The 115,343-nt window shown below is 65.4% G+C and carries 86 protein-coding genes (2 of these 86 cut by a window edge); 39 read left to right on the top strand and 47 right to left on the bottom strand.

Going from position 1 to position 115,343, the window contains the following annotated elements:
• From llg_RS00945 to llg_RS00965, 5 genes are all read right to left on the bottom strand, one after another.
• A protein-coding gene (locus llg_RS00945; RefSeq protein WP_338287630.1) for an outer membrane beta-barrel protein crosses the window boundary here: on the bottom strand, nt 1-615 show its 5' portion. Its footprint begins 114 nt before the window's first position; 615 of the gene's 729 nt are visible here — the first part of the coding sequence; its start codon is at nt 613-615; the stop codon falls past the left edge of the window.
• A gap of 105 nt (nt 616-720) precedes the next feature.
• Entirely contained in the window at nt 721-1,281 is a 561-nt protein-coding gene (locus llg_RS00950; protein WP_338287631.1) for a Maf family protein, read from the bottom strand.
• A 43-nt stretch (nt 1,282-1,324) separates the two neighbouring features.
• Nucleotides 1,325-2,206 (bottom strand): S1C family serine protease, encoded by an 882-nt coding sequence (locus tag llg_RS00955; RefSeq protein WP_338287633.1) that lies wholly within the window; start codon nt 2,204-2,206, stop codon nt 1,325-1,327.
• An 11-nt stretch (nt 2,207-2,217) separates the two neighbouring features.
• Complete coding sequence (locus tag llg_RS00960) at nt 2,218-2,610, bottom strand: hypothetical protein (RefSeq protein WP_338287634.1); 393 nt, start codon at nt 2,608-2,610, stop codon at nt 2,218-2,220.
• A 54-nt stretch (nt 2,611-2,664) separates the two neighbouring features.
• On the bottom strand, nt 2,665-3,264 hold the full coding sequence (locus tag llg_RS00965; protein ID WP_338287635.1) for a sigma-70 family RNA polymerase sigma factor: 600 nt from the start codon (nt 3,262-3,264) through the stop codon (nt 2,665-2,667).
• Between the two features lie 311 nt (nt 3,265-3,575).
• On the opposite strand from llg_RS00965, the gene llg_RS00970 reads away from it, so the two are divergent.
• Entirely contained in the window at nt 3,576-9,017 is a 5,442-nt protein-coding gene (locus tag llg_RS00970) for an autotransporter-associated beta strand repeat-containing protein (protein ID WP_338287637.1), read from the top strand.
• A gap of 67 nt (nt 9,018-9,084) precedes the next feature.
• Here the strand turns inward: llg_RS00970 and llg_RS00975 are convergent, their stop codons facing one another.
• The 5 genes from llg_RS00975 to llg_RS00995 are packed head-to-tail and all read right to left on the bottom strand — an operon-like array spanning nt 9,085 to nt 12,082.
• Nucleotides 9,085-9,966 (bottom strand): endonuclease/exonuclease/phosphatase family protein, encoded by an 882-nt coding sequence (locus llg_RS00975; RefSeq protein ID WP_338287639.1) that lies wholly within the window; start codon nt 9,964-9,966, stop codon nt 9,085-9,087.
• Nucleotides 9,967-10,026: 60 nt separating this feature from the next.
• Nucleotides 10,027-10,383, bottom strand: coding sequence for a dihydroneopterin aldolase (locus tag llg_RS00980; RefSeq protein WP_338287640.1), 357 nt, complete (start codon nt 10,381-10,383; stop codon nt 10,027-10,029).
• A gap of 17 nt (nt 10,384-10,400) precedes the next feature.
• The gene (locus llg_RS00985) at nt 10,401-11,447 is read right to left on the bottom strand and encodes an HAD hydrolase-like protein (protein WP_338287641.1); all 1,047 of its coding nucleotides are present in this window, start codon (nt 11,445-11,447) and stop codon (nt 10,401-10,403) included.
• A gap of 13 nt (nt 11,448-11,460) precedes the next feature.
• Nucleotides 11,461-11,832, bottom strand: a complete 372-nt coding sequence (locus llg_RS00990) for a DUF721 domain-containing protein (protein WP_338287642.1) — start codon at nt 11,830-11,832, stop codon at nt 11,461-11,463.
• A 13-nt stretch (nt 11,833-11,845) separates the two neighbouring features.
• Nucleotides 11,846-12,082 carry a ferredoxin gene (locus llg_RS00995; RefSeq protein WP_338287643.1) on the bottom strand — a complete coding sequence of 79 codons (237 nt, stop codon included), beginning with the start codon at nt 12,080-12,082 and terminating at the stop codon, nt 11,846-11,848.
• Between the two features lie 138 nt (nt 12,083-12,220).
• Here llg_RS00995 and llg_RS01000 point away from each other — a divergent pair, with 138 nt between their 5' ends.
• A complete protein-coding gene (locus llg_RS01000) occupies nt 12,221-13,273 on the top strand; it encodes a hypothetical protein (RefSeq protein WP_338287644.1) in 1,053 nt (350 codons plus the stop codon).
• Nucleotides 13,274-13,275: 2 nt separating this feature from the next.
• Nucleotides 13,276-14,106, top strand: coding sequence for a hydrogen peroxide-dependent heme synthase (gene hemQ, locus llg_RS01005; RefSeq protein ID WP_338287645.1), 831 nt, complete (start codon nt 13,276-13,278; stop codon nt 14,104-14,106).
• A gap of 91 nt (nt 14,107-14,197) precedes the next feature.
• On the opposite strand, the gene llg_RS01010 is transcribed toward hemQ, so the two are convergent.
• The gene (locus llg_RS01010; protein ID WP_338287646.1) at nt 14,198-15,421 is read right to left on the bottom strand and encodes an MFS transporter; all 1,224 of its coding nucleotides are present in this window, start codon (nt 15,419-15,421) and stop codon (nt 14,198-14,200) included.
• Between the two features lie 112 nt (nt 15,422-15,533).
• Entirely contained in the window at nt 15,534-17,738 is a 2,205-nt protein-coding gene (locus tag llg_RS01015; RefSeq protein WP_338287647.1) for a trypsin-like peptidase domain-containing protein, read from the bottom strand.
• A 114-nt stretch (nt 17,739-17,852) separates the two neighbouring features.
• On the opposite strand from llg_RS01015, the gene llg_RS01020 reads away from it, so the two are divergent.
• From llg_RS01020 to polX, 3 genes are all read left to right on the top strand, one after another.
• Nucleotides 17,853-20,198, top strand: a complete 2,346-nt coding sequence (locus llg_RS01020) for a transglycosylase domain-containing protein (protein ID WP_338287648.1) — start codon at nt 17,853-17,855, stop codon at nt 20,196-20,198.
• Nucleotides 20,199-20,287: 89 nt separating this feature from the next.
• Nucleotides 20,288-21,997, top strand: a complete 1,710-nt coding sequence (locus llg_RS01025) for a transglycosylase domain-containing protein (RefSeq protein WP_338287649.1) — start codon at nt 20,288-20,290, stop codon at nt 21,995-21,997.
• A gap of 186 nt (nt 21,998-22,183) precedes the next feature.
• Nucleotides 22,184-23,917: a DNA polymerase/3'-5' exonuclease PolX gene (gene polX / locus llg_RS01030; protein WP_338287650.1), complete on the top strand. Its 1,734-nt coding sequence runs from the start codon at nt 22,184-22,186 to the stop codon at nt 23,915-23,917.
• A gap of 297 nt (nt 23,918-24,214) precedes the next feature.
• On the opposite strand, the gene llg_RS01035 is transcribed toward polX, so the two are convergent.
• The 5 genes from llg_RS01035 to hisI all read right to left on the bottom strand — a co-directional run bounded on the left by llg_RS01035 (nt 24,215) and on the right by hisI (nt 28,349).
• Entirely contained in the window at nt 24,215-25,366 is a 1,152-nt protein-coding gene (locus tag llg_RS01035) for a prenyltransferase/squalene oxidase repeat-containing protein (RefSeq protein WP_338287651.1), read from the bottom strand.
• A complete protein-coding gene (locus llg_RS01040; protein ID WP_338287652.1) occupies nt 25,363-26,124 on the bottom strand; it encodes a YdjY domain-containing protein in 762 nt (253 codons plus the stop codon). Before llg_RS01040 ends, llg_RS01035 begins: the two co-directional genes overlap by 4 nt.
• Before the next feature lie 96 nt (nt 26,125-26,220).
• Nucleotides 26,221-27,315 carry a hypothetical protein gene (locus llg_RS01045; RefSeq protein ID WP_338287653.1) on the bottom strand — a complete coding sequence of 365 codons (1,095 nt, stop codon included), beginning with the start codon at nt 27,313-27,315 and terminating at the stop codon, nt 26,221-26,223.
• A 116-nt stretch (nt 27,316-27,431) separates the two neighbouring features.
• Nucleotides 27,432-27,782: a 50S ribosomal protein L19 gene (gene rplS, locus llg_RS01050; RefSeq protein WP_338287654.1), complete on the bottom strand. Its 351-nt coding sequence runs from the start codon at nt 27,780-27,782 to the stop codon at nt 27,432-27,434.
• Nucleotides 27,783-27,899: 117 nt separating this feature from the next.
• Complete coding sequence (gene hisI, locus llg_RS01055; protein WP_338287655.1) at nt 27,900-28,349, bottom strand: phosphoribosyl-AMP cyclohydrolase; 450 nt, start codon at nt 28,347-28,349, stop codon at nt 27,900-27,902.
• A gap of 84 nt (nt 28,350-28,433) precedes the next feature.
• On the opposite strand from hisI, the gene llg_RS01060 reads away from it, so the two are divergent.
• Complete coding sequence (locus tag llg_RS01060) at nt 28,434-29,447, top strand: hypothetical protein (protein WP_338287656.1); 1,014 nt, start codon at nt 28,434-28,436, stop codon at nt 29,445-29,447.
• Nucleotides 29,448-29,581: 134 nt separating this feature from the next.
• Here the strand turns inward: llg_RS01060 and llg_RS01065 are convergent, their stop codons facing one another.
• A complete protein-coding gene (locus llg_RS01065) occupies nt 29,582-30,550 on the bottom strand; it encodes a hypothetical protein (protein WP_338287658.1) in 969 nt (322 codons plus the stop codon).
• Nucleotides 30,551-30,786: 236 nt separating this feature from the next.
• On the opposite strand from llg_RS01065, the gene llg_RS01070 reads away from it, so the two are divergent.
• A complete protein-coding gene (locus llg_RS01070) occupies nt 30,787-31,869 on the top strand; it encodes a hypothetical protein (RefSeq protein WP_338287659.1) in 1,083 nt (360 codons plus the stop codon).
• A 3-nt stretch (nt 31,870-31,872) separates the two neighbouring features.
• Here llg_RS01070 and llg_RS01075 read toward each other — a convergent pair whose 3' ends face one another.
• Complete coding sequence (locus tag llg_RS01075) at nt 31,873-32,430, bottom strand: TPM domain-containing protein (RefSeq protein WP_338287660.1); 558 nt, start codon at nt 32,428-32,430, stop codon at nt 31,873-31,875.
• 54 nt (nt 32,431-32,484) lie between these two features.
• A complete protein-coding gene (locus tag llg_RS01080) occupies nt 32,485-32,832 on the bottom strand; it encodes a hypothetical protein (RefSeq protein ID WP_338287661.1) in 348 nt (115 codons plus the stop codon).
• A 277-nt stretch (nt 32,833-33,109) separates the two neighbouring features.
• Between llg_RS01080 and fabG the strand changes: the two genes are divergently transcribed.
• Together fabG and sixA are read left to right on the top strand one after the other, a co-directional pair.
• Nucleotides 33,110-33,856, top strand: coding sequence for a 3-oxoacyl-[acyl-carrier-protein] reductase (fabG, locus tag llg_RS01085; RefSeq protein WP_338287662.1), 747 nt, complete (start codon nt 33,110-33,112; stop codon nt 33,854-33,856).
• A 13-nt stretch (nt 33,857-33,869) separates the two neighbouring features.
• On the top strand, nt 33,870-34,343 hold the full coding sequence (gene sixA / locus llg_RS01090; protein ID WP_338287663.1) for a phosphohistidine phosphatase SixA: 474 nt from the start codon (nt 33,870-33,872) through the stop codon (nt 34,341-34,343).
• A 127-nt stretch (nt 34,344-34,470) separates the two neighbouring features.
• Here sixA and llg_RS01095 read toward each other — a convergent pair whose 3' ends face one another.
• Nucleotides 34,471-35,025 (bottom strand): hypothetical protein, encoded by a 555-nt coding sequence (locus llg_RS01095; protein WP_338287664.1) that lies wholly within the window; start codon nt 35,023-35,025, stop codon nt 34,471-34,473.
• Entirely contained in the window at nt 35,022-36,014 is a 993-nt protein-coding gene (locus llg_RS01100; protein ID WP_338287665.1) for a hypothetical protein, read from the bottom strand. The genes llg_RS01095 and llg_RS01100 overlap by 4 nt, the downstream gene beginning before the upstream one ends.
• Before the next feature lie 171 nt (nt 36,015-36,185).
• Between llg_RS01100 and llg_RS01105 the strand changes: the two genes are divergently transcribed.
• The gene (locus llg_RS01105; protein WP_338287666.1) at nt 36,186-36,893 is read left to right on the top strand and encodes an outer membrane lipoprotein-sorting protein; all 708 of its coding nucleotides are present in this window, start codon (nt 36,186-36,188) and stop codon (nt 36,891-36,893) included.
• Nucleotides 36,894-36,943: 50 nt separating this feature from the next.
• On the top strand, nt 36,944-37,708 hold the full coding sequence (gene hisA, locus llg_RS01110; RefSeq protein WP_338287667.1) for a phosphoribosylformimino-5-aminoimidazole carboxamide ribotide isomerase: 765 nt from the start codon (nt 36,944-36,946) through the stop codon (nt 37,706-37,708).
• Nucleotides 37,709-38,245: 537 nt separating this feature from the next.
• Here hisA and llg_RS01115 read toward each other — a convergent pair.
• Nucleotides 38,246-40,312, bottom strand: coding sequence for an alpha-L-fucosidase (locus llg_RS01115; protein ID WP_338287668.1), 2,067 nt, complete (start codon nt 40,310-40,312; stop codon nt 38,246-38,248).
• Between the two features lie 201 nt (nt 40,313-40,513).
• On the opposite strand from llg_RS01115, the gene llg_RS01120 reads away from it, so the two are divergent.
• The 3 genes from llg_RS01120 to llg_RS01130 all read left to right on the top strand — a co-directional run bounded on the left by llg_RS01120 (nt 40,514) and on the right by llg_RS01130 (nt 43,804).
• Nucleotides 40,514-41,530, top strand: a complete 1,017-nt coding sequence (locus llg_RS01120) for a thiamine pyrophosphate-dependent dehydrogenase E1 component subunit alpha (RefSeq protein WP_338287669.1) — start codon at nt 40,514-40,516, stop codon at nt 41,528-41,530.
• 10 nt (nt 41,531-41,540) lie between these two features.
• Nucleotides 41,541-42,506 carry a transketolase C-terminal domain-containing protein gene (locus llg_RS01125; RefSeq protein ID WP_338287670.1) on the top strand — a complete coding sequence of 322 codons (966 nt, stop codon included), beginning with the start codon at nt 41,541-41,543 and terminating at the stop codon, nt 42,504-42,506.
• Between the two features lie 62 nt (nt 42,507-42,568).
• Nucleotides 42,569-43,804 carry a dihydrolipoamide acetyltransferase family protein gene (locus llg_RS01130; protein ID WP_338287671.1) on the top strand — a complete coding sequence of 412 codons (1,236 nt, stop codon included), beginning with the start codon at nt 42,569-42,571 and terminating at the stop codon, nt 43,802-43,804.
• 6 nt (nt 43,805-43,810) lie between these two features.
• Here llg_RS01130 and llg_RS01135 read toward each other — a convergent pair whose 3' ends face one another.
• Together llg_RS01135 and llg_RS01140 are read right to left on the bottom strand one after the other, a co-directional pair.
• Complete coding sequence (locus llg_RS01135) at nt 43,811-44,125, bottom strand: hypothetical protein (protein WP_338287672.1); 315 nt, start codon at nt 44,123-44,125, stop codon at nt 43,811-43,813.
• A gap of 3 nt (nt 44,126-44,128) precedes the next feature.
• Nucleotides 44,129-44,614, bottom strand: a complete 486-nt coding sequence (locus tag llg_RS01140; protein ID WP_338287673.1) for a hypothetical protein — start codon at nt 44,612-44,614, stop codon at nt 44,129-44,131.
• A 94-nt stretch (nt 44,615-44,708) separates the two neighbouring features.
• Here llg_RS01140 and llg_RS01145 point away from each other — a divergent pair, with 94 nt between their 5' ends.
• From llg_RS01145 to llg_RS01200, 12 genes are all read left to right on the top strand, one after another.
• The gene (locus llg_RS01145; protein ID WP_338287674.1) at nt 44,709-45,329 is read left to right on the top strand and encodes a redox-sensing transcriptional repressor Rex; all 621 of its coding nucleotides are present in this window, start codon (nt 44,709-44,711) and stop codon (nt 45,327-45,329) included.
• Entirely contained in the window at nt 45,280-46,830 is a 1,551-nt protein-coding gene (locus llg_RS01150; RefSeq protein ID WP_338287675.1) for a hypothetical protein, read from the top strand. The genes llg_RS01145 and llg_RS01150 overlap by 50 nt, the downstream gene beginning before the upstream one ends.
• Before the next feature lie 61 nt (nt 46,831-46,891).
• Nucleotides 46,892-47,083, top strand: a complete 192-nt coding sequence (locus llg_RS01155) for a hypothetical protein (protein ID WP_338287676.1) — start codon at nt 46,892-46,894, stop codon at nt 47,081-47,083.
• 31 nt (nt 47,084-47,114) lie between these two features.
• Nucleotides 47,115-47,474 (top strand): PIN domain-containing protein, encoded by a 360-nt coding sequence (locus llg_RS01160; RefSeq protein WP_338287677.1) that lies wholly within the window; start codon nt 47,115-47,117, stop codon nt 47,472-47,474.
• Between the two features lie 54 nt (nt 47,475-47,528).
• Entirely contained in the window at nt 47,529-48,614 is a 1,086-nt protein-coding gene (aroB, locus tag llg_RS01165) for a 3-dehydroquinate synthase (RefSeq protein ID WP_338287678.1), read from the top strand.
• Nucleotides 48,611-49,216 carry an MBL fold metallo-hydrolase gene (locus tag llg_RS01170; protein ID WP_338287679.1) on the top strand — a complete coding sequence of 202 codons (606 nt, stop codon included), beginning with the start codon at nt 48,611-48,613 and terminating at the stop codon, nt 49,214-49,216. The genes aroB and llg_RS01170 overlap by 4 nt, the downstream gene beginning before the upstream one ends.
• Before the next feature lie 132 nt (nt 49,217-49,348).
• On the top strand, nt 49,349-51,991 hold the full coding sequence (locus tag llg_RS01175; RefSeq protein WP_338287680.1) for a hypothetical protein: 2,643 nt from the start codon (nt 49,349-49,351) through the stop codon (nt 51,989-51,991).
• A complete protein-coding gene (locus tag llg_RS01180; protein ID WP_338287681.1) occupies nt 51,988-52,677 on the top strand; it encodes a hypothetical protein in 690 nt (229 codons plus the stop codon). The genes llg_RS01175 and llg_RS01180 overlap by 4 nt, the downstream gene beginning before the upstream one ends.
• Nucleotides 52,674-53,654, top strand: coding sequence for a prenyltransferase/squalene oxidase repeat-containing protein (locus llg_RS01185; RefSeq protein ID WP_338287682.1), 981 nt, complete (start codon nt 52,674-52,676; stop codon nt 53,652-53,654). Before llg_RS01180 ends, llg_RS01185 begins: the two co-directional genes overlap by 4 nt.
• Nucleotides 53,651-55,180, top strand: coding sequence for a hypothetical protein (locus llg_RS01190; RefSeq protein WP_338287683.1), 1,530 nt, complete (start codon nt 53,651-53,653; stop codon nt 55,178-55,180). Before llg_RS01185 ends, llg_RS01190 begins: the two co-directional genes overlap by 4 nt.
• Complete coding sequence (locus tag llg_RS01195) at nt 55,167-56,513, top strand: hypothetical protein (RefSeq protein WP_338287684.1); 1,347 nt, start codon at nt 55,167-55,169, stop codon at nt 56,511-56,513. The genes llg_RS01190 and llg_RS01195 overlap by 14 nt, the downstream gene beginning before the upstream one ends.
• Complete coding sequence (locus llg_RS01200; protein ID WP_338287685.1) at nt 56,510-57,904, top strand: hypothetical protein; 1,395 nt, start codon at nt 56,510-56,512, stop codon at nt 57,902-57,904. The genes llg_RS01195 and llg_RS01200 overlap by 4 nt, the downstream gene beginning before the upstream one ends.
• Nucleotides 57,905-57,911: 7 nt before the next feature.
• On the opposite strand, the gene aat is transcribed toward llg_RS01200, so the two are convergent.
• The 4 genes from aat to llg_RS01220 form a co-directional block, all read right to left on the bottom strand.
• Nucleotides 57,912-58,424, bottom strand: a complete 513-nt coding sequence (gene aat / locus llg_RS01205; RefSeq protein WP_345789212.1) for a leucyl/phenylalanyl-tRNA--protein transferase — start codon at nt 58,422-58,424, stop codon at nt 57,912-57,914.
• Between the two features lie 59 nt (nt 58,425-58,483).
• Entirely contained in the window at nt 58,484-60,049 is a 1,566-nt protein-coding gene (locus llg_RS01210; protein WP_338287687.1) for a tetratricopeptide repeat protein, read from the bottom strand.
• Nucleotides 60,050-60,157: 108 nt separating this feature from the next.
• Complete coding sequence (locus llg_RS01215) at nt 60,158-60,568, bottom strand: hypothetical protein (RefSeq protein WP_338287688.1); 411 nt, start codon at nt 60,566-60,568, stop codon at nt 60,158-60,160.
• Nucleotides 60,569-60,638: 70 nt separating this feature from the next.
• Complete coding sequence (locus tag llg_RS01220) at nt 60,639-62,966, bottom strand: Tex family protein (RefSeq protein ID WP_338287689.1); 2,328 nt, start codon at nt 62,964-62,966, stop codon at nt 60,639-60,641.
• A gap of 134 nt (nt 62,967-63,100) precedes the next feature.
• On the opposite strand from llg_RS01220, the gene llg_RS01225 reads away from it, so the two are divergent.
• Nucleotides 63,101-65,269, top strand: coding sequence for a hypothetical protein (locus tag llg_RS01225; RefSeq protein WP_338287690.1), 2,169 nt, complete (start codon nt 63,101-63,103; stop codon nt 65,267-65,269).
• A 358-nt stretch (nt 65,270-65,627) separates the two neighbouring features.
• On the opposite strand, the gene llg_RS01230 is transcribed toward llg_RS01225, so the two are convergent.
• The 5 genes from llg_RS01230 to gap form a co-directional block, all read right to left on the bottom strand.
• Nucleotides 65,628-65,798: a hypothetical protein gene (locus llg_RS01230; protein WP_338287691.1), complete on the bottom strand. Its 171-nt coding sequence runs from the start codon at nt 65,796-65,798 to the stop codon at nt 65,628-65,630.
• Nucleotides 65,799-65,800: 2 nt separating this feature from the next.
• On the bottom strand, nt 65,801-66,574 hold the full coding sequence (gene tpiA, locus llg_RS01235; RefSeq protein ID WP_338287692.1) for a triose-phosphate isomerase: 774 nt from the start codon (nt 66,572-66,574) through the stop codon (nt 65,801-65,803).
• A gap of 63 nt (nt 66,575-66,637) precedes the next feature.
• Nucleotides 66,638-67,831 carry a phosphoglycerate kinase gene (locus llg_RS01240; protein WP_338287693.1) on the bottom strand — a complete coding sequence of 398 codons (1,194 nt, stop codon included), beginning with the start codon at nt 67,829-67,831 and terminating at the stop codon, nt 66,638-66,640.
• A gap of 34 nt (nt 67,832-67,865) precedes the next feature.
• Nucleotides 67,866-69,968 (bottom strand): SpoIIE family protein phosphatase, encoded by a 2,103-nt coding sequence (locus tag llg_RS01245; protein WP_338287694.1) that lies wholly within the window; start codon nt 69,966-69,968, stop codon nt 67,866-67,868.
• A gap of 130 nt (nt 69,969-70,098) precedes the next feature.
• Nucleotides 70,099-71,145 carry a type I glyceraldehyde-3-phosphate dehydrogenase gene (gene gap, locus llg_RS01250; protein WP_338287695.1) on the bottom strand — a complete coding sequence of 349 codons (1,047 nt, stop codon included), beginning with the start codon at nt 71,143-71,145 and terminating at the stop codon, nt 70,099-70,101.
• A gap of 241 nt (nt 71,146-71,386) precedes the next feature.
• On the opposite strand from gap, the gene llg_RS01255 reads away from it, so the two are divergent.
• From llg_RS01255 to llg_RS01275, 5 genes are all read left to right on the top strand, one after another.
• A complete protein-coding gene (locus llg_RS01255) occupies nt 71,387-72,145 on the top strand; it encodes a penicillin-binding transpeptidase domain-containing protein (protein ID WP_338287696.1) in 759 nt (252 codons plus the stop codon).
• A gap of 113 nt (nt 72,146-72,258) precedes the next feature.
• A complete protein-coding gene (locus tag llg_RS01260) occupies nt 72,259-73,458 on the top strand; it encodes a glycosyltransferase family 4 protein (RefSeq protein WP_338287697.1) in 1,200 nt (399 codons plus the stop codon).
• Between the two features lie 45 nt (nt 73,459-73,503).
• A complete protein-coding gene (locus tag llg_RS01265) occupies nt 73,504-74,688 on the top strand; it encodes a glycosyltransferase (protein ID WP_338287698.1) in 1,185 nt (394 codons plus the stop codon).
• Nucleotides 74,685-76,076, top strand: a complete 1,392-nt coding sequence (locus tag llg_RS01270; protein ID WP_338287699.1) for a hypothetical protein — start codon at nt 74,685-74,687, stop codon at nt 76,074-76,076. The genes llg_RS01265 and llg_RS01270 overlap by 4 nt, the downstream gene beginning before the upstream one ends.
• Nucleotides 76,031-77,344, top strand: a complete 1,314-nt coding sequence (locus llg_RS01275) for a hypothetical protein (protein WP_338287700.1) — start codon at nt 76,031-76,033, stop codon at nt 77,342-77,344. The genes llg_RS01270 and llg_RS01275 overlap by 46 nt, the downstream gene beginning before the upstream one ends.
• Here llg_RS01275 and llg_RS01280 read toward each other — a convergent pair.
• Entirely contained in the window at nt 77,334-77,714 is a 381-nt protein-coding gene (locus tag llg_RS01280) for a hypothetical protein (RefSeq protein WP_338287701.1), read from the bottom strand. The genes llg_RS01275 and llg_RS01280 overlap by 11 nt on opposite strands.
• Before the next feature lie 113 nt (nt 77,715-77,827).
• Here llg_RS01280 and llg_RS01285 point away from each other — a divergent pair, with 113 nt between their 5' ends.
• A complete protein-coding gene (locus llg_RS01285) occupies nt 77,828-78,559 on the top strand; it encodes a glycerophosphodiester phosphodiesterase family protein (protein WP_338287702.1) in 732 nt (243 codons plus the stop codon).
• Nucleotides 78,560-78,703: 144 nt separating this feature from the next.
• Here llg_RS01285 and llg_RS01290 read toward each other — a convergent pair whose 3' ends face one another.
• From llg_RS01290 to llg_RS01315, 6 genes are all read right to left on the bottom strand, one after another.
• Entirely contained in the window at nt 78,704-80,722 is a 2,019-nt protein-coding gene (locus tag llg_RS01290; RefSeq protein WP_338287703.1) for a right-handed parallel beta-helix repeat-containing protein, read from the bottom strand.
• Nucleotides 80,719-82,107, bottom strand: a complete 1,389-nt coding sequence (locus llg_RS01295; protein ID WP_338287704.1) for a hypothetical protein — start codon at nt 82,105-82,107, stop codon at nt 80,719-80,721. Before llg_RS01295 ends, llg_RS01290 begins: the two co-directional genes overlap by 4 nt.
• 45 nt (nt 82,108-82,152) lie before the next feature.
• Entirely contained in the window at nt 82,153-83,676 is a 1,524-nt protein-coding gene (locus llg_RS01300) for an exopolysaccharide biosynthesis polyprenyl glycosylphosphotransferase (RefSeq protein ID WP_338287705.1), read from the bottom strand.
• 90 nt (nt 83,677-83,766) lie between these two features.
• The gene (locus llg_RS01305) at nt 83,767-85,998 is read right to left on the bottom strand and encodes a polysaccharide biosynthesis tyrosine autokinase (protein WP_338287706.1); all 2,232 of its coding nucleotides are present in this window, start codon (nt 85,996-85,998) and stop codon (nt 83,767-83,769) included.
• 10 nt (nt 85,999-86,008) lie between these two features.
• Complete coding sequence (locus tag llg_RS01310) at nt 86,009-86,575, bottom strand: polysaccharide biosynthesis/export family protein (protein WP_338287707.1); 567 nt, start codon at nt 86,573-86,575, stop codon at nt 86,009-86,011.
• A gap of 11 nt (nt 86,576-86,586) precedes the next feature.
• Nucleotides 86,587-87,765 carry an outer membrane beta-barrel protein gene (locus tag llg_RS01315; RefSeq protein WP_338287708.1) on the bottom strand — a complete coding sequence of 393 codons (1,179 nt, stop codon included), beginning with the start codon at nt 87,763-87,765 and terminating at the stop codon, nt 86,587-86,589.
• Between the two features lie 329 nt (nt 87,766-88,094).
• Here llg_RS01315 and llg_RS01320 point away from each other — a divergent pair, with 329 nt between their 5' ends.
• The 5 genes from llg_RS01320 to llg_RS01340 are packed head-to-tail and all read left to right on the top strand — an operon-like array spanning nt 88,095 to nt 104,904.
• The gene (locus tag llg_RS01320) at nt 88,095-89,924 is read left to right on the top strand and encodes a non-ribosomal peptide synthetase (protein WP_338287709.1); all 1,830 of its coding nucleotides are present in this window, start codon (nt 88,095-88,097) and stop codon (nt 89,922-89,924) included.
• Nucleotides 89,921-98,863: an amino acid adenylation domain-containing protein gene (locus llg_RS01325; protein WP_338287710.1), complete on the top strand. Its 8,943-nt coding sequence runs from the start codon at nt 89,921-89,923 to the stop codon at nt 98,861-98,863. Before llg_RS01320 ends, llg_RS01325 begins: the two co-directional genes overlap by 4 nt.
• A 7-nt stretch (nt 98,864-98,870) precedes the next feature.
• Nucleotides 98,871-102,899 (top strand): amino acid adenylation domain-containing protein, encoded by a 4,029-nt coding sequence (locus llg_RS01330; RefSeq protein WP_338287711.1) that lies wholly within the window; start codon nt 98,871-98,873, stop codon nt 102,897-102,899.
• A gap of 2 nt (nt 102,900-102,901) precedes the next feature.
• On the top strand, nt 102,902-103,597 hold the full coding sequence (locus llg_RS01335; protein WP_338287712.1) for a 4'-phosphopantetheinyl transferase superfamily protein: 696 nt from the start codon (nt 102,902-102,904) through the stop codon (nt 103,595-103,597).
• 5 nt (nt 103,598-103,602) lie between these two features.
• A complete protein-coding gene (locus llg_RS01340) occupies nt 103,603-104,904 on the top strand; it encodes a hypothetical protein (RefSeq protein ID WP_338287713.1) in 1,302 nt (433 codons plus the stop codon).
• A gap of 67 nt (nt 104,905-104,971) precedes the next feature.
• Here the strand turns inward: llg_RS01340 and llg_RS01345 are convergent, their stop codons facing one another.
• From llg_RS01345 to llg_RS01370, 6 genes are all read right to left on the bottom strand, one after another.
• A complete protein-coding gene (locus llg_RS01345) occupies nt 104,972-105,403 on the bottom strand; it encodes a GNAT family acetyltransferase (protein ID WP_338287714.1) in 432 nt (143 codons plus the stop codon).
• A gap of 110 nt (nt 105,404-105,513) precedes the next feature.
• Nucleotides 105,514-108,144, bottom strand: coding sequence for a DNA gyrase subunit A (gene gyrA, locus llg_RS01350; RefSeq protein ID WP_338287715.1), 2,631 nt, complete (start codon nt 108,142-108,144; stop codon nt 105,514-105,516).
• 65 nt (nt 108,145-108,209) lie between these two features.
• A complete protein-coding gene (gene gyrB, locus llg_RS01355; protein ID WP_338287716.1) occupies nt 108,210-110,744 on the bottom strand; it encodes a DNA topoisomerase (ATP-hydrolyzing) subunit B in 2,535 nt (844 codons plus the stop codon).
• Nucleotides 110,745-111,307: 563 nt separating this feature from the next.
• Nucleotides 111,308-112,396 carry a hypothetical protein gene (locus llg_RS01360; RefSeq protein WP_338287717.1) on the bottom strand — a complete coding sequence of 363 codons (1,089 nt, stop codon included), beginning with the start codon at nt 112,394-112,396 and terminating at the stop codon, nt 111,308-111,310.
• Nucleotides 112,389-112,733: a hypothetical protein gene (locus llg_RS01365; protein ID WP_338287718.1), complete on the bottom strand. Its 345-nt coding sequence runs from the start codon at nt 112,731-112,733 to the stop codon at nt 112,389-112,391. The genes llg_RS01360 and llg_RS01365 overlap by 8 nt, the downstream gene beginning before the upstream one ends.
• A 394-nt stretch (nt 112,734-113,127) precedes the next feature.
• On the bottom strand, nt 113,128-115,343 hold the 3' portion of the coding sequence (locus tag llg_RS01370; RefSeq protein ID WP_338287719.1) for a hypothetical protein. It continues 1,045 nt past the right edge of the window; 2,216 of the gene's 3,261 nt are visible here — the last part of the coding sequence; its start codon lies beyond the right edge, outside the window; the stop codon is at nt 113,128-113,130.

Raw genomic sequence — 115,343 nt, forward strand, 5'->3', positions numbered from 1 at the left:
GGAACCGAAAAAGATGTGGTTATACTCGAGCTTGAGCGACCAGTGGCAATCCAGGGCATACTCGACACCCACTCCCACCAGGGGCGCGATGCGGCTTTCACTGGCATTGAACTGCTCCTGCCCACCGACCTCCTGCGTGTGGTAGTCGAAATCGGCAAACGCCACGCCGCCCTTGGCGTAAATCAGGAGACGGTTGTCCAGACAGGTGAACCCGATCCGGCCGGCGACCGTCGCGATCCAATCCGAATTCATTTCCCCGGTGCTGATTTCGCCCCCGCCATTGATCGCGGCATGGGCATCGAAGTCCCCCCAGGAAAAGGTTCCTTCCAGACCCAGGACCCAGCGGGGGCAGACTTGATAGTTGTACCCTGCCTGGATGCCGCCGAAGAACCCATCGCGATCAAATTGGTAGGGAGGATCGCTCTCCAGCAACTCGGTGAAATCGGTGCCACCCCACCCATAGCCCCCGTGCAGGCCCAAGTAGAAGCCGGTCCACGAACACTGTTCCGGTGGCGAAGGAGCCGCCACCGAGTCCTTGGCATCATGAGTCCCACCGAAAACCACTCCGCTGCCGAACAAGGCCAGCGCCAGCATGCTAGAAAGCCCCTTTTTCATGGTTTCGCCTTCTATCAGTCACGAGAAAAACTGTCAATGCTCCCGCTCTGTTAGCCAACGAAACTGAAGGGGTTGCGCGGGCTCCCCTTGTCGCAGGCCGGCCCTTCAAAGGGGCTGCTCCAACAGGCGCGCCACGACCTCGTCCACCGGAAGGCCCACGACATTGCTGTAGCTGCCGCGGATCTCCTTCACGATGCGGTCGCCATGCTCCTGGATGGCGTAGCCACCGGCCTTGTCGAGGGTGTGGACCAGCGCGAGGTAGGCCTCGATCGCGGCCTCATCGAGCTCCCGGAACTGGACCTCGGTGAGCGCGTGGAAGGTTTCACGGATGCCACCGGGCCGAATCAGGCAGACGCCGGTGCAGACCGTGTGGGCCCGGCCGGACAGGCGGCGCAGCATCGCGCGGGCTTCCTCCGGCGAGCGCGGTTTCCCGAGCGGCACGCCATCGATGTACACCAGCGTGTCCGCTCCGATCACGGTGGCGTCCGGATGGGACACCGCCACCGCGGAGGCTTTCAAGGCGGCGTTCTCCTCGCACAGCCGGTCGAGCGGCATCGATTCGTCGTGGATCTCTTCCGCGGGCGACACCACCACTTCGAACGGCAGCCCGGCCGCGGCCAGCAGTTCACTTCGGCGCGGGGAGGCGGAGGCGAGGATCAATTTCACGTGCGGCAGCGAAAGGCAGCCGCCACGGCGAGGCAAGCTCCGCTTACTTCCCCACGGGAGTCACCACCGGGGTGATGGTCAGGGACATCTCCGTCGCGCCGCGGAGCAACCGCAATACCACCGGCTCCTCGGGGACGAGGTAGAAAAAGGCATTGGCGGCGTCGGCGTAATTGCTCACCGGACGAGTCCCCACCTGGAGCAGGACGTCGTTCGGCTTGATGCCCGCCTTCAAGGCCGGGGAATCCGGACTCACCCGCATCACCTGCGGGGACGGGGATTCCGCCCGCAAGGAGAGACCCAGCCAGCCTTTGACCAGCTTGCCATCCCGCAGCACGTCCGCCTTCACCCGCTGCACCGCCTCCACCGGAATGGCGTAGGCGCTGTCCGCGGTGTCCGCTCCTTGAAACACCAGCGCCACCACGCGGCCGTCCTCGGTGCAGATCGGGCTGCCGGTGGCAGGCACCGCGCCCTCGAAACTGATTCGCAGGAGCGCGAAGGGCAGCACCTTGGTGCCGATCTGCTTCACCCAGCCGCTGGCACGGGCGCGAACCGGCCCAGGAGCATGCATGGGCGTGCCCGGCGTGTAAGGCGCGGCTTTTCCCCACGCCAGCCGGTCATTGACCCCGGCGGTTTTCAGAAAACAAAGGCGGGACACCGGATCCATGCCGATCACCTCGGTGGACACCGCTTGCCCGGCGCGATTGGAAACCGGCCGACCGGCCTCGGCTCCCGGCAGCACCACGGCCACCAGCATGCCCCCCTCCTCCAGCGGCACGGCCACGGATTTGGTCGGCTGACCACCCTTCACGGAAGAAAACCCAATCTCCCAATTCGCCACCTGCGCGCGGACGGAACCGAGCACGGCAAACGCGCACAAAATCCCCAAGGCGCGCTTGGCAAGACGTGGACGGGCGATCCGGACCATGCGGCCTCCGCTCAGAACACCTGTTCCCCGACACTCCCCTGGGTCGACGGCCCGAGGTCCAACTCGTCGAGCTGCTCGACGGGGGGAGCGGGAGCCGGAACGACCTGATGTTTCACCGGCACCACGGGAGCCGAATCAACATCGGAAGGACGCGGAATCAAGAGGAACGCGGCCATCACCGCGGCGTAGCCCAAGCCAGCTCCATAGAGCCACTTGGCCTGGCCAAGATCACTGAACCACGCGGTGGTGCGGTGCCAGATGCCGGAAGGCGTCCACCGGTTCACGGCGGCCACGCGCTGGCGCTGGTGGAACTCGCACAGGAAATCCTGCCAGTATCCCTCTTCCGGGCGCTCATCGCGCTTGAGGGCCAGCAGGCTTCCGATTTGTTCGACCGAGGGTTTCACGACGGGTGATGTTTAAGATTTATAAAATTTCCACCCGCCTGACAAGAGGATTTTTTAAAACCTCTGTTCCCACCATTCCTGGAGGAACGATTGGAGCTGCAGGTGCGCGTAGTGGAGTCGCGACCGAACGGTGCCTTCCGAGACCTTCAACACCTTCGCAATCTCCCCGTGGGGCATCCCTTGGATGTCGAACAGGGTCACCACCGTTCTGTGGGGATCAGACAGCTTCCGCATCGCTTCGTTCAATTTTTGCTGAAGCTGGTTGATGTGGCTCTGCTGCTCGGGATTGGCCGCATGGGCGGTGTCCACCAGCGCCGGATCGTTCTGCACGGAGGAATCCATGTCCTGCAAACTGATGCCAGTGCGGCGTTTCCGCTTCTTCAGGAAGTTCAGCGTGAGGTTCACCGCGATCTGGTAGATCCAAGTGTAGAAGCTGGATTGGCCGCGGAATTTGCCCAGCGATTGATACGCGCGCGCGAAGATCTCCTGCAGGAGATCATGGGTGTCCTCCTTGTGGGAGGTCATGTTGTAGACCAGGCCGTAGAGCTTGTCGCCGTACTTGAGAATCAGCGCGTCAAAGGCGCGGGTATCACCCTCACGGGCACGGGCGACCAACTCCCGATCCGGATCGGGTTGCTGGGGTTGGGAAAACATTCAGGGGGATGGGGGGAGAAACAGCGGCCTCAGCCTACACCGCGGAATCCGCATGTAAAGATCGTCCCTTGGGAGGCCGGGAACGAAGGCCATGGTTGCACTCATCAACCATTCCCCGCTTTGCAACCGCTTGGATTTCCGGTCTCCCCCCTCACATCCGGGAGCCTCCCGCCCCGAAAAACGCCCTCCCCCTTCTCATTTTCCGCTGGAACTCCGGCACGACCATGTATCTACATTAGTAATGCCCTCCTCCCCGGTTCATGATCAGATTTCATCATTCGGATGGGTGGGCAGTTCTATTGCATCCACCCATGAAACTCAAAAATGCCTTGTTCGGGCGGTCGCTTTTCGCGGCTGCCACCCTGACCCTCTCGGTCACCGTCTCACAAGCCGCGACCTTGTATTGGGACGGAACCTCCACCACCGCTGACGCGGACGGAGGCGCCGGCGCTTGGAACACCGGAACGAATTGGGACTCCGCCGCGACCGGAGGAGCCGATACCGCCTGGAGCGACGGTTCCGACGCCTCGTTCGCCGGAGTCGGCGGCGCGGTGACGGTCACCGGCACGGTGTCCACGCCCTCGATCAGCATCGGCACCACCAATGCCTCCGCCTACACCATCTCCGGTGGCAACATCACACTGACCGGCACCCCGACGATCACCAACACGACCGCCGCGACGATCAGTTCGGTCCTCGGCGGCAGCGTGGGCATGACCAAGGCCGGGGCCGGCGTCCTCACCCTCTCGGGCACCCACGGCTACACCGGCGGCACCATCGTGAACGCCGGCACCTTGGCCCTCACCACCGGCGGCGCGACCGGCACGATCAAGGGAGCCGTGACGGTCAATAGCGGCGGCACCCTCAATGCCAGCGCCGCGGACTGCCTGGGATACACCGCAGGCTCGCAGGTCGAACCGCTGAACGTGGCCGGTGGCATCGTGAACAACACCACCAACGGCAATCAGGGCTACCGGACCAACTTCAATCTCACCGGCGCCACGGTGAACTCCAGCGGCGGCGGTGCCTTCAATTTCACCACCGCCTTCGGCATCACCAACAACGCCAGCGCCACCACCACGGCCTTCAACGCGCCCATCTCGCTGCGCGACAACAACAACATGGGCATCGCGGTGGCCACCGGCACCACCGCCAGCGGCGTGGACCTCCAGATCGCGGGCGTCATTTCCGGCGGCGGCGGGGCCATCACCAAGACCGGCACCGGCCTGCTTTATCTAACCGGAGCCAATACTTTCACCGGCAACACCAGCGTCAGCGCTGGCACCCTGCGCCTGGGCAACACCCTCGCGCTCCAAAGCAGCACGCTGGCGACAGGGACGGTCATCTTCGACCAATCGGTGGCCAGCCACGCCTTCACCCTGGGCGGCCTCAGCACCACCACCAACCTGACGCTGGCGGACAACGCCACCACCCCGAACGCGGTGGCCCTCAGCGTGGGCAACAACAACGCCGCCACCTCCTCCTCCGCCATTCTGTCCGGAGCCGGGTCCCTGATCAAGGTCGGCACGGGCAACACCACCCTCACCGGGCTCAGCACCTTCTCCGGCGGCACGACCGTGAACGCCGGGACCCTGACCCTCGGTTCCGGCGGCGGGGTCGGCACTCTCCGCAGCGCCATCACCGTCAACAGCGGAGCCACCCTGGCCCTCACCGCCGTGAACGCGACCGGTTACACCGCCGGTTCCCGCGTGGAAACCCTCAACATCAATGGCGGCACGCTCAACAACACCGCCAACGGCGACAACGGCTGGGCCATCACCTACAACCTGACCGGCGGCACCATGCAGTCGAACGGCGGCACCGCCAGCACCACGGCCGGTCCTCTGTTCACCCTCGGCAAGGAAACCACCGGCTCGATCTGCGCGATCAACAGCCTGGCATCCGCCACCACCTCGACCGTCGCCGGGCGCCTGCATATCCGTGAGAACAACGCCAGCAACCTGGCTCCGTTCGATGTCGCGGACGGCCTGGCCACCACCGACCTCCTCGTCAGCGCCGCGATCACCCAGGACGGAACCACCGGCTACGGCATCAGCAAGGCCGGTGCCGGCCTGATGAACCTCACCGGCCCCTGCGTCTACACCGGCAACACGGTGGTCAACGGCGGGGTGCTCCAGCTCGGCCGGACCGGAACGCTGGGCAATTCCACCGTGGTGGTGAACAACACCGGCACCTTCCGCGTGATCCCGGCCGGAGCCACCCTCAAGGCCATCACCGCGAACAACGGCTCCACCTTGAGCATGCCGGTCGGCACCGGGATCACCACCAACCTGACGGGCGCGCTGACCCTCACCAACGGAGCGGCCATCAGCGTCTCCCCGGCGCTCGGCAATGTCGGTCTGGGCACCTACGACCTGATCACCGCCGCCAGCATCACCGGCACCGGCACGCCCACCCTGGCTTCTTCCGGGGCGTTCGGCTCCTCGCGCGTCACCGGCTCCGTGGCGGTCAATGGCAACAAGCTCCAGCTCACCCTCACCGGACTGGGCGCGAACCTGGTCTGGAACAATGCCTCCGCCGCAGGAAACGTGGCGGGCACCTGGGACCTCAACAACCTGCTGAACTTCAACAACGGTGGCAGCAACGACGTCTTCAAGTCCTTCGATTCCGTCACCTTCGACGACACCATCGCGGGCACGAAGGCGATCACCCTGAGCGGAGCGCTGGCCCCCGCGCTGATGACGATTAACTCCGCGTCCACCTACACGTTCAACTCCGCCACCCTCAACAGCGGCGCGCTGGTGGGCAGCGGTTCGCTGGTGAAATCCGGCAGCGGCACGGCCACCTTCGGCACCAACATGGGCTACACCATGAACGGTGACATCACTGTTTCCGGCGGCACGCTCGATCTCTCCAGCAAGAGCTTCAACGCTGGCAAGATCACCCTCAACGGCGGAGCGCTCAACAACGCCACGATCAACGCGACCGGGCTCGACCTGCAATCCGGCAGCACTTCGGCAACCATCACCAGCGCCGCGGCCTGGACAAAAACCACCGCGGGAGCAGTGACGCTTACCGCGAACAACGCGCTGAGCGGAGCGGGAACAGTGAGCGCCGGAACGCTCAACCTCGGCACCACCGTTTCCCCCTATGGAACGACAGGGAACCTCGGAAGCGGACCCGTTTCCATCGCCGCGGGAGCCACCATCGCCGCCTACCGGGCAAACATTCAGATCACGGTTCCGAACTCGTTCAGCGGGGCCGGCAATCTCGTCTTCGTCGGCGGGAACACCGGCGCGGCTGGGATCGCCTCGGATTACAACCTCAGCGGTGACAACAGCGGGTTCTCCGGCCCGATCACGGTCACTGGCGCGCGCGTCTACTCCTCGGCCAACAACCTCGGCACCGGCACCGCCACCAACGGGCTGAACGGCGCCTTCCTGCTCGCGGGCGGCGGCACCTATCCGAACGCCTTCTTCCTCTCCGGCAACGGCTGGGGTGAAACGCTCGGCGTGGCCGGAGCGCTGCGTTACGACAAGGGCTCCACCACCACCGGCACCATCACGCTGACGGGCAACACCCGCATCGGCGCCCACGGCAACACCGGCAACATCGCGGGCCCGATCGTGGAAAGCGGCGGGGCGCGCAACCTGGAGCTGGGCGGCACCTCGTCCCTGTCAACCTTCAACATCAGCAGCGCGAGCACCTACACCGGCACGACCACACTCACACTTGCCAGCGTGAACCTCACCGGCAGCCTCGGCGCGACCGCGGTGAGCGTGGGCGTCGGCTCCAGCATCGGCGGCACCGGCACCATCGGCACGTCCAGCAATGCCTCGCTGACCTTTGTCACCGGCGCGACCAACCTCAACGCCAACATCGCGAACAACGGGCTGACCGTGAATGGCAGCGTCTCGCTGCTGGGCACCACCACCGTGAACCTGGCCACCGGTGGCATCGCCAATCCCAGCGGCGTGATCACGCTGCTGAACTACAACTCGATCAGCGGCTCCACCACCAACCTCGTGCTGGCGAACGCCGCCAACTACCGGCAGGCGGTCTTCAACGTGGGAGCCACCAAGATCACCCTCGATATCGGAGCCAAGTCGATCACCTGGAACGGCACCTCCGGCGGCCAATGGACCATCGGCGGCAGCAACCGCTGGAACACCACCGGATCGGGTGAGACCGACGTGTATTTCCAGGGGGACAACGTGACCTTCAACGACACCGGCGTGGCCACCGCGATCACCCTCACCGGCGTGATGGCTCCGAACAGCGTCGTGGTGGACAACAGCGTGAACAACTACACGCTCACCGAGTCCGGCACCGGCTACATCTCCGGCAACACCAGCCTGGTCAAATCCGGCAGCGCGAACCTGACCCTGACCGGTGCCGCGAACACCTACACCGGCGGCACCGTGGTGAACGGCGGCACGCTATTCCTCGGCACCGGCGGCGGCGCGGGCACCATCCGCGGCGCGCTGACGATCAACAGCGGAGCCACCGTGACCACCACGGCGGGAGACGCCCTCGGTTACACCGTGGGCACCCAGGTGAACCCGCTCACGATCAACAATGGCGGCACGTTCAACAACAACACCAACGCCAACGAGGGCTTCACCACCAACGTCATCATGACGGGTGCCAGCCTCACCTCCACCGGCACCGGCCCGTTCAACTTCACGAACGGCTACGGCATCACGACCATCGCCAGCGCCACGACGTCGGTCATCAGCTCCCGCATCGACATCCGTGACACCAACAACCTGAACCTCGCGGTGGCCGCGGGCACCACGCCCAGCGGCATCGATGCGAGCTCGTCCGGCGTGATATCCGGCTATGCCCTGACCAAGTCCGGCGCCGGCACCCTGCAATTGAGCGCCGCGAACACCTACACCGCGGGCACCACGGTGGCCGGCGGCAAGCTACTGGTCGACAACACCACCGGCTCGGGCACAGGCACCGGCGCGGTCGCGGTGAACAACGGAGCCACCCTGAGCCTCACCGGCACCATCACCGGTGCCGTCACGGTGAACAACGGGGGCGCACTCACCGGCACCGGCACCGCATCGGGAGCCGTTGCCGCCGCGGGCACCCTCGCCCCGGGCAACGGGACCACCGGCACCTTAACGACGGGAGCCACCACCCTCACCGGCACGCTCGCCACCGAGGTGAACGGCGGCAGCGGCGACAAGCTGATGGTCAATGGCAACCTGACCCTCACCGGCGCGACCCTGTCGATCTCGGTGCTGGGCGGTGGTTTCAGCGGCACCTACGTGATCGCCGAATACACCGGCACCCTGACCGGCACCTTCGCCACGGTGCCCGCAGGCTACACCGTGACCTACAACGCGGGAGTTGGAAACAAACAGATCCTCCTCACCCAATCCCCCTTCGGCGCGTGGGCCTTGGCCAACGGCCTGACGGCCGGCAACAACGGACCGTCCGACGACCCGGACCACGACGGTATCCCGAACCTGCTTGAATACGTCCTCACCAGCCAGCCGCTCTACCCATCGCTGCTCGAGCTCCCCGGCCAGAGCCTCGATGGCGACAACCTGACCTTCTACTTCACCCGCAACAAGCAGTCGAAGCAGGACACGCCGCTGAAAGTCCAGTGGGGCACCAACCTGACGAGCTGGACCGACATCGTCGTGCCGGACCATGAGAACCTTGAGGTGCAGGTGAACGAGTCCAATCCCAGCTACGATCTCATCACGGTCACGATCCCGAGGAGCAATGCCGTGAACGGCAAGCTCTTCGTCCGCCTCAAGGCCACACAGCCCTGAACAGGCGGACTCATCCGGCCCTATTCCCGCCCTCTTCCACGGCTGCCGTGGGAGAGGGTTTTTTCATTCAATGGGGTTCAGCCTGTCCCGGCTGAGGCTCGATTTCCAAGGTGGCCCGCACCGGGAAATGATCGGAGGGCCAGACACCATCCTTCGCATCGTGAAGGATGTCCGCGGCCACCAGCTTCAGGTCCGGGCTGGCATAGATGTAGTCGATCCGGCCGCCATCGGTCTTGCCGGTGAAGCCGTGCATCGTGCCGGAAACGGAGGCGGATTCATCCGGGTGAACGGTCTTCCACACGTCCAGCGGCCGCGAGGCGCTGGTCCGGATCAGCTCTTGCACCGGGTTTTCCTGGCCGGAATTCAAATCCCCGGTGAGCAGAAACGGCCCCGCGGGCTGCCGGGCCGCGATCCGATCCAGGATCAAGGCGATGCCCTTCTCCCGCGCGGGCTGGGACTCATGGTCCATGTGGGTGTTGTAGAAATGGATCACCCGGCTGGTTTTCCGGTCCCACAGGCGGGCCCAGGTGCAGATCCGCACCACCGTGTTGCCCCACGATTTCGAGTTCACCGTTTCCGGGGTATCGGACAGCCAGAAAGTCCCCGTCTGCTGGATTGAGAAGCGGTCCGCCCTCACCAACAGCGCGGAGTATTCCCCCTTCTGCAGCCCATCCTCCCTCCCCACGCCGATCTCGACGTAGCCATCCAGCCGTTGGCCGAGGTCATCCAACATCGGACGCAATGCTTCCTGGACGCCGAGAACATCCGGATGGTCGCGCCGGATGATCTCCGCCACCTGGTCACGCCGGGCGGTCCAGGCCCGGGAAAAATGATCCCCCCGGTTGATGTAACGCAGATTGAAGGTCATCACCCTCAGCGGTTCCGCCACGGCAGGAGCAGCGAGAGCGAGCCAAACGGCGAGCCAGCGGAGGGAGCGGGATGCAGTCATGAGGAACGGGGGCAACGTAGACCGCTCAGCCGGTCCACGGCATGCAATTTACCTCCCCGGTCAATCCGCCCTTTCACGCACGGTCCGGACGGCCACGCACTCGGTGTTCGGCAGGATGAACTTTTCCACCAGCACGTCCGCGCGGCGCAGCGGGTGATTTTCGAGGAGATGATCCGCCACGTCCGCTGCCAGCGTTTCGATGAGCTTGCGGGGTTTCGCCGCGGCCAAGGCTTCCAGCTCCAGGGAAACCGCGTAGTAGTCCACGGTCCGCTCGATGTCATCGGCGAGATCGGCAAAGGCGGTCCGGGGCGTCATCAGAATGGTGAGCAGCACCACCTGGGGTGCGGCGCGCTCCTCGTCCGGCACGCCGATGTGGGTGGTGACGCGGAGTTTTCGGATCTCGATGGTATCGCTCATGTCGGAAAGCCTGGGCCTCAGGAGCCGGGGATCATCTCCCGTTCCATCGCCTCCACCAGCAGCACGCGGGTCGGGTGGTTCAGGTCGAGCGTGAGGGCGTCCGCGGGAGACAGCCACTTGAAGTCCTCCGCCTCGTCGTTGAGCCGGACCGCCGTCGACTTGGCGTGGGCGACGTAATTCAGGAGCAAAAAGTGCTCGGGACGCTCGAACTCGGTGGAATCGATGCAATCCTGAACCAGCGCGAACTCGATGCCATCCAGCTCGATGGCCGTCTCCTCCCGGATCTCGCGGCGCAGGGCATCCAGCGAGGTTTCACCACGGCGGATCTTGCCCCCGGGGATCCCCCAGCGGTGGCCCCACTTGTGGGTCCGGACCATCAGCACGTGGCCATGGCCGTCATGAAGCAGGGCTCCCACCGTGGCGATCGGCCGCGGTTTCACGGCGCCACGTCCGAGCAGGGAGCGCAGCACACCGAGGTCCGGCACGGTGAGGTCCGGGCGGACCGCGGCAAGGGGCTCGGCATGGGTGTAGCCGGTGAGCACGGCGATCGAGGAAATGCCACCGTGGCGGGCGGTCTCGATGTCGTGGGTCATGTCTCCCACGAAGGCTGTTTCACCGGGATCGAGTTTGTGGGTGGCGAGGATCTCATGGATCATTTCGCGTTTGTCCACCACCCCGGCGTAGGTCGCCTCGAAAAAGGGCTCCAGGCCGAATTCCTCGAGCTGCTGGTGGAAGGCCTCACGGTGCATGCTGCTCAGGACAAAGCAGCGGATGCCGTGGGCGGCGCACCATTCCAGCTTCTCACGGGCGTGGGGCAGCACGAACACCGGAGCCTTCGAGCCATGGAAGGCGGGGCGGAACCGGCTCTCCAGCTCATCCAGAGGCACATCCGGCAGGAATTCCTGATAGAACTCGCTGTAGGGCAGACGGAAGTGGCGGCGGAAGGCGTCGCGGTCCAGCGGATCGCGGCCATAGCTCTCGAACACGAGGTTGGTGGCCTCCAGCACGGGGCCGAGATCGTCCACGAGGGTGCCGGACCAATCGAAAATCAGGTTTCGGAACATGACGGATGGGAGTTCAGCCGATCTGGAAGCGTACGGAAAGGATTCGATCGGGCCCGAGCTCCTCGCGGAGCCGCTTCAGCAGCATCGGCTTCATCTGCTCCAGATGAAAACGCATCGCCGGCTGGGTGACCCGCAGCACCAGATGTCCGCCCTTCACGGACAGCGGTTCGGTGTGCCGTGCGATGAAATCGCCCGCCAGCTCCTTCCACGCGGACCGGACCTGGTCCTCCTGGAGACCTTCGGCCACCCCTGCCTGGTGCAGGATGGCCTTCAGGAACCGGTCGGGCTTGGAAACCCGCCGCTCCAGGTCAAAGGGCTCGTCCGCCCCCCGCCATTCGCGCAAGATGGCCTCGCGGATCCTTTTCAGGGCGGGGTCATCGCTCATGGCTCGGAATAATTCAGTCCTCGCCGTCGTTGCCGATCGCCTCGACCGGGCAGCCTTCCATGGCCTCGACGCACTGCTCGCGCTCCTCGTCGGTCTCCGGCTGCTTGTAAACGAAGGAGTAACCTTCGTCATCGGCGCGGGTGAAGTTCTTCGGCGCCGTCTCACGGCACAGGTCACAGTCGATGCACTGGCTATCGACGTAGAATTTTCCTGCGACGTTTTCGGCATTCTTGTCTTCGCGATCGGCCATGTAATACGGGAGAGGTTGCTGGGCCTTGGATGACCCCGGCGGAGACAGGTTGCAATTCGATTTTTCCGGGGGGCGCGGCGGGCATTCGCACTGGCCAAGCCCGGGGCCGGGCCCTAAACACCTCAAAGCCGTGCGCCCATGAGCCAATCCTCTTCCGAACCGCCAGACGGACCGCAGCCGCCCCGGCAACGTCCGCCAGCCGCCCGCGCCCCGAAGGACTCGTCCGAGCTGGACCTCTGGGACTTCGACGACGCCCTCGATTCCCCGGCCAAACCAGAGCCGGCCGAGCTGCCACCGGCCACCAAGGCCCGCCCACGGTCCCTCACGCCGGAACCACGCACCGCGCCACCGGCTTCCGAGGCGGTTTCGAGCAAGCGCACGCCTCCGGCTCCCACCAAAGGCCCGACTCTTTTCGACCAGAAACGGAAACCAGCCGACGACCTGGGAGAGTTGGATGACGACCTTCCGCCCTCCGAACCCCGCGTGGCACCTTCGCCCCGGCCAGCAGCGGAAAAAACCGTGGAACCGGTGGCGGAGACCAACGAGGAACCGGCCGCCCCCCCTTTCGCCGAACCGGAACCCGAGCTTGGCTCCGCCCAAGCACAGGAGGAGGAAATCGCTCCAACTCCCACGCCACAGGCACCTCTGGATATCCACTCGCTTCCGCAGCGCCTCGGCCTCTCCAGAATCGAAAAAATCGGGCTCGTGGCGCTTGCCGCGGTCCTCGTGATCGGCGGCCTCGTGCTGCTCGGCGTGGCCCGCAACCGCCTGCCGATCCACGATAGCTCGGCGGACTACCCCGATTACCCGGTCAAAGGCAGCCTGGTGACGGTGAAGAAACTCGAATCCTTCTGGCGGGAGCCGGTTGCCGGAAAAGACACCGTCCGCCGTGACACCAAGCTCATTCCGGTGGTGAAGGTCGACCTGGAGGCCCCCCCCTGCGCCATCCGCGCGTTTTTCCGCAACGAGAACGGGGAAACCATCGGCGACGCCGTGACCCGGTCCACCAGCGGGGGCTCCATCGAACTTCCTGCCACCGCCGGTCTCGAAGACGCCGCGATCCACGCCTCCTACCGCACCGGGCAGACCAAGCCATGGAAGCTGGAGCTTTTCGAAGCTCCCTCCGCAGATTCGCCCCGCCAGGATTTCAAGAAGCTCCTGGAGACCCCGATTTCAAACGACCGCCACTGATCATGCCCAGCAATACCCCTGTGACCCCGCTCGTGCCGAAAGAAGGCTGGCACGTGATGCACCTGTTCTACCATGTGGACCACTCCGCGTGGTCCCTGCTCGGCGAGGACGAGAAGCGCCTCGCGAAAACCAAGCTCACCGAGCTGGTCCAGGAGATCCGCGCCACGCCGGACACCCATCTGCTGATCTTCGCGGTGGCCACCCCGAAGGCGGACATCGGCTTCATGCTGCTCACGCCGGACCTGCACGTGGCCACAGCCTACGAGAAGCAGCTCACGCTTTCGCTCGGCCCGGATATCCTCACCCCGGTCTACTCCTACCTCTCCCAGACGGAGCGCTCGGAATACACCACCACCAGCGAGCAGTATGCCGCCGAAACCCTGATCGGGGAAAAGGGGCTGACGGAAGGCTCGCCCGAATTCGTGGCCGCGCTGAAGGAGTTCGACGACCGCATGGCCCACTACCTGAAGCACCGCCTCTACCCGGTGCTCCCGGACTGGCCGGCGATCTGCTTCTATCCCATGTCGAAGCGCCGCAGCGGCAACGACAACTGGTACTCGCTCGATTTCAAGCAGCGCGCCGAACTGATGTCCGGCCACGCCCGCGTCGGCCGCACCTACTCCGGCCGTATCCTCCAGCTCATCACCGGTTCGACCGGCCTGGATGAATACGAATGGGGCGTCACCCTGCTGGCGAAGGACACCATCGACATCAAGGCGATCGTTTACGAAATGCGCTTCGACGAGGTTTCCGCCCGCTATGCGGAATTCGGTGACTTCTACATCGGCATGCAGCTCCCGCTCGACGAGCTGTTCCGCCGCGTGTGCCTCTGAAAGTTTGTCAGTGTTCAGTTTGAAGTTTTCAGGAAGAGAAAGAGTCCTCGGAATCTTCCTGAAAACTGAACACTGAAAACCAACAAACTCTTCAAGCCACCGCCCGGATTTTCCGGAACACCAGCAGGCTGAGGATGCTCACGCTGATGGCCGCGAGGCCGAGGCGGTCGAAGTGGAGCAGCGATTTTCCCGGACCTTCCGCCACCACCATCCCGCCGATGGCGGTGGTGAGGCCGGAGGCGAGATCGCGGGCGCAGCCGATCAGGCTCATATAGGCCCCCCGGCGGACGGACGGCACCGCTTGCGAAATCACCGCCTGGCCGGGAATGAAGCGACCGCTGGCGAAGGTGAAGAAAAACGCCGCCAGCACCAGCACGTGCCAGATCGGAATCGGCCCCGAATTGGTGAGCAACCGGATGACGATCGAGGCCCCGGCCACCAGCACGCAGTAGATCTTGAAGCGACCGTGGACGTCCGCCAGCCGACCGACCCACGGGCCGGTGAAGATGGTGACCAGCCCGCCGGTTAGATAGACGAGGAACAGGTACTGCTCCGGCATCCCGGCATTCCCCACCAGGTAGGTCGAGAGGTAGGGGATGATCGTGAAGTGCCCGAAGACCATCGCCGTCATCAAGAGGATGCCGATCCACGCGTTGCCGTCCGCGAGCAAGGTGAGGAAATCCTTTCCTGAAGGCACCTTCCCCTCCTGGAGATGACCACGCACCGGCGGCAGCACCCGGTAGAGACAAATCCAGACGAGCACCCCCAGCGCGGCCACGGCAAGGAACGGTGCCTCCCAGCGCCACCACTGGGCCAGCTTCAGGCCGAGCGGCACCCCGGCCGCGGCGGCGAACGAGAAAGCCGTCATAATGATACCCATGCCCCGAGCCCGGCGTTCCGGCGGCACCACGTCCGCGACGATCGCCATGATCGCGGCACCGCTCACGCCGCCAAAGGCCCCGCAGATCGCACGGGCCACCAGCAGCATGCCCGAGGTAGTCGAAAGACCGCAGGCCAGCGTGCCGACGACAAATCCGGCGTAGCAGAACAGCAGCAGCTTCCGGCGGTCGAACCGATCGATGAAAGGCGCGGTCAACAGACCCACCACCCCGGCGGTGATCGCGAAGGACGAAATGAAGCTGCCGAACTGCTGCGGAGTGACACTGAGCTCCCGTTGGAGCTGCGGCCCCAGCGGCATCATCACCATGAAATCCATGATGTGGGTGAACTGCACCGCGGCGAGCAGCAACAGGAGCCATTTCTCGGACAGGACACGCGGTTCCGATCCATCCAATCCGTCGTTTCCTGCATCCATGCGACAAAAAGAAAAAGCCCCGCCACCGGAGCGGCGGCGGGGCTTGAAAGTCGCAGGGATCGGCAATCAGGCAAGGGGAACCCGGAAAGACTCGTAGTTCCCCTCAGTCCGGTCACCGCTCCTCGCCCACGGCGTCCATTTCCTCGTGGAGACGCTCGATCAGCCGGTCCATGTCCCGCACGTTGCGGCGGGCGCGGCCAATGCGCTCCGGATCGGGAGCGGGAATGATCCGCGGCTTCTGACCGCCCCAGCGTGCCATCTGGTTCGGCAGTTCGGCGGGCGGATTGCCCACGCGGGCCACGGCGGAATCGACCGGCGAGCGCTTGAGCATCGCCACGATTTCCCCGGCCGGGATGAAGAAGCTGCGGGTGCGGTCGGCCTGGGCGATGGTCAAGCCGACGACATTGCCATCGAGGTCCACCACCGGGCCACCGCACTGCTGCGGCTTCAACTGGAGGTCGGACTGCACCACGTTCGGGAACATGTCGCGCACGCGGCTGATCGCACCGCCCATCTGCTCCATTTGGCGCAGGCGGGGATTGGTGAACTGCGGAAGACGCGGGCGGTTGCCCAGCAGCACCTCGAGATCAAGCGTGGCGCCGCCGCGAGACACCTTCATGGTGACCTTCTCACCCGGGTTCTTATCGAGCAGCGAGTTGCGCAATTCCATCAGACCGGAGATCGCGCGATTCTCCACCTTCAGGATGATATCCCCTTCTTTCAGTCCGGCGCTGGCGGCTCCGGTCTGGGGCTCCACGCCCCCCACCTTCACGCCCGGACCGGCGTAGGCGACATCGCCGTTGACGCCCAGATAGGCTTGGTCGGATTCGCGCAGGGAGCGGGAAAGCACGCTCACCACCCCGATGCCACCGGCCTTGCCGTCACGACGGGTGGCCACCACGAAGGTGCCCAGGGAAGGCGCGGCCTTGTCGGACCATTTCACAGGCGTCAGCACGTCGCCATCGATGGACAGGACCGCGATATCCTCGTTTTCATGGACCCCGGTGATCGTGGCACCGTGCTGGGTGCCCTTGTAGTCCATCACCTGCAGGGCACCGCGCTTCTTGGCGATCTCGCTCCACTTGGTCAGCACTTCCTTGCCGCTGCCGATGACAGTGCCGTAGGCCACCTGGGCGCTACCGGCATACACCAGCACGGTCGAGGCGCTCTTGGCCTCGGCCACCGACTCGCCCACCGAGTAGAGGTCGGCGTATTGGCTGGTGATGGCCTCGTTTTCCTCGGGCAGGAGCAAGGGAACGTCCCGCTTGCCGTCGAAGAGAGAGGGGTCGTTGCCGAGGCCGCTGATCGATCGCTTGTCGTAGAGGGCATCCCGTTTCACGAGGGTGACCTCCAGATCGAGCTTCGTCTGGTCGCGCAGGAGGCCGAGCTTGATCTTGTCGCCGGGCTGCTTCTTCGCGAGCACGAGCTGGAGCTCACGGCCGCTGCTGACCTTGCCGCCATCAATGGACACCAGCAGGTCGCCGATGCGCACACCGGCACCGGCGGCGGGAGAACGCGGAGTCACCCGCTCGACCGGCACGCCCGCACCGGTCTTGCCGGTTTCACGACCCATGCCGATGCCCAGCACCGGGGCCTCGGGGTTGGCAAAGGGGTTCATCGAGAGCTCGCCCCAGTTGTCCCCGGCCACGAGGCGGTCCCAGTCATCCTTGAAACCGTCGATCCCCGCGTGGTTGTTGTTCCGCTTGGATTCGCCGATGGACGAGTTGATGCCCACGATCCGGCCCTGGAGGTCGAAAATCGGGCCACCGGAGTCCCCGCCGATCAGGGTGCAATCGCTGGTGAAGAAATTACCCGGGCCCTTGGAAATCACCCGGCCGAAACGGACCGGAGGGGTGCGGTTCGGGTCGAACCCGGCGGAATGCCCCATCGCGACCAGCCAGTCCCCGGCCCCTAGAGTCTTGGAATTCCCGCGCTCGACGAACGGCCACGGCCCCGCTTGGTCGATTTTCACCATGGCGATGTCCTTGGAGTAGTTCGCGCCCAACACCCGGCCGTTGATCTGCTTGCCATTCGGAAACACCACCAGCAGTTCATCCACGCCTTGCACCACGTGGGCGGCGGTCAGGATCAAGCCATCGGCGGAGGTCACGATGCCGGAGCCGGAGGAGCCGGTCTGCTCGGACACCAGCGCCACGGTGGCAGGCATCACCTTCGCGGCCACGGCGGCCACCTCGGTTTCGATGTGTTTGAGATCGGCCACCGATTTGACCGGCTCCCGGGCCCACAGCGGGACGGCCGGAGACCAGGCCACCACCACGGCGGCGACGGCTGCAAAAAACGCATGCGTTTTCATCATTCCAGGGGGCATAGCGCCGCCGGGACGGCCGTTCGTCTGCGGTTTCCTCTTCATGGGTTCTTCATCAATACGGGGTGGCGGCGGACAATAGAGCACGCTACGGTCCGCCCAGCGATGCCGAAAAGCGCCCAGCCAGACACCATTCCGCCCAAAAACCGCCCGCGCCGGGACGAGGATCGATCGGAGGGTGGGACCACCTTCGTCTCGCTGCTGTTTTTCTGGCCATTCCACCTGTTCCGGGCGGTAACCAGTCCGCTCGGCTCGCCGCTGCGGCCGCTGCTGCGCTTTTTCGGCTACCCCTGCGTGGCGGGCCTCTACGTGCTGCTGGTGCTCGGGATCGTCTACGGGGCACGCGCCAGCCGCTACGATCTGGCGAAGATCCACGCCCTGCCGGAGCGCTCGATCGTCTATGACCGGAACGGCGAGGAGATCGGCCGCATCCACGGTGAGAAACGGGACGTGATCCCCCTTTCCCAAGTCTCGGAAACCTTCCGTAAGGCGATCCTCGCCCGCGAGGACGAGCGCTTCTACCAGCACGGAGCGGTCGACCCGATCGGCATCGTCCGCGCGTTCACCAAGAACCTCGCCGGCAAAAAGGAGGGTGCCTCGACGCTCACCCAGCAGCTCGCGTCCGACGTCTTCAAGCTGAAGCAGGGCGAATCGAAGAACACCGTCAGCCAGATCGATCGCAAGTTCCTCGAGATCGCCATCGGCATCCGCATCGAGTCGACGATGTCGAAGGACGACATCCTCCAGGCCTACCTGAACTCGATCAACTGGGGCCGCCAGATCCGAGGCATCGAGGAGGCCTCCCGCGTGTATTTCGAAAAGCACGCCTCGCAGCTCAACCTGCCGGAATCCGCGATGCTCGCGGGCATCGTGCGCGGCCCGGACGCCTACAATCCCTTCAAGAGCCTTGAAAGCGCCAAGCGCGAGCGCGACACCACGCTGGACCGCATGGTGGCCGCCAAGGTCATCACCCAGCCGGAAGCGGACGCCGCAAAGACCGAACCGATCGAGATCCGGCCGGAGTGGCGGCGGAAGTTCCAGGAATCCTACGCGATGGATGCCATCCGCCACGACCTGGAGCTGATCTTGGAAAAGGAGAACATCGAGCTGGGCGGGCTCACGATTTCCACGACCATCGACAACCGCATCCAGCAGCGCGGCGAGGAGGCGCTCGACAAGCGTCTGAAGGACCTCGAGCGGGCGTCCGGCTACGGCCACGTCACCCGCACCGCCTGGCAGAAAAAGCCGGAGGACAAGCGCGACGAACCAACCTACATCCAAGGCGCGGCGGTGGTGATCGAGAACCACGGCGGTGCGGTGCTGGCGGTGGTCGGTGGCCGCGATGCGAACGAATCCCGTTTCAACCGCGCCCAACAAGCGGAGCGCCAGATCGGCTCGATCTTCAAGCCCTTCGTCTACCTCGCGGCCTTCGACCGCGGCCTGCGTCCGAGCACCAGCATCAGCGACGACCCGATCTCCCCGGGCGAGATCGCGGGTGCCCCCTCGAACTGGCACCCGAAGAACTCGGACGGCACCTACACCGGCAATCACGAGGCGGAATACGGCCTGATCCGCTCCCGCAACACGATGTCACTGCGCGTGGGCAACTACGCCGGGATGGAGCGGGTGAAGAACGTGGCAAGGACCGCGGGCTTCGGCGAGAAGATCCCGGAAAAGCCGACGTCCTACCTCGGTGCGTGGGAATCGACGCCGTGGCGGGTTGCCTCGGCCTACACCATCTTCCCGAACAATGGCGAACGCTTCCGTCCCTACCTGATCCGTGAGATCCGGGACCAGGCGGGCAACGTGCTCTACACCACGCCCCAGCTCGCCTACCCGGCGGCCAAGCCCGGCTCGGCGTGGGCGGTTTCCAAGATCCTGCGCGAGGTGGCCACCCATGGCACTGCGGCGGCGGTGAGAAAACTGGGCTTCGACAAGCCGTGCGCGGGCAAGACCGGCACGACGAACGACTTCAAGGACGCGTGGTTCGCGGGCTACACCTCCAGCCTGACCTGCGCGGTGTGGGTCGGTTTCGACACCCCGGTGAAGACCATGCAGGGCGGCTACGGCGCGACGCTGGCACTGCCGGTGTGGGTGGAGATGATGAAGACGGCGGACCGACTCGGCTACAAGGCGGGCGAATTCAGCCCCGGCTCGAAATCGATCAACGCCCGCCTGTGCCGCCAGTCCGGCAAGCGTGCCACCGCGGGCTGCGAGGCCGCGGGCACGGCCTACGACGACCACGACGTGCCCGCCGACACCTTCGATCCGAACGACCTCTGCCCGATCCATCCGGCCAAGGCGATCCCGGTGGATGAGGACGTGGTGCCCGAAAGCGCCACACCGCGCGCGCGCCCGGTGGCTCCTCCCTCCTCGCCAGGCCATCCACCCCGCGCGGTGCCGGTCGAGGAACCCAACGCACCGCTTCGCGCCGAGCCGGTGGAAGAGTGAGCGTCAAACCACCCTCCCTTCTCCGGCATTTTCATTTCGAAATTCCTCTTCTCTGGTTTCTGGATTCTTGATTCTGGAGTCTTCCTGCTATGTCCACTTGGCGACCACTCGACGCTCCACCCCGCCTGCTGCGGTGGCTGCCGGTGTGGCTGCATGGCCCGGTGAAGTGGGCGTTCAAGCTCGGCGTGTTCGGGCTGGTGATCGTGGCAGGGATCGCGTTCTTCTATTTCTGCCTGGCGATGAAGTTCGACCTCAACGAGGTCAACCGGCTGCCCGCCGCGAACATCATCTACGACCGCAACGACAAGGAGATGGACGCCGCGGCCGGCAACAACCGCCGACTGATCACCCGCGCGGACCTGCCGGACTTCATGGTGAAGGCGCTGCAGGCCCGCGAGGACGCGCGGTTCTTCGAGCACTCCGGCGTCGACGTGCGCGGGCTGCTGCGCGCGACGATCCGGAATCTCAAGGACCGCGATTTCACGCAGGGCGCCTCGACGCTGACCATGCAGCTCGCCCGCAACACCTTCGAGATCCGAGCGAAGTCGCTGCACCGCAAGTTCCTTGAAATCGCGCTGACGCTCCGCATCGAGGGCCGCTATTCCAAGGACGAGATTCTCACCGGCTACCTGAACCGCATCTACTTTGGCGCGGGCTGCCATGGCGTGGAGGAAGCGGCGCGCACCTACTTCGGCCGCTCCGTGCGCGACCTCAACGAGGGCGAGTGCGCGATGATCGTGGGCATCATCCGCGGACCGCACATCTTCTCCCCTTTCCGGAACCTCCCCGCCGCAGAGGCCCAGCGCAACGAGGTGCTCGACCGCATGATCGCGATGAAGTTCATCACCGACGCCGACAAGGCCCGGATCATGGCCACCCCGGTGCGGCTGGTGAAGGACGACGACCGCGAGGTCCAGCGCTCCTACGCGATGCAGACGCTGCGCCGCGAGCTGGACACGATCCTCGATGAATCGGACATCCGCCTCGGTGGGCTCCAAATCCGCACCTACATCGATCTCGCCTGGCAGACGCGTCTGGAAACCGAATTGGCGCGCGCGGTGGAATCACTGGAGAACGAAAAGTCGTGGCAGAAGCCGACGCACGCCTCCCACAAGGACGGTGACCCGGTCGACTACCTCCAATACGCGGCGATCACCATCGAGTTCAAAACCGGCGCGATCCTCGCCTACATCGGCGGACGGGATTTCAAGGACACCCGCTACGATTTCACCAAGGTCCGCCGCGACCTCGGCTCCGCGTTCGAGCCCTTCGTGGCCGCGGCGGCGGCCCAGCGTGGCAAGCTGGTGCTGCCCGGAAAGCCCGTCCAGACCGGTAGGCAGGTGGGTCCGGCGGAGGTCCAGAAGATCGCCAAGCGCTGCGGCATCTCCGGTCCCTTCCTCGACACCGAGGACCTGTTCCGCGGCTCGGTATCCGCCACGCCGATGGAAATGGCGATCGGCCTCTCGACGCTGGGCAACAAGGGCAGCCGGCCGCGCCCCTACATGATCCGCGAGATCCGCAACGCGGCGGGTGAGATCGTTTACACCGCCCGTCCCGAGGAGGCGCAGGCCCTTTCTCCGAACGCCGCCGCCGAGGCGAAGTCAGTGCTCAAACCGCGCTCCGGCACGCTCTGTTTCACCGGGGCCACCGGCTCGGAGCGCGAGGCCTGGACCCTGCGACTCGGCCCGAAAGGCGCGACGGTGATCTGGATCGGCTTCGACAAGCCCGCCGTGATCGCACCCGAAGCCCGCCTGAAGGCGCTGCTGGACGAGTTCGTGGACCGGCTGGGGAACGACTGAGGCCGGGCGGGAAATGGCTGGGAGCAGGGACATTCCTGTCCCGTTTCCTGAATATTTGCCAGCAAGCTGGGTGGCTTTCAAGAACGGGACAAGAATGTCCCTGCTCCCAGCCACTACCCCCGGCAACGTTTGAATACCGATTCGGCCTAGCCGACCGCACCTCCATGCGGTTCATTCGAGGCCGTCATGACCCGCGACACCCTTGCCGAAGTCCTCGAAGAAATCGCCCAGCTCCTCGAACTGAAGGGCGAGAACCCGTTCAAGGTCCGTGCCTACCGGCAGGGCGCGGAAGTGGTGCGCGGCTACGACGGCGACATCGTGGCGCTGGCCGCCGCGAACGAACTGGATGGCATCAAGGGTCTCGGTGACGCGCTGCGCGACAAGCTCCACGAGCTGGCGACCACCGGCGAGCTCCAGTTCCACAAGAACCTGCGCGCGGAGTTTCCCGAAGGCTTGTTCGAGCTCTTCGACGTCTCCGGGCTGGGGCCGAAGAAGATCAAGGCGCTGTTCGACACCCTCGGCGTCGGCTCCATCGCGGACCTGAAAGCCGCCTGCGAGGCCGACAAGGTGGCGGGCCTGCCCGGCTTCGGCGCGAAGACCCAGACGAAGATCCTGGAGGCGCTCCAGCAGCGCGAAACCTTCGCCGACACCTTCCGTCTCGGCACCGTGACCTCGCTGGTGGACGACATCCTGGATGCCCTCCGCGATCATCCGGCCGTATCGCAGGTCGCCGTGTGCGGTTCGTTCCGCCGGGCCAAGGAAACGGTGCATGATCTCGACTTCCTCGTCGCCACCAAGGAACCCGCCGAGCTGTGCCGCTACTTCACCACCTTCCCGATCGTGAAGTCGGTGATCGCCCAGGGCGAGACCAAGACCTCCGTGCGTCTGGACAACGGCATCCAGTGCGACCTGCGGGCCGTTTCCAACGCCGAGTTCCCGTTCGCGCTGATGTATTTCACCGGCTCGAAGGAGCACAACGTGGCGATCCGACAGCGGGCGCTGAAGTACGGCTGGTCGCTGAACGAATACGCGCTCACCCCGGTGGAGGGCGCGGCCCCGCCGCCGGAAGTCCACGACGAACCGGGCCTCTACAAGGCGCTCGGCCTGCGCTACATCTCGCCCGAGCTGCGCGAGAACCGCGGCGAGATCGAGGCCGCGGAAACAGGCGACCTGCCACGGCTGGTGGAGCTCTCCAACCTGCGCGGCACTTTCCACAACCACACCAACGCCTCCGACGGCGGCGACACGCTGGAGGAAATGGCGGAGGCCGCCCAGGAACTAGGACTCCAGTATCTGGGCATCTCCGACCACTCGAAGTCCTCCTTCCAGGCGCGCGGCCTCGACGAGGAACGCCTCACCGCCCAGATCGCCGCGATCCACGAGCTGAACAAGACCTTCACCAACTTCCGGATCTTCGCCGGCTCCGAGGTGGACATCCTCAAGGACGGCACGCTGGACTTCGACGACGCGATGCTCTCCCAGCTCGATTTCACCGTGGCTTCGGTCCACAACGTCTTCACCCTTTCCGAGGACGAGATGACGGAGCGCATCTGCCGCGCGATGGAGAACGAGCACGTCACCATGCTGGGCCACCTCACCGGCCGCCTGCTGCTGAAGCGCGACGGCTACGCGGTGAACCACGCGAAGATCATCGACTGCGCCGCCGAGACCCGCACCATCATCGAGCTGAACTGCAACCCGATGCGCCTCGACATGGACTGGCGCTGGTGGAAGCGGGCGAAGGACAAGGGCGTGCTGTGCTCGATCAACCCGGACGCCCATGCCACCGACCACCTCCAGTTCCTCCACTTCGGCATCCGCCTGGCGCGGAAGGGTTGGCTCTCGAAAGAGGACGTCCTCAACACCCGCCCGCTGGCGGAGGTGGAGAAATTCCTGAAGACGCCGAAGGCGAAAAGGTGACGCACGCCCCGCCGTCGCGAATGGCGGACTCAAAAGCCACCCCAATGTGAGTCCCTGTGGCGCTTGGCGCGCTCTTCGGCCTCTTCCTGCTCTCTTTCCCGGGCAACCGCCATCCGGGCCTTGATCGCTTCCATCTCGGATTGGAGCGCTGCCTTCTCCTCCGGAGACAGCCTCATTTCCGGCGGAAGCGGCGCCCCGCAATAGCCGCAGGTGCCATGCTGGCGGCTATAGACAGGGCGCTGACATTCCGGGCAATTCATCGGGAAAGAACGATCACATGCCGGGGCGAATCATCCATCACTTGTTCGGGATCGCGTAGTACACCTGCTCCAGCGCGAGGATCGAGTAGGCGGTGACCAGCACCGGATTGCTCTCCATCCACTTGCCATCGGTGTTCTTCCACGAGCCGTCGCCCTGCTGGAGCGAGAGGAGCTTGTCCGCCACATCCTTGCGCCAGTCGGCTTCCTTGCCATCGGCGAGCTTGAGCGTGGAGAGGTTGGCGGCGCTGAGCGCCTTGGTCATCGTCTGGTAGTAGTAATACTGGCCGCTGGTGCCGAGGCCGGGGTTCTCGGAAACGGTGTAGTTCTTGCCCAGCCACTCCTTCACCGCCTTCACGCGCGGATCGTCGGCACCGACCTTGGCGTAGATCATCGAGAGCAGGCCGGCGTAGGACATGGAGCCGTAGGAACGCAGCGCCTTCTTGCCATCCGGGAGGATGTCCTCGGCCTTGGAGCCGGTGGGGCTGTAAACGAAACCGCCCTTGTTCTTGTCGTCCTCGGACACCCACGGCTGGTCGTTGACGGAGGAGAGGTTCTGGCAGCGGGAGAGGAAGGTCTGTGCGGCCTTCCAATCGAGGTCCGGCTGGTCGCCGTGCTTGCCATCGGCCACCACGTTGGCGGACAGTGAGATCGCCTCGATGGCGAGCCAGGTGTTGGAAAGGTCGTCGTGGTCCTTGTTGGTGCCCGCGCCGTAGCCCACGCCGCCATCGTTGGGATTGTCGGTCTTGCCCTTCTCGCCGGTGTCCCACTGCTGGCCGATGAGGTGCTTGCGGGCCTTCACGATGGCGGGCTCGTAGCCGTCCTTGCCGAGCGCGACCAAGGCGGTGATGGAGGTGGCGGTGTTATAGGTGGACAGGCCGCGGTTGTAGATGCCGCCGTCCTCCTTCTGCTGCTTCACCAGCCAGTCGTAGCCCTTGGCGAGGTGGTCGGGCACCTGCTTCTTGACGTCCACGTTCGGATCGCGGGTGGCGGCGGTGAGGGCCAGCGCGGTGAGGGCCGGAAGCCCCTCGTCATCCCAGTGGCCGTCCTCCTTCTGCTGGGTCTTGAGCCAGGCATTGCCGCGGGCGATGGCCTGCTTGATCTCCTGCTGGACGGACGTGTAGCGGTCGGACGAATCGGCCGCGGCGGCGATGCCGGCGGCGAGGATCGAGAAAACGACGGTGGCTTTCATGGGGTGGTGCTGGGTTTGGAACCTTCGTGCGGAGTGATGATGAGAGTGACCTTGGTGCCGACGGACGGCACGCGCTTGGGGAAGGGCAACCACGCCTCGTCGTCGTTGTTGTCCTTGCCCGGGTAGTTGAGGATGGCGCTGCTGCTGAGAAAAATGGCGGCGACGTCGCCGGTGGCCTCGGCGTGGTAGCGGCCGTTGGAGATTTCCGAGCCGCCATAGACCCACGGACCGGACGGCATCTGCTTCTCGGTCACGGCGTGGGCGATCCATTCGTTCACCGGCACGGCGCGGGTCTTCCCGGCATCCTCCCACTCCACCTTCAGGTCCACGCGGGCCCCGGCCTTCACCTCTGTGGGCACGTCCGGAAACTTCGTCCCGGCCTCGTGTTCCGCCGGGCCATCGGTGGCGTAGAGCTCCTGGGACCGCTGGTAACGCAGCAGGGTGAAGACCACGTTCAACCGGGTCGGCGACACCGCCGTGGCGAAGAGCGATTCGTGCACCTTCCCCTTCTCGTGGACGATGAGGTATTCGAGCAGCCCCTCGGTCATGTTGACCCTGGCGGGGAAACGGATCTCGCGGGTCTTGCTGTCGAAGGTGATCTCGCCGAGGCGCAGGCGGGTGCCATCCAGCTTCTCAATGGCGGGCTTGTCCTTGTCCCCATCCGCCTCCGTGACAGGAGCTTTCTCCGGCGCTGGCTCCTGCGCCACTGCCACGACAGGCAGAATGAAGGCGACGAGCGATGTCCGGAACAATCCCATGGCAGCGAAATTCAAACGGCGAAGACGGCTTGTCAAAGCCGCGAATCTTCCGGTGGTCTATTGAGAAAACCCCGGAAGCCGGATTTCGTCTCTGGATCAGCGCCCCTGCCGACGGTTCGGCGCGGTCGTCGGTGCCGGGTTGGCACGCGGCGCGGCCGGAGTCGCGCGGGGCGGCTGGGGCGTGGAGGGCTTGTTGGCGCCGCTGCGATTCGAGCGCGGAGCGGGTTGGGCCGCCTCGCGGGCGGGCGGAGCAGGAGCCGGGGGTGGTGGCGGCGTCAGATTGAGCCCCGCACCGAGTTCCCGCCAGCAGAGGCGGGTCACCCGGTGATGGAGGGCATCCGCCGGGTTCTCGTCCTCTGAAAGCTCCGGCAGCGCCACGTAGGCGGTCTTCCGTTTGAGCTGGCCGCCCACCAGGCTGTAGATGGTGGAAAGGACCTGCTTCCGCAGGTTGGCGGGATTGTCGACCGTGAAGGACAGGGCATCCGTGGCGGGGGCTTCCTTCGCTGAGCCGGAGAGCCACAGGGCCACGGGAGCGGGACCGGTGGGATTCGGGGACTTCTTGCCCACTGCGATGTCCACCGTGACGGCCAGAATCCCTTCGGACGCGGCCCCGATCTCGCGGGCGGCGGCTTCCAGCTCCGGCTTCAGGGCCGTTGCGGTGGCAGGGCCCGTGCCGGCGTGGATCACCACTGGAATCGCCCCCTCAGGATCGATGTTCCAAGCGGGCAGGGTCGGGCGCAGGCGTTTCACGGACGCGAGCGCGGCGGCGTAGTTCACGGGATCCGTCGAGCCGTGGTCGAGCACCCGTTCCCACGCCAGCAGGGCGCGTTGGAAAGCGCCCTTGGCCTCGAGCGCGGTAGCCAGTTTCACCAGGTGGTCGGACCCTTTCGGGGAGTCCACGGCATAGGCTTCCAACCCCGGGGCGGTCTCGATGTTCCCGAGGTCAATTTCCGGCTCCTTCGGAGCCTCCGCGGCCCCCTCGTCATTCGGGGCCTGCCCGTCGACCGCGGCCCGCTTCGGGGCATCCTGGGGCGAGGCGGGCGAGAAATCCCGGGCTGCCTCGGCGCGGACCTGGGCCAGCTTCGCCTCGGTGGGAGGCGTGGTGAAATCGTAAGTCAGAGTCCCCTGCCACCACACGAGCCCAACCACGGCCACAACCAGCAGCAACACGATGTAAACAGGCACTCGCACGCGCGGAACGTGACGCGGGCCCGCACCGCCGAAAAGCGGAAACACGCGGCACCCCGTGAAAAGCAAAATGCCCCGCCGGAGAACCGGAGGGGCATTCGCGAAAATCAGGAAAAGGCTCAGGCCTGGTCGGCGGACTTCACCAAGAGGGCGCGCTTGCCGACACGACCGCGGAGGTAGTGCAGCTTGGCACGGCGGACCTTACCCTTGGAGGCCACTTCGATCTTGGAGATGCGCGGGGTGTGCAGCGGGAAGACGCGCTCGACGCCTTCACCGTAGGAGATCTTGCGGACGGTGAACGAGGCGTTCACGCCGGTGCCGCGCTTGGCGATGACGAGACCGGCGAAGATCTGGACGCGCTCCTTGCCGCCTTCGACGACGCGGGTGTGGACCTTCACGGAATCACCGACGTGGAACTCGGCGACGTCCTGCTTCAACTGCTCTTGCTCGATTTTCTTGATGATGTCCATGGGTCCTCCTTCGCTGGAAATTGGTCCTCCGAGGCGGCCTGGGAACCAGACGGTGCCACGCGGGGGCGGGAGAGCTAGTGGATCTTTCCCGGGATTGCAACCGCGAAATTCACTGGATCAGGCTTTTCCGTACACGGCACCGGGGTCGAAGGTGCGTCCGCCGCCCGTGAATTCAAGGGCCGCGGCCCCATCCGCGCCCTTTACCACCCGGCGATAGAAACAGGAGCCGCGGCCGGTGTGGCAGGCTCCAGCCCCCACCTGCTCGACCACCAGCACCAGCGCGTCCTGGTCGCAATCGGTGCGGATCTCGACGATTTTCTGGACGTGCCCGGAAGTCGCGCCCTTGTGCCAGAATTCCTTCCTGGAGCGGGACCAATAGACGGCCTCGCCGATTTCCAAGGTCCGGCGGAGGGATTCCTCGTTCATATAGGCGAGCATCAGCGGCTCACGGGTGACGAAGTCGATGGCCATGGCGGCGATCAGTCCATCGGCGTCGAATTTCGGGGCGAAAGCGGCGCCCTCCTCGATCTCGACCTTGTTTCCACGGGGTGCGAACACGGGATTCATGGCGGGACCGTGCAACCGGTCCCCCGCCCTGCCAAGCGCCAAGTGTTGACCGGACCGGCAGCGGCGGGCCAGCATCCGCCCGGAATGGCATACTCGGCGGATCACGCATATCAATTGGTGGAAGCAGCCCACAAACGCGGGCGGCTGGCGCATGCCTTCCTGATCAGCGGGGCCCGTGGCAGTGGCAAGGAAGCCCTCACTGCCCGCATCATCCAGCTCGTGAACGGCGCGGAGCAGTCCGGCGGCGGCTTCGATCTTTTCGGCGAAGCCGTGGCCGTGGAGACCCCGCCGCTGGACGATCTGGAGGGCCAGTGGGTGCACATCCTGCGCCCGCGCATGAAATCCCGCCGCATCGCCGTGGACGCGATCCGCGACCTGGAGCGCCCGCTCCGGCTGACCGCCCCGGAGGGGAAATGGAAGGTCGGCGTGGTTGCCGAGGCGGACCGGATGGGCGTGGAAGCCTCCAATGCCTTCTTAAAGACCCTCGAGGAACCGCCGGACCGCACCCTGCTGCTGCTGCTGACCTCCAATCCACAGGCCCTGCTGCCCACGATCCTCTCCCGCTGTGTCCGCCTCCCTCTGCTCGGCGGGGTCGGACTGGAGGCCGAAGGCGGCCATGAGCTCGTCGGCGCCCTGGACAAGGCCACCGCCAATGGCCTCGGCAGCCCCCGCGTGGCCCTGACCATCAAGGCGATCTTCGGTTCCCTCCTTGAACAACGCCGTGAAACGGCCAACGCCGCCGCCGAAGCCGCCCTCAAGGAGGAGGAACAGGCTTACAAGCAGGTCACGGAAGGCGACTGGCTGAAGCGCCGCGAGGAATTCCACAAAGCCGCGGCGGAATCCGAGTATCTGGAAGCCCGCGGCCGCCTCTTCGACGTGCTCACGGCCTGGATGGCCGACGTGCTGCGGGTGAAGGCCGGATCCGGCGGCCTCGATTTCCCGGACTCCAGCGCCGCCCTCCAGCGCGTGGCGGGAAACGAGACGGAAGAACGCCTGCTCAAACGGATGGACGCCCTGGAGACCCTCCGCCGCTCGCTGGACACCAACGCGCAGGAGCAGCTTGCCCTGGAGGTCGGCTTCCTCCGCGCCTTCGGCTGACGCCGGGACCAAGATATGCAAAAGGGAACCGCGCCACACATGATGCGCGGCGCGCCCCCTGTCTTGCACACCCCGGAGACCCAATTCATCCAGTTATGATAATCCGGATCTCCAAGGGCGGAATGTGATGCCCATCAGTAGGTGATGAAGGTGCCGCTCACGTGGGTGAAGTTCGAATCGATCCAGAGCGAATTGAAGGAGCTGGCGGCCCCGGTGATGAAGCCATTGGTGCCGCAATCCTCGAATTCAGCGCAATCGGCGAAGGTGCCGACGACGTTGACCTTGTCGCTCTTGCCGGGCCCGACTTCGACCATCAGCTTTTCAGCGAAGGCCATGTTGAGCTTGAGCTGGTCGGTATCGGAACCCGTGTCGATGCAGAACCGCTCGCACCCGAAGTTGGGCAGCGATCCGACTTGCACGGCCACGTCATCCTTGCCGCTGCCGCCGGTGACTTCCAGTTTCTTGACTTGGAAGTTCTGGACGACGATGCGGTCGTTCCCGGAGCAGCCCGCGATGGTCGACCACTTGCTGGACGAGCCGCCGCTGGTCTGCGCCTTGGTGGTCAGCAGATCGGAGTCAACGGTATTGGGAGACCAATAGGCGTTGTACAACACGACCAAATTGTTCACCCAGAGCGAGTCGTTGCCGTCGTCACCCTTCAAGCGGAGATACCCGCCGGAACTGCTGACCTCCTCGCTCTGCAGACCCTCCGCAACGATGGAATACCCACCGATGGTGAGGTTGTTCAGCGCGACATTGTCGTTCCCGGAACCCATGTAAATGCACAGTGATTTCGGGATGATGCCGTCCTGGACCACGAGGCCGTCATTGCCGCCCTTCATGTCGATGCGGATGCCGCAGTAGACAGGATCGAAATCCTGATAGCTGCTGCCGTTGATTTTCGTGGAGCCGGCCAGGCTGGATACCCGCCAGGTGGAAGGCCCGATCTGCCGCACTCCGACGTTGTCCGCGGAGCTGGTGCCGCAAATCACGAGGTCACCACCGTCCAGATAGGCATTCACGTTGCCGCCCCGCGCGAGCGGAGCAGCCAGAAATGCAGCCGCACAGGCCGCGCGGAAAACACAAGACTGGGATTTGTTCATTGTTTTCTCCTTTGTTGGGGGATGGCCTGTATATGACTTCGGGAAAAGAATGTCAACTTGTTTGACAACAATAAGATATGTAAGCAAACCAATAAGTATCACTTTTGCTTACATTCCCCAAAACGTAACATGTCCCACAATTTCGGACATTTGAGCCGCGAGACTTGTTTCTTCCTTCCACCCGGCGGGGATCGGGTGTTCAATGACCGCTGGTGTCTTCGCGGCAACATCCCCCTGTGCCTCAGACCAACCGGCCCTCCCGCCGCATCCTGATCGGGACCGCCGTGCTGCTGGTCGGGGCCGCCACGGCCATGTGGTTCCATGCGAACAAGGATCCCGGCACAACCGACGGAGATGTGGACTCCGCTTCCCCCACTCGGACCACCTCGTCTCCCTCCCGCCCCCGGCCGGTCGCGGATGTGGAAGCGGTGCCTCCCGGGACCCGCATTCCCGAGCCTCCCGCCGGAAAGGCCTGGGGGCCTTCGTTGAAAGCAGCCTTGGCCGAAATCTTCGCCCTCACCAACGAGAACGAGCGCGACAGGCGCCTCCAGGCAGCCGCCGACGCGGTGGATCTGGCCGACGCGCCCGCCATCCTCTCCTACCTCATGGCTTTCGATGAGGACGACCTGGCCTCCAACCTGGTGGCCGAGCTCGACAACCGGATCCTGGCACGTTGGGCCGAGAAGAACCTGAAAGCCGCCTCGGAGTGGGCTGCCACCGCGCGCGATGGAACGATGCGGGAGGATGCGATCCAAACGGTCATCCGGGTCTCCGCCGCCGCGGACGTCGGGGAGGCGGAGAAATGGGCCCGCGCCATCCCGGACGAGGCCGGCCGCGCCTTTGCCCTGGGGGCCTTGATCGAGGACCGGACGGCCGAACATCCCTCGGACGCCCTGCGGCTCCTCAAGGAGCTCCCAGCCGAGGACGCCAATCCGAAGCGGGATATCCTGATCAACATCTCCGCGGCGGGCTGGGCCCACGACGATCCCGCCGCCGCCACCGAATGGGCTCGGAAGTTGGAAGATTCCCCTCTCAAGGCCCAGGTGATCTCGGGTATCGCGATCACCATGGCGGAGAAGGATCCCGCGGCAGCCGCGGCCTTGGCAGTGACCGAGATGCCAGCGGGACAGGCGCAATCGGATACGGTCGTCAGCCTCGTCCAGCGCTGGGCCCTCCAGGATCCGGAGAAAGCCGCCGCCTGGGTGGAGCAATTCCCCGCTGGCACGATGAAAAGCGCGGCGACCCGCACGCTGGTGGCGGCGTGGACCCTCAAGGAGCCGGACAAAGCCACCGCTTGGGGCAAGACCCAGTCACCGTGAGCCTCAAAACTCGCCGCCCACGGCCGAATCATCGGGCGTGGCGGAGCCTTCCAGCAGCCGGTCCAGTCCGCTGATCACCGTGAGAATACCGTCCCCCCAGCGTTGCAAGGCCCACGCCGGGCCCGCCAGTTCAAGGAGGTGATCAAGCGCCTCATGAGTCACGTAGGGCTCCAGCCCGTAGCCCACCATCAGCGAACCCTCGATCCGACCCGGATCGATCATCAGCAGGATGGTGTGGTTTTCCGCCCCACGATGGCTGTCACCGGCAAACGACGCCGCATTGAAAACCCAGAACGCGTGAAGCCCGAAGGGATGCTCCGGAGGAAACGTGTGGATCACCACCTGGACCGTGACCTGCGGGAACTTCCGCTCCAGCGTGTCGATCGCCCGTTTCACCTTTCCCAGCTCGGCGGAGGACAGCAACCGGCCGCCATCGGAGATCCCGGTGGACAACCGCGGCAAAGCCCCCAGCAGGGCGGAAGCCCGCGGGAAGGTCACCCGGCACGCCGGACACTCCGGCGCACCGGCGGCGAGCGGGGATCGGCAGAACGGGCACAACATCGGCGGCACTCTAACCGATGCCCGCCGGATGGAAAGCGCGCATCGGCGGCGGGATCACTGGATCGCCACCACCATGCGCTCGTTCTGATTCCGGTAGATTTCGTATTCGCCCGGCCCGGTGTAGTGGAGCTTCACCGAGAACAAGGTCACCGGTCCTCCGATCGTCAACCCGTTGCCGTCAGCGCCTCTGGCCAGTGGCCGGGAATCCGGGTCTGAAACACTCACGCAGAGGCTGGCATCCTCCCCGGACCACGCATTGAGTTCCACCAGCATTCGCCGGTGATCTGTCGAAACCAAGGTCGCCAGGGAGTAAAAGCGTTCCCCTGCATTCATGTTCTCCACCGCCGCCGGGACGGTCACCGTGGCCGTGGTCGCGCCGTCGCCCAAAGCCACGAGTTTCATGGTGACTTTCCGCGTCTCCTTCGGCTTGGAAGCTTCCGCTGGCTTCGCGGGCTCCGGTTCACCATGCAGGAGGACAGGGAAGCTGGCACACGCCCCAAACAGGACGACAAGAGACAGGAGTTGGAAACGACGGGTCATGCTCCTATTGTGACTGAATGAACCATCCGGTCATTCAATGATATTCGCCATCGTGGAAGCGGACCTTTCTCATCTGGCCGAGAGCCCTCCGCTTTGATCTTGGCACCCCGGCTCCCCCGCCCCACGCTCCGCGCCACACATGCAACGCTTTGCCAACAAAACGGCCGTGGTGACCGGCGCCGGACGCGGCATCGGCCAGGAAATCGCCAAGGCCCTCGCCGCCGAGGGCGCGAAGGTCGCCGTCGTGAGCCGCAGCGAGTCGAGCTGCTCGAAGGCCGCCGAGGAGATCAACGCCCTCTATCCCGGCTCCGCCACCGCCTACGCCGTGGACGTGGCCGACCACGCCGCCGTGCAGGAACTCGCCAAGAAGATCGGCGACGAGCTCGGCACCGTGAACATCCTCGTGAACAACGCCGGCGTCACCCGCGACGGCCTGCTGATGCGCATGAAGGAAGAGGACTGGGACACCGTGCTCGACACCAACCTCAAGGGCGCCTTCAACACCGTGAAGGGCTTCATGCGCGTGCTGATGAAGGCGGAGGACGCCCGCATCATCAACATCGCCTCCGTGATCGGCCTGATCGGCAACGCCGGCCAGGCGAACTACTCCGCCTCGAAGGCCGGCCTGATCGGCTACACCAAGGCGGTGGCCCGTGAGCTCTCCGGCCGCAAGGTGACCTGCAACGCGATCGCCCCCGGCTTCATCACCACCGACATGACCGACGAGCTGCCGGAAGCCGTCCGCGCCGAAGTGCTCAAGAAGATCCCGCTCGGTGATTTCGGCAAGACCGATGACATCTCCGCCGCGGTGCTCTTCCTCGCCAGCCCGGCCGCCCGCTACATCACCGGCCAGGTGCTGGCGGTCGATGGCGGCATGACCATGTAACCCATCCCCGCCGATGGAACTGATCCTTCTCCGCCACGGCAAAGCCGAAGACCACGGACACCCCGGGGGCGACGGCGAACGCGCGCTGGTGGAGAAGGGCTACGAACAAGCCCGCCGCGCCGGTGAACTGGCGAAGGCGGCGGGTTTCGCACCGGACCTCGTGCTCACCAGCCCGCTGGTCCGCGCCCGCCAGACGGCGGAAACCTTTTGCGAAGCCGCTGGGATCGCCGCGCCGCTGATCCAGCCGTGGATCGCCTGCGGCATGCGCGCCGACACCGCGCTCAACGAGCTGCGGGCGTTCTCCAACTTCCGGCGCGTGGCCATCGTCGGCCATGAGCCGGACCTCTCCAGCCTGATCGAGTTTCTTCTCGGTGCCAGCGGTGGCGCGGTGGACGTGAAGAAGGGCGCGCTCGCGTGCCTCGATGTGGCACCCTCGGGACGCCGCGGGCGGTTGCTGTTTCTGATCCCGCCGAAGCTGGCTGAGTAGCACAAGCATTCCTTGCTTGTGAGTGTGAACGGCTCGATGGCCGGGGAGTATCCAAACCATCCGCCGGGATCGTTTGGGGATCTCCAACAACGCGGACTCCACCCGCTCACAAACAGGAATGTTTGTGCTACCGACCCACCCCGTAGTGCTTCGCCAGCTCATGGGCGCGCCAGTGGAGGTCGCCGTGGCTCGGGGTGTAGTGGGAGGGACGTGACAGCATCCAGCGGATGTAGGGCCGGAGTTCATACCCCGCATCCATGGCGTAACGCGCGCCGATGATGTCGGCGCGGAGCTCCTGCTGGGGATCGGTGTGGCCGCGGTGGCCGAAGTTGTAGACCTGATGGGCGAACTCGTGGCCGAAGATGAACGCCCAGGCATTGAGCGGCACCTCGCGGGCGGCCCGCGGGTTCACGCTGATGCGTTCACCGCCGGACACCGCCTGAATGGACGCCAGCGGGCCATTGGTGTCATAGCTCTGATGGATCGTCCCGGCGACATACAAGCCGCTGGTGCGGGCGACGCGGTGGGCCACCCCTTCGATCTCCCCCAGCCCCATCGCGGGACGGTCGAGAATGCCGGAGAGCCCCTGCTGCCGTTGCCACGCCATCTGCCGGGCCGGCATCGGCGGCGGCGCGATGCAGGACGGGAGCAGCAGGACCGGCAGCAGCGCGAGAAACTTCATCCCTCTTCCTTGAACGGCTCGGCGCGGCGCTCCTCGAGGCAGCGGCTGAGCCAGCCAACCAGCTTCTCCGCCTCCTCCGACTCGGTGCGGAGCGAGCCGAGCGCGTTCCAGTCGATGTGGTGGCGGGAATGCGGCGCGGCGATGCGGTTGATCTCCAGCTTGCCCATGATCGCCTCGGTTTCCCGCGGGTGGGCATTCAGGATGTTCGCCGGACGCGGCAGGTCGTCGAGCGCCTCGGCAGTCAGGCCGAACGAGGTCACGCCCACACCGAACTGGGCATTGAGCTTGCGGAGGCCATCGGCCAGCGCCTCGTCCTCGATCGGCGCGGCATAGATCAGCTCGCCACCCTGCGCCCACATCGAGACGGCCAGCGTCTGGAAGAAATCCTCGCGGTAGCTGAGCAGCGAGGGCTGGATGCGCAGGCGCGCGCCGTGGAGACGGAACGGCGGCAGGCCGAGGCGCTGCTTCAGCGAAAGCATCGTCTCATCCAGCGTCATCTCCTCGTCCGCGGACTCGCCGGTTTCCCAATCGACCAGCACCAGCTCCGGATACTTCCACAGGTTGCCGAGCGGGGCGTCCTTGGCGAAGGCCTCGCGGAAGGCGAAGGGGAAGCGGCCGTTGATTTCGAAATAGCGGGTGACCACGGCGCGGAACTTGCGGATGCGCATCAGCGCGTTGTCCGCCGTCTGCGGATCCGCCGTGAGGTCGTCGAGGCGGCCCTGGGTCATCGAGAGCAGCTCCTGCGCGCCGGAGAGCGCGGGCACGGAGGCGGTGCGCTTGTAGTAGCCCTGGCCCTTTTCCACCTTCGCGATCGGCGAGGCCGGATCGCAGGACATGATGGAGAAATGATATCGCAACGAGGCATCCGAATAGTTCCCCGTGAGTTGCAGGCGGGTCAGGCGGATCAGCTCGGTTCCCTTGATCGCGTCCACCGGATTGTTGGGGAGCAACGAGGGAAGGATGTCCGATAACTGCTTGCGAAGACTCATGGTTGGGGGCGTGGCCGCGTGAAAGGCGTTAGGGTGATCCAATTCCGGCCCCGCGTCCCCATCAAGCCCGGAATGGAACCATTTTGAAAAACCGGGGTTCGAACGTGCAGGTTTTTTGAAGGAATCGGCTCCCGCTCTTGTCCAATCCGGCAACCCGGCTACCCTACCCTTATGCTCCGCGCCCTTTTCGCCACCACGATCCTGGCCATCGCCAGCGCCGCCGCCCAGAACCCGGATCCCGCCAAGATCATGGAGGGCACCCGCATCGCGACCACCCTCCAGCAGAGCGACCTCCACGGGAATCTCTCGAAAAACGGCACAAAAACCCCGGTCCACCTGTTCCTGCGCGGCAAGGACATCCAGTTCGCCTACGACTCCGGCGGCACCACCCAGCGCTTCCACCTCCGCCTCGGCGACGGCAAATACGACCTCTTCGACGTCGGCGCGGACGGCAAGACCACCATCTTTCCGGCCAGCAAGCTGACCAGCCCGATCGCCGGCACCGACCTCACCTACGAGGACCTTTCTTTTCAATTTTTCTATTGGCCGGATCCCAAGCTGGAAGGCACCGAAAGCGTCGGCGGCCAGGAGTGCTACAAGATCCGCCTCAACAAACCCGCCGGCAGCGGCGGCCGCTACGCCGTGGTCTACGTGTGGGTCCACACCAAGCAGGGCGCCTTCATGCGCGTCCGCGGCTTCGACAAGAGCGGCGCGATGCTGAAGGAATTCCAAGTCGATGAAATCATGAGCGTCGGCAATGGAGTTTACACATTGAAAAAAATGACCGTCTCCAGCATGGCGGGCGACCGCCGCACCGGCGTGACCACGCTGCTGTTTGACAAGCCGCAGGACGCGGGCGGCCCCAAGGGCCTCCGCTGACCGTCGATTCGCGGTTTACCATTTCCCCTCCACGCCCTAACACCCGGCCCGTGACGCGATTCCGCCCCTGCATCGACCTCCATGACGGCAAGGTGAAACAAATCGTCGGCGGCACCCTGCGCGACAGCGGTGCCGGGCCGACGGAGAACTTCGTTTCCGAAAAGCCTTCCGCCTGGTTCGCCGAATCGTTCCGCCAGAACCACCTGACCGGCGGGCACATCATCAAGCTCGGCCCCGGCAACGACGAGGCCGCCCGCGAGGCGCTCGCCGCGTGGCCGGATGGCATGCAGCTCGGCGGCGGGATCACCCCGGAGAACGCCGTCGAGTGGATCGAGGCCGGAGCCAGCCACGTGATCGTGACCTCAGCCCTCTTCGACCGGGACGGCCGTTTCCTCCCGGAGCAAATCAAGGCCTTGGTCAAGGCCGTGGGCCGCAAGCGCGTGGTGATCGACCTGTCCTGCCGCCGCACCGATCGCGGCTGGACGGTGGCGATGAACCGCTGGCAGACGCTCACCGACCTGGATGTGACGGTGGAGACGCTCGACCGTCTCGCGCCGTATTGCGACGAGTTCCTGATCCACGCCGCCGATGTCGAGGGCCTGTGCCGTGGCATCGATGGCGAGCTGGTCGAGTTCCTCGGTGCCTGGGGCGAAATCCCGCTCACCTACGCCGGAGGAGCCGCGAGCTTCTCGGACGTGGCGAAGGTGGACGCCCTCGGCCAGGGCAAGGTGGACGTGACCGTCGGCAGCGCACTGGATCTCTTCGGCGGCAAGGGCGTGCGATACGCGGATCTGATCGCTTGGAACCGGAGATGATAACCCATGCAAACCGCAGGAAAAGAATGTCACGCATGTGGGCAAAAAATCGTAATCGCCCCGAACGGGACGTGGTGCCCCGAGTGCCAGACGATCATTTGCAGATCTTGCATCTCGCCCAGGGAGCCTTGTCCCAATTGCGCCCGCCCTTGGAGAGACCCGGCAGACACATTCTATTACTTGAGCACCTGCTCCCGTTGTGGTGCCGGGCTTGATCGAAACTACAGTTGTCCTGATTGCGGTGAACCCTCCCAATGGGATTCAGCCGCACATTACGAACAGTATCTCACCGCGAAAAGAGAAGAGAACGACGGCCGATCCTCGGCTGGCCTGACGATGATCGCAACAGGGATATTGGTAATGCTTTTGTCCGCTCTTGTAATTTTCGCCCTATTCACCAGTGGGATTATCTGGGGATTGAGCATGGCATTTCTCTTTGGGGGAGCCTGCTTGGTCGGGGACGGCATCAGGCGTTGGAAAATGGACAGAAAGCCCTGACACCATCCTTTCTCCTCTGCTTTGAAGTAAGCTCCCCGGTTAGGGCGCGGGAATTAGGCCGATCTCCGCCGCTGTGACGTGGTTCTTCTCCACGGCGTGCAGGCCGGTGAAGCGGAAGTAGCGGGCGGTGACCGGCGCTTGCAAGGGCACGGTCTGTTCCAGCGGGTTCGCCTTGATGTTGGAGAACTCCCCTTCCGCCGCCTGCGTCCATGACTGGCCATCGCGGCTGACCTCGAAACGGTAGCGGTCGGTCATGCCGTGGGCCACGCCATCCTGGCGCGGCAGGTAGGTGAAGGCGGAGATTTTCACCTCACCGCCGAGGTCGATCACGAAACCCTGCGGCGGCGGCAGCTCACCGGAGGCCGGGTGCGTTTGCCATAGCGTCTTCGGGTTTTCGTCGATGGCGTTCTTCGCGTCGCCCGCGGTCATCGAGACCACCTTCCATGCGGACTTCGTCATCCCCAGCGCGCGGGATGCCACCGGCCCGAGCTTGTCCCCGGCCACCACGCGGGCCTTCACCACGCCGCCGGAGGGCAGATCCACCGGTTCCTTGTATTCCGAGGAGGACGCGCCCGGCTCCGAGCCATCGGTGGTGTAGCGGATCGATCCCCCCTGCGCGGCGAGGGTGAGTTTCCCCGCGTCATCGCGCGCGATCGTGGGAGCCACCAGCACGACGGGTGCCTGGAACACCGCGAGCTCACTGAGGCACGGCACCGCGGGCGAGGCGGTGATGCGGAGACGCAGGCGGTCGGTGGTGCAGCTCGTGCCCAGACGCGCCAACACCTGGTTGCCGATGGTGGAACCCTTGTGAACTTCCTTCCAATCATTGCCCTGCCACGCGTCGATCGCAAAGCCCTCGACGCGCTGGCCGAGCCGGATCTGCTCGCGCAGGCGGATCACGTCGAAGGTCGCCGGAGCGGCGAAACGGATCTCCACGGACGGGGTGTTGTTGCCGTCGTCCACGGTCCAGTAGCTGTCGATGTTGCCATCGGTGAGATTGCCGGGAGCGAACTTCGCGTCATTCCCACGGAACGGTCCGCCCGCTTTCGCGCCGCGGGCGAAGTCCTTCGAAAGCATCGATTCCCGTAGCTCGCGGAAGCCCTTCAGCGAGGCGATGTCCGGAGCACTGAGCTGCCCGGTGCGGTTCGGCGGGACGTTGAGAATGAGGTTCGCACCGCGGCCGACACAATCAAACCACACCTGCAGGAGCTTCTCGGAACTCTTCACCTGGGCGTCCTCGCGCTGGTGCCAGAACCAGCCGTGACGGATCGAGGTGTCCCCTTCCGCGGGCACCCAGCGGTCGCCGTGGGCAAGGCCGGTCGCCCCATTGCCGCCACGCTTCGAATCCAGCGTCGCCCAGTGCGGGTAGGCCACGTGACCCTGCTCGGAGCCACCCCAGCGCGCGTCGCCCGAGGTCCCCGCGCCCCACACCACGCACTGCGGCTGGAGCTTTCGGACCATCTCGACGATTTTCGGGAAGTCATAGTAGTTCGCCGGGATCTTCCGCGTTTCCTTCGCGCCGCCGTACCAGCCGTCGCCGCCGTTCGCGCCATCGAACCAAATCTCGAAGATGGGCCCGTAGTTGCTCAGCACCTCGCGGATCTGCTCATGGAAGACCTTCACGTAGCCGTCCTTGCCGTATTCCGCCTGACTGCGGTCCCAGGGCGAAACATAGACGCCGAATTTCAGCCCCTCCGCCTTGCAGGCCTGGGAGAAGTCGCGGACGAGGTCACCCTTGCCGCCCTGCCAGCCGCTTTTCGAAATGTTGCGGTCGGTGGTCTTGGTAGGCCACAGGCAGAACCCGTCGTGATGCTTCGCCGTCAGCACCACCCCGGTCATGCCCGCCTCCTTGAACTGGCGGACGATCGCGCGGGCGTCGAAGGACGAGGGATTGAACAACTTCGGGTCCTCGTCGCCATAGCCCCACTCGCGGTCGGTCCAGGTGTTCAGGCCGAAATGGACGAACGCGTAGTATTCCATCCGCTGCCAGGCCACCTGCCGCTCGGCGGGAACCGCCCCGAAGGGAGCCGGAGGGGTGGCCGCCCAGGCGCTGGAGAGCAGGGCGAAGACGGGAAGGGCAGGCACGAGGCGGGAGACAAAAGACATGACCGGATATTCAGGATGAAAGGACGCGAACGAATCAATCGGCAATTCTGCCCACAGGCATGGCGCGTAAAGGGAAAAAAACCTGCCTTCCGGCCCCACCACTTCCGGGGAAACAATCCTCCATCCCCGCACCTGGACGTTTTGCCTGTTGCGATCCGAAAGCTGTTGCGGGGCTTGTCCGCCCTGCCCTAGCCTCCTCCCGTGCCTGAGCTGGACGTGCAACCTTTTACCGATGGAGCGGTTTTGAACCGGGAGTATATCCGGGCGGCGTTCCGGTCGATGCTCCGGGCGCGCCTCCTCGAAAACAAGCTCTCCAGCCTCTACAAGGCGGGCAAGATCGTCGGCGGCGTCTACCTCGGCCGCGGCCAGGAAGCCGTGAGCGCCTGCGTCGGCGCGGCCCTGGTCCAGGGCAAGGACGTCTTCGCCCCGCTGATCCGCGACCAAGCCGGCCGCGACGCCTTCGGCGAGCCGATGATCGACTGCACCCGCACCTACCTGGGCTCCGTGATGGGGCCGATGAAGGGCCGGGACGGCAACATCCACCGCGGCCGCCCGTCGATGGGCATGCCGGCGATGATTTCCCACCTCGGCGCGCAGGTGCCGCTGGTGGCGGGCATGCTTTTCGCCAAACGCCTGAAGGGCGAGCTGGCCGGTGTGGTCGGCGCGACCTGCATCGGCGACGGCGCGACCTCCACCGGGGCCTTCCACGAGGGCGTGAACCTCGCCGCTATGGAAAAGCTGCCGATGGTGGTGGTGGTGGCGAACAACGGCTTCGCCTACTCGACCCCGAACGACCGCCAGTTCGCCTGCCGTGATCTGGTCGAGCGCGCCCGCGGCTACGGCATCGCCGGCCACGCGGTGGACGGCACCGACCTGCTCGCCTGCGCCTCGGTGATCGGCAACGCCGTCCAGCGCGCCCGCGAGGGCCACGGCCCGCAGATGGTCGTCGCCCAGCTCCTGCGCCTCTCCGGCCACGGCGAGCACGACGATGGCTCCTACGTGCCGGACACGATGAAGGCGGGCCACTACGGCCGCGACTGCATCGAGGTGGCCATGCGCCAGCTCGTGGAGCACGGCTTCGCCACCGTGGATGAACTTTTCGCCTGGCAGGAAGAGACCGCGGAAGAGGTCCAGCGGTCCGTCGCCCAGGCCCAGCAGGAACCGACGCCCGATCCCTACTCCGACGACTGGCGCGCGTATTCCACCCGACTTTCCTAATTTTTTCCGAGTGAGTGTCACCTACATCGATGCGATCCGCGAGGCTCAGCTGAAGCTGCTGCGCGAGGATTCCCGTGTCTTCCTCTACGGCCAGGACATCGCCACCTTCGGCGGTGCGTTCAAGGCGACGAAGGGCCTGGCCCAGGAGTTTCCGAACCGCGTGTTCGACGCGCCCATTTCCGAAGACGCCATGCTCGGCCTGGCGGTCGGCGCGGCGATCGAGGGGATGCGGCCGATCATTGAAATGCAGTTCGCCGACTTCTCGTCGATCGCGTTCAACCAGATCGTCAACCAGGCGGCGACCCACTACTACCGCACCGGCGTGCCGGTGCCGCTGACCGTGCGCCTGCCCTCCGGCGGCACGCCCGGCTCCGGGCCCTTCCACAGCCAGAGCATGGAATCGATCTACGCCCACTACCCCGGGCTGATCGTGGTGACTCCGGCCACCGTGTCCGATGCCTACCACATGCTGCTCGACAGCGTGGCGCTCGAGGACCCGGTGATCTACTGCGAGCACAAGTTCCTCTACCGCTGGCTGAAGGCGAAATCGATCAACGGCGACTACCTGCCGATCGGCCAGGCCCGCATCGTGCGCCCCGGCAAGCACGCCACCGTGGTGACCTACTCCGCCATGGTCCATGAGGCCGTGCGCGCCGCCGAACGCCTCCAGGCGGACGGTTGGGAAATCGAAGTGGTGGACCTGCGCTCGGTGAAGCCGCTGGACATGGACACCGTGCTGGCCTCCGTGGCCCGCACCGGCCGCCTGCTCGCCGTGGGTGAAGCCTTCCCCTGGGGTGGCGTCACCGCCGAGGTGGTGGCCCGCACCGTGAGCGAGGGCTTCCACCTGCTGGACGCGCCGCCGCAGCGCCTGAACTCCCGCGACACGCCGGTCCCCTATCACCCGAAGCTGTGGGCCGCCCACCGCCCGACCCCCGAGTCGATCGGTGAAGCCCTCCGCCGCCTTCTTTCCTTCTAATCACTCCGAACTGGAAACTCTTCCCTGGATTCTGGTTTCTGGACTCTTGATTCTCAATTCCCATGCCTTTCGTTCCGATCCTCATGCCCCAGCTCGGCGAATCCATCGCCGAGGCTACCATCGTCCGGCTGGATGTCGCGGTGGGTGACACGGTGCGCACCGACCAGGAGATCATCGAGGTCGAGACCAACAAGGCGGTGATGGGAGTCACCACGCTCTGCGATGGCATCGTCTCCGAACTCCGCGCCCAGGAAGGCGTGTCCTACTCCGTGGGCAGCGTGCTCGGCATGCTGGAGGTGACGGAAGAGGAAGTGGCCCGCACCGGCGTGGAAACGCTGGAAGCCATGGAGGCCAAGCTCAGTGTGAACCCACCTCCGGGCAGCCCGCAGGCCGAGGAAAACCTTCATTTCGGCAATCAGGACGAAAGCTACGAGGAGGCCCCGGCCGTGGTGCCCACCGTAAAGGGCCTGCCCGTGCCGACCGGCACCATGGGCGCCCACTACATCTCGCCGCGGATGCGCGCGCGGATGGACGATCTCGGCCTGCGCGAGGCGGACATTTCCGCCATCGTCGGCACCGGTTCCGGCGGCCGTGTGACGGTCAACGACCTCGAGCGTTTCATCGATTACATCGAAACCTGGCCGAGCAGCCAGGCCTCGCCGATGCGCCTCGCGGTGGCGGACGCCATGCGCCGGAGCTGGACCCGCCCGCTGGCCACCGTCGGCCTGCCGGTCCGCCTCGACCGCGCGCTGGAGCACCGCCGCAACAGCGATCCCAAGCCCGGTCTCACCCTCTATCTCCTCCGAGCTTTCGCCAAGGCCCTGTCCGAAGACCCGGCCAGCGCCGGTTTCCTGATGGGCGGCAAGGTCGTGCATCCCCGCGCCTTCGACATCGGCGTGGCCGTGCAAGTCGAGGACGGCGTGGTCGTGCCGGTCATGCGCAAGGTCGATCAAAAGCCGCTGCGCGAATTGGTCCGGGAATATGACGACATCGTCGACCGTGGCCGCCGCCGCCGCCTCACCGAGGAAGACACCAAGGGCGGCATCGCCACCGTGACCAACTTCGGCACCTTCGGCCTGACCTGGGCAACTCCGATCCCGCTGCCGAATGAAACTCTCATCCTCGGCATCGGTGCCGGCGTGAAGAAGCCGGTGTGGAGCACCGAGGTGGAAGCCTTCCTGCCCGCCACTGAGGCCGACCTCGTCCTCACCTTCGACCACCGCGTGGTCGACGGCGGCGGTGCCGGCCTGCTGCTCAAGCGCGTGGCCGAGCTGATGCAGAAGCCGGAAGAGCTCTGAGGCCTGTCAACGCACTGGCCTCCAATACATCGTCCTGTCTTTCCGGACGTTCACCCGTTTGCCTTCCACGACCGGACCGCAGGCGAGGTCGGGGCTATCCGCGGATTGCCATTCATCCGGCGACAAATGGATGCCGCCGCGTTCCCCGGCTTCCCGCAATTGGGACTCGAAAGCCCGACCGTCTTCCCAAACCCGGGCCAGCCACACGGCCTGCTCCTCGGCTCGCAAACGGACGCCCCTGGAGGCGGATACCTGTCCCAGCCACCAGAAGAAACCCGCCGCCACCACCAGCGCCACCGCCATGCTGATTCCCGCCTTCATGGATCAATTCCAGTCCGTATAGAGCCTCACGCCCACCCGCTTGCAGTCGATGGGAAAGATCTGCACGTCCAGGAAATCCCCGGTGGGCGATTCACACTCGTAGCTGGCCATCGGATGACTCTTCGTCCACGCGGCGGAGACCCGGTAGACCTCATTTCCCGGGATCGAGGTGCGGGAACCCTGCACCTTCAGCTTGGACACGAACCCGCACAGGTCCTTCCGCGCCATCTCGAAGGTGGAGGAAGCCCCCCGATCCAGAATCATGTGCCAGGCATCGCCGCGGCACTCCGGATTCGAGGCGGACGCAGGCAAGGCAATCCCGTGCTCGCGGGCAATGCGATCGGTCGATTGGTCCAGCATGGCCTCGTAGGCGACGAAGCCCGCCGCCGCGACCATGAGCAGGCCCAGCCCCCACACCGACCGGCCGAACCAACGCTCTCCGGCCGAGGGGGCGGGGACGGAGGATCCGGGATCGCGCGTTTCAGACATGCACCGGTTACGATTTCCGGTTAGGATTTCTCTCACCTCCCCTCCGGTGACCGGGCTTGACCACCGGCGATGGGATGGCTTTTCTCCAGCACCCGTGGATAAGGTGGATATTCCAAAGAAGGCCATTTACCGGCTTTCGATCTACTACCGTTGCTTGCAGCGGCTGAAGGAAAACGGCGTGGAAACGGTGAGCTCCACGGCGCTGGCGCGTGCCGCGGGCGTGAAGCCGTCCCAGCTCCGCAAGGACCTGGCGTATTTCGGCCAGTTCGGCACCCGCGGCCTCGGCTATCCGGTGGACCTGCTGGCCACCACCATCCGCGAAACGCTGGGCCGTGAGCGGCTCCAGCCGGTGGTGTTGATCGGCGCGGGCAACCTCGGCTCGGCCCTTTTGCGCTACCAAGGCTTCCAGAAGGAAGGCTTCGAGGTGGTCGCCGCCTTCGATTCCGCGCCGGACGCCGCCCGGGCCCGCGGCATCAGCGTGCCGGTCCACGCGGACACGGAACTCGACGATTTCCTGGTGAAACACGGAATCAAGCTTGCGATCCTCTGCATCCCGGTCGAATTCGCGCAAGCCACCGCCAACCGGCTCGTTGCCGCCGGCGTGCAGGGCATCCTCAATTTCTCGCCGATCCTCCTGGAGGTGCCGGCGGACGTCACCGTGAACAATGTCGACCTCGCCCTCGAACTCGAACACCTCAGCTACTTCATCCGCTGACGCGCAGGAGCGCTTCATCGCCGCCGCCCTGATCGCGCACGAGGCGCATCTGGTGGCCGAGGCCCGGAACACGACCGGCGATACCGACAAGGCACGCGAGGCGGTGATGGGGGCGTTTCTCGAACTTTGCCGCCAATCCCCGGACCTGTATCCAGAAGGCGCCAAGGATTGGCTGGAAACCGCCACGGCCAAACGGGCCCGCAAGCTGGCCCCGAAGGGCGGACCAACGACCACCGAGGACGTTCGCTGGAAGCGGGTGGCAGGCACCGGCGAAACCATCGTCGAACCCACGGCCGCACCGGTCACCCTGCTGCCCACGCAGCGCGAAACCATCCTGCATGCCGCCCGACTCGGAGTGGCCCAGCCCGATCGGCCGAGCTCATATCCCCGCTGGGTGCTGCCAATGGTCGGCGTCACCGTGGGGATCATCGCCCTCGTGATGTTCCTGAAGCGCCCGGACAACCCGGAACCGGTCGCCCAATCCCCGGCCCCTACCGCTCCTGCCCCGGCAGCAGCCACGCCATCACCGGCCGAACCTCAGGCTCCTGCGCCGACACCCGCAGCCCCGGCCCCGACTGTGCCGCTGGAGGTGCTCCTGCTGCCGTTGCCCGGCCCGGCCTTGGCTCCTGCCGCCGCCCAACCAGCCCTGAGCACCGCCGCCGCCAATGCCCGGCTCCGGAGACAGGCGCTCGACGCCGCTCCGGGGGATTTCCTGACTGGTGCCGCCGCCAAGCTCGCCGCCACCCCGAATCTCGACCTGACCACGCTGCCGGAGGTTTCAGCGCGCGCCGCCATTCAGACCTCGGCCACCCAGCAACTCCCGTTGCCTGTTCTCGCCGGAACCGCCAGCCTCGGTTGGATTTCCTCCAGCGTGACGGGCAAGCACGTGCTGCCTCCCGCCAAGGCGGTGCGTCTTGAGGAAATCCTGAACGCCTTTTCGCTGAAACCCGGCGGCACCGCCGCCATCGCGAAAGGAGCTAGCGTGGTAGCTGAATCCTTCTCCTGCCCGTGGAAACCCTCCGCCACGCTGCTGATGGTGCGCATCCAGGGCGCGGCGGATGGCCAGCGGGCCATCGAAGCCTTTCTCGACGTTGCCCCGACGGCCGTCACCCAGTTCCGCCTCCTCGGCTATTCGCCGGTGAAGGATCTGGAAAACGAGCCCATCCCCGGAATCCTGCCCGCCAAAACCGGCACCACCCTCCTGATCGAAGTCGAAGCCCGGGCCGGAGCCAAGAACCTCGGCGCCATCCATTGGAAGGTGGACGGCAAGGACGCCGCCCCTCTTCCCATCCAGCCACCGTCCGACGAAGCGGAGCCTTCCAATGACGCCCGTTTCGCCGCCCTGCTCGCCGCGTGGTCGGCGTGGCTGATCCAGGAGCAGCCCGAGATCTTCGACGAGGACCTGGTTTCCGGCCTCGCCCGCGAATGCGCCGCCGGAGACCTGCCAAAGGACCGGCGGGACGCGCTGGTGCTGATCGCGAGGAGCCTGGAGCTACGGTGAAAGCTCGCTTTTGCCGGATCACGCGTTACTTTTGCGCCCGATGACGGTCATTGAGTCCATCATGCACGATCTCCACGGCATGCCTTTGCGCAAGCTCGTGGAGGTTGCCCGCTATGTGCATCGTCTGAGCGAAACCGCGGAGCGGGAGCGCGCCGAAGTCTTGCGGGAAACCCATGGATTTCTCGATGAGCGGGACGGGCAGGCATTCGAACAAGCCGTCGAAAACTCCCGCCGCTTGGAAGACCATGGCTGATCGCTCACAGGGCATCCTGTTGGATTCCAGCGTGATCATTGCCCACTTCCGCGGGAAACTCGATCTGTTCCAATTGGTGCGGCCCAATGAACCCCTGTTCATGCCACTGGTGGCCTTGGGAGAACTTTGGAAGGGTGTCTTGAAATCGGCGAACCCACCCAAACACCAAGGCAAACTCCTGTCTTTCTTGAAGGTGGTCGCCGTACTTCACCCGGACGGCGCCACTGCCGAGCACTATGCCCGGGCCTCCGTGGCTCTGGAAACCAAGGGTCGGCCGATTCCAGAAAACGACATTTGGATCGCAGCCGTCGCCTTGGAACTCGACATGCCGCTGGCCACCCGGGATGCCCATTTCGATCGGATCGACGGTCTGACGGTCATCCACTGGTGAGGCACGCCTCCTTGGGCCTTGATTCCCCCGGCCCGGGGCCTCTTGATCCCCCGCATGCCGACGGTGCATGTGGATTTGGCGGAGCGCTCCTACGACGTGGTCGTGGAGCCAGGTGCTTTGGCGAAAGCGGGCGAATTGCTGGGAGCGATCAAATTCGGCGGCAAGATCGCCGTGGTGAGCGATGCGACCGTGGCGAAATTCCACGGCGCGCCGCTGCTGGCATCGCTGGAAGCCGCGGGCTTCAAGGCCACGCTCCACACCGTGCCCTCCGGCGAGCCCTCGAAGTCCCTTTCCCAGGCCGAGGAACTGTGCCGCTCGATGATCCGGGCCGGCCATGACCGGAAATCCTCCGTGATCGCGCTCGGCGGTGGCGTCACCGGCGACCTCGCCGGGTTCGTGGCGGCCATTTTCTACCGTGGCATCCCGTTTGCCCAGATCCCCACCACCATCGTCTCGAACGTTGATTCCTCCGTGGGCGGCAAGACCGGCGTCAACGTGGCCGAGGGCAAGAACCTCGTGGGCGCGTTCCACCAGCCGAAATTGGTGATCGTGGACCCGGAGCTGCTCCGCACCCTGCCCGCCCGCGAGTTCCTCGAAGGTTTCGCCGAGGTGATCAAGCACGCCGCCATCCGCGATGCCGCGATGCTCACGGAGCTGGCCGCCCTGGACTCGGATTCCCGCGACGTCCCGGCGGACCTGATCGCCCGCAACATCGCCATCAAGGCCCGCATCGTCGAAGCCGATGAGCACGAGCTGACCGGCGAGCGTGCGTTGCTGAACTTCGGCCACACCATCGGCCACGGCATTGAGGCCGCCGTGCCCTACGGCGAGATGCTCCACGGCGAGGCAATCTCGCTCGGCCTGCGAGCGGCTCTCTACCTTTCCGAAAAGCGCGCCGGGCTGGCGGCGGCGGATTCCGCCCGGATCCTGGCGTTGCTGAAACGATTCTGCCTGCCGCTCGTGCTTTCCCCGGAAATCACGACGGAAACAGTCCTTGAAAAGTTGGGACGCGACAAGAAGTTCGAGAGCGGGAAGGTCCGCTTCGTGGTGCTCGATGCGCCTGGATCGGCGCGGTTGAGCGACGAGGTGACCCCGGAGGACCTCCGCGAAGCGATCGAACACCTGCGCACCCAGCCATGAATCTCAGTCTTTTCACCGGTGGTTTTGTCCAGACCAACGGTTACCTGATCGAAGCCCCCAGCGGGCACATTCTCGTCGATGCCCCGGCCGGGGTGGTCGCTTGGATGGAGCAAAAGGGCATCCATCCCACCGATGTGCTGCTGACCCACCAGCACTACGACCATGTCGAGGATGTCGCCGCCCTGCACCGGCTGGGAGCCCGGATCCACGCTTTCGCGGAGTATTCGCCGTCGCTGACGCTGGAACGGGAGGCCCGCAGTTGGGGCATGCCCATCGCGATCGAGCCCTACGAGGTGAACCACCTCCTCAAGATCGACGAGCCACTGAAAATCAACGGATTCGTCATCAAACTGGCCCATGTACCGGGCCATTCCGCGGACAGCGTGACGTTCTATTTCCCGGAGGAAGGCGTGCTGTTTTCCGGCGACACCTTGTTCGCGCGGAGTGTCGGGCGCTTCGATCTCCCCGGCGGCGACGGCCCGCTGCTGCTCGATGGGATCACCCGCAAGCTGCTCACCCTGCCCCCGGACACCCGGGTGTTTCCCGGACATGGTCCTTCCACGACGGTTGGAAAGGAACAAAAGGCGAATCCGTATCTCTGAGAGGACGGCGGAGTCCCGGAGCGGGGCTGTTTCGGCAGCCTCTAACGCGCGATAAATCGACTGGAAACCAGGCTCCTTGTCTGGAAGGTTAAGGGATCGCGCTCCGGACCCGAGATCCCGTCTGTCATCCGCATGCCTGAAATCCCTCCATCGCCCCCTCCGGTGCCGATTCCCGAGTCGCTGCGCCTGCAGCTTGAGGAATTCCGCCGGGTCTTGTGGCGGATCAAAGTCCAGGAAGCAGTCATCGCCGGGGTAATCGGCCTTTTGGTGTCGTTCCTGCTGGTTTACGGCCTCGACCGGATCTGGCAGACGCCGGCACTGGTGCGCCTGCTGATCCTCATCGGCGGCACCTCGGTGTTCGCCATTTTCGCGCCGTTCTGGATCCACCGCTGGGTGTGGCGGCACCGCCGGGAGAACCAGCTCGCCCGCCTGATCGCCCAGCGGTTCCCGGGGCTTGGCGACCGGCTGCTGGGAGTCGTGGAACTCCAGAGCCAGCAGGAGAGCGTCACCTCGCTTTCACCGCGCCTCCGGGCTGCCGCCATGGAAGCCGTGGCCGCGGAAGCCGCCAGTCGCACGCTGGCCGAGGCCCTGCCGCCTGCCCGCCACAAAAAATGGGCGCTGGCCGCGCTGACCTTGTTCGCCGGAGCCGCCGCAATCCTGATTTCCGCCCCACGGGCGGGCACGAACGCCCTGCGCCGCTGGTTGATGCCGCTTTCCGACACGCCCCGCTACACTTTCACGATGCTGGACTCGCCGCCCACCGAGCTGGCAGTGCCGTTCGGCGAGGCCTTCGACATCGAGCTGCGGCTTTCCCCGGACTCGGAGAAGCAGCCCGGAACCGCCGCGGGCCGCTACGGCCTCCAGCCTCCGGTGAACACCGACCTGCACGACGGCCTCTACCATTTCCAATTCCCCGGCCAGCAGGACCCGGGCACGATCGTGTTCCACATCGGCGACGCAGTCCACGAAACCCGGATCACTCCGGTCCAGCGTCCCGCCGCGGAAAAAACGACCGTCCACGTGATGCCGCCGACCTACCTTGGCATCCCGGAAAAGACGGTGGAGCTCGACACCGGCGTGCTGAGCGTGGTGGAGGGTAGCCAGGTGGACATCCGGATCCGCACCTCGCGGCCGCTCCAGACCGCCCGTTTCGGCCCCACCGTCGCCAGCCGCCCCCCGGCTCCGGACAAGCAGGAGGCCGTGCCTGCATTCGTGCCAATCGAGGGGGAACTGACCCTCCAGGGCCAGGATGCGCGCACGCCGGTGATTGCCGTGGGCAGCGTGCCCTTCGACATCCCCTTTTCCTGGAAGGATGATTTCGGCCTCGCCAATGGCAGCGGCTTCAAGCTCCGGATCGACCCCCTCAAGGACGCGGCACCGACCGCCTACCTCCAGGGCGTGGAACGCCAGAAGGTGATGCTCCCGGAGGAGACGCTCGACATGGAAGTGCTCGCCGAGGATGACTTCGGCTTGAAGGTCGCGGGCATCGAGTGGACGGGCGAGTTCACCCGGCCCACCGACGAAGCCCCCGCGAGCGGCGGCATGAAGTTGAGCGATGGCGGCACCGAGCAGCGGCGTTTTTCCGGTCCGGTGGCGTTCTCGCCCGCGGCCTTCGGCATCGGGCCGCAGAAACTCACCCTGCGCGCCTATTCGGAGGATTTCCTCCCCGGTCGGCCGCGCGCCTATTCGGAGCCGGTCACGCTCTACGTGCTGACCCGGGACGAGCACGCGCAGATGTTGAAGAACCAGTTCGACCGCTCGATCACCGAGCTGGAGGACCTCGCCCGCCGCGAGCGCAACCAGCTTGAGGAAAACGAGCGTCTCCAGCGTCTGGATGGAGCCGACCTCCAGAAGGACGAGAACCGCAACCGCCTCGATGCCCAGCAGCAGGCGGAAACGGAAAACACCCGCCGCATGGAAGAGCTGTCCCAACGCATGGAGCAGCTCATGAAGGACTCCACCCGCAACGGCCAGATCGACAAGAACACGCTCAAGAAGATGGCGGAGTCACTCAAGTCGATGCAGGAGCTGTCCAAGCAGGACATGCCGAAGGTCGACTCCAAGCTCGGCGATTCGACCGAGGAAACCAACACGCCCGAGAAGACGAAGAAGGACGTGGAGGACGCGGTGAAGGAGCAGCAGAAAGCCGTGGAGAAAATGCAGGCCGCCATCGAGAAGGCGAACGACGCCAACCGCCGTTTCGAGGCCGGCACCTTCGTCAGCCGCTTGAAGAAGGCCGCCTCCGAGGAAGACGGCATCGCCACCACGCTGGTGCGGAAGCACGACGTGCTGCTCGGATTGAAAGCCTCCGAGATCGACCCCGCCGACCAGCGGCTGCTGAACGAATCGGTGCGCCAGCAATCCGACACCGCCTCCGACGTCCGCTGGATCCAGGAGGACTTGGGCCACTACTACACGCGGACGGAGAAGGAGACCTTCAAGCAGATCCTCGACGAGATGCGCGATTCCAAGATCGACATCGGACTGGAGGAAGTGCGCGCCCGGCTGCAGACCGCGAAAAGCTTCACCGCCACCGAGGGCGCCAAGGACTGGTCCACCAAGCTCGCCGAGTGGGCGAAGAAGCTGGAAGGCGACATGAACCAACCGGGCGGCGGCGGTGGCGGCAACGGCGGAGGAAACTCCGAGGACGAGGATTTCGAGTTCATGCTGCGTGTCATGAAGATGGTGCAGCAGGAAATGGACATCCGCTCGCAAACCCGTGCCTTGGAACAATTCCAGCGCGCCAACCAGGAACCCGCTCCCGCCAAGCCATGAAAACCCGACACTTGCTCGCCATGATGCTCGTCGCCACGGCTCCGCTGTGGGCGGAGGGTGACGCCGCACCGGCGAAACAGGCGATTGCCAAGGCGGACGACACCGTGGTGACCGCGGATGACGACCACAAGGCTGGCTCAGGCAAACTCGCGACCCGGCAGGACGAGCTCTCCGCCGATGTCCAGCAGCTCGCGCTGGAGCAGACCGTCAAGAAGGTCATCGACCTCCTCAAGGAGTGCGAGGACATCATGGGCGAGGCCACCGAGCGGCTGATGGACCAGGACACCGGCGGCGAGACCATCGCCGCCCAGACCGAGGTTATCGAAAAGATCCTGGAAGCCGCCAAGGCCCGCCAGCAACAGAGCGGCCAAGGCCAGGGACAGGACCAAAGCCAGAGTCAGGCCGGCGGCGCGATGATGGACATGCTCGAACGCATGGCCGGAAAGCCCCAGCCGGGCGACCAGGAAGGCCCGCCGAAGGAAGGCAAGCAAGGCGGCGACACCGGCGGTGGCGGCGTCCACGGCCTGTCCGACAGCGCCAACTCCACCACTGGAAACGGCGGCGACGGCAAACCGGAGCCACGCCGCGTGCCGAAGGCCGCAGGGACCGCGGGCAAAGCCCTGCCGGAGGAGTTCCGCGGCGCGCTGGACGCCTACAACCGGGGGGCCGACAAACTCGCGAAATGAGATTCTTCCTGCCACTCCTTTTCCTCGTGACGGCCGCCCGCGGCCAGGACCTGCCGCGGCGCGCGGATGACACCATCCCCGCGCAGGTGGAGTCGATGTACGTACGAGGCTTGCAGTATCTCGCCAAAAACCAGAACGCGCAGGGCTCGTGGACCGACAACGTCGGATCCGAACCCGCCGTGGTCGGATTGTGCGTGCTGGCCTTCCTCGCCCACGGCGAGGATCCGAACGTGGGCCCGAACGCCCCCTACATCCGCAAGGGGCTCGACTACATCTTGTCCCAGCAGAACGCGAACAACGGCTACATCGGGAACAGCATGTACAACCACGGGTTCTCGACGCTCTGCCTGGCGGAGGCCTATGGCGTGGTCGACAACCCGAAGATCGCCCCGGCCCTGAAGAAGGCCGTGGACCTGATTCTCAGCGCCCAGAAGCGCAACTCCCGCTTCAACGCCTGGCGCTACACGCCGGACAGCAAGGACGCGGACACCACCGTCTCCGGCTGCCAGATCGTGGCCCTCTTCGCCGCGCGCAACGCGGGACTCGGCGTGCCGGACGACTCCATCAACAAGGGCCTGGCCTACCTGGCCAAGAACCGGGACAACGACGGCGGCTACGGCTACACCTCCGCGGGCGGCAGCAAGCCGACCCTCACCGCGATCGGCTCGCTCTGCCTCTCGCTGGCGAAGAGCAAGGACTCGAAGGAATACAAGGCCAGCCTGGAATACCTGAAGAAGAACCTCGACTACCGGGACCGCTACTACCCCTACTACTACGAATACTATATGTCGCAGGCGCTGTTCCACGCGGACGAGACCGTCTGGCGCGACTGGAACGCCCGCAACATCCGCTACATGGCCACGCTCCAGAACCGGGACGGGTCGTGGCCCGGCAGCCAGGGCGGTTCCTTCAGCACCGCCGGAGCCCTGCTTTCGCTGGCATTGAACTATCGGTTCCTGCCGATCTACGAGAAATGAAGCGCCTTTTTCCAGCCCTGCTGCTCGGCATCTCCCCGGTCCACTCCGCGGAAGAAGCCGCGTCCGCCGATCTCCTGCGGTTCACCAACGGGAACCGGCTCGACGGGCATTTCGGCGGCCTGAAGGAAGGCCCGGCCGTGGTGTGGAAGCGGGACGACGTGGACGCCCCCGTCGACTTCAAGGTCACCCAGCTCCGCCAGGTCGTGCTCCGCTCCGCCCGCCCCGCGAAACCGCTTCCGGACCTTTCCAGCGTCAGCCTCGTGAATGGCGACCGCATTCCGGGCACCATCACCGCGATGGACGCCCACGAGGTCTCCATCGACACCGTCTTCGCCGGTCCGCTGGTGATTCCGCGGGCGAGCGTGAGCATGATCTCCCCGAATCCCCTGGGTGGAAAACTCCTCTTCAACGGCCCGTTCTCGGAAGAAGGATGGAACCTCACCGCCCCCGAGCAGGAGGAACCTCCGGCCGTGAAAGCCAACGGGAACCGCAAGGACGCCGATCATGCGGACGATCCACCGGAGGAGAAAAAGCTGCCCGCGTGGTCCTACTCCAGCGGCGCGTGGTACCACCGGCAGGGTGCCACGGCGCTCACCCGGGATGTGCACATGCCGGACCGGGCGATGGTCCGGTTCCAGATCGCGTGGAAATCGCGGCTCGCGCTGGCGATCGCCTTCCACGCCGACCTCAAGAAGCCGGACAAGGCGGCCGACGACGCGAAGAACGGGCAAGGTCGTCCGGACAACGGCCCCGGCCTGCCGATGATGTTCGGCAATGCCTACGTGATGAACCTTTATCCCGGCTACGTGATCCTGAACCGCTGCGGATACGACGACAACGGCAAGCCGGTCCTAGAGCGCATCCAATCGAGCGCCACCAACGCCCGCCTGCCGGAATCCGGCGAGGCCACGGTCGAGATCCGCTGCAACCGCAAGAACGGGGAGATCGCCCTGTTCATCAACGACGAGTTCGCCGCCCAGTGGACCGAAGGCACGGGCGAGGGCGACGATGGCTACGCGGGCCGCGGCGGTGCCATCGGCTTCCAGGTCCAGACCTTGTCCGCACCCGGGCAGATGGCCAATGCCCCGGTGCGCATCTCCGACCTGGTGGTGGCGGAGTGGAACGGCATGCCCGATGCCGCCCGCAGCCTCCAGACCAACGACATGGACATCGTCCTGCTCTCGAATGGAACCGACCGCTTTTCCGGAGAAGTCACCGGGCTGGCGAAAGGGAAGCTCCAGTTGAAGGGCCGCTACGGAGCCGTCGAGTTCCCCATGGATGACGTCGCCGAAGTGCGCTTCGCCCGCAACCGCCTGGCGAAGGCCCAGGAACCGACCTCGAACCAGGTCCAAGTGCGCTTTCTCCCGTTCGGCCGTTTGTCCGGAGCCACCAAGGAAGGCACCGGCTCGAGCCTGATCCTCACCTCCCCGGTGGTCGGAAAAACCAAGGTCGACCTCGACTACGCCGTGATGCTCGATTTCAAAAACTCCAACAGTTTTCTCGATGATTGGGATGCCCAGTTCTGACCGCCTCGCACGCCTCGCGGGCGGGATGGTCCTGCTGGCGATGGCCAACGCCACCGCGGATGAAATCGTCCTGGACGGCTCCTCGAAGCTTTCCGGGAAGGTCACCGCCATCACGGAGGGCGGAGGCGTTCAAATCGAGTCCCCGGTGGCGTCCGAGCCACTGTCGCTGAAACCCGGCGCGGTGAAGCGCGTGGTCTTCGCGGAAACCAACGAGACCCCGGCACCGGGCGGCACCCGGCTCACGCTGCAGAACGGCGACCACCTGCCCTGCGAGCTGAAAAGCATGGATGACTCGACCTTGATGGTCGCCACCTCCTTTGCCGGGGACCTGAAGATCCCCCGCGCGATCCTCAGCACGATGGACCTGGGCATCCACGAGGAAAAGGTGCTCTACGACGGGGTCACCGGCTTGGAAGGCTGGACCAACGACAAGTGGAAATCCCAGGACAACCGCTTTACCTGCAACGGCAGCGGCCGGATGTCCCGCTCGTTCGACTTGCCCGACCAGTTCGCGATCCGTTTCACGCTCTCCTGGCGCGGCAACCCGAACTTCCAGGCGACCTTCGCCGATCTGCCGGACTCCGATTCCCCGACCGTCAGCCGCTACGCCTTTCAGTTCAACAATGGCGGCATCGAGTTGCGCCGCCTGGGCGGGCAACGCCCGGGTGCCTCGACCACGCTCATCCAGCTCAACAACAACCGCCAGCCGGACTCGTTCCCGAACTCCAGAATGGACGTGGAGATCCGCGTGAACCGCGGCCGTTCGGAGCTGTGGCTGCTCGTCGACGGCGTGCTGGAAGGCCACCGCGCCGATCCGGTGAAGGACCCGCCCGCGGGCGGCGGCCTCTCCTTCTCCACCAATGCCGGTGGCGACACCGAGCAAACGGTCAGCAATCTCCGCATCACCTCCTGGGATGCGGACAGCGACCGCTACCGCACCGAGGACCGCGGTGACACCACCAGTGATTCGCTCATCTTCGCCGACGGTGATCGCTACAGCGGCAAGCTCGAGTCCATCCGCACTCCCGCCGATGGCAAAACCGTGCTGTCATTCAAAAGCCCGGTGCTGGAGCAACCGATGACCATTCCGGCCCGGAACGTATCGACGGTGTTCTTCAAGGCTCCCAAGAACACGGAGCCCGCCCCTCCCCCTTCCCCGTTTCTCCTACGCCTACAGGGAGGCGGTAGCCTGCAGGTCGACTCCTGCTCGTTCTCCGGCAATCGCATCGAGGCTCGCCACGCGCGGCTCGGCGCCCTGTCCCTGAAACGCTCTTCCGTGGCCTCGATCGAACAGGCCGGCTTCACCCCGGACCCAAAGGAATCCCAGGAATGAAACTCCAGCACCTGACCGCCCTTCTGTTGACGGCCATGCTTCCCGCCGGGGCCGCCTCCAATGGGACCATCCTGCTCTCGAACCACGACCAACTGGGTGGCGGGCTTTCCTCCATCTCCAAGGAACGCATTATCTGGGAATCGCCACTGCTGGAGCGTCCCGCTTCGTTCATGATGGGCAAGGTGCAGGAACTGAACCTGCCCGCTGCCACTCCCGAATCGACGGCGAACTACGAAGCCGTGGTAGCCCTCACCAACGGCGACACGCTCCGCGGCCAACTGGCATCGGTGACGGACAAGACGATCGAACTGGACACCTGGTACGCAGGGCGCCTCACCCTGAACCGCCCGATGGTGGAAACGGTGCACATCGAGGACCGCCCGAAGCTGTTGTTCCGCGGACCGGATTCCATCGATGGCTGGACGATCGATGAAAACTCGCAGCGCCAGAAGGACAAGCCCGCTCCCTGGTTCTTCGAATCCGGCGCGCTGCAATCGCGATCCCAAGGCGGCATCTCGCGGGACGTGAAGCTCCCGGACCTGTGCCGCATCGGCTTCACCCTGGAATGGCATTCGGCCCTGCGGCTGAAATTCGTTTTCGCCTCGGACGCTCCCGGCACCGTCAATCCCCGGCACTGCTACGAGCTGATGATGCAGCGCCGCTACGCCTCGCTGCGGAAAAAATCCGAGAGCGGCTCGATCGTGCTCGGCCCCCAGACGCAGAACATCCCGGAGTTCAGCGAGAACGAGAAGGCGCGGGTCGAACTCTGCGTCGACCGGAAAAAAGGCGTCTTCAATCTCATCGTTGAAGGCCGCTCGGTGGTGGTGTGGAACGATCCCGATGCCCGGGACGTCCCGACCGGAGGAAACATCCACTTCGTCACCGAAGATGGCAGCTCGATCCGTATTTCCCGGATCGAAATCTCCGCGTGGGATGGAGTGATCGACCAGATGCCGGAGACGGAGGATCTGAATGCGGCCGAACAGCAGGAGAACGAAGCCAAGGAGGCCAAGTCGAAGGAAGTGGAATCCGGCCGGATGATGCTGCGGAACGGCGACTCACTCGCCGGGGACGTGCTTTCGATCAAGGACGGCCTGATGAAGGTGAAAACCCGCTTCAGCGAGATCGACCTGCCGGTATCCCGTCTCAAGACGATCTCCCTCAAGCCAGTGGATCCGGAAAGCCCGAAGATCCGGGATGGCGACATCCGCGCCTGGTTCCCGGATGGCAGCCGCGTGGTCTTCCGCCTGGACTCGTCCACTGCGGACACCCTCACCGGCTACAGCCAGAATTTCGGCACCGCCACCTTCAAGACCTCGGCCTTCAACCGCATCGAGTTCAACCTCTACGATCCCGCCTTCATGGAGCTGCGGGGCGAAAAGGGCTGGTAGGAGGGCCTCACTTGAGAAGGTCCGTGAGCGCCTCCTTCAGGAGCTTTAGATAGGCCTTCCGGGGCACCTCGAACGCGCCGAAGGTGGCGAGGTGGCTGGTCAGCCATTGGGTATCAAGCAGCGTGAACCCGTGTGTGCGCAATCGCTCGACCAGATGGACGAGCGCGATCTTCGAAGCGTCCGTCTTCCGGGAAAACATGCTCTCCCCGAAAAACGCCCGCCCTAGGGCCACGCCGTAGAGACCACCCTGCAATCCCTCGTCGTCCCAACACTCCACCGAGTGGGCGAATCCCCGTTCGTGCAGGGCGCAGTAGCTTTCCACGATCCGTGGATCGATCCACGTCTCCGGACGCTCCGAGCAACCCGTCATCACCTCGCGGAAGGCCGTGTCCCAACGGATCTCGAAGGGATGCTTTCGCAGGGCCCGCTTCAGGCCGTGCGGGATGTGGAACCGCCTGTCCAGCGGGATGACTCCGCGCATTTCAGGCGAGAACCACAGGATCTCGCCCTCATGCGCCATCGGAAACACGCCCTGGGCGTAGGCCCCCAGGAGCGTGTCCGGTGGAATAACCTCGTGGCTCACGGCTTGCCCGCGGCCGGCTTCGCGCCATTGCCGTTCTTCGGAGCCTCCGCCTTCGGAGCGGGCTTGTCGGACTTGATGTCCTCGAGCGCCTTCTTGGCCTCGGCCTTCTGCTCGGGGGTGAACTTGGCATCCAGTTCCTTCGCGAGCTTCTCACCTTCCTCCTGCTTGCGCTCGGCCGCCAGCGTGGCCAGCGCCCAGGCCTTCGGGAGATCCTGTTTGATCCCGGTGCCGGTGGCGAACAAACGCGCGAGCGCGAAGGTGGCCGGGCCGTGACCTTGGTTCGCGGCCAGCGAGTAAAGCTGCCCCGCATTGGCCATGTTCTGCTGCACGCCACCCGCACCACGCTCATACATGGTGGCCAGGTTGTTCTGCGCCGGAGCATAGCCGCCCTGCGCCGAGCGGGTCAGCCAGGCGACGGCGGCCACCGGATCGGCGACGCCACCGAGCTTCTGGGAGAGATAGAACAGGGCGAGCTCGTTCTGCGCTTCCGGCAAACCACCCGCGGCGGCGGACAGGAGGTGGCCGTAGCCGATCGAAAGATCGGCGGGAGCGGGCTTCTCAAGCGAGAGCCGCGACACGGCGAGACGGAGATGGGCCGGAGCGCTGCCCGCCGTCGCCGCCTTTTCCAGCAGCTTCACCCCGCGGTCCTCGTCTTTCTCGGTGCCCTTGCCTTCGAGATAGGCCTGGGCGGTGCGGAGCGTGCAATCCACCTGACCGGCATCATCGCCCTTGCGATAGGTCTCAAGCGCGGCCTTCGGGTCCTTCTTCACGTTTTCCTCGAAATCGCCGAGCGCCAGATAGGCGGAGTATTCCTTGGCCTCGATGGCCTTCTTGATCCACTCGCGGCCTTCCTTCTCGTTGCGATTGGCCTCGGGGCCATTGAGCAGGCGGGAACCGAGCGCCACCATGGCACCGGCGTCGCCGAGACCGGCGGCCTTGCGGTAGGTGTCATTGGCCTTCTTCAGGTCCTTCTTCTCCGGGAACCCGAACTGGCCTTCGTAAAGGCGGGCCAGCAGCATCAGGGACGGCGGATCACCGGCGTCCGCGGCGCGGCCCCACCAGAAGAGGACCTTCTCGTAATCCGGCTCCTTGCTCAGGCGGCCGCGCAGCCAGGCTTCGCCCAGGATGCGGCCGGCCACGGCCGGATCGTCCTTGGCGGCGTTCTCCAGTGCCTCGCGGCCCTGGGTGCGCTCCTTCTCGTCCTCCGAAGCGAGCAGGATGAAGGACATGCGGTAGGTGGCGTCCTTCTGGCCGGTGGCAGCCGCCTTCTTGTAAAACTCCAGCGCCTTCTCCTTCGAGGCATCCGCGCCCTGGCCGGTTTCATGGGCATAACCCATCAGATAGAGGGCATCGCCATTGCCCTGCTCCACCAGCGGCTTCGCCAGCTCCACGGCCTTCGCAAAACGGCCGTCCTTGAAGGCTTCAAGGGCGTCCTTGGCCGGTCCCTCGGCCTTTTTGGTGAGCCCCGCATTGGGTTCGGCAGGCATCGAAACCGCGGCCACCAACGGCAGGGCCGAGGACCAGGAAACAAGCAGGGAGAGGAGAGCGGATTTCAAACGCATGCCGCGACGCTAACGGGAGCCAGCGTCGCGGGCAATAAACAATCGAAGGCAGCTTCCGGGACAGCTCCGGCACTCCCGGGGGCAGGAAGCCACCCCAATCCCCAGGCTTCAAACCTCGTATCGGTCGAGAAAACCCGCCCTCAACATGGCCCAATACAGGAGGACCGGGAGCACGAGAAAAAGCAGCAAGCCAAGATAAGCCGGTAACCACGAACGCCCGACCAACCAGGCCACCGGCGCGAGATAAACGGCGAGAATGCCAATCACCACCGCTGGCTCCAGCCAAACGGGAAAATCGAACCGGTGCTCGTTCAAATACACGGAAATGGAGGCCACCGGTGCGAGCACCGTCACGCTGAACAAGAGCATCAGCAACCCAGCCACGAAGAGGGACACATCGAGCATCGGGGACTGGGGATCGCCCACGAAGACCCATACATTCCTGCCCGCCACCCAGATCGGCGCGAACACGACCGAACACAGGAAGATGGCGAGAATATGGAGCGTCAGTCTTTTCATCCCTTTGCTTGGTCCGGCCTGTGGATATTGATTCGATCCCGACCGGACTCAAGCTTCCCCCGTTTCGGGATTACTTCTTCTTGGCGTTGTTCATCGCCTGGCTGAACCAGTCGTTGCCACCACCACCGCCACCCTGCTGCGGGCGGGAGTCGCGCTGGAAGCGCTGGCCGCCACCACCGCCACCGCGGCGGTTGTCATCGCGGTCGCCCGGAGCGCTGCGGCGGTTTTCCATCTCCGGCTTCGACTTCATCGAAAGCGCGATGCGGTTCCGCTTCAGGTCGACCTCGACGACGGTGACATTGACCTTCTGGCCGACCTTCACCACCTCGCTGGCGTCGCGGACGAACTGGTCCGAAAGCTGGCTGACGTGGACGAGGCCGTCCTGGTGCACGCCGACATCCACGAAGGCCCCGAAGGCGGTCACGTTGGTCACGATGCCCGGCAGCTTCATGCCCGGGGAAAGGTCGGCGGGCTTCTCGACGCCGGCGGCGAACTCGAACAGCTCGAACTTCGCGCGCGGGTCGCGGCCCGGCTTGCCAAGCTCGGCGAGGATGTCGCGCAGGGTTGGCAGGCCGACGTCGCCCTCGACGTATTTCTGGAGGTCGACCTTCTTGTGGAGCGCCTCGTTGCCGATGAGCTCGCCCACCTTGCAGCCGAGATCGGAGGCCATGCGCTCGACGAGCGGATAGCGCTCCGGGTGCACCGCGGAGGAATCCAGCGGATGCCCGCCACCGCGCACGCGGAGGAAGCCGGCGGCCTGTTCGAAGGCCTTGTCACCGAGGCGCGGCACCTTCTTCAGATCAGCGCGGGAGGTGAAGGCGCCGTTCTCGTTGCGGAAAGCGACGATGTTCTCGGCGAGCGAGCTGTTCAGGCCGGAGACGTAGGAGAGCAGTTGCTTGGACGCGGTGTTCAGCTCCACGCCCACGGCGTTCACGGAGCTGATCACGGTGTCATCGAGGCTGGCCTTGAGCGCGCGCTGGTCGACGTCGTGCTGATACTGGCCCACGCCGATCGACTTCGGATCGATCTTCACCAGTTCGGCGAGCGGGTCCATCAGGCGGCGGCCGATGCTGACCGCGCCGCGCACGGTGACATCGTGGTTCGGGAATTCCTCGCGGGCCACTTCGGAAGCGGAGTAGATCGAGGCTCCGCTCTCGTTCACCATCACCACGGCGATGGAGGACGGCAGCTTGAGCTTCTTCACGAAGGCCTCGGTTTCACGGCTGGCGGTGCCGTTGCCGATCGCGATGGCTTCGATATCGAACTTCTTGATGAGGGTCGTGAGTTCCACGGCCGCCTCGTAGAGCTGCGTGTTCGAGCCAGCGGTCGGGTGGATGACCGTGTTGTGGAGGAGCTTGCCGGAGCGGTCGAGGACGACGGTCTTGCAGCCGGTGCGGAAACCGGGGTCGATGGCGAGCAGGCGCTTCTCGCCGAGCGGCGAGGCCAGCAGCAGCTCACGGAGGTTTTCGGCGAACACCTGGATGGCGGTCTCGTCGGCGCGCTTCTTCCCGAGCAGGCGCATTTCCGTCTCCATGGACGGCATGAGCAGGCGCTTGCAGCCGTCCTCGACGGCCATGCGGACCTGGTCCGCGGACTTGCCCGAGCCCTTCACCCAATCCGACATCGCCAGACCGGTCACGCGCTCCAGCGGGACCTCCACGCGCATGAGGAGGAACCCTTCCTTTTCACCACGGCGGATCGCCAGCATGCGGTGGGACGGGATGTTTTTGAATGGCTCGCTCCACTCGAAGTAGTCGCGGAACTTCGCGGCTTCCGCGTCCTCTTCCTTCCCATACATCACCTTCGAGGACACGGTGGACTCCTCCTCATAGCGCTGGCGGGCACGGCCGCGCAGCGCGGCGTCATCGGTCACCCGCTCGGCGATGATGTCGCGGGCACCGGCGAGGGCGTCGTCCGCGGTCGGCACCTCCTTCTCGGCGTCCACGAACTTCGTGGCCTCCTCGGCCGGGTCCGAGTTCTGGTTTTCGAAAATCCAATCGGCCAGCGGTTCGAGGCCGCGCTCCTTCGCCTTGGTGGCACGGGTCTGGCGCTTCGGGCGGTAGGGTGCGAACACGTCCTCCAGCGAGGTCATGGTGGCGGCGGCCTCAACCTTCTTCTTCAGCTCCGGCGTAAGCAGCGAGCGCTCCTCCAGGGACTTCAGGATCGCGGAGCGGCGGGAGTCGAGTTCCGCGAGCTGGAGCATGCGGTCACGGATCGTGGTGATCTGAACTTCATCGAGCGAACCGGTCTGCTCCTTGCGGTAACGGGAAATGAACGGGACGGTGCCCCCTTCGGCAAGCAGCTTGGCGGTGGCGGCAACGGACCGGGCGTTGATCCCGGTCTCACGGGCGATCACTTCCAGGTGCTTGGCGGCGGCTTCGGTCGGGGCGTCAGTCATGCGGTGGAGCGGTTGGGTAGCCGAGACCGCGGCAAATGGCAACCGCACGAGTTTCCGGAACCGGGAAACCAAGCAATTCCAATGGGTTATTCCGCGGAAGAATCCGGTTTCCAGGGCGGTATTTCCCCGTGCTCATGCGTTTACCCGCCTTCTTTTCCACCGCCCTGCTGGCCCTCCCGGTGCTCGCCCGCGCCGAGTCTCCTCCGCCATTTCCAAGCGACCCGGCCGCCGTCGCGGAACGCACGTGTTTCCAGACCTCCGAAGCCTGGAATTCCAACGGCAACCTGCGTTCCGACGTCGCTCTGGTCTATGGCATCGACGCGGGGCTCCCCGACCGGATCAAGAGCTGGCGGGAACGAGGCTACCGGGTCCATGTGATGACCGGCGTGGCCTGGGGCAATTACCAGGACTATCTCTATGGCCGCTTCGATGGAGTGAACCACGAGGACAATGCCCAGACCGACAAGAACGGCAAAAAGATCGGCCACGGCGGGGATGTCTATTACATGTGCCCGACCTCGAACTACGGCACCTATCTCGCTACCGGCGTGCAGCGCGCACTCGATGCCGGAGCCGAGGCGATCCATCTGGAGGAGCCGGAATTCTGGGCCCGCGCGGGCTACTCGGAAGCTTTCAAGCGCGAGTGGCAGGACTACTACCAGGAACCCTGGCAGCCGCCGCACCTCTCCGTGGACGGCCAGTGGCGATCCTCGAAGCTGAAGTACTATCTTTATCGTCGTGCGTTGCAGCAGGTGTTCGACCACGTCCAGGAGTTCAACCGGAAGACCGGTTCAAAGGTCCGCTGCTACGTCCCGACCCACAGCCTGATCAACTACGCCCACTGGTGCATCGTCAGCCCGCAATCGAGCCTGGCGACGCTCAACGGCTGCGACGGCTACATCGCCCAAGTCTGGACCGGCACCTCCCGCACGCCGAACCATTTCCGCGGCGTCGGCAAGGAGCGCACCTTCGAAACCGCCTTCCTGGAATACGGAGCGATGCAGAACCTCGTCCGCGCCACCGGCCGGGGCGTCTGGTATCTGAACGATCCGGTGGAGGACAATCCGCGGCACGATTGGACCGACTACCGCACCAACTGGGAATCGACCCTGGTGGCCTCCCTGCTCCAGCCGGATGTTTCCAGCTATGAGGTTGCGCCGTGGCCGGAGCGGATCTTCGGGGGAAAGTATCCGAAGAGTGCCAAGCCGGAAGACCGGAAGTCGATTCCGCCCGACTATGCCACGGAACTCCAGGTGGTGATGAACGCGCTCAACAGCATGAAGCAGCCGGACCTCCAATGGGAGGCCGGCACCCCCGGGATCGGAGTGCTGGTCAGCGACTCGCTGATGTTCCAGCGCGAGCAACCGACGCCGAGCGATCCCAACATGGCGCATTTCTACGGACAGGCGCTGCCGATGGTGAAACGCGGCATCCCGGTCACGCCGGTGCAACTGGAGAACATCGCGCACGCCGGTTTCCTCGATGGCATGAAGGTCCTGATGCTGAGCTACCAAGGCCAGAAGCCGATGAGCGCGGAGGTCCACGCACCGCTGGCCGCGTGGGTGGAACAAGGCGGCGTGCTGGTGATGATCGACGACGACTCCGATCCCTACAACCGCGTGAAGGAGTGGTGGAACGAGGGCGGGAAGACCACCACCCTGCCCCGTCAGCACCTTTTCCAAACGCTCGGCGTGAAGGACGAGGATTTCGCCAACACCAACGAAGCTCCCATCGGCAAGGGTGCGGTGATCTGGCTGAAGCGGAATCCCGTGGGCCTCGCCCTCAGCGTGGAGGCGGATGCGCTGCTCGCCTCCGTCATCCGAAAAGCCGTCGAACGAGGCGGCGGCACGTGGAGGGAAACCAACCACCTCGCCCTGCGCCGCGGCCCCTACTGGATCGGGGCGGGCCTCGATGAAAGCATCGGCGGCGAGGTGAAAACCCTGCGCGGACGCTTGGTGGATATCTTCGATCCGGAACTGAAGATCCGGCGAACCGTCGACCTCGCGCCCGGCAGCCGCTGCTTCCTGATGGATCTGGACAAGCTCACCGGAACCGGCACCCGGATCCTCGCCTCCGCCTGCAAGGCCCTGCCCGCTCCCAACAAGGGACACCCCGCTTGGACCGTGGAGGGAGTCGGCAACACAGATGCCATCGTGCTGATCGCCTGCGAACAAGCCCCGAAGAGCGTCCTGCTAGGCGGACAGCCGCTTACCACCTTCGACCACGATGCCGCGGAAAAGCTGCTGCGGGTCCGCTTTCAAAACGAAGCATCCCCCCGCCTATTGGAATTCATCGAGCGGTAAAATCGCCACCCCTCTCACCCAGCCTGTCCGGAAGATCGTTCCCGGCAGACCTCGATTGCCTTCTGCGACGCCTCTGCTGCCACCGGGTTCATCTCTCCAAGGGCAGCCCCCCAAACCTCCAGCGCCGCCAAGTTCCCGGGTTGGGTGAGATCCAGCCAAGCGGTTCTCACCCTCCCATTCGTCGATTGCCAAGGCGGAACCTCATGATCCTGCTCCTCGGCACGCACTCTCGAAAGCTCAAGCCAGCGCTCCCACAACGGGTCCGGCTGTCCATTCAAGGAAAGGTCCGACATCACCGGACTCCTACGGTTGCCGGATTGTAAATCCAGCAACCGGATCTTCCCTCTCCAATGATTCCTCAGAACCCCACCTGCGTATCGACCCCGATTTCCCCGTGGAGTTCAGGACCGCCCCGATGGGGCTCGGCGATCTGCTCGAGCGGATCCCCCGTCCCCCAGTCCTTGCCGGGGGTGGAGGCACAGGAAGCGAGCAAGGCCACGCCGAGCAGGACGAGAAGCGACCGGATCATGGTCACTTCTCTACCGTGCCGTTGTGGATGATGTCGAGGAAGCTCTGGGGATCGAGCGAGGCACCGCCGATGAGCGCGCCATCGATGTCCGGGCAGGCCATCAGCTCGGCGGCGTTGTTCGGCTTCACGCTGCCGCCATACTGGATGCGGACCTTGGCGGCGGTTTCCGGGCCGTAGATGTCCGCGATCACCGAGCGGACGAAAGCGTGGGCCTCCTGGGCCTGCTCGGAGGTGGCGGTGACGCCGGTGCCGATCGCCCAGACGGGCTCGTAGGCGACGACGGTTTCCGTCATGTCCTTTTCGGACAAGCCCTTGAGGCCTTCGGTGATCTGGGTGCGGAGCACGGACTCCAGCTTGCCGGCCTCGCGCTCCTGGAGCGTTTCGCCGATGCAGAAGATCGGGCGCAGGTTGGCCTCGCGGGCCTTCTTGAGCTTGGCGTTGATGACCTCGTCGGTCTCGCCGTAGATCGCGCGGCGCTCGCTGTGGCCGAGGATCACGTAGTGGACCAGCAGCTCACGGAGCATGACCACGCTGACCTCGCCGGTGTAGGCACCGGAGTCGAACTGCGAGCAGTTCTGCGCGGCGATGGCGATGCCGTGGTGGTTGTTCAACGCCTCCGCCGCCTTCGGCAGGGCGATGTAAGCCGGAGCGATCACCACATCGCAGGAAAAGGGCTGGTTCTGGATCTTGGAAAGGATGCTCTTCACAAAGTCTTCCGCTTCGGACGGACCTTTGTTCATCTTCCAGTTTGCGGCGAAAATCGGCTTGCGGCTCATACGGGGAAAGGGAGGCTTTTTCACGGGGGTGCGGGCCTTCGACGTGAAGGCCCGCGGAATCATTCAGGCAATCGAGAGCGCGGCGACGCCGGGCAGCTCCTTGCCTTCGAGAAGTTCGAGCGAGGCACCGCCACCGGTCGAAATGAAGGTCATCTTGTCGTCGAGGCCGAACTTGTTCACGGCCGTGACGGAGTCGCCGCCGCCGACGATCGTGACGCCGGTGCTGGCGGCCATCGCCTCGGCGATCGCCTTGGTGCCCTTGGCGAAGGAATCGAGCTCGAACACGCCCATCGGGCCGTTCCAGATCATGGTCTTGGCCTTGGCGACCTCGGCGGTGAACTCGTCGATCGCGACGTCGCCGATGTCGATGCCTTCCCAGCCTTCCGGGGTGAAGCCGCCCTTTTCATAGGGATCGGTGACCTGGGTCGTGGCGCCTTCCTTGAACTCCTGCGTCACGCGGGTGTCGGCCGGAAGCAGGAAGCTCACGCCCTTCTCCTTCGCGGTGGCGAGGATGCTGAGGGCGAGGTCGAGCTTGTCGGCTTCGACGCGGCTGTTGCCGGTCTGGTAGCCCTGGGCCTTGCGGAAGGTGTTCGCCATCGCACCGCCGATGATGAAGGCGTCCGCCTTCTCCATCAGGGCATTGATGACCTGGATCTTGTCGGACACCTTCGCGCCCCCCATGATCACGAGGAACGGACGCTCCGGGCTTTCCAGCTTGCCGACGAGGTATTCCAGCTCGCGCTCCATGAGGAAGCCCATGGCGCTCTTGGAAACGTAGTGGGTCACGCCTTCGGTGGAACCGTGGGCGCGGTGGGCGGTGCCGAAGGCATCGTTCACGAAAATTTCGGCGCTGCCGGCCAGCTCCTTGGCGAAGGCGGCGTCATTGGCTTCCTCCGCGGCGTGGTAGCGGGTGTTTTCCAGCAGCAGCACCTGGCCGGACTGGAGCGCGGCGCGGAGGGCGGCGGCATCGGCACCGATGCAATCCGGGGCGAGCTTCACCTCCTGGCCGAGGATCTCGGCGAGGCGGGCGGCGGCGGGAGCGAGCGAATACTTCGCTTCCGGGCCGGACGGGCGGCCGAGGTGGGAACAAAGCACGAGCTTCGCACCACCGGCGAGCAGGTGCTTGATCGAAGGCACTGCGGCCTGGATGCGGGTGTCATCGGTGATGACGCCGTCCTTGAGCGGGACGTTGAAGTCCACACGCATCAGGACTTCCTTGCCCTGTACATCGAGATCGCGGATCGAGAGTTTGGCCATGCGGGGCAAATCCCGCCCGAGCGCCCCCGCCAAGTCAAGCCCCGCGTGGCACCACCATCCCCCCGTTCCCGGCTTCCACGGCGACCAGGCACACATCGTCATCGTATTGCGCCCGCCGCTGGAAGGCCGTCACCTCGCAGACGATTTTCGCCGGCATGGCCGCCATCGGGCCGTCCAGCGCCTCATCGAAGCACTTCGCCAGCCGGTCGACCCCGAAGGCCTCCCCGGCCGGATTTTCCGCCTCCACCGCCCCATCCGTGTAGAGCAAAAAGACATCTCCCGTCCGCAGCGGGGACTCGGTGGTGTGGTAGGCGGCCCGCGGCATCAGCCCCAGCGCGGGCTGGCGGGGCGGATCGGCCCACAGCGGCTCGGGAGTCCGGCCGCTTCCACGGCGCACCCGCAGGGGTGCCGGATGCCCTGCCACCGCCCACGACACCTTGCCATTCCGGGTGTCCAGGATCAGGAAAAACGCCGTCACGAACAGGGTCTGGCCGCTGCGGGCGATCACCTCGTGCAGGTGCCGGTTCAGCTCGCTGAGAAACGCTCCCGGGTCCCGCGCCTGCTCGGTGCTGTTCCGCACCAGCGCCCGCAGGATCGCCGTCACCAGCGCCGACCGCGCTCCGTGGCCCATCACATCCGCGATCAGCACCCCGGCGCAATCGTCGCCCAATTCGATCAGGTCGAAAAAGTCACCGCCCACCGTCGAGGCCGGTTGGTAGAAATGCGCGAATTTCAGCCGCAGTGCGGCTTCCACCTCCGCCGGTGGCACGTCCGGATACCCGGAGGGCAGCAGGGCGTTCTGGAACTGCCGGGCCATCTCCAGATCCTCCTGAATCACCGAGGTCTTCGCCGAAACCTCCTCCTCCAGCTCGCGTTGGTAACGCAGCACCCGCGAGGTCATCACCGCCAGATCCCCGGCCAAGGCCTCCACCTCGTCGCCGGTCCGGATCGCCTGGATCCGCTGCAGATCCTCCTCCGCCGCGGCCCGCTTCGCCTTCACCACCGCCTCATCCGGACGATCGCCCTGATGCAGCCGCGCGGTGGCGGATATCGAGCGCGCGGCCCGTCCCAGCACCTCCAGCGGGGCGAGCACCTTCCGCCGGATGAAGGCAAACCCCGCCAGCGCGCACAGCCCGACCAGCAGCGCCGAGCCGACACCCACCCACGCCAGATTCCTTCGCAGCGGAGCCACCACCTCGTCCCTGCGTGACGAAAAAATCACGTAGCCACCGGGCTTTCCACCCTCCTCACCCAGCTTCATGAACCCGCACAGCCGGGACTCCCCGGCCTCCTCCCGCCGCACCGTACCGCTGCGGCCGCCCTTGGTGATTTCCCACAGCGTGTCGGCATCGACCGATTCCTTCAGCGAGACAAAGCCACTCCGAGAGCTGGCCAGGATCCGCCCGTCCGGCAGCACGATTTCCCAGCGTTCGCCCTTCGCCTCGCCATCGAATCCCAGCGTCCGGAACAGCGAGGTGATGTCCACCGACATCTTCGCGACCCCGGCGAAGGCCGCGCCATCGTAAAGCGGCACCACCACGTCCTGGGAAAACACCCGCGAGCTCTCGTCGAACTCCAGCACATCCGTCCAGACCTGCCCCTTCGGCAGCGCCCGCCCCTTTTGCCACCACGCCTCGTCCGCCTGGTCGTAGTCGCTGGTCTTCTCATTGGTGGCCACCAGCCGACCCTCCTTGTCGGTCACCAGCGCCTCGGCCACCTCCGGGTGGATCGCCAGGAACTCCCGCAGGCTATCCGCGCCGCGGTTCCGGATCGTCGCCTGGATGCGCGGCTCGTTCACGTCCCACGACGGCCACGAGGCATCGATGCTCCGTGTTTCCTCCCGCACCTCGCGGATGTCCCGGCTGGAAAGCTCGCGGTTCTTTGCCGTGAGGAACTCCACCAGCGCGGCATCCGCGTCCTGCCAGGTGGCGAAGAGCTTACCCTCCTCGTTCGAGGCCTGCTGGATCGCCTGCACCAGCGTCAGCGCCTCCATCTGGTGCATCTTCCCGCGCTCCCGCACCATCCCCCGGTAGGCGATGGTTTCCAGCACGATCAGCCCCACCACCAGCGGCACCGCCGCGGCGATCAACAGCGCCGCAACGAACTTCCCACGCAATCCGGGCAGATGGAACCTCATCGTTGCCATCTAACACGCTTCCGGCCCTCCTCGCCAGAACCATTTGCTTTTCGCAAGCCCTCTTGTGGAACGCAAAAACGGCGACCCGGAGCACCGGACCGCCGTTTTGAAATCAGGCGTCAGCCGGGGATCAGAGACCCTTCTTGACGACGTCGAAGAGGAGGTTGATCACGCGGTTGGAGTAGCCCCACTCGTTGTCGTACCAGCTCACGAGCTTGAAGAACGTGGAGTTCAGCTCGATGGAGGAACCGGCGTCGAAGATCGAGGAGTGGTTGTCGTGGATGAAGTCGGTGGAGACGACCTCGTCCTCGGTGTAGGCGAGGATGCCGTTGAGGTAGGTGTCGGCGGCCTTCTTCATGGCGGCCTTGATCTCGGCGAGCGAGGTTTCCTTGGTCGTCTTCACGGTGAGGTCCACCACGGAAACGGTCGGGGTCGGCACGCGGAAGGACATGCCGGTGAGCTTGCCCTTCACTTCCGGGCACACGAGGGCGACAGCCTTGGCGGCGCCGGTCGTGGACGGGATGATGTTGATCGCGGCGGAGCGGCCACCCTTCCAGTCCTTCTTGGACGGGCCGTCCACCGTCTTCTGGGTGGCGGTGTAGGAGTGGACGGTGGTCATGAGACCTTCCTCGATGCCGAAACCTTCCTTGAGGAGGACGTGCACCAGCGGGGCGAGGCAGTTGGTGGTGCAGCTCGCGTTGGAGATGATGTGGTGCTTGGACGGATCGTACTGATCGTCGTTGACGCCCACCACGAAGGTCGCGTCTTCACCGGAAGCCGGGGCGGAGATGATCACCTTCTTGGCACCGGCGACGATGTGGCCCTTGGCCTTGTCAGCGGCGGTGAAGAGACCGGTGGACTCGATGACGACCTCGACACCGAGTTCCTTCCAGGGAAGGCCATCCGGGGTGCGGGCGCTCACGACCTTGATGTCGTGGCCGTTGACCACGAGCACGTCGTCTTCTTCCAGCTCCGGGGAGGACTTCTTGGAGGAAACGGTGCCGGCGAACTTGCCCTGCGTGGAGTCGTACTTGAGCAGGTAGGCGAGGTTGTCGGCCGGCACGATGTCACCCACGGCGACGACGTTGAAGGTGCTGCCGAGGTGGCCCTGCTCGACGAGGGCGCGGAACACGAGGCGGCCGATGCGCCCGAAGCCGTTGATGGCGATGGTGGTCATGGTGTGTAGGGTGCCTTGCGGCAATTGGGAGGCGATGCGATGAGCGAACCCCAATGGCCCGCCCGGCCGGGCGATTATGCAAGCAGCCCGCATGCCGTCAAGCAGGGGTGAAGAGCCGATTTTTCAATCGTCCTCGGCCCCGAAATTCACGCGATCCCGCTTGTTTTGGGGTTTTTCGACCGTATCGGGTCCAAGAATGTGGCGTGTTCTCGCATTTTCCTGCGTTTTGTTGTTTCCGGCGATGGCCTTTCCTAACGAAGTCGTCACCGCGGAACCCGTGCTTCAGAACCTCGCGTCCCTGGAAGCCCCTTTCCGAAAGGAATCCCTCACCGGCACCTTCGTGTTCGGGGACCCTGCGACCGGTCCCCTGAAGGTCTGGAACCCCGCCCGGGCAAAGAAACGCGAGATCCCGGCCTCCACCTTCAAGATCGCGAACACCGTCATCGGACTGGAGACCGGAGCCGTCAAAACCATCGACGAAGTGCTGCCCTACGGCGGCAAACCGCAGTGGATGAAGGAATGGGAGCACGACATGCCACTGCGCGAAGCGATGCCGCTGTCCGCCGTGCCCATTTATCAGGAACTGGCGCGGCGGGTGGGCCTGGAGCGGATGCAGGCCTCGGTGACGAAACTCCACTATGGAAACGGCCGGATCGGCCAAGTGGTCGACCGCTTCTGGCTCGATGGCCCGCTGGAAATCTCGCCGGTGGAGCAGGTCGATTTCCTCGGCCGCCTGCTGCGCGGGCAGCTCCCGGTTTCCGATGCCGCCGTGGCCGGGGTGAAGGAGATCCTCCCGAAAACCGCGCTCGGCACCGCCACCGTCCGCTACAAGACCGGCTGGTCCACCAACAGCAAGCCCCAGCTCGGCTGGCTGGTGGGGTGGCTGGAAACCGCAGACGGGAAAACGACGCCCTTCGCCCTCAACATCGACATGCCCACCCAGGATCTGGCGGCCAAGCGGCTGCCGCTCGCGCTGGCCTGCCTGGAGATTGCGAAATAACGGGCCAAGTCCGGTAACGTCTTCCCGTAGGATTGCGCCGGATCGCCCGCGCGCGTTAAATGGAAGGCGGATGGCTCACTTCCCCCAACCCGGAGCCGTTCTCCCCCCCTTGCATGAGAATCCTGATCCACGACTACGCCGGTCACGCTTTTCCGACCGCGCTGAGCCGAGAGCTGGCCGCGCGCGGACATGAGGTCGCGCACGTGTTCGCCAGCGACCTGCAAACCCCGCGTGGAGATCTGAAACGCCGGGACACGGACGCGCCCGGGCTGGCGTTCCATGAGATCCCGATGGATCCGGATTATCCGCGCTACAAGTACTCCTTCCTCCGCCGCCGCAGCATGGAGATCGGCTACGGCAAGCGCGCCGCCGCCTTCATCCGCGAGTGGAAACCGGACGCCGTCCTTTCCGGCAACACCCCCACCGAGGTCCAGGAGCCGATCACCCGCGCCACCCTCGCCGCAGGCGGCCGCTTCTACTACTGGCTCCAGGACTTCTACAGCCTGGCGGTGGACAAGCTGCTGCGGAAAAAGATGCCGGGCATCGGCCATGCCGTGGGCGCGTGGTACCGGTTCCTGGAAGGACGCCAATTCCGCCGCAGCTCGCGAATCGTGGCGATCACCGGCGACTTCGGTCCGATCCTCGCCGGGGAATTCGGCGTGGCTCCGAACCGGGTGGCGGTGGTGCCGAACTGGGCCCTCATCGAGGAGCTGCCGATGCACGACAAGGACAACGCCTGGGCGCGCCGCCACGATCTCCACGACAAGTTCGTCTACCTCTACTCCGGCACCATCGGGATGAAACACAACCCGGCGCTGATCCTGGAGCTGGCTAGGAAATTTTCCGGCGACCCGAAGGTGCGCGTGGTGGTGGTGTCCGAGGGCATCGGCGCGGAATGGCTGAGGAAGGAAGCCGGAGACACGCTGCCGAACCTGGTGATCCTGCCCTACCAACCCTTCGCCGAGCTGCCACAGGTGCTGGCCACCGGCGACGTGCTGGTGGGCATCCTGGAACCGGCCGCGGGCACCTTCTCGGTGCCCTCGAAAACCCTCAGCTACCTCTGCGCCGGCCGGCCGCTGCTGCTGGCCGTGCCGCACGACAACCTGGCCGCCCGCATCACCCGCGACGAGGGCGCGGGGGTGACCGTGGAGCCGCATGATCTCGACGGATTTATCTCGGCAGCAGGCACCCTCCTAACAGATACTCCACGCCGCGTGGAAACCGGGCGCAATGCCCGCGCCTACGCCGAAAAGACTTTTTCCATCGGCCCCACGGCCACCACCTTCGAGGCGATCCTCGCGAAACAGGCCTGACGGTTCCGCGGCGGCACGCCACCACCTTCAGCCACCCGACTCCCGATGCGCTGCCTCTGGATCACCCGACAGGACCCGCGCCCTTCCGACAGCGGCGAGTTGATCTACACCCGCGGCCTGCTGCGCGCCCTTTCCGCCCATCCGGGATTCAAGGTCACGGTGCTGGCCCACCGCGCCGCCACCACACCGGAGGAACCGCCCGATCCGAAGCTGCGCTGGGAACTCCACGGCTGGATTCCAAAGGGCCGTCTCGGCGGACTGTTCTCCCGCCTGCCGAGCGACGCCTGGCGGCTGGGCAATTTCACGATGCGGGACAGCCTCGAGACGCTCTCCGAGGAAGGCCACTGGGACTGGGTCATCATCGACCAGGCCGCCTGCGGCTGGGTGCTGAAACACCTGCCCGAGCCCGGACGCCCGAAGGTCGCCTACCTGGCCCACAACCACGAGGCGACCGTGCGCAAGCAGGTGGCTTCGGAACGCGGCGGCTCGCCCCCGTTCCGCGCCGCGCTCGCGTGGGATGCCTGGAAATACGCCCGGCTGGAACGCGCGGTCTGCGAACGCGCCGACCTCATCAGCGCGATCACCCCGCGGGATGAGGCCCTCTTCAAGCGCGAGTTTCCGTCGAAGCCCACCATCTGCCTGCCGCCCGGCTACAAGGGCCCGATGGTGGAAACCCCGCCACCGATCGTGAAGGGCAGCCCACGTCGCGTGGTGCTGGCGGGAGCCTTCGAATGGCTGGCGAAGCGACGGAACCTCGAAATGTTCCTCGCCGCGGCGGATGGCCCGTTCCGCCATCACAACATCCACTTCGTGGTCGCAGGGAAGGCCGATCCCGCCTATTTCGCCGCCTTGGGCAAACGGTATCCGTGGGCGGAGTTCCACGCCAACGTGCCCTCGATGGACAAATACCTGTCCAACGCCCGCATCGGACTGATCCCGGAAGCACTCGGTGGCGGCTTCAAGCTGAAGGCGCTCGACTACATCTTCCGCGGGCTTCCCATCGCCGCGCTGGAACCCGCGCTCAGCGGGCTGCCGGTCGATCCCGGCCAGGACGCCATCGTGGCGCGGACCCCGGCCGACCTCGCGAACGTGGTGGCCGCGCGCATCGACGACCTGGAATTTCTCAACGCCGCCGCGGCCCGGGCCTTGTTCGCCTGCCGCGCGGCTTTCCATTGGGAGGACCGGGGTTCAACCCTGGCCCATGCCTTGGAGGATCTCGCCACGCGATGAATGATGCCGCCACCATCGGGGACGATCCGGTCCGGGTGCCCGCCGCCGCCAGCGCGGGGCGGGTGGAGCTGTGGCTGTGGGTCTTCATGCTCTCCTTCGCCCTGGACTACCGCGCCGATGAAGCGCGCGCCGAAGGAGCCGGAGCCGGTCTCGACCAGCTCGTGTTCCTCGGTTTGTCCGGGCTCTCGACACTGGCGATCCTGTGGCACGGCTGGCGTCATCTGCTGACCCGCCCGGGCGCGTGGACGCTCCTGATGTGGGGCGCGTTCCTGTGCTTCATGCTGGGCAATGCCTTTCTCCAAGGCGTGGCACCGGGACACTCGCTGCGGATCATCCTGCCGCTGGTGCTGTGCCTCTGCGGGATGATGAACTCCCACATCGCGGGCTGCCTGGGGATCACGCCCTCACGCATCGTCGCTCCAGTGTTCGTCGCCGCATGCACCAACATCTGCTGGCGGATCGCCCAGGGCTTCCTCTTCAAGGGCGTGACCTTGGACACCGTGCGGGTGGAGGTCCAGAGCTCGGCGAACAACTGGCTGGCGGCGTGGATCGGCTGCTGCGTGCTGCTGCGGCGTGGTTTCGACTGGCGGCTGCTGGTCGGCTGCGGGGTGCTGTTCACCGGGATCTTCATCACCGTGACGCGCTCGCTGCTGTTTCCCGTGATCGCCTCGGCGCTCGCGGTTTCCCTCTGCTACCTGATCGGGATAGCGTGGGGGCTGTTCCGCGCCCGCGAGATCCCGCGCCGGTTGATGCCGGTGGCCGTGGCAGGAGGGTTGGTCGTGCTCGGCGTGGCGGCGATGTTCGTGGTGGAGCCCACGTTGGTGGAGCGCTGGAACGAGCGCCTGTTCCACCACGCCTCGGACCGCAATGTGAAGTCCGACATCTCCTACCTCACCCGCCGCGCCGAGGCCGATGCGATCCTCCACATCCTGAACAAGGATCCGGTCCACTACCTCCACGGCAAGGGCATCGGCGCGACGTATTACTGGGACCCCGCCTACATGCCGGAGATCCATCTGGTCTACCCGGTGGAAATGGAGCTGGGCCACGAGGTGTGGTTCGCCGGCCACTCGTTGTGGACCTACGCGCTGTTCTCCGGTGGCGTGATCGGAGTGGGTGCCTACCTGCTGCTGCTCGGCAGCACCATGTTCGCCAGTCTGCGGGCCGCCCGCGCCAATGCTTCCGATCCCGGCCCGGACCAATGGCTGGCGTTCCTGCCCTTCGTGGCGGTGCTGTGCCTGGTGAGCGAAAGCGTCACCTCGAATCCCTTCGACGAGCGCCTCGCCGCGATCATCTTCGGCGTCATGGCCGGTCTGCCGCAGGCCTTCATGGTGCGCGCGTCATGGATCCACGCCGCGCAAACACCACCTCCAGCCTCACTCCGATGAACGCGCACGCCGGACCACCGCCGACCATCGCCTTGATCGACCCGCTGTGGTACGGGCACCACCCGATGTATTTCGCGCAGTTCACGACGTCGTTCCTGAAAGCGGGGGCCCGTGTGATCGGGCTGTGCCCCGAACCCGCCGAAGCCACCGCCGACGCGATCACCGCGGCGGCCTTCCGCGGCATCCCGGATGCAGCGGAACGCATCTCGATGCACCACCTCCCGGCCGGAAAACGGAGCTGGTTCGGCAACCGCTTCGAAGGCGACCCATGGCGCACCTTCCAACGGTGGCGGCGGGCCGCGAATGCCCTGGACGAGGCCGAGGCGCTGACCCGTTGGCACGCGGATTTGGTCTACTTCCCCTACCTCGACAGCTACCTGCGGTTCCTGCCCGTCGCCCAGGTGCCCGCCACCACCTTCGGTCGACCGTGGAGCGGCCTCTACCTCCGCAACCACCATCACGCGGAGCCTCCCTCGCCCAAGCGCCAGCTCCGGTTTCTCGCCAAGGGCGACGCCCTGATGCGGAGCGACCTTTGCCGCGGCATCGGCGTGCTGGACGAACGCTTCAACGGCTCGCTGGAAGCCTACACCGGCCAACCCGTCGTTTCCTATCCGGACGCAACCAACACCGAGATCACCCCGGAGCCCACCGCGCTCGCCCGCACCGTGCTCGCCGAGGCCCGAGGGCGGAAAATCATCGGCCTGATCGGGCTGGAAAAGCGCAAGGGCCTGCTCACGCTGCTGAAGGTGGCGGTGGAGGCGGATCGCTTGAAGCTGCCCTGGTTCTTCGTCTGTGGCGGTGTCTTCGGCCGCCACCTTTTCCAGCCGGACGAGCAGGCGTTCATCGATGGCATCGTGGCGCGGGTCCAATCGGGCGGGCTGGACAACCTCCACTTCGACCCCGCGGCGAAGCGGATCGGCACCGATGCGGAGTTCAACTCGCTGTTCTCCACCTTCAACATCGCCTGGACCGCCTACGAGGGCTTCGAGGGCAGCAGCGGCGCGCTGACCAAGGCCGCCGAGTTCAACATCCCGTCCCTGGCCACGGCGGGCGAATGCATCGGCGCGCGGGTGGAACGCCACCGCATCGGGCTGGCAATCCCGGAGGGCGATCCGACCAAGGCGCTGGAGGCAATCCGGAGGATCTTCGAAGCAAAGGATTGGGACGACCGCCCGTTGAACCCCGACTACGAGACTTATCGTAGCGAACACAACCTTGCCCGCCTCGACACCATCCTCGCCGCACTGGTGGCTGGAGTTATTCCTTGAGGCGGAACTCCTTCACCATCCGCCGCGGCACCACGATCTCCTTCCGGGTCATCACCCCGCTCGCGTCCCGGAACGGGATCGAGACGACCAGCTCGGTGGCACCGATCGTCTTCAGGTATCCGGTGACCATCTGCCCGGCGGCAGTTTCCACGATCATCTCCGGGGCCGCCGCGCCGCCATCGAGCGCCGAGGCGCTACCATAGACCAGGATCGCGCAGGTTTCCCCGGCGGAGGACGATTTGAGATCGTTCAGCGCGACCGCCCGGTAGCGCCCGATGTCCTCGGCGGTGGGGCGCGTGAACTTGGCCGGATCCTTGCACGAGGACAACGGCAGGACGGCGGCGAGCACCAGCCAGGGAAGTCGTTTCATGACCATGCGCCGGTTCACCGGCTTCCCACCGGTAGCAAAGGACCCGTTGAAAATCAAGCGGCCGGAATTTGACCGGCTTGCGGGCCGGGCGGTTGATGTTAGAGTGGAGTGTCATGCCCCGCCCCCTGTTCATCGCCCACCGCGGGGCCTCGGACGCCGCCCCCGAGAACACCCTGGCCGCCTTCCGCAAGGCGTGGGAAGAAGGGGCTGACGGCATCGAGGGGGATTTTCGGGTCACCGTCGACGGGCAGGTGATCTGCATCCACGACGCGGACACCAAGCGCACCGCCGGGATCAAGCACCGGGTGGAACGCTGCCACTGGAAAACGCTGGCGGGCCTCGACGTCGGTTCGTGGAAGGGCAAACGGTTCGCCGGGGAACGGATTCCGCTGCTAACGGAGGTGTTGGAAATTCTCCCCCCGGGAAAGCGGCTGTTCATCGAAATCAAATCCCGGCTGCGGATCATCGAGCCGCTGAAACAGGTCCTGAGCCAACATGGTGCGGATCCGAAGCAGGTCGTGCTCATGGCCTTCGATCCGGTGATCGTTTCGGCCTGCCGGGAAGCGATGCCCTCGTTCGAAAGCCACCTGATCCACTCGCTCAAGGGCATCTCGAAACCCGCCCGGGCCGCCGCCTACGCCAGCGAGTTCGAACGCTGCGGGGCCCAGGGCCTCCAGTTCGATTGCCGCGCGCCGGTGTCCGCGGAATGGCTCGCGTCGCTGGACTGCCCGCTCACCTCGTGGACCGTCAATGACATGAAAACCGCCCGCAAGGTCCTCGCGCTCGGCGTCGATCACCTCACCACCAACAAGCCCGCGAAGCTGAGGGAGGCTCTGGGAGAGTAGCTGAAAGCTTTGCTTTCAGAATGTAGGGGGAAGCTCTGCTTTCCCTCTTCGGGGGAAGGAGATCGTTTGGCCTGACCGCCACCGCCAACTGGAGCTGGCGGAGACACTCCGAAAGCGGAGCTTCCGGCTACATTCTCCGCTCCTTCACTCCCGCCAATCATCCAAGATCTCTCCCGCCCAATCCGGCAGTCCCTCGATGGAGAGCAAGCCATCCACCGCCTCCGCCGTAATGGCCTGCACCATATTATCCGCGGCATGGACATGGCCGGGCTCGCCGCCCTCGATTCTCAGCAGTCCATAGGGCAGCGGGACCGAACTCGTGAGCGCCAGATTCCCCGCCACCACGATGCCCGCAGGATGCACCGGGTCCTCGGTTTCGAAATTGGCCAGTTCGGGATACTCTTGGAACGCCGGATCGGCGGCGGGCCCCTCAAGCGCCAGGGTCCATTTCCGCTGGTAGTCCGGCAATTGATCCGCCGCCCAGGTGGCGAACAGGAACGCCGTTTCACAGGGCACCGGACAATCGAGGAACAGGTTCCGCTCGACCCGGTTGTAGCCACCGCCATGGATCATCACGGTCCAGTCGTCGCCACCCGCCCCGACGTTCCGGAACAGGTTGCCGTGGACCGTCACGCCCATCGTGGCGTTGTCGAGATACACCGCGGAGCGGCTGCCACCGGCTCGGCCGATGTCATCGAAGAAGTTCCCCTCGATCACCGTCCCGCGCCGCAGCGGGTTCTCGCCGAGGTTCAGATACACCGCGCCCATGTCCCGGAAATCGGTGCAGGTGCGGCGGAACAGGTTGTCCGCGATCAGGAAGTCGTTTCCCTTCGCCTCGATCGCCAGGTGGGGAAGATCGACGAACTGGCAATCGGTGACCTGATGCGCCACGCCATCGAGCTCCACCGATGCGTTGAAGACGTGCGACCACCACGCGTTCCGCTGGAACAGGCAGCGGTTGACCTCGCTTCCCGACGGCGTCAGCTCCACCGGATCGCCGCCGGTCAGGCGCAGGCCCGCGCCACCGCAGGCTTCGAAACGGCAGTCGCTGATGTGGATGTCCTCTCCCTCGGCCACCAACCCGTCGCCCCCATTGCGGCGGAACGTCGTGTCCCGGATCGTGATGTCCGAACTGGCCTCGACCTGCATCAGCCCGTCCCGAGCACCTTCCAGGACCATGCCTTGCAGCGTGAACCCGGTGGCAGATTTCACCCGCACCAGAGGCCCCGGTGTCCACAGGACCGAGGCGGAGGATTTCCACGCATCACCCGCTTCGGGCGGGAGCAACAGCAGCCGCCGCTTGGTGGTATCGATGCAATACTCGCCGGGCACACTGATCTCCGAGACCGCATTCACCACCCGGAAGCCGGGATGCAGCCACGCGTCCCCCAGCAGGCCGCTGACCTCGCCATTCGCCAAGGTGACGGTGCTGGTGAGCCGGTTGACCTTGCTGATCCGGTTGAAGCTCCATTCCCAATCGTAGCCGAAAATGCCGTCCACCCACAGGTTCTTCTCCTTGCCCCAGGCGGTGAGGCGATCGGACCCAAAACGGAAGGTCCCGCCACGGCGGTAAAAATCGCGCGCGCCCTCGCCATCGCGGGTCGGACCGGCATCGACGATCGCCGCGGGCTTCACCGTGCCGTTGTCCGGCCAAGCTGCCAATGGCATGGCGTTCCCGCCGATGAACAGCAGCGCCGGCGGCGTCTCACGCACCTCGGCGACATTGAAACCGCGGCGACTCAGCCGACCGGCATCCCCGCTGGCGATCTGGGAATAGGCCACCTGCACGACCTTCGCCTTCACCTCGGGCCGGAGCATCGCAGCCGTGGCCGCATCCAGCTTCTTCCATGCGGCCTGGGGGATTGCCCGGAAACCGCTCAAAATCGCTCCCGGCTCCCCGCGGAGCGTGAGCCGTCCTTGCGCATCCGAGGCGAGGTTCGCCCCGATCTCCAGGGTCGAGGTTACCGGATAATTGCCCGCGTGCAGCACGATCTCGGCGTCGCCAGGCGCACGCTTCGCCGCCCGACTGAACGCCTCTCCCACGGTAGCGAGCGGGGCCGTGTCCGTGCCCGCGGCCTGGTTGTTGCCACCGGGTGCCACCACCCACGTCGCGGCCATGGCGGGAGCGACCAGCAGCAAACAAGCCGGAGCGAAGCGGATCATGCGGGACGAGGGGGAGAAGCGGGCACCGGTTCGGACCGGCGCAGCACGCGCGCGACCATGACCGGCAGAATCCGGCCTGTCATCAGAAACAACACCCCGCCCATCGCCAGCAGCATCGCGTTGAGGCCGCCAAAATGCAGTCCCAGCCACGCCGCCACGGCCACCACGGCGGACTCCAGCAACTGGATCCGTGCCATCCGCCCGACTTGGCCGGTGCCGATCATCAACGTGTGGTTCAGGTGCCGCCAGATGTGCGCCAGGAAATAGAACGCGTAGCAAGCGAACACGCCGTGACCGATCCCCGCGAACTCCGGGCCCAGCCACCAGGGGAACACCCACGGCCCCAGGGCCACCAGCCCCGCCGCCGAGGCCAGCGCGAAGCCACCGCCAAAGCGATAGAGCCGACCCGCCGCGCGCCGCGCCCAGCCCACGTCCTCGCGGGCCAATGCCTCCGCCACCGCGGGCCACGTGGGCGTGCTGATCATCAGCACGAAGCCCGCCTGCATGATCGTGAGGCTGATGAAAACGCCGTAGAGCGCCACCGCCGCCGGTCCGCCATCATGGCCCACCATCCAGCCCACCACGTTGTATTCGACCACGCCGGTGATCAGGCAGCAGGTGGAAAACGCGAGGCCGTCCCCCATCAACAACCGCGCCATTCCCGGCCGGAACCACTTCCACGAGGGCATCACCTCCGGATGCTTCCGCCACAACAGCCCGGTGTTTACCAGCTTCGCGAGCGCGAGTGAACCATGGATCGCCAACACCAGAAACCAGACCTGTGGCATGAACCGGACGCCAATCCCCACCGCCAGCGCGGCGAGCACATTGCCCGCTGCCCCACAGGCATTGGTGGTCGCAATCTCCAGATAACCCTCACGGATGCGCTCCGTGAGATTCAACAGGAACACCAACAGGAACAACCCGAGCCCGGCCCACAAGGCCGGCCGCAACACGCCCTCTTGCCCCGCGAATGCCTCCCCATACAAATTCGCCACCGGCATGAACGACAGCACCGCGGACGCCACTAGGCCGACCACCAGCGCCACCGCCACCATCACGAAAAACGCGGTCGAGGCCAGCGCGCGTGCCTGATCCCGGTCCGCGGACGCCGAGGCCTTCGCCAGTCCGTGCGCGAGTGCCGGCCCGACCCCGACCTCGAACAACGACACCGTGGTCAACGTCAGCGTGACACTGGTGTAGATCCCGAACTCCGCGCGCCCCAGCACGCGGACCGCGATCGGGATCGCCAGCAACTGCAATCCCGCCGTGCCCGCCTTCGACAGCAACGACGTCGCGACCGCGAGACGGATCGAGCGGTCGCGGCGACGGACATGGCTGGCGTCGGGGGAGATCTCCATCGGCGGGTTTCCGGCGGACTGCATGGTCTTACAGGATTCAGGCAGGTCCGGAAACCCCCGTTTTCACGGTCAGCAAGCCCCTTTCCGATTCACGAAAGTCCGGATCAGGATCTGGAAATCGAGGAGGAAGTTCCAGTTCTCGATGTAGTCGAGGTCGAACTTGATGCGCTCGCGCAGGCAGGTGTCGCCGCGCAGGCCATTGACCTGCGCCCAACCGGTGACCCCCGGCTTGATGTTGTGGCGGACATTGTAGTGCGGGATCTCTTCCTTGAAGCCCTCGATCAGCTCCGGGCGCTCGGGACGCGGGCCGACGAGACTCATGTCGCCCCGCAGCACGTTCCAGAACTGCGGCAGCTCGTCGATGTTCCACTCGCGCATGAACTTGCCCACGCGCAGGCGGCGAGGGTCGTCCTTCACGGTCCAGCCGGGAGCCCCGGAGGCCTCGGCGTCGAGCTTCATGCTGCGGATCTTCAGGATCTCGAATGGCTTGCCATTCAGACCGATGCGACGCTGGCGGTAGATCACCGGCCCGCGGGACTCGAGGCGCACCATCAGACAGAAGAACGCGACGATCGGCGCGGACATCAGCAAGCCGACCATCGCCCCGAAGATGTCGACGGTCCGCTTCAGCGCGTTGTTGAACGCGTGGTGCAGCGGCAGCTTGCCCACCCCGAGCACCGGCATGCCGTGGAAACTCTCGAGCTGGAGCCCGGAGACGAGGATCTGGAAGCAGTTCGGCACCAGCTTGAAGTCGACGAACTCCTTGCCGCAGCACTCGGCCAGAGAGACCATCTGGCCGCGGTCGAGCACCCCGTCGACCGCCATCACCAGATCCGCACCGGATTCGCGCAGCACCGGCCGCAGGTCGTGGTAGCCGCCGAGCACGGGAACATCCTCGGGCGGCTGCACTTCGAGACCACCCCCCGGAGGTGCGATCACTCCGACCACCGCCATGCGCTGGGCACGGCCTTCCGTGAGGCGGGCCACCGCACGCGCACACTCCTCGTTCCAGCCGACGAAGACCGCCTTCTGGCGCAGCGCGTCCGCGAACGACTCGCGGCGCAGCACGCAGTAGAGGAACCAACGCCAGCCCATGAGCAGGCCCATGGCGATCACGCAGCCGATGCCGCAATAGATGCGGCTGATCGCGGGATCGATCTTGAACACCAGAGCCAGCGCGAGGAACCCGATGAACCAAATCACGCAGGACTTCACGATCACGCTGAACGTGCGGCGGATCGCGAGGTAATTGCGCGGATCATGCAGGCGGAAGTTCGCGAGCAGGAACATCATCAGCGCGCTGCCGAACACGACGTGTCCGAGGTAGGCGCGAAGGTCCATGCCACCGGGGTGATCGACACCGATGTGCTTGAGACCGGTTTCAAACCGGACGAGGTACGCTGCCACCAGGGCCAGAATCACGACACCCGCGTCACCCAGGAAGCTGATGGCAACCAGCTTCTGGTGGGCGACCCAAGGTCTCTGGCGATGTCGGAGGGTGTAACTGCCGTTGGTTTGTGTGGCTATCCTAGTTTCCGGGGCAACAGCCAGGGGGGGCTGCACCACGGGAATCGCAGGGGGGATGCGGTTCATGGTTTGGGGGGATGGGGGGATGACGCAGGGACGCCCGCTCCCCGGCTGGGGGGAGGAGGAACAGGCGATCCGGAGATGGGTAAACGGCACTCATGAGGGCGAGGGCACGAAAAGGGATTCAGGGCCGCCATCGACCCGGCGGGTCTTGGCAACCGGCGGCACGGCGGCCACTTGGGGAGCGGGGAGCGAGGCACGGACCACCGGCACGGCCGGGCCCACGTCGCCAGCGATCTTCGCACGCGCGGACAGCTCGTTCCACACGAAACCGACCAAGCTGCCACCGGAGGTGCGGATCAGATCGGCGGCGCGGCGCAGATCGCGGCGGTCGCTGGCCTTTTCCCGCACCACCAGGCACACGCGGTCCGCGTAGCGGCTGATGGCGAGCGCATCGCTGGTGCCGAGCACCGGCGGGGTGTCGATCACCACGCAATCGAACCACCGGTAGGCATCCTCCAGCAGCGCCGGGAAACGGGTGCCGGAGAGCAGTTCCGACGCGTTCGCCTGCATGGTCCCTGAGGAAAGCAGATACAAGTTCGGCAAGGTCGTGGGATGGCAGGCCTTCGCGGGCTCCGCCGCCCCGGCGAGGTAATCGGCGAGCCCGACCTGCCCCTCCGACGTGCGGAGATGTTCGCGGCTGAGACCGGGACGACGCATGTCCGCGTCCAGCAGCAAGGTCCGCAGGCCCTGCATCGCCAGCGAGGCCGCGTAGTTCATCGCGCAGAACGACCGGCCTTCACCCGGCTTCGCGCTGGTGAACAGCACCGTGGTCGTGCCGGTGTGACCGGGCGCGGGAGACAGCGCGGCCCGCAACCGCCGGAACGACTCCGACGTCTCCGAACCCGGCTGGGAAATGAGCACCGGATCGGCGTCCCCACCCTCACGCAGGGCCGCCACCTTGCTCAGCAGCGGAGCCCCTGTGACACGCGCCGCGGCGGCGGCATCGCGGACCTTGCCATCCGTCAGCTCGAGGCCGACGGCCAGGAGCAGCCCGAAAAACATTCCACCGACCCCGGCCAGCGCCATCATCACGGTCTTGCGCGGCTTGATCGGCTTTTCCGGCACCATCGGCGTGTCCTCCCAACGCAACACCGGCCCCGGCACGGCGGCGGCGAGCGCGGTTTCACGCAGGCGGCTGGCCACCGCCTCGTGGGTGGTGCGGTCGGCGAGCGCCTCGCGTTCCAACGCCTCGAACTTCGCGCGCAAGCCTTCCGCCGCCACGGTGGACGAGCGCGCGGTGGCCACCTCGCGGTTCAGCTTCGCCTCGTTGTCGGACACGATCTGGTAGTTCTTCGCCACCGCCTCGCCAGCCGAGCGCGCGGCCTCGGCGAGGTTTCCGCGGAGGGTCTTCAGCTCGTTGGATGCCTCGATGTACGTGGGATGCTTGTAGAGGTAGCGTTCCTTCACTTTGGCGAATTCCACCTGCTTGTCTTGCACGGCGCGTACCAACGACAGCACGCCCGCGGAACGCTCGCTGTTCGGCAGCGCGGCGATCGCCTCGGGATGGTCGGGGTCGAACTTGCGGAACGCGTCCGCCTCGGCCTCCAGGCGCAGGCGCTCGGCCTTCACCTTGGTCAGTTCGCTTTCGATCCGGCCGAGGTCGTCGGAATTCGGGCCGTTGCGACCGCCCACACCGGGAATCGGATGCGCGTCGCGGAAATCCTGGAGCGCCTTTTCGGACTTCACCATCCGCTCGCGCAGGCCTTCCTCCTCATGGGAAATGCCACCCGCCACCTGGCGCGTCAGGTCGCCCTGCCGCTCGGCGTTCCATTTCTCGTATTCGGAAACCAGCACGCCGACGAGCCGCTGGGCGCGCTCCGGATCCGTGTCTTCCACGGCGATGTCAATGAGGCGCGTGCCACGGCGCAGCTCGACCTTCACGCGCTTCGAAAACGCCGCCAGCAGCTCCTGCCGGGTAGTCGTGCCGTAAGTGAAATCCGGTTGGTCGGCGAGCTTGCCGGAATCGATCACCCGCATCAGCAGCGTGGAAGCGACCAGCCCCTGCTCGACCGAGCGCATTTGTTCGAGATCGCGCGTTTCCTCCGGCGCCACCGCACCGGTCTCCACCACCCGCGGCGCGCGGGCGCTGACATACACCGAGCCGGTCGCCTGGTAGACCTTCCGCGCGTGCTTCAAGTACCACCACATCCCGCCGAGGCACACCGCCGCCACCAGCGCGATGATCCACGAGCGGCGCAACAGCATGCCGATCACCCGCATCGGCTCGACCCGCGGCAGGTAGGCCGTCGCGGCGACACCGCGCTGGGTCGACAACGGCTGGTTGGCCGGGCCCAGGGAGTAATCGGGAGTGCGGTTCGGGTGCATGGGAAAGGGGTTAGAACAGGCTCTCGGGAATGTTGACCACGTCGCCATCTCGCAGCGGGATGTCCTTCGCCTTGCCGGTGGTGATCTCCTTGAGATCCACCTGCTGGACCTCGCCGCCGCGTTTCAGCGTCAGCTTGCGGGCATTGCCGATGCGGGTGACGCCACCGGCCATGCCGATGGCCTCCACCAGCGTGAGCTGACGGTTGGCGGGGAGCTCGAAGACACCGGGGTTCTGCGCCTGACCGAGCACGGTGATGGTCCGGCGCACGCGGGCACCAATGGACACCGACACCTGCGGACGCACCAGGTAGCCGTCCTTCAGCTTTTGCTCGATCGCCTTGCCCGCCTGGTCGGTGGTGAGGCCTTGCAGCCGCACCGCACCGATCAGCGGCATCGTGATCGTGCCGTCCGCCGAGAGCTGGCCGCGGGTCGCGAGCTCATCCTCGCGGAACACCGTGATCTCCACCGTGTCCAGCCGACCGATCACGCCGGATGCCTTGCCGGCGTTCTCCTCCGCCGCCCGCACCACAAAGGGCAGACAAGCGAGCAGGGCGAGCAGGATGCGGAATGGATTCATCGGGTGCCGTGTTAGAATTTGTAGCCGACCTGGATGCCGACGCTGTGGTTGTCGTAGCCGAACCCGGCCTGGCTGGATTCGTCGCGTTCGAAGCGGTAGAACCCTTCCACCTCCATGTTCTCGTTCACCTGGAAACGGACGCTCGGGCGGATGAACACGATGTCGTCGCGGCGGTTCGCCGTGCCGGTCCCGGAGACGCGTTTGTAATCCGCCTTCTCCAGACCGCCTTCCAGCCGCGCCGACCATTTCTCGCCCAGCCGCTGGCTCACGCCCAGCGAGGCACCGGTGAGGTCGTAGTTCTGCCCCGGCAGGTACGCCGAGGCCTCGGTGCGACGGTAACCGCCGACGAAAATCTCGGTGCCCTCGCGCGGCTTCCACGCGACCTTCGCCTCGATCACCGGCGAGGTGGACGAACCGGCATCGAACTCGCGGTGCTCGGCACCTGCCTCCACGTTGAAGGAAATCTTTTCCCGCGGCTGCCATTCGAGCTGGACCGTGCCGCGCTGGACCTTCTGGTCGCCCGCTCCATCCACCTCGAAGGTGCCCGCGCGGTAGGCGATGCCGATCCGGGTTTTGGGCGAGTAGAGGTAACGCAGCGCCGCCTCCCCGTAGGCACTCCGGGAATCGAACAACTGGCGGTCCCGGTAGTCGTTCGAGGACTGGCCCGCGGCCAGTTCGAAGGAAAGCTTCTCACGCGGCGTCCACGCCAGCCTCACCGCCTGCTCCAGCACCAGCCGGTCGGTCTGGCGACCGGCGTCCGCCGTGGCATCGCCGAGCTGGCGAACACGACCACCGTAGGCGACCGCCACTTTGCTGCCGCGCCAGCCCAGATCCCAGGACGCGTCCTGATCGATCCGGTTGGAATCGCCGTGGTCGCTGTAGATCACGCCCACCGGCCGGTAAGCCACGCGGATGTAACCGCCATCCTTGCCGTTGGGATCTCCATAGACGTAAGCCACGCTCGGAGCGAGCCGCACCACGAAGTCCTTCTCCGCCGAGGACGCGGACAGGTAGATGTTGTCGTCGTAGGCACCGGAAACCGTCACCGCCGCCTCGAAACCCTCCCTCCGCACCTTTCCGGCCTCCGCATCCTGGCGAAAACCCAGCCCCGGCTGCACCCGCACGTCGAAGCGATCGGAAACGCGGTCTTCAATACCGCCTCCGGCTTCTTCCCCTGATAATGGCAGCACCACGCTTGCCGTCAAAAGGGCAACCGCAACGCAAACCACCTGGGGGGGGTGTGGTTTTCGGGACATGTCAGGGGGAGAACGTTCGGAGGATAAAAAATGCGAACTCCTCTCACAAGAATTTTCGAGTTTCCCAACCCTACGAGTTCACGTAATATCGAAGCTGAATCGTTGGTGTTTCAATACTTTCCAGCTTCCAACAGCTTCTAGCCGCGGGAAAAGCTTCGTAAATCCCCTCATCTAACGAATGCGCCAAAATTGATATTTAATATAACTTAAATATCCGCAAATTTTCTTCCGCGGTTCCTTTCACCCTCCTCCCCCCAAGGATCATGTCGGCCACCCCTGCTCTCCCCGGGCACGACACCCCCGCCCTCACCCCTCTGCCGGGCATCAGCCCCTGCCCCCTGTCGGACGAGATCGCCCTCGTTTCCGGAGCCTCCGCGCTTACCTATCAGGAACTGGCGGCCCGCGTGCACGCCCTTTCTTCTTTCCTGCGCACGGGCGGCACCGGCCCCGGCGTGCACGTCGGCATTGCCCTGAACCGCTCGATCGAACTGGTCGTCGCGATCCTCGCCGTGGTCGAGGCCGGTGGCGCCTATGTCCCGCTCGATCCCGCGTATCCGCAAGCCCGGCTCGACCACATGGTGGCGACCTCCGGCCTGAAGCGCATCCTCACCCTGCGCGAGCATACCGGGCTGTTTCCTAACAGCGAATGCGTGGCGGTGGATGAATTCACCGCGGCCCCCGTTTCGGAAATCCCGGCTCCTGCCAGCGGCAACGATCCGCTCTACGCCATCTTCACCTCCGGCTCCACCGGCCTGCCCAAGGCCGCCTCGGTCTTCCGCCGCGGCTTTGCCAACCTGGTGGCCTGGTATGCCAAGGAACTCTCGCTCGGCCCCGCCGACCGCACGCTGGTGATCAGCTCGCCGAGCTTCGACCTGACGCAGAAAAACTTCTTCGCCCCGCTGGTCACCAGCGGACGCCTGATCCTGGACGACTGCCAGACCTACGATATTTCTCGTATTTCGAAACTCGTCCGCGACCACGGCGTGACGTTGATCAACTGCACCCCGAGCGCCTTCTATCCGCTGGTCGATGCCTCCGCGGCGGACGGTTACACGGCCCTTTCCTCACTGCGCTGGGCGGTGCTCGGCGGCGAGCCGATCTCGATCCCGCGCCTGCGCGCCTGGCTGGAACATCCGTCGTGCCGCGCCGAGATCGTGAACACCTACGGCCCCACCGAATGCACGGACATCTGCGCCTTCCACCGCATGCACCGGGGCAACCTCGATGCCTTCCCCTTCGTCCCGCTCGGCCGCGAGGTGCCGAACGTCACCGTCACGATCCGCGATGAAGACCTTTCCATCCTGCCCGATGGCGAGCTCGGTGAACTCTGCATCGGTGGCGCGGGTGTCGGCGGCGGCTACCTCAACGATCCCGCCCGCACCGCCGAGCGCTTCGTGCTGGACCACACGCTCTACAAGACCGGCGATCTGGCGAAGCGCCTGCCCTGTGGCACGCTGGAGTTCCGCGGGCGCGCCGACCACCAGGTGAAGGTGAACGGTTTCCGCATCGAGCTCGGCGAGATCGAGATCGCGCTCAACCGCCACGCCGCGGTGAAGGAGGCCGTGGTGATCGCCCGCGACCAACGCCTGGTCGCCCATGTCCAGAACGAGTCGCCGGTCGAGGCCGCCGCCCTCCGCGAGCACCTCGCCACCGCGCTGCCCGCCTACATGATTCCCGGCGAGTTCCATTTCGTCACCGCCTTTCCCCTGACACCGAATGGCAAGGTCGACCGGCTGGCGCTCGCTCACAATGGACATACGGTCGCCACCGCACCGGCCATCGCTTCCAGCGATCCCCACGAGGCGCGCATCCTTTCGATCTGGTCGGAGGTGCTGGAGCGCCCCGTCAGCGATCCCACCGCGAACTTCTTCGACCTCGGCGGCACCTCGATCCTGCTCGCCGTGGTCCACATGAAACTCCGCGAGGCCACCGGCCGCGACATTCCGATCACCGAACTTTTCGCCCGCCCCAGCGTCCGCACTCTGGCCGGGTATCTCCAACCGCAGGCCGCCACCGCGGCCACCTCCGCCGCCCAGGACCGCGCCCGCATGCAGCAAGCGGGCCTGGCCCGCTTCCGCCGCCCCACCCGATGAACGAGGAACTCCAAGAACCCGAAGCCATCGCCGTGATCGGCATGGCCGGCCGTTTCCCCGGCGCCCAGGGCCCGGATGAATTCTGGCAGAACCTGATCACCGGGAAGGACTGCATCACCCGCACCGGCGTCCGCACCGATGCCGAAGGGCGCAAGTACGTCGGAGCCCGTAGCACGCTCAATTCACCCGACCTGTTCGATGCCGCCTTCTTCGGTATCTACCCGAAAGAGGCGGAGCTGATGGACCCGCAGCACCGCGTCTTCCTGGAATGCGCGTGGGAAGCTCTCGAACACTCCGGCCACGATCCCGCCGCCTACCCCGGCATGATCGGCGTTTACGCCGGCCTCAGCCTGAACACCTACCTGCTGCACAACCTCGGCAAGGCCCGCGACCTCGCCGCGAACTACCAGGTGGCCGAGTACCAGACGATGCTCGGCAACGACAAGGACTTCCTGCCGGTCCGCGTGTCCTACAAGCTGAACCTGCGCGGCCCGAGCATGGCGATCCAGACCGCCTGCTCGACCTCGCTGGTCGCCATCTGCCAGGCCGCCACCGCGCTGCTTACCTACCAGTGTGACATGGCGCTGGCAGGCGGCGTCTCGATCAGTTTCCCGCAGATGCGCGAGTATCTGTTCACCGAAGAAGGCATGGTTTCGCCGGACGGCACCTGCCGCGCCTTCGACGCGAACGCCGCGGGCACCGTCTTCGGCAGCGGCTGCGGCGTGGTGTTGCTGAAACGTCTCAGCGAGGCTGTCGCCGATGGCGATCCGATCCTTGCCGTGATCAAGGGCTGGGCCGTGAACAACGACGGCTCGGACAAGATCGGCTTCGCCGCACCCGGCGTGAATGCCCAGGCCGACGTGATCGCGCTGGCCCAGGCCGCCGCCGGAGTGCACCCGGATGACATTTCCTACATCGAGGCCCACGGCACCGGCACGCCGCTCGGCGACCCGATCGAAATCGCGGGCCTCACCAAGGCCTTCCGCGAAGGGGGAGCAACCGGCAACGGCTATTGCGCGATCGGCACCGGCAAAACCCACATCGGCCACCTCGACGTGGCCGCGGGCGTCACCGGCCTCATCAAGACGATCCAGCAGTTCCGCCACGAAAAGATCCCGGCGCTGCTCCATTTCCAGGCCCCGAACCCACGCATCGATTTCGCGAACAGCCCGTTCGCGCCGGTGCAGCGCGAGACCGAATGGAAGTCGGACGGCAAGCCGCGCCTCGCGGGCATCAGCGCCTTCGGGGTCGGTGGCACCAATGCCCACCTCGTGCTTTCCGAACCACCCGCACCGCAGCCGGCCACCCCGGTGCGCAAGCAGCAGTTGCTGGTGCTTTCCGCGAAGACGCCCACCGCGCTCGATGCGATGGCCTCGCGTCTCGCGGATCATCTGGAGAAGGAGACACTCGCGCTCGGCGATGTGGCCCACACGCTGGCTACCGGACGCCGTGGCTTCCCGCATCGTCGTGCGGTCGTCGCGGCTGATGTCACCGAAGCCATCACGAAACTGCGTGAGACCACTTCTTCCGCTCAAGCACCCTCCGCCGCGCCGCACGTCGCCTTCCTGTTCCCCGGCCAAGGCAGCCAGTATCAGGACATGGGCCGCGATCTCTACCAGAGCGAGCCCGCGTTCCGTGAAGCCATCGATGAATGCGCCGCCTTGCTCCAAGGCCACCTGAATCTCGACATCCGCGCCACGCTCTATCCCGTCGATGCCGACCGCGAAGAGGCGGGCAAGCGCATCCACCAGACGTGGCTCACGCAGCCCTGCATCTTCGTCGTCGAATACGCATTGGCGAAGCTGTGGATGTCGTGGGGCATCACACCCTCGCTTCTCATCGGCCATAGCATCGGCGAATACGTCGCCGCCGTATTGGCAGGAACGTTCACGCTTGCCGATGCACTCAAGCTGCTCTCGGTGCGCGGCCGCTTCATGCAGGATCTGCCGGGCGGCGGCATGCTTGCCATCCGCCAGGGAGCCGACCAACTCGTGCTGCCCGCGGGCATCGAGATCGCCGCGATCAACAGCCCGCAGCTCTGCACCGTTTCCGGCAACCACGAGGCCATCGCTGTCTATCAGGCCGAGCTTGAAACCAAGGGCATTGTGAGCCGCATGCTCAAGACTTCCCACGCCTTCCACTCCGCGGCGATGGAGCCGATTGTCGTGCCCTTCACCGCGGAGGCAGCGCAAATCCCCGCCAACACCCCGGCCATCCCGTGGATCTCGACCGCGACCGGCCGGGCCATGGATGCCGCCACGCTCGCCGATCCCGCCTATTGGGCGCGCCAGCTCCGCCATGCCGTGCGTTTCAGCGATGCCCTCGCCACCGCCTTCGCGGAAACCGGCCTGCTGCTCCTGGAGGTCGGCCCGGGCCAAGCGCTCGCACCCTTCGCCCGCCAGCACCCGGCCCGGGGCACCACGCCGGTGGTCTCCACCCTGCCGTCGTTCTCGCCCGTCACCGATGTCTCCGACCTCCTCGCCGCCGCCGGCGAGCTTTGGAAAAACGGCGTGGCCCTCGATTGGTCCGCCCTCTCCGGACACGTCCCGCACCACCGCGTCCACCTTCCCACCTACCCGTTCGAACGCCAGAGCTTCTGGATCGACCGCTCGGCGGAAAGCACCTCACCCGTGCCCATCCCCGCCCCTTCCATTCCGTCATCCGCCGTCGCCCATCCCCCATCCCCTCCCCCCGCAGTCATGTCCACCCCCACTGACCGCAAACCCGAGCTCGCCGCCAAGCTGCGCGCCGTCGTCCTCGAACTCTCCGGCCTCACCGTGGACGACGACAAGGCGACCTTCACCGAACTCGGCTTCGATTCCCTTTTCCTCACCCAGGCCAGCCAGGCGATCCTCACCAAGTTCGGCGTGAAGGTGACCTTCCGCCAGATGCTCGGCGAACTGTCGTCCGTGGCCGCGCTGGTGAACCATCTCGACCAGGAGATGCCCGCGTCGGCTCCGGCTACGACAGTTGCCGTAGCAGCCGTCCCCATGCCCCCCGTGGTGGCGGCTCCACAGCCCACCGGCGGATCGCCCATCGAACAGCTCATCGCGAACAACATCCAGCTCATGCAGGCGCTGCTGGAAAGCCATCGTGCGGGAAGCGCCCCGGCCGCGGCACCCGCGCCCGCCTCGGTCCTGCCCGCCGTCCATTGGCCCGCGGACAAGCCCCGCTCCACCGCCGCCAACAGCCGCTTCGGCCCCTACAAACCCATCGAGAAAGGCGAGAAAGGCGGCCTCACCGCCACCCAGCAGTCGTCGCTCGACTCACTGATCGACCGCTACACCCGCAAGACCCCGGGCTCCAAGGCCTACACCGCCGAGCACCGCGGCCACTACGCCGACCCACGTGCGGTGGCGGGCTTCAAGTCGCTGTGGAAGGAAATGGTCTACCCCATCGTCTCGCGGCGCACCAAGGGCGCGCGGCTGTGGGACATCGACGGCAACGAATACGTCGACATCACCATGGGCTTCGGCACCTACTTCTTCGGCCACTCGCCGGAGTGGATCACCGAGGCCATCGAGGAACAGCTCCACACCGGCATCGAGATCGGGCCGCAGTCGCCCATCGCGGGCAAGCTCGCCGGAGCGATCTGCGAGCTGACCGGCATGGACCGCGCGACGTTCTGCAACACCGGCTCGGAGGCCGTGATGGCCGCCATGCGGCTCGCCCGCACCATCACCGGCCGCCAGCGCATCGCCTACTTCACCGGTGACTACCACGGCATGTTCGAGGAGGTGCTGGTCCGCGGCGCGTGGATCGACGGCGTTTACAAGGCCCAGCCGATCGCCCCCGGCATCCCGCAGAACCTGGTCGAGAACATGCTGGTGCTCGACTACGCCGATCCCACCTCGCTGGACATCCTGCGTGCCCACGCCCACGAGCTGGCCGCGGTGATGATCGAGCCGGTGCAGAGCCGCGCCCCCGGCCTCCAGCCGCGCGAGTTCATGCACGAGGTCCGCGCCATCACCCGCGAGGGCGGTGCGGCACTGATTTTCGATGAGGTGGTCACCGGCTTCCGCTGCGCCCCGGGCGGCGCGCAGGCCTACTTCGGCGTCGAGGCGGACCTCGCCACCTACGGCAAGGTGATCGGCGGCGGCATGCCCATCGGCGTGCTGGCCGGAAAACGCGAATACATGGATGCTCTCGACGGCGGCGCATGGAACTACGGCGACGATAGTTTTCCGGAAGTCGGCGTGACATTCTTCGCCGGCACCTTCGTCCGGCACCCGCTGGCGCTCGCCGCGGCCTGGCGCGTGGTCCAGCATCTCAAGGGCGAGGGGCCGCGCCTCCAGATCGACATGGAGGAACGCGTGAGCCGCCTGTGCCGCACGCTCAACGATCACTTCGACTCCATCGACGTGCCGCTGCACATCCCGCACTTCAGCGCCTACGCGGTGATCGAGCACGCGCCCGATCTCAAATACGCCAGCGTGCTGTGGTATTTCCTCCGCGAGCGCGGCGTCCACGTTTGGGAAGGCCGCCCGCTTTACTTCACCACCGCCCACACCGACGAAGATCTCGACCAGGTCGTGCGCGGTTTCACCGGAGCTGTGGCCGACATGCAGGCCGCCGGGTTCTTCCCCGCCTCGCCCGAGGACGCGCCATCCGCGCCCACCTCCTTCCCGCGTCACGACAGTGCGCCGAGCACCGAGGCCCAGCGCGAGATTTTCCACGCGGTCCAGATGGGCCCGGAAGCGAACGCGTCCTTCAACGAATCGAACCTGATCCGATTCGATGGCATCCTCGATCCGGAGGCACTGAAAGCCGCGCTGCTCGACCTCGTCGTGCGCCATCCCGCCCTCCGCAGCACCTTCAGCGAGGACGGCGGCACCCAGCTCTTCCACCCCGCCCCTCGCGACCTGGAGGTGACCACCCACGATCTATCCGCCTTCACGGATGCCGAGGCACGCTGGCACGACATCCGCCGCGAGGAATCGCTCCAGCCCTTTGACCTCGTCACCGGTCCGCTGGTCCGCATCCACCTCGCGCGATTCGCCGGGGACCGCCACGCCCTGCTCTTCACCGCCCACCACCTCGTGTGCGACGGCTGGTCGTTCGGCATGCTGATGGCGGAGCTCGCCACCGCTTACGATGCCCGCAAGGCCGGTCACCTGCCGAAACTCCCGCCCGCGATGCCGTTCGCGGAATATGCCCGCCACGAGGTGGTCGCTCGCGATTCACAGGAAGCCCTCGACGCCGAGCGCTTCTGGGTCTCGAAGTTCGAGCAGGGTGCGCCCGTGCTTGAACTCCCGGTCGATCGTCCCCGCCCGTCGGTGAAAACCTACGCCGGTTCGATGGAATCCATCGAGCTCGATCCGGATCTCTACGCCCGCCTCAAGAAGGAATCCTCGAAGCTCGGCGGCACGATGTTCGCCACCCTGCTCTCGTCCTTCGCCACCCTGCTGCACCGCCTCACCGGCCAGGACGACATCGTCATCGGCGTGCCCGCCGCGGGCCAGACCCGCATCGGCCGCGATGAACTCGTCGGCCACTGCCTGAACTTCCTGCCGCTGCGCCTGAAGCCCACAGGCGACCGCCCGTTCCGCGAGTTCGCCACCGGAGTGAAAGACGAGGTGCTGGAAGCCTACGACCACCAGAACTACACCTTCGGCAGCCTGCTCAAAAAGCTCACTTTGCCGCGCGACACCAGCCGCCTGCCGTTGGTCACGGTGATGTTCAACATCGACCGCTCCGGCTTCGACCACGTCCGCTTCGACAAGCTCACCTTCGACGTCGAGACCAACCCCAAGCGCTTCGTCAACTTCGACCTGTTCTTCAACCTCTCGCAGTCCGATCAGCGCATGGTCGTCGAATGCGAATACAACACCGACCTCCACGACGCGGCCACCATCCGCCGCTGGCTCGGTGCGTTCCAACAACTCATCGCCAGCGCGGTGGACAACGGCGACGCCACCCTCGATCAACTCCCGATCCTGCCACCCCAGCAACGCGATCAGGTCCTCGTGCAATGGAACGCCACCCGTCGCGATTACCCGGCCGCCACCGTCGACCAACTCATCTCCGGCCCGGCCCAAAAGACCGCCGTCCGCTGCGGCCCGCTGGCCTTGACCTACGCCGACCTCGAGACCCAGTCCACCGCCCTCGCCGCCCGCCTTCAGGCCGCGGGTGTGAAGCGCGGCGACCTCGTCGGCATCCACTTGGAACGCTCCACCGCCATGGTCACCGGCCTGCTGGCGATCCTGAAATGCGGCGCGGCCTACGTGCCCATGGACCCGGCGTTTCCCGCGGAACGCCTCGGCTTCATGGTGGAGGACGCACGCATGCCGGTGATCCTCACCCAGTTCTCCCACCGCCACGCGCTGCCGCCGACCACCGCGAAGCTCATCCTCATCGATGATGCCCCGAACGGCGAAACCTTCACCCCCGTCGAGCGCCATCCCGAGGACCTCGCCTACGTCATCTTCACCTCCGGCTCCACCGGCCGGCCGAAGGGCGTCCGCATCCCACACCGCGCGGTGGTGAATTTCCTTGCCTCGATGCGCCGCGAGCCCGGCCTCACCGCGGACGACGTCTTGCTCGCCGTCACCACCCTGTCCTTCGACATCGCGGGCCTCGAACTCTTCCTCCCGCTCACCACCGGGGCCACCGTCGTGATTGCCACCCGCGACACCGTCATCGACGGCCACCAGCTCCACCAGGAAATCGACCGCCACGGCATCACCGTCCTCCAAGCCACCCCGTCCACCTGGCGGCTCCTCCTGGAAGCCTCGTGGCCCGGCAAGCGCGGCCTGAAAGCCCTCCTCGGCGGCGAAGCCGTGCCCCGCGATCTGGTCAACCGCCTCGCCCCGATTTGCGGCGAGGTCTGGAACGTCTACGGCCCCACCGAAACCACCATCTGGTCCACCACCATCCGCCTCACCGCGGAGGACGGCCCGGTGTCCATCGGCCGCCCGATCGACAACACCCAGGTCTTCATCGTCAACTCCGCCTTCCAGCCGCAGCCCATCGGCATCGCGGGAGAACTCCTCATCGGCGGCGACGGCCTCGCCGCAGGCTACCACGAGCGCCCCGACCTCACCTCCGACCGCTTCATTACCCTAAACTCTCAACCTCTCTACCGCACCGGCGACCTCGCCCGCTGGCGCGCCGATGGCACACTCGAGTGCCTCGGCCGCATGGACCACCAGGTGAAAGTCCGCGGCTACCGCATCGAACTCGGCGACATCGAATCCCACCTCGAACAACACCCCGCCATCGAGCAAGCCATCGCCCACGTCCACGACGGACGCCTCGTCGCCTACCTCCGCCCCGCGAAAACCACCACCGCCACCGACGACACCGCGATCTGGCAGGACCAGTGGGACATGCTCTACAGCTCCGCCATCAGCCAATCCGGCTCGTCGAAGCTCGACAACCTCGACGCCGTCATCACCTCCTGGGCCGGGCTCGAAAACGCCGGTGAACAGGTCACCGAGTGGATCGACACCACCGTCGAACGCGTCCGCCACTACGCCGCGCGCCGTATTTTCGAAATCGGCTGCGGCACCGGCCAGCTCCTCTCCCGCCTCGCGGCGGAAACCGAAGCCTATTGGGCCGCCGACATCTCGAAGGTCGCCGTCGAGGCCTTGGAAAAGGGCAACACCCTGCCCCAGGTGAAACTCTTCCACCGCCCCGCCGATGACTTCAGCGGCCTCCCGGAAGCCGCCTTCGATACCGTCATCATCAACTCCGTCGCCCAGTATTTCCCGAACGCCGCCTACCTCCAGCGTGTGCTGGAAGGAGCCGCCCGCCTGCTCCGTCCCGGTGGCCGCATCTTCCTTGGCGACATCCAGGGCAATGCCCTCCTCGCCGCCCACCACGCCGAATCCCTCCGCGAACGAGCCCCGTCCGGCACCACCTGCCGCCAGCTCCGCGAGAAGGTCACCCAGCGCATCCACCAGGAAACCGAGCTATCCATCGATCCCGCGTGGTTCGACCAACTCGCGCTCCCCGCCATCGGCCACACCGAGATCCAGCTCCGCCGCGGCCGCATCGCGAACGAGACCACCACCTACCACTACGACGTCATCCTCCACGCCGAGCCGGTGCCGCCCGTCGTCCTCATCACCCAGTGGCGCGATTGGCAGCGGCTCAACCTCGAGCAGTTGGAAGCCATGCTCGCGGACCAACCGGACCAGCTCGCCTTCACCCGCATCCCCGATGCCCGCCTGTCCCGCCCGCTCGCCTTCCTCCAGCAGCTCTGCGACGGCGACGCCGATGCGCCCATTCCCGCGTGGCCCGCGGGCAATCCCGGCACCATCACCGCCGAGGAACTCTTCTCCGTCGCCATCCAGGCCGGCTACAACGCCCACGTCTCCTGGCACACCGACGGCACCGATGGCCTCCTCGACGCCGTCTTCGTCCCCGCCGAGAGCGGCGCGCTCCCGCTCCGCCTCGTTCACCCGCGCCAACGCCCCGCGTTCTCGCTGGTCAATACCCCGAACCACGACAAGCCCGCCAAGGAAAGCGCCCTCTTCCCCACGCTGCGCCAGCACCTCGCCGCCCACCTGCCGGACTACATGGTGCCCTCCGCCTTCGTGATCCTCTCCGCCTTCCCGCTCACCCCGAACGGCAAGGTCGATCGCAAGGCGCTGCCCGCCCCGGACGGCCAGACCTCCGGCAACACCCCGCGTGAAACCGTCCCCCCGCGCAACGACGTCGAACGCGAACTCGCCTCGATCTGGCAACACGTGCTCGGTATCGAAAACGTCGGCATCGAGGACGACATCTTCGAACTCGGCGGCGATTCTATCCTGATCTTCCAGATCACCACCCGCGCCAACCGCTCCGGCATCGCCCTCACCCCCGCGATGGTCTTCCGCCTCCGCACCATCTCCGGATTGGCAAACGCCGTCGGATCCGCTCCCATCGAACAAACTGGCACCACGCCCACGATCCAACGCGTGAACCGCGACGCCTACCGCCGCAAACTCTGAGACCGACATGAACCCGATGCCGGCCAACTCCAACACCACCGACACCTCCGGTCCCGCGCCGGAGGCGGAGGTGCTCGCCTTTCCCGCCTCCCCCGCCCAGGAGGCATTCTTCTACCTCGAGCAGCTCTTTCCCAGCCACCCCGCGTTCAACGTGCCGGTGCGCTTCCGCCTCGATGGCGCGCTTGATCTCGGCCTGCTGAAGCGCGCTTTCACCGAGCTCGCCACCCGCCACGAATCCCTCCGCACCTCCTTCGCCGAGGATGATGGCAAGCTGCTCCAGATCGTGAACACGGAGGAAGAGGTCACCCTCCCCGTCACCGACATCTCCCACCTCTCCGGCGCGGAGCTGGAATCCGAAATCGACCGCCTCGGTTCGCTGGAGGCACGCGCGCCCTTCGATCTCGCCAAGCCCCCGCTCTTCCGCGCCAGCGTGCTCGTCACCGGCCCGGACAGGCACATCCTCCAGATCACCATCCACCACGCCGTGAGCGATGGCTGGTCGATCGGCATCATCACCGACGAACTCGCCGAGCTCTACAACGCCGCACTCGAGGACCGCGCCTCCCGCCTCGAACCGCTCGCCGTCCAATACGCCGACTTCACCATCTGGCAGCGCGAGTTCCTGGAAAGCCCCGGCCTCACCCCGCATCTCGAGTATTGGAAAAACCGGCTCAAGAACCACGTCGAGCTGGAACTCCCCACCGACCGCCCCCGCCCCGCCGCGAAGAGCTGGGACGGCGACATCGTCTCCCGCATCCTCCCCGCCAGCCTCAGCGAGAAGGTCGCCCGCCTTTCTCGCGAGCAGGGCGCGACCATGTTCCATGTCTTCCTCGCCGCGTTCAAGGCGGTCGCCAGCCGCTACACCGGCCTCGAGGACATCGCCGTCGGCTCACCCGTGGCCGGTCGCACCAGCGCCGAGCTGGAGGGCGTCATCGGCACTTTCATCAACAGCGTGATCCTCCGCACGGATATCTCCGGCGATCCATCGTTCCGTGAACTGGTCGCCCGCACCCGCGACACCGCCACCGAGGCCATCGCCCACCAGGACCTTCCCTTCGAGCAACTGGTGAAGGCCCTGCAACCGCGTCGCGATCCGGGCCGCAATCCGCTCTTCCAGATCAACTTCACCCACCAGCGCGATTTCGTCCGCCCCGTCTCCTTCGGCGGTGCCCGCCTCACCGCGTTCCCGTCCCGCTCGCCCGGCGCGATCTTCGACCTCCACTTCTTCATGGTCGAGCGCGCCGATGGCTGGCGCGCGTCCTGCGATTTCGCCCGCGATCTCTTCGACCGCGAAACCGCCCTGCGCCTGCTCGATCATTTCGAAACGCTGCTCGAAGCCGCCACCGCGGACCCGGACCAACCGCTTTCCGCCCTGCCCATCCTCACCCCGCCGGAAGTACTCCAGCTCGACGATTGGTCTGGCAAACGGCCGCCCTATCCCGCGGACGAACCCCTCGGAAGCCTCTTCCTCGCCAGCGCCCGCCGCCACACGGATCGCCCCGCTCTCACCTACGGCGAAAACAGTATTTCCTACCGTGACCTCGCGCACGCCGCCCTCGCCATCGCGGACCGGCTCGCCGCGGATGGCGTGAACCCTGGCGACCACGTCGCGCTCTGCGCCCCCTCCGTGCCGGAAATGATCGCCGCCCAGCTCGGCATCGTCCTCGCCGGCGCGTCCTGCGTGCCGCTCGATCCGGACTACCCCGCCGACCGACTCCGCTACATGCTGGAGGACTGCGCCGCACCGGTGCTGGTCGTCACCCCGTCGATGCGCGAGCGACTCCCCGCCGGAAACGCCCGCGTCCTCGTCCTGGAACCCATCGCCACCGGCACCACGGCGGACATCCCGGACACCCGGCCCGGATCCGTTACCGCCGACTCCATTTCCCACGTCTTCTACACCAGCGGCTCCACCGGCACGCCGAAGGGAGTCCAGGTCCGCCACCGCGGGATCTCCCGCCTCGTCCACGATGCCGGCTTCATGGAGTTCGGCCCGGACGATTCCTTCCTCCAGGCCGCGCCGATCTCGTTCGATGCCGCCACCCTCGAAATCTGGATGCCCCTCCTGCTCGGCGGCCGCGTCGTCCTCGCCGGGGAAAACGGCACCACCCTCGATGGAATCGCCCGCGCGGTGAAGCAGGGCGGCGTCACCTGCCTGTGGCTCACCGCCGGCCTGTTCCAATCGATGATCGACGAACACCCGGAGGATCTACGGGGACTGAAGTATTTGCTCGCCGGTGGCGACATCCTTTCGCCCGCCCATGTCCGGAAGGCCCTCGAAGCCCTCCCCGGCACGAAGCTCGTCAACGGCTACGGCCCCACCGAGAACACCACCTTCACCTGCTGCCACACCATCACCGCCGCCGATCTCAAGCGCCCCTCCATCCCCATCGGCCGCCCGATCGGCAACACCACCGCCCACATCCTCGATGAACGCCTCCGCCCCGTCCCCATCGGCGTGCCGGGCGAGCTCTTCACCGGTGGCGACGGTCTCGCCGCGGGCTACCTCCACCAGCCCGACCTCACCGCCGAGCGCTTCATTTCTGTCTCTCACCTCTCACCCCTCAACTCTCAGCCTCTTTACCGCACCGGCGACCTCTGCCGCTGGTTGCCGGATGGCACCATCGAGTTCCTCGGACGCCGCGACCATCAGGTGAAGATCCGCGGGTTCCGCATCGAGCTCGGCGAGATCGAAACCGCCCTCGCCGCCCACCCGTCCGTGGGTCAGGTGAAAGTCGCCGCCCGCGGCGCGGATGCCGGCTCGAAGAAGCTCCTCGCCTGGGTCAGCCCCTCGACACAAGGCCCGCCCCCCGATCCCACGGTGCTCCGCGAGTTCCTGAAGGAGCGCCTGCCTGCCTACATGCGCCCCGCCGCCATCGGCGTGGTGGCGAAGTTCCCGCTCAACGCGAATGGCAAGGTCGACACCAAGGCCCTGCCCGATCCCTCCCTCCCCGCCACCGCCGGTGCCAGCCTGCCGCGGACCGAGATCGAAAAACAGCTCGCCGCCATCTGGCTGGAACTGCTGGAGGTTCCATCGCTGGGCATCGACGATGAATGGTTCGATCTCGGCGGCCACTCCCTGCTCGCGCTGAAATTGTTCTCCCGTATCCATCGCGAGTTCGACCGCAGCCTGCCACTGGCCACCCTCATCACCCACCCCACGATCCGCTCCCTCGCCAGCATCCTGGAGCCATCCGCGCCCGCATCCATTCCGGCCGAGACACCAGAGGGCGCATTGATCGTCACCCTGCGCGAAGGCTCGCTCACCCCGCTCTTCGCCATCCACGGCGGGGACGGCGCCACCCTCTTTTACCGCGACCTCGCCTCCCGCCTCACCGACCGCCCGTTCCACGCGATCGAGTCCCTCCAGTTGAACCACAGCGGACCGATCACGGTCGACTCCATCGAGGAAACTGCCGCCTCCTACATCCAGGCCATTCGCCGTTTCCAGCCGCAGGGCCCTTATTGCATCGCGGGCTACTCCTTCGGCGGACTGGTGGCCTGGGAGATCGCCCATCAATTGGAAGCCACCGGCGAAACCGTCGCCTTCACCGCGCTGTTCGATACCGCCAACCCCGCCGCCATCACCCGCCAGCATTCACCGCTCGGCCGGGTGAAGGCGTTCTGGGAACAGCACGCCGATCTCCCTGTGACCGAACGCGCGGGCAAGCTCGCCGCCCGTTTCGTCGAAGGCACCCGCACCCACCTCCGCGTGAAACGCGAGATCGCCGAAGCCGCCACCAGCCAACCCGCCGAGGCCCATTCCGATCTCCGCCGGATCCAGCTCCGCGAGGCCCACGATACCGCGATGATCCGCTACCAGCCCACCCGCCTGAACGGCTCCGCCCATCTCTTCAAGGCCCGCATCACCGGTGACAAGGTCCAGATCGCCGCCGACTACGGCTGGACTTCCCTCTGCGCGGGTCTGACCATCCGCGAGATCCCCGGCAAGCACCTCACCCTGTTCGATGCCGAACACGTGGAGGAATTCGCCCGCTCGCTCGATGCCGCCCTCCGCGCCTGCGATCCCCGCTGACCATGCGCCCACCCGCCCCAGGCACCATCGAGGTCCATCTGGTTCGCCCGGACGATGTCCCCGCGGCTCTAACAGATCGTTACCTCGATTCCGCCGAGCGCGAGCGCGCCGCCGCGTTCCGCTTCCCGGAACACGCCGACCAGTGGAAACGCTTCCGCACCGCCCTGCGGACCACCCTCGCCGGATACCTCGGCTGCGATCCACAAGACGTCGCCCTCGCCACCGGTGAGCATGGCAAGCCCATGCTGCCCCTCTCGCCCTCCCTCCACTTCAATCTCACCCACACCCGGGATCTCGCCCTGATCGCCATCAGCACCGATGGCCCCGTCGGCATCGACGTGGAACCCACCTCCCGCGCCCGGGATCTTCCCGAGTGCGCCTCCTCCTTCTGCCATCCCGCTGAACTCGCCGCGCTTCCCCTCGAGTTGGATGCGCGGCAAGCCGACCTGCTCCGCATCTGGACCGCCAAGGAGGCCGGAGCCAAGGCCGCGGGTACCGGCTTCTCCGTTTCCCCCTGTGATCTCCAGGTCACCACCGATTCCGTGATCGATGCCACCGGCCGCGAGTGGCCTCTCATCCGTCTTGAGCACCCCGGCCTCTCGGGCCATCTCGCCCACCTTTGCGCCTTGCAGAAACCGGCCGCGGTGCGGATTCTGGATCGACCTGCGGCCTATCGCATGACCGCTCGCACGTCCTAACACCCATGGCCGAGGCCCTTCAATTCCACTGCCCGTCCTGCGGCAGCGTCCTGCGAATCCCCTCGACCGGCGCGGGCATGCGCGGCCCCTGCCCCCATTGCCGCCAGCCCATCGTCGCCCCCGATCCCCTGCGCGGCATCCCTGCTTTCGTGCTCGCCACCGCGCCCGCGGAACCGGCTCCTGCACCGACTCCTACACAGAGCCCGGTTCACCCGCCGCAAGCCGTGGGCATCCCACTGGCCACCATCATCCACGAGCCCCAGGCACCACCAGCCCCGCCCCAGGCAACGGTCGTCCACGAACCCGCGATCCCGCATCCACCAATCGTTCCTCAAGCGGCCTACGTGCCCCCTGCCCCTCCGGTTGAAGCACCTTCTACGGTTCTCGTAAATCCAGCCCCGGCCCCTCCGCCATCAGTAGCCGCGCCCGCGCCCACGGCGGCTACCACCCCATCGCCGGTCACCGCCACCCGCTCCGGTCTCCCTATCGCCCTGATCGTCGGCACCCTCGCCGCCGTCCTCGCCTTCGCCGGTGGCTATCAAAGCGGCCACCAAAACCCGGCCACACCAAAGGCGGAGCCCGAAGCCCCCACAGCCGCCCCCCTCGTCGAGCCCGTCATCCCCAAGGCCAAAGTCGTCGAGGAACCCGCGGAGGCCACCCACTCGCCGCATCAGCCCACGCTCGCCGAGCCGCGCCACGTCCTCGAATCCTTCCTCGCCGCTCCCACCTGGCAGCAACGCGCCGCCTTCGCCCTCTACCCCGATCAGGCGAAGCCCCGCATGAAGAACTACTACGCGGTTCATCCCGACAAGGCCACCGCCTACGACCAACTCGTCGTCGAACACGCCGAGGTCAATGAATCCACCGGCCTCCTGCTCGCCGTCTTCCGCGTCCACACCTCGCAATTTCCCAAGGGCTATCCCGTCGCCGTCGCCGAAACCCCCACCGGCTGGCTCGTCGACTGGGCCACCTTCATCGAATACCAGGACAGCCTCTTCCAGAAGTTCCTCGAGGGCGATGGCGACGCCGAAGGCATCTTCCACCTCATCGTCCGCCAATCCCCACAGCCCTCGAAGACCGCAGATCGCATCGATTACGACCTCATCACCGCCACCCCTGGTGCCCCGCAAAAAGCCAGCGCCGCCAAAAACAGCGCCGCCGCCAGCCAGCTCGCCGAAGTCACCGGAGACGGCAACGTCGCCACTCCCGTCCTCCAACTCGCCCGCCGCACCAACCCCGACGGCACCAAACGCATCGAAATCCTCGCCGTCCCCGCCACCGACTGGCGGCCACGCCCCGAGCAGTAATCTTTTGTAGCCGCGTTCGGGAGAACGTGGGCTGGGCACACCCACCCACCCCTACCCAAGCCCCCCCTCAACGCTCAAGCGGCTCATCCACGATCAACCGCTTGCCCATGCTCGTGACGGGATCGCAAGAAAACCCGAGGCGCTCGTAAAATTCGATCACCCGCGTGTTCGTCGAGCGGACTTGGAGATTGATCTTCGGACACCCCAATTCGCACAGAAGCTCCTCGGCCCGCTCCATGATCCGTCGGCCATGTCCGCCTTTCTGAAGATGTGGAGCCACCGCGAGATAATTGATCCAGCCGCGGTGCCCCTCGTAGCCCGCCATCACGGTCGCGACGATCCCGGCTTCCATCACGCCTACCAGGAACAGCTCCGGGGAATCGGCCAGCTTCCGCTGGATGTCCGCCACCGGATTGTTCTGCGGGGCCAGCAACCCGCAGCGTCCCCACAACTCGATGACAGCGTCCTGATCCCTCGGCTGATAGGTGCGGATGACCATAGGACGAACCCTAACAGCTCACGCCATCCTGTCGATGCCCCGCGCGCGTCGGACACGAAAACGGCGGACCTCCCGGTCCGCCGTCTCCTTGTCAATCTGTCACCGGACGCTTACTCCCCGGCTTCGTCCGCCGGAGCATCCGTCTCGTCGGAAGTGCCTTCCTCACCGGAAGCCTCCTCCGCGTTCGCCGAGGAATCCTCGCCGTCCGGAATCACCTTCGAAATGTCCTGGAGCTTCTCGCCCTCGCGCAGTGTGAGCAGCTTCACGCCCTGCGTGTTTCGGCCGGCCTCGCGGACCTCCGCCACGCGGATGCGGATGCTCTGGCCACTGCTGGTCATCAGCATCAGCTCGTCCTCCTCGGTCACGGTCACCGCGCCCACCACCGGGCCGGTCTTGTCCGTCACCTTCATCGTGATGATGCCCTTGCCGCCACGCGATTGCTTGCGGTACTCGTCAAAGGCCGTGCGCTTGCCTATGCCGTTCTCGGACGCCACCAGCAGCGTGGAGCCTTCCGTGACCAGCGCTAGGCCGACCACGAAGTCCTTGTCCTCCGGACGGATACCGGCCACACCGGCCGTGTTGCGGCCCAGCGGACGGGACTCCTCCTCGTGGAAGCGGATGCTCATCCCCTCGTGGGTCACCAGGATGACGTCGTCGCCACCACTGGTCAGGCGCACGCCGATCAGTTCGTTGTCCTCTTCCAGGTTGATGGCGATGATGCCGTCCTTGCGGTAGTTGCGGAACTCGTTGAGCGCGGTCTTCTTCACCTTGCCCGAGCGGGTCGCGAAGAACACGAACCCGGCGTCCTCGCGGAAGGTGACGTCGTCGCCCTTCTCGTCGGTGGCACGCTCCAGGCGCAGCAGCGCGGCGATCTTCTCCTCCGGCTTCAGGTTGAGAACGTTCCGGATGTTCCGGCCCTTCGACGTGCGGGAACCTTCCGGCACCTCATACACGCGCTCGACATACACGCGGCCCGTGTTCGTGAAGAACATCAGGTAATCGTGCGCCTGCACGCTGAAGAGGTGCTCCACGAAATCATCCTCATCGTCCTTCGAGGCCGCGCTGCGCGTCTCCATGCCGCGCAGGCCCTTGCCGCCACGGCCCTGCACGCGGAACTCGCTGGCAGGCGTGCGCTTGATGTAACCACGGTGCGAAAGCGTCACGATCATCGCGTCGTTCGCGATCAGGTCCTCGATGGCGATCTCGCCCTCTTCCGGCAGGATCTCGCACTTGCGGGGCGTGCCGTATTTGCCACGGATCGCCTGCAACTCGTCCTTGATGATCGTCAGCACGCGGATCTCGCGGGCCAGGATGTCGAGCAGGTCGGTGATCTCGGCGAGCACGCCGTTGTATTCCGACTGGATCTTGTCCTTCTCCAGTGCCGTGAGCTGGTAGAGGCGCAGTTCCAGGATGGCGTTGACCTGGCGCTCGGTGAAAACGTAGCGGTCGCCCTGCACCCCGGCCTGACCGCGGATCAGGATGCCGATCTTCTCCGCCGTTTCCTTGCTGAAACTGTAGGCGGCGAGGCGCTCGCGGGCCTCGTCGCGGTTCTTCGAGGAACGGATGATGTCGATGAAATCGTCGATGTGCTCCAGCGCCAGCAGGTAGGCCTCCAGCAGCTCGGCGCGCTCCTCGGCCTTGCCGAGCAGGTAGCGGGTGCGGCGCACGATCACCTCGCGGCGGTGCTCGATGTAGCAATCGATCGCCTCCTTCAGCGACAGCAGCTTCGGCCGGCGGTCGTGGATCGCCAGCATGTTCACGCTGAAGCTCGTCTCCATCGACGTGAGCTTGTAGAGCTGGTTCACCACCACCTGCGGGCGGGCGTCGCGCTTCAGCTCGATCTCGATGCGCGTCTCCTCGTCGGAAAGGTCGCGCATGCCCGAGATCCCCGTGAGGATCTTCTCGTTCACCAGCTCCGCGATGCGCTCCTGGAGCGTCGCGCGGTTCACGCCATACGGCACCTCGCGGATCGTGATGAGGGACTTCCCGTTGTCCATCTCCTCGATCTCCATCTTGCCGCGCATGCGGATCGAGCCGCGACCGGTGCGGAAATACTCCTCGATGCCGCGCACGCCGCGGATCTCGCAAGCCACCGGGAAGTCCGGGCCCTTCACGAAATGCATCAGCTCCGTGAGAGTGATCTCGGGATTGTCCACCTGCGCGCAGATGGCGTCCACGATCTCGCCCAGGTTGTGCGGCGGCAGGTTCGTCGCCATGCCCACCGCGATGCCCGTGCCGCCGTTGACCAGCAGGTTCGGGAACGCGGACGGGAGAACGGTCGGCTCGGTGAGGCGCTCGTCGTAGTTCGGAACGAAATCGACGGTGTCCTTCTCCAGGTCCTCCATCATCGCCAGGCCGAGGTGGGTCAGGCGCGCTTCGGTGTATCGCATCGCGGCCGGCGGGTCGCCTTCCACGGAGCCGAAGTTGCCCTGGCCGTCGATCAGGCGCTCGCGCATCGACCAGTGCTGGCCCATGTTGACCAGCGTCGGGTAAATCACGGCTTCACCGTGCGGGTGGTAGTTACCGGAGGTGTCACCGCAGATCTTCGCGCACTTGATGTGCTGCTTGCCGGGCGCGAGGTTCAGCTCGCGCATCGCGAACAGGATGCGGCGCTGCGAGGGCTTCAAGCCATCCCGGACATCCGGAAGCGCGCGGGAAATAATCACCGACATCGAGTAGTCGAGGAAGGACTTCGAGAGCTCCTCGGCAACGTTGATCGGCTTGATGTGGTCGTCGGACATGGAAATGGGAAGTGACCGGTGATCAGTGGAAAGTGATCAGAGGGAAGAAAACAAAAGGGGCGGAATCAGACGTCGAGGTTGCGGACGTTCAGAGCGTTGTCCTCGATGTAGCGTTTGCGGGGTTCAACGATATCGCCCATCAGACGGTCGAACATGAGGTCGGCCTCGACGGCATTGTCCTCGTCCAACCGGACGCGCAGGAACTGGCGCTTGCCGGGGTCCATGGTGGTTTCGAACAGCTCCTTGGCGTTCATTTCACCCAGACCCTTGAATCGCTTGATCTGCACGCCACGGCGGCCGATTTCCAGCACCCGGTAGAGGATGTCCTGCACCGAGAACACCGGCGTCACCGCCTGCTTGTCGCCCTCGCCTTCGACCAGTTCGAACAACGGCGTGTCCATCGAAAAGAACTGCTTCGTGTCGAGGCCCTTCTCCCGCAGGCGCGAGAACAGCTTCGCGATCGCATGGGACTCGTGGAGCTCGTGCAGCACCGCGCGGCGGCTCGGACCGGCCACGTGGGCGCCCTCCTCCACGATCTCGCCGAACAGGCGCAGATCGGGGTTCTCCGCGGAGAACGCGCGCAGCGCGGAGTCGTCCGTGAAATAGTGCACCGCCTCGTCATTGCCCACCCGCACGCGGACCATGTAGGTCGGCAGGTCGTCGCCATGGCGGGCATCGAGATACGCCTGGAAGTCGCCACCATTGCCGCGGATCGAATCCACGTAGCGGGACAGCGAGGACAGCGTCTCGAGAATCGATTTCAGCTCCTCCACATCGAAGGAACGGCTCGCGTCCGCCGTGCGCAGCGTCACGTCGCCCGCGCCCAGGTCGATCAGGATCCGGTTCAGCGATTCGTTGTCCTGCACGTATTCCTGGCGCTTCTTGCGGGAAACCAGATACAGCGGCGGCTGCGCGATGTAGAGGTAGCCGCGCTTCACCAGCTCCGGCATGTGACGGCAGAAGAACGTCAGCAGCAGCGTGCGGATGTGCGAGCCGTCCACGTCGGCATCGGTCATGATGACGATCTTGTGGTAGCGCACCTTGTCGATGCGGAACGAACCCTCCTGCTCGCCATCGCCGATGCCCGCGCCGATCGCGGTGATCATCGACTGGATTTCCTTGTTCTGCAGCGCGCGGTGCAGGCGGGCCTTCTCCACGTTGATCAGCTTGCCTCGCAGCGGCAGGATCGCCTGCGTGCGGCGGTCGCGGCCCTGCTTGGCGGAGCCACCCGCGGAGTCACCTTCGACAATATACAGCTCGGACTTCGCCGGATCGCGCTCGGAGCAGTCCGCCAGCTTGCCCGGCAGGCCGCCGCCGGACAGCGCCGACTTGCGCACCGTCTCGCGGGCCTTGCGCGCCGCCTCGCGGGCACGCGCCGCGTTCACCGACTTCTCGATGATCCGCTTCGCCACGTTCGGATTGTCCTCGAAGAACTGCATCAGCCCCTCGTAGACGATCGAGGAAATCACCCCTTCGATCTCCGCGTTCACCAGCTTGTCCTTCGTCTGGGAGCTGAAACGCGGGTTCGGCATCTTGATCGAGATCACGCACACCAGACCTTCGCGGACGTCATCACCGGAGAGCGACGGGTCCTTGTCCTTCAGGATCTTGTTCGCCTTCGCATACTGGTTGATGCCGCGCGTCAGCGCCGTGCGGAAGCCGGTCAAGTGCGTGCCGCCATCCGCGTTCGGAATCGAGTTCGCGAAGCACAGGATCTGGTCGTTGTAGGAATCGTTGTACTGGAACACCACGTCCGCGAAGACATCGTCGCTCGACTTCTTCCCGTCGTAGTCGATCTCCACCTGGCGCTTGCCCGTCAGGATCACCGGCTCGTGGATCACCGTCTTGTTCTCTCCGAGCTGGTGGACGAACTCCTCGATGCCCTTCGCGTAGTAGAACGCCGTCTTCCTCGCCGACTCCGGACGCTCGTCCTCGAGATCGATCGTCAGACCGGGGTTGAGGAACGCCAGTTCGCGCAGGCGCGTCGCCAGGCGGTCGAACTTGAACTCGATGGTATCGACGAAAATCGTCGCGTCCGGGAAGAACGTGATCGTCGTGCCGGTGCGGCCCGGATCGACCTCGCCCACCACCTGCAGCGGCTGCGTCGTCTTGCCGCGCTCGAAGGAAATCATGTGCACCTTGCCGCCGCGGAACACCTCCGCCTTGAACCAGTCGGAAAGCGCGTTCACGCACTTCGCGCCCACCCCGTGCAAACCACCGGAATACTTGTAGGCCCCCTGGCCGAACTTGCCGCCAGCGTGCAGGTTCGTCAGCACCAGCTCCACCGCCGGAATGCCGAACTTCGGATGGATGTCCACCGGAATGCCACGGCCATTGTCCGCCACCGAGATCGAGCCATCCACGTGGATCGCCACCTTGATCCGCTGGCAATACCCTGCGAGATGCTCGTCGATCGAGTTGTCCAGCACCTCGAACACGCAGTGGTGCAAACCACGTTCATCCGGGTCGCCGATATACATCCCCGGTCGCTTCCGGACGGCCTCAAGCCCCTCCAGCTTGTCGATCTGGGCGGCGTCGTACTGCTGTTGGCTGGCGACCTGGGTTTCGGGCTTCGGAGGTTCGATCGGCGTCTCGGACATGGGCTGGGAAAAGGTCTGAAATCCCGGCCGCTTGAACAAGGAATTTCCGAGAAAAAAGGCGTTAGAAAACCCCCGAAAAAAGCCTCATTTTCAATGATTTATACACCTAATTCCGCTGCACCCACCAGATCAGCAACAAACAGGCCGAAAGCACCACCCCGCAGGCCAGCAAAAAGCGGTAAAACCCCCTCATGTCCTGCCGGTGTTCATGCGACAAATCCCGGATCACCTCCGGAGAAACACCCCGGAATCCCGTTGCCATCCCACTCGGTTGCCGCCTCTGGGAGCGCGGTCGCGCCAATCCTCTCGTGTCAGGCAAGCTCTCTCCTCCCATAGCCTTCCCCCCGCCCGCCGGCGCCTGAATCCACCCTCCACAGGCCGGACAGGTCCCAGCCACGCTGGCGTCACCACGCCCAACCAACAGCGTCACGCCGCAAGCCGGGCAACCGAAAGCCAGTTTCCCGTCGCCTTCCGCCTGTACCCTGTCTCGAACATCCGGCATGGCTTTGCGCACTTGATCACAAAGCCCTGCCGCCGCTCAAGGAAGCGGATGGTTCAATCCCTTATCCCTCCAACCCGAGGCACGCGCGCTGCCAATTCAGCAGCAGCTCCGCTGGATCGCACTCCTCCGCCGCAATGCTTTCCAAGGACGCTCGTGGAGCGATCAACGAACCGTCGATATCGAGCCCCTTGGAGACATCATCCCGCTTCTTCAGCAGGAGATCCAAACGCCGGTCGAACCCGGCATCACGCCGACGGCGGCGGCCGCGCGGACGATCCGGGTATTCGGATTCCGGCGACGATTCCACCGCGGCAATCGCTTCACGGAAACGCCGCACGCGATCCGGACGGAAATACGGCGGCAGGGTGATCTGCCCTCCATCGGCCAAGGCCACGCTCCAGTCCACGAGCACCCGGTTGGTGGCCACCATGAACGAGGGCCGATCCCAAGCTTCTGCCTCGGTGTCACGCCACTGCCAGATCGCCTTCAGGAACGCCAACCCGCGCCGGTCGAGACGCCCAGAGCCCTGGATGCGCCAAGCCTCTTCGCGGGAATCATCTCTCTCCAGCACCTTCTTGCGCGCGGCCACGCAGCTTTCGTCAAACCATTCAAACCGGCCCTTCGCCTTCAGCTCGGACACGATCTTCTCACCCATCGGCATCAGATAGCGCACATCGTTGAGCGCATACTCCACCATCTTCGGGGACAAAGGACGCTTGCCCCAGTCCGCCTTCTGGGATGATTTCGAAAGCTCGATCCCGAAATAGTGCAGTACCAGATCCGCGAGACCGAACTTCCGGGCTCCGAGCAAACGGGCACCGATCTGAGTGTCATAAACCGTCTCCGGCAACGAGCCGAACTGACGCCGCAGCATCGTCATATCGTAATCCGCCCCGTGCATCCACACCAAGGAACCGGCAAGCAGGCCAGCCAATGCCCCCATGTCCTGGATCGCAAGAGGATCGATCAGCACGCAGCGGTCTCCCACCGCGAACTGGATCAGGCAAAGCGATTCCCGGTAGCGATGCAGGCTGTCCGCCTCGGTATCCACCGCGCAAACCAGCGAACCCGACCTGGGAGCCGCGGACTTCACCAAACGCCCGAGCGCACCTTCGTCCGCAATGATGCTCTCTTGATCGTCGTTACTCACGCTGGGTAGGGTTTTGCAGCTTGGCTTCGGCTTTTTCCAGAATTTCCACGTCATTGCCTTCGGATTCACTCCCGGTGATCAGGAAACGGACCAAGTCCATGGCTTCCTCACGGGTGGATGGATCGTTATTTTTCGCCAGAGCCACCGCCCCGGCAAGCCGAACCGGATCGGGACGGTTATGAAAATCAGAGAGCAGGATGGCGGCCAGCTCCTGCGGCAGGGCCCGATCACGAGCCAGCGCCACCAATCCCTCGCCCTGAGCGTCGGGAGTCAACAACACCGCGTGGGATAGAGCCTCAATGCGCTCCTCCAATGAGATGTCCTTCTTGGCGGCCAAGTCCTGTAAACGGACCGCTGTCGCCGCATCGTCACGGGTCGTATCCCTCAAAATTGCCTCCAGACGCGTAAATTCGCCAGCGCTCGCCGTGTCGCGAGGCGACCTCGCCCGCCCGTCACGCTTCGCCTGTTCTCCGGCCGCCGGAGCCCCTCCCGGAACCGTGGAGGCCGGACCGGACGAGCCAATCGGCTTCAAAGGAACGGGTGCCGATTCCCCTCCTCTTTGCCAAACGATGAACAAAACAGCGACCAACAACAGGCAGCACCCTGCTGCAACGAGGATCCTTTGGGAGCGAGACATGGAAAACAGAAACAATGTGTACAAAAAGAAACGCCGGAGAAATTAAAACTTTCTCCGGCGTTTCGTGAATTATCGCCCTAGGGCGATCCAGGAATCACTTGAAGTCCTGGAAGATCTTGTGCAACTGACCGCCGATTCGCACCCAAGCCTCGCGCTTGAGGCCGGTCGCGTTCGCCGCCACGTAGATGGTGACGGTTCCATTGCCGGTTCCGGAGGTCGTGGCCAGGGAAACACCATCGAAGGTCACCCAGGTGTTGGTGGTGGCATCCACCACCTCGGCATCCCACGCGGCGGGAGTCTGGATCGCGACGACGTAGGTCTTACCAGCAGCGGGCACTGCCTCGAAGTAGTCGGACAGCGTCGTGACCGCCGGCGGGGTGCCAGCAACGTTCTCGGCAAACGAGAACTGGCCCGCTCCCGTGGACAGGTAGTAGTGACCGGCGATGCGGTCCTGCTTCTGGATCGGCACGCTGCGCGTCGGCGCCTTCGCATTGCTCAGACCGAGGCTGACGTCGGTGACCGTGTAGGTCGCCGTGGCCAGACCGGCACGCTTGTCATACTTCCCGCTGAAGGCGAAGTTCGCATTCTTCGGAGCGGTGATCTGGCCGTTCGAAGTCCAGGTGGCAACCACCTCGGTCCCCGTCAGGATACCACCGTTGAACAGGCCGACGACGTTGCTCGTGGAGGCCGGAATGCTACCAAGGCCGATGAGGGCGGCGCTGCTGAAGCGGCTGCCGATCGCCGAGCGGGTTTCATCGTAACCCGGGTTGTAGATGTCCGTGCCAATGCCCGGCAGGCGGATCATGCGGAGGTCACCGTCGAAGTCGCTGACACCGGGGAGGTCACGGAACACCAGGTTACCGGCCACTGCGATGCGCGCGTTGGTGGTCGCACCGACAAAGAGCGGAACCAAAGCACCGTTATTGAGCGTGCCAGAGAAGGTGCCGGTCTGGTTGTCCGGGAGGTAGACCTTCATCGTCACCTTGCCATTCGTGGCCACCGTGCCGGTGCCGATCAGGTCGCCCGTCGGGCCCGTGAACACCGCGGCGGAAGCACCGAAGGTGTAGTTATCAGCCACCGGGGCGACAACACCAGCGGACGCCGGACGGCGCAGCTCGAACACATGCGTGCCGGACGGGGAATCGAAATGACCTTGGATCTGGTAGTTGGTGCCGGGGAAAGGCTCGACACCAAGTTCCATGCGCACGTCGGTGAAGCCCGGCGGAAGGGTGCCGGTCGCGCCGATCGCGAAACCGTTGCTGCCATCGAAGGTGCCGCGGAAGCTCCCCTTCAGGCCGATGCCCTGTTCGGAAGCCGTGTAGGTCCCCTTGTTCGTGACCTTGACAGTCAAGGTTCCGACGGGGGTGCCGATGTTGTTGAACACGAGACCGGTGTAGGTACCGTTGACAGCCGGATCGGTGAAGGTAACGGCAGCACCGACGACGCTGTTGCCGAAGGACGGAACGGTCGGATTGGTGTGGGTGACCTTGATTTCCACGCCATCGCTCACGCCGTCACCATCGGTGTCGGGATTCAGCGGATCGGTGCTGTAGACGAAGATTTCCTCGTAGTCTGTGAGGCCGTCACCATCGGTATCCACCAAGGTCTTGTTGGTGCCGTAGGTGAAGATTTCCTGATAATCGGTGAGCCCGTCGCCATCCGTGTCCTTGGTGACCGGATCGGTCACGTCGAGCGGATTGGTGCCGTTGAGCACTTCGACACCATCGCTCAGGCCGTCACCATCGGTGTCAGCCACCAACGGATTGGTGAGGCGATTGCGCACTTCCTCGTAGTCACTCAGGCCATCGCCATCCGTATCCACGAGAGCCGGATTGGTACCGAGCGTGCCTTCCTCCACGTTGTCGAGACCGTCACCGTCCGTATCCGGACCATAAAGGCGGTACGTGCGGAACAGGGCGGAGGTGGTGCTGGTCTTCTCCGCGGTGGTGAAGAACCAACCCACGCCATCGGGATTGAGCGTGATATCCGGGGTATCGAGAATGACACGGCCCGGACCATCGCCGGCCACCGGGGTGGCCGGCAGCCCCTTGAGCTTCACATCCGTGGGAGTAATGATCGCGCCAGCGCGGGCGTAGTGCTTCACGCTGATCAGCGGACGCTGGCCATCGACACCCACCGGAGCGTGAGCATTGTTCCACACCACGGCTTCGGTGTCGCTGACGAACATCGGCTCGGCCTGGTTCGAAGCGGCCGGCAGGATGTTGAAGTTAACCCCTGGGTTGGAGTTGAGCCAGATCACGTTTTCACCACGCACCAGCATGGCAGCGCCATCAGCCGGATTGATTGCCT

The organism is Luteolibacter sp. LG18 (assembly GCF_036322585.1).
Classification (GTDB): Bacteria; Verrucomicrobiota; Verrucomicrobiia; order Verrucomicrobiales; family Akkermansiaceae; genus Luteolibacter.

Coding starts and splice junctions, on each gene's coding strand:
- llg_RS01140 (WP_338287673.1), bottom strand. CDS start 44,614: ATGTCTGAAACGCGCGATCCCGGATCCTCCGTCCCCGCCCCCTCGGCC.
- fabG (WP_338287662.1), top strand. CDS start 33,110: ATGCAACGCTTTGCCAACAAAACGGCCGTGGTGACCGGCGCCGGACGC.
- llg_RS01130 (WP_338287671.1), top strand. CDS start 42,569: ATGCCTTTCGTTCCGATCCTCATGCCCCAGCTCGGCGAATCCATCGCC.
- llg_RS01015 (WP_338287647.1), bottom strand. CDS start 17,738: ATGATGAAAACGCATGCGTTTTTTGCAGCCGTCGCCGCCGTGGTGGTG.
- llg_RS01105 (WP_338287666.1), top strand. CDS start 36,186: ATGCTCCGCGCCCTTTTCGCCACCACGATCCTGGCCATCGCCAGCGCC.
- llg_RS01260 (WP_338287697.1), top strand. CDS start 72,259: ATGAGAATCCTGATCCACGACTACGCCGGTCACGCTTTTCCGACCGCG.
- llg_RS01275 (WP_338287700.1), top strand. CDS start 76,031: ATGGATCCACGCCGCGCAAACACCACCTCCAGCCTCACTCCGATGAAC.
- llg_RS01210 (WP_338287687.1), bottom strand. CDS start 60,049: ATGCGTTTGAAATCCGCTCTCCTCTCCCTGCTTGTTTCCTGGTCCTCG.
- llg_RS01330 (WP_338287711.1), top strand. CDS start 98,871: ATGAACCCGATGCCGGCCAACTCCAACACCACCGACACCTCCGGTCCC.
- llg_RS01225 (WP_338287690.1), top strand. CDS start 63,101: ATGCGTTTACCCGCCTTCTTTTCCACCGCCCTGCTGGCCCTCCCGGTG.
- llg_RS01135 (WP_338287672.1), bottom strand. CDS start 44,125: ATGAAGGCGGGAATCAGCATGGCGGTGGCGCTGGTGGTGGCGGCGGGT.
- llg_RS01095 (WP_338287664.1), bottom strand. CDS start 35,025: ATGAAGTTTCTCGCGCTGCTGCCGGTCCTGCTGCTCCCGTCCTGCATC.
- tpiA (WP_338287692.1), bottom strand. CDS start 66,574: ATGAGCCGCAAGCCGATTTTCGCCGCAAACTGGAAGATGAACAAAGGT.
- llg_RS01245 (WP_338287694.1), bottom strand. CDS start 69,968: ATGAGGTTCCATCTGCCCGGATTGCGTGGGAAGTTCGTTGCGGCGCTG.
- llg_RS01270 (WP_338287699.1), top strand. CDS start 74,685: ATGAATGATGCCGCCACCATCGGGGACGATCCGGTCCGGGTGCCCGCC.
- llg_RS01335 (WP_338287712.1), top strand. CDS start 102,902: ATGCGCCCACCCGCCCCAGGCACCATCGAGGTCCATCTGGTTCGCCCG.
- llg_RS01155 (WP_338287676.1), top strand. CDS start 46,892: ATGCACGATCTCCACGGCATGCCTTTGCGCAAGCTCGTGGAGGTTGCC.
- sixA (WP_338287663.1), top strand. CDS start 33,870: ATGGAACTGATCCTTCTCCGCCACGGCAAAGCCGAAGACCACGGACAC.
- gyrB (WP_338287716.1), bottom strand. CDS start 110,744: ATGTCCGAGACGCCGATCGAACCTCCGAAGCCCGAAACCCAGGTCGCC.
- llg_RS01265 (WP_338287698.1), top strand. CDS start 73,504: ATGCGCTGCCTCTGGATCACCCGACAGGACCCGCGCCCTTCCGACAGC.
- llg_RS01305 (WP_338287706.1), bottom strand. CDS start 85,998: ATGCACCCGAACCGCACTCCCGATTACTCCCTGGGCCCGGCCAACCAG.
- llg_RS01180 (WP_338287681.1), top strand. CDS start 51,988: ATGAAAACCCGACACTTGCTCGCCATGATGCTCGTCGCCACGGCTCCG.
- llg_RS01025 (WP_338287649.1), top strand. CDS start 20,288: ATGTCCACTTGGCGACCACTCGACGCTCCACCCCGCCTGCTGCGGTGG.
- llg_RS01325 (WP_338287710.1), top strand. CDS start 89,921: ATGAACGAGGAACTCCAAGAACCCGAAGCCATCGCCGTGATCGGCATG.
- llg_RS01020 (WP_338287648.1), top strand. CDS start 17,853: ATGCCGAAAAGCGCCCAGCCAGACACCATTCCGCCCAAAAACCGCCCG.
- aat (WP_345789212.1), bottom strand. CDS start 58,424: ATGGCGCATGAGGGCGAGATCCTGTGGTTCTCGCCTGAAATGCGCGGA.
- aroB (WP_338287678.1), top strand. CDS start 47,529: ATGCCGACGGTGCATGTGGATTTGGCGGAGCGCTCCTACGACGTGGTC.
- llg_RS00995 (WP_338287643.1), bottom strand. CDS start 12,082: ATGGCCGATCGCGAAGACAAGAATGCCGAAAACGTCGCAGGAAAATTC.
- llg_RS01340 (WP_338287713.1), top strand. CDS start 103,603: ATGGCCGAGGCCCTTCAATTCCACTGCCCGTCCTGCGGCAGCGTCCTG.
- llg_RS01175 (WP_338287680.1), top strand. CDS start 49,349: ATGCCTGAAATCCCTCCATCGCCCCCTCCGGTGCCGATTCCCGAGTCG.
- gap (WP_338287695.1), bottom strand. CDS start 71,145: ATGACCACCATCGCCATCAACGGCTTCGGGCGCATCGGCCGCCTCGTG.
- llg_RS00955 (WP_338287633.1), bottom strand. CDS start 2,206: ATGGTCCGGATCGCCCGTCCACGTCTTGCCAAGCGCGCCTTGGGGATT.
- llg_RS01290 (WP_338287703.1), bottom strand. CDS start 80,722: ATGATCCGCTTCGCTCCGGCTTGTTTGCTGCTGGTCGCTCCCGCCATG.
- llg_RS01075 (WP_338287660.1), bottom strand. CDS start 32,430: ATGTTGTGCCCGTTCTGCCGATCCCCGCTCGCCGCCGGTGCGCCGGAG.
- llg_RS01280 (WP_338287701.1), bottom strand. CDS start 77,714: ATGAAACGACTTCCCTGGCTGGTGCTCGCCGCCGTCCTGCCGTTGTCC.
- llg_RS01240 (WP_338287693.1), bottom strand. CDS start 67,831: ATGGCCAAACTCTCGATCCGCGATCTCGATGTACAGGGCAAGGAAGTC.
- llg_RS01285 (WP_338287702.1), top strand. CDS start 77,828: ATGCCCCGCCCCCTGTTCATCGCCCACCGCGGGGCCTCGGACGCCGCC.
- hemQ (WP_338287645.1), top strand. CDS start 13,276: ATGCCCAGCAATACCCCTGTGACCCCGCTCGTGCCGAAAGAAGGCTGG.
- llg_RS01310 (WP_338287707.1), bottom strand. CDS start 86,575: ATGAATCCATTCCGCATCCTGCTCGCCCTGCTCGCTTGTCTGCCCTTT.
- llg_RS01170 (WP_338287679.1), top strand. CDS start 48,611: ATGAATCTCAGTCTTTTCACCGGTGGTTTTGTCCAGACCAACGGTTAC.
- llg_RS01190 (WP_338287683.1), top strand. CDS start 53,651: ATGAAGCGCCTTTTTCCAGCCCTGCTGCTCGGCATCTCCCCGGTCCAC.
- llg_RS01035 (WP_338287651.1), bottom strand. CDS start 25,366: ATGAAAGCCACCGTCGTTTTCTCGATCCTCGCCGCCGGCATCGCCGCC.
- llg_RS01100 (WP_338287665.1), bottom strand. CDS start 36,014: ATGAGTCTTCGCAAGCAGTTATCGGACATCCTTCCCTCGTTGCTCCCC.
- llg_RS01215 (WP_338287688.1), bottom strand. CDS start 60,568: ATGAAAAGACTGACGCTCCATATTCTCGCCATCTTCCTGTGTTCGGTC.
- llg_RS01040 (WP_338287652.1), bottom strand. CDS start 26,124: ATGGGATTGTTCCGGACATCGCTCGTCGCCTTCATTCTGCCTGTCGTG.
- llg_RS01255 (WP_338287696.1), top strand. CDS start 71,387: ATGGCCTTTCCTAACGAAGTCGTCACCGCGGAACCCGTGCTTCAGAAC.
- llg_RS01150 (WP_338287675.1), top strand. CDS start 45,280: ATGTCGACCTCGCCCTCGAACTCGAACACCTCAGCTACTTCATCCGCT.
- llg_RS01230 (WP_338287691.1), bottom strand. CDS start 65,798: ATGATCCGGTCGCTTCTCGTCCTGCTCGGCGTGGCCTTGCTCGCTTCC.
- llg_RS01345 (WP_338287714.1), bottom strand. CDS start 105,403: ATGGTCATCCGCACCTATCAGCCGAGGGATCAGGACGCTGTCATCGAG.
- llg_RS01065 (WP_338287658.1), bottom strand. CDS start 30,550: ATGAACAAATCCCAGTCTTGTGTTTTCCGCGCGGCCTGTGCGGCTGCA.
- llg_RS00970 (WP_338287637.1), top strand. CDS start 3,576: ATGAAACTCAAAAATGCCTTGTTCGGGCGGTCGCTTTTCGCGGCTGCC.
- llg_RS01080 (WP_338287661.1), bottom strand. CDS start 32,832: ATGAAACTCGTGGCTTTGGGCGACGGCGCGACCACGGCCACGGTGACC.
- llg_RS01000 (WP_338287644.1), top strand. CDS start 12,221: ATGAGCCAATCCTCTTCCGAACCGCCAGACGGACCGCAGCCGCCCCGG.
- polX (WP_338287650.1), top strand. CDS start 22,184: ATGACCCGCGACACCCTTGCCGAAGTCCTCGAAGAAATCGCCCAGCTC.
- llg_RS01115 (WP_338287668.1), bottom strand. CDS start 40,312: ATGTCTTTTGTCTCCCGCCTCGTGCCTGCCCTTCCCGTCTTCGCCCTG.
- llg_RS01295 (WP_338287704.1), bottom strand. CDS start 82,107: ATGCAGTCCGCCGGAAACCCGCCGATGGAGATCTCCCCCGACGCCAGC.
- llg_RS01320 (WP_338287709.1), top strand. CDS start 88,095: ATGTCGGCCACCCCTGCTCTCCCCGGGCACGACACCCCCGCCCTCACC.
- llg_RS01195 (WP_338287684.1), top strand. CDS start 55,167: ATGCCCAGTTCTGACCGCCTCGCACGCCTCGCGGGCGGGATGGTCCTG.
- llg_RS01060 (WP_338287656.1), top strand. CDS start 28,434: ATGGCATACTCGGCGGATCACGCATATCAATTGGTGGAAGCAGCCCAC.
- llg_RS00980 (WP_338287640.1), bottom strand. CDS start 10,383: ATGAGCGATACCATCGAGATCCGAAAACTCCGCGTCACCACCCACATC.
- gyrA (WP_338287715.1), bottom strand. CDS start 108,144: ATGTCCGACGACCACATCAAGCCGATCAACGTTGCCGAGGAGCTCTCG.
- llg_RS01185 (WP_338287682.1), top strand. CDS start 52,674: ATGAGATTCTTCCTGCCACTCCTTTTCCTCGTGACGGCCGCCCGCGGC.
- hisI (WP_338287655.1), bottom strand. CDS start 28,349: ATGAATCCCGTGTTCGCACCCCGTGGAAACAAGGTCGAGATCGAGGAG.
- llg_RS01300 (WP_338287705.1), bottom strand. CDS start 83,676: ATGAACCGCATCCCCCCTGCGATTCCCGTGGTGCAGCCCCCCCTGGCT.
- llg_RS01220 (WP_338287689.1), bottom strand. CDS start 62,966: ATGACTGACGCCCCGACCGAAGCCGCCGCCAAGCACCTGGAAGTGATC.
- llg_RS00985 (WP_338287641.1), bottom strand. CDS start 11,447: ATGTTCCGAAACCTGATTTTCGATTGGTCCGGCACCCTCGTGGACGAT.
- rplS (WP_338287654.1), bottom strand. CDS start 27,782: ATGGACATCATCAAGAAAATCGAGCAAGAGCAGTTGAAGCAGGACGTC.
- llg_RS01010 (WP_338287646.1), bottom strand. CDS start 15,421: ATGGATGCAGGAAACGACGGATTGGATGGATCGGAACCGCGTGTCCTG.
- llg_RS00965 (WP_338287635.1), bottom strand. CDS start 3,264: ATGTTTTCCCAACCCCAGCAACCCGATCCGGATCGGGAGTTGGTCGCC.
- llg_RS00975 (WP_338287639.1), bottom strand. CDS start 9,966: ATGACTGCATCCCGCTCCCTCCGCTGGCTCGCCGTTTGGCTCGCTCTC.
- llg_RS01200 (WP_338287685.1), top strand. CDS start 56,510: ATGAAACTCCAGCACCTGACCGCCCTTCTGTTGACGGCCATGCTTCCC.
- llg_RS00990 (WP_338287642.1), bottom strand. CDS start 11,832: ATGAGCGATGACCCCGCCCTGAAAAGGATCCGCGAGGCCATCTTGCGC.